The 115,343-nt window shown below is 40.6% G+C and carries 113 protein-coding genes, 13 tRNA genes, 1 other RNA gene and 1 riboswitch (2 of these 128 cut by a window edge); of the genes, 72 read left to right on the top strand and 55 right to left on the bottom strand.

Features of this window, described 5'->3' with window-relative positions; all coding sequences use genetic code 11:
• A protein-coding gene (locus B1201_RS02910) for an Hpt domain-containing protein (RefSeq protein WP_078192255.1) crosses the window boundary here: on the top strand, positions 1–139 show its end. It extends 4,376 nt beyond the left edge of the window; only the last 139 of its 4,515 coding nucleotides appear in the window; its start codon lies off the left edge, out of view; the stop codon is at positions 137–139.
• A 3-nt stretch (positions 140–142) separates the two neighbouring features.
• A complete protein-coding gene (locus B1201_RS02905; RefSeq protein WP_078192254.1) occupies positions 143–610 on the top strand; it encodes a hypothetical protein in 468 nt (155 codons plus the stop codon).
• Between the two features lie 69 nt (positions 611–679).
• On the opposite strand, the gene dapE is transcribed toward B1201_RS02905, so the two are convergent.
• From dapE to B1201_RS02890, 3 genes are all read right to left on the bottom strand, one after another.
• Positions 680–1,813, bottom strand: a complete 1,134-nt coding sequence (gene dapE / locus B1201_RS02900; protein WP_078192253.1) for a succinyl-diaminopimelate desuccinylase — start codon at positions 1,811–1,813, stop codon at positions 680–682.
• A 122-nt stretch (positions 1,814–1,935) separates the two neighbouring features.
• Positions 1,936–2,085, bottom strand: a complete 150-nt coding sequence (locus B1201_RS02895) for an entericidin A/B family lipoprotein (protein WP_078191053.1) — start codon at positions 2,083–2,085, stop codon at positions 1,936–1,938.
• Between the two features lie 164 nt (positions 2,086–2,249).
• Entirely contained in the window at positions 2,250–3,113 is an 864-nt protein-coding gene (locus B1201_RS02890) for a DUF1853 family protein (protein WP_078192252.1), read from the bottom strand.
• Between the two features lie 88 nt (positions 3,114–3,201).
• Here B1201_RS02890 and B1201_RS02885 point away from each other — a divergent pair, with 88 nt between their 5' ends.
• The 11 genes from B1201_RS02885 (at position 3,202) to B1201_RS02835 (ending at position 6,038) form a co-directional block, all read left to right on the top strand.
• The gene (locus B1201_RS02885; RefSeq protein WP_078192251.1) at positions 3,202–3,636 is read left to right on the top strand and encodes a YbaN family protein; all 435 of its coding nucleotides are present in this window, start codon (positions 3,202–3,204) and stop codon (positions 3,634–3,636) included.
• Positions 3,629–4,123, top strand: coding sequence for a cell wall-recycling L,D-carboxypeptidase ElsL (elsL, locus tag B1201_RS02880; protein ID WP_078192250.1), 495 nt, complete (start codon positions 3,629–3,631; stop codon positions 4,121–4,123). Before B1201_RS02885 ends, elsL begins: the two co-directional genes overlap by 8 nt.
• A gap of 461 nt (positions 4,124–4,584) precedes the next feature.
• Positions 4,585–4,660: transfer RNA gene (locus B1201_RS02875), tRNA-Val, on the top strand.
• A 29-nt stretch (positions 4,661–4,689) separates the two neighbouring features.
• Positions 4,690–4,766 (top strand) — tRNA-Asp (locus B1201_RS02870).
• A gap of 47 nt (positions 4,767–4,813) precedes the next feature.
• Positions 4,814–4,890: transfer RNA gene (locus tag B1201_RS02865), tRNA-Asp, on the top strand.
• A 21-nt stretch (positions 4,891–4,911) separates the two neighbouring features.
• Positions 4,912–4,987 (top strand) — tRNA-Val (locus tag B1201_RS02860).
• A gap of 13 nt (positions 4,988–5,000) precedes the next feature.
• Positions 5,001–5,077: transfer RNA gene (locus tag B1201_RS02855), tRNA-Asp, on the top strand.
• Between the two features lie 31 nt (positions 5,078–5,108).
• A tRNA-Val gene (locus tag B1201_RS02850) sits at positions 5,109–5,184 on the top strand.
• A gap of 44 nt (positions 5,185–5,228) precedes the next feature.
• Positions 5,229–5,305, top strand: a tRNA-Asp gene (locus B1201_RS02845).
• Positions 5,306–5,403: 98 nt separating this feature from the next.
• Positions 5,404–5,479 (top strand) — tRNA-Val (locus tag B1201_RS02840).
• A gap of 97 nt (positions 5,480–5,576) precedes the next feature.
• Complete coding sequence (locus B1201_RS02835) at positions 5,577–6,038, top strand: DUF2750 domain-containing protein (protein WP_078191441.1); 462 nt, start codon at positions 5,577–5,579, stop codon at positions 6,036–6,038.
• Positions 6,039–6,094: 56 nt separating this feature from the next.
• On the opposite strand, the gene B1201_RS02830 is transcribed toward B1201_RS02835, so the two are convergent.
• The 4 genes from B1201_RS02830 to yccS form a co-directional block, all read right to left on the bottom strand.
• A complete protein-coding gene (locus tag B1201_RS02830) occupies positions 6,095–6,865 on the bottom strand; it encodes a YdcF family protein (RefSeq protein WP_078192249.1) in 771 nt (256 codons plus the stop codon).
• A gap of 104 nt (positions 6,866–6,969) precedes the next feature.
• Complete coding sequence (locus B1201_RS02825; protein ID WP_078192248.1) at positions 6,970–9,672, bottom strand: PepSY domain-containing protein; 2,703 nt, start codon at positions 9,670–9,672, stop codon at positions 6,970–6,972.
• Between the two features lie 189 nt (positions 9,673–9,861).
• Positions 9,862–10,422 carry a YcxB family protein gene (locus tag B1201_RS02820; protein ID WP_078191438.1) on the bottom strand — a complete coding sequence of 187 codons (561 nt, stop codon included), beginning with the start codon at positions 10,420–10,422 and terminating at the stop codon, positions 9,862–9,864.
• 85 nt (positions 10,423–10,507) lie between these two features.
• Positions 10,508–12,676 (bottom strand): YccS family putative transporter, encoded by a 2,169-nt coding sequence (gene yccS, locus B1201_RS02815; protein WP_078192247.1) that lies wholly within the window; start codon positions 12,674–12,676, stop codon positions 10,508–10,510.
• Positions 12,677–12,811: 135 nt separating this feature from the next.
• Between yccS and B1201_RS02810 the strand changes: the two genes are divergently transcribed.
• The 10 genes from B1201_RS02810 (at position 12,812) to B1201_RS02770 (ending at position 24,827) form a co-directional block, all read left to right on the top strand.
• Positions 12,812–14,014 carry a multidrug effflux MFS transporter gene (locus tag B1201_RS02810; RefSeq protein ID WP_078192246.1) on the top strand — a complete coding sequence of 401 codons (1,203 nt, stop codon included), beginning with the start codon at positions 12,812–12,814 and terminating at the stop codon, positions 14,012–14,014.
• A gap of 641 nt (positions 14,015–14,655) precedes the next feature.
• On the top strand, positions 14,656–15,927 hold the full coding sequence (locus tag B1201_RS02805; protein ID WP_078192245.1) for a DcaP family trimeric outer membrane transporter: 1,272 nt from the start codon (positions 14,656–14,658) through the stop codon (positions 15,925–15,927).
• A 629-nt stretch (positions 15,928–16,556) separates the two neighbouring features.
• Positions 16,557–17,798, top strand: a complete 1,242-nt coding sequence (gene gltS, locus B1201_RS02800) for a sodium/glutamate symporter (protein ID WP_078192244.1) — start codon at positions 16,557–16,559, stop codon at positions 17,796–17,798.
• 63 nt (positions 17,799–17,861) lie between these two features.
• Positions 17,862–19,337, top strand: a complete 1,476-nt coding sequence (locus tag B1201_RS02795; RefSeq protein WP_078192243.1) for an alanine/glycine:cation symporter family protein — start codon at positions 17,862–17,864, stop codon at positions 19,335–19,337.
• A 242-nt stretch (positions 19,338–19,579) separates the two neighbouring features.
• Complete coding sequence (locus B1201_RS02790) at positions 19,580–20,572, top strand: patatin-like phospholipase family protein (RefSeq protein ID WP_078192242.1); 993 nt, start codon at positions 19,580–19,582, stop codon at positions 20,570–20,572.
• 386 nt (positions 20,573–20,958) lie between these two features.
• Complete coding sequence (locus B1201_RS16920) at positions 20,959–21,135, top strand: hypothetical protein (protein WP_171263721.1); 177 nt, start codon at positions 20,959–20,961, stop codon at positions 21,133–21,135.
• A 282-nt stretch (positions 21,136–21,417) separates the two neighbouring features.
• Entirely contained in the window at positions 21,418–21,939 is a 522-nt protein-coding gene (locus B1201_RS02785) for an acyl-CoA thioesterase (protein WP_078192241.1), read from the top strand.
• Positions 21,940–22,135: 196 nt separating this feature from the next.
• Positions 22,136–22,732, top strand: a complete 597-nt coding sequence (locus tag B1201_RS02780) for a TetR/AcrR family transcriptional regulator (RefSeq protein ID WP_078192240.1) — start codon at positions 22,136–22,138, stop codon at positions 22,730–22,732.
• Positions 22,729–23,934 (top strand): MFS transporter, encoded by a 1,206-nt coding sequence (locus B1201_RS02775; protein ID WP_078192239.1) that lies wholly within the window; start codon positions 22,729–22,731, stop codon positions 23,932–23,934. The genes B1201_RS02780 and B1201_RS02775 overlap by 4 nt, the downstream gene beginning before the upstream one ends.
• Positions 23,934–24,827: a LysR substrate-binding domain-containing protein gene (locus B1201_RS02770; RefSeq protein ID WP_078192238.1), complete on the top strand. Its 894-nt coding sequence runs from the start codon at positions 23,934–23,936 to the stop codon at positions 24,825–24,827. The genes B1201_RS02775 and B1201_RS02770 overlap by 1 nt, the downstream gene beginning before the upstream one ends.
• Positions 24,828–24,947: 120 nt before the next feature.
• Here B1201_RS02770 and B1201_RS02765 read toward each other — a convergent pair whose 3' ends face one another.
• Positions 24,948–25,856: a DUF4349 domain-containing protein gene (locus tag B1201_RS02765; protein WP_078192237.1), complete on the bottom strand. Its 909-nt coding sequence runs from the start codon at positions 25,854–25,856 to the stop codon at positions 24,948–24,950.
• 215 nt (positions 25,857–26,071) lie between these two features.
• On the opposite strand from B1201_RS02765, the gene B1201_RS02760 reads away from it, so the two are divergent.
• Positions 26,072–26,680, top strand: a complete 609-nt coding sequence (locus B1201_RS02760) for a glutathione S-transferase family protein (RefSeq protein WP_078192407.1) — start codon at positions 26,072–26,074, stop codon at positions 26,678–26,680.
• Between the two features lie 176 nt (positions 26,681–26,856).
• Here B1201_RS02760 and B1201_RS02755 read toward each other — a convergent pair whose 3' ends face one another.
• The 3 genes from B1201_RS02755 to B1201_RS02745 all read right to left on the bottom strand — a co-directional run bounded on the left by B1201_RS02755 (position 26,857) and on the right by B1201_RS02745 (position 29,829).
• Positions 26,857–27,360, bottom strand: coding sequence for a hypothetical protein (locus B1201_RS02755; RefSeq protein ID WP_143221646.1), 504 nt, complete (start codon positions 27,358–27,360; stop codon positions 26,857–26,859).
• 299 nt (positions 27,361–27,659) lie between these two features.
• On the bottom strand, positions 27,660–29,264 hold the full coding sequence (locus B1201_RS02750; protein WP_078192235.1) for a bifunctional 3-(3-hydroxy-phenyl)propionate/3-hydroxycinnamic acid hydroxylase: 1,605 nt from the start codon (positions 29,262–29,264) through the stop codon (positions 27,660–27,662).
• 343 nt (positions 29,265–29,607) lie between these two features.
• Positions 29,608–29,829 (bottom strand): hypothetical protein, encoded by a 222-nt coding sequence (locus tag B1201_RS02745; RefSeq protein WP_078191424.1) that lies wholly within the window; start codon positions 29,827–29,829, stop codon positions 29,608–29,610.
• Between the two features lie 569 nt (positions 29,830–30,398).
• Between B1201_RS02745 and B1201_RS02740 the strand changes: the two genes are divergently transcribed.
• From B1201_RS02740 to B1201_RS02725, 4 genes are all read left to right on the top strand, one after another.
• Positions 30,399–31,412 (top strand): CobW family GTP-binding protein, encoded by a 1,014-nt coding sequence (locus tag B1201_RS02740; RefSeq protein WP_078192406.1) that lies wholly within the window; start codon positions 30,399–30,401, stop codon positions 31,410–31,412.
• A gap of 65 nt (positions 31,413–31,477) precedes the next feature.
• Positions 31,478–32,008, top strand: coding sequence for a YaeQ family protein (locus B1201_RS02735; protein WP_078192234.1), 531 nt, complete (start codon positions 31,478–31,480; stop codon positions 32,006–32,008).
• A 502-nt stretch (positions 32,009–32,510) separates the two neighbouring features.
• Complete coding sequence (locus tag B1201_RS02730; protein ID WP_078191421.1) at positions 32,511–32,849, top strand: FKBP-type peptidyl-prolyl cis-trans isomerase; 339 nt, start codon at positions 32,511–32,513, stop codon at positions 32,847–32,849.
• Between the two features lie 187 nt (positions 32,850–33,036).
• Entirely contained in the window at positions 33,037–34,833 is a 1,797-nt protein-coding gene (locus B1201_RS02725; protein ID WP_143221654.1) for a diguanylate cyclase domain-containing protein, read from the top strand.
• A gap of 129 nt (positions 34,834–34,962) precedes the next feature.
• Here B1201_RS02725 and B1201_RS02720 read toward each other — a convergent pair whose 3' ends face one another.
• Entirely contained in the window at positions 34,963–35,409 is a 447-nt protein-coding gene (locus B1201_RS02720; RefSeq protein ID WP_078191420.1) for a GNAT family N-acetyltransferase, read from the bottom strand.
• A 435-nt stretch (positions 35,410–35,844) separates the two neighbouring features.
• Here B1201_RS02720 and B1201_RS02715 point away from each other — a divergent pair, with 435 nt between their 5' ends.
• Positions 35,845–36,333 (top strand): hypothetical protein, encoded by a 489-nt coding sequence (locus tag B1201_RS02715; RefSeq protein WP_078192232.1) that lies wholly within the window; start codon positions 35,845–35,847, stop codon positions 36,331–36,333.
• Here B1201_RS02715 and B1201_RS02710 read toward each other — a convergent pair.
• The 3 genes from B1201_RS02710 to B1201_RS02700 are packed head-to-tail and all read right to left on the bottom strand — an operon-like array spanning position 36,315 to position 38,659.
• Positions 36,315–36,878 carry a TetR/AcrR family transcriptional regulator gene (locus B1201_RS02710; RefSeq protein WP_078192231.1) on the bottom strand — a complete coding sequence of 188 codons (564 nt, stop codon included), beginning with the start codon at positions 36,876–36,878 and terminating at the stop codon, positions 36,315–36,317. The genes B1201_RS02715 and B1201_RS02710 overlap by 19 nt on opposite strands.
• 50 nt (positions 36,879–36,928) lie before the next feature.
• Positions 36,929–37,819, bottom strand: a complete 891-nt coding sequence (locus B1201_RS02705; RefSeq protein ID WP_078192230.1) for an alpha/beta fold hydrolase — start codon at positions 37,817–37,819, stop codon at positions 36,929–36,931.
• Between the two features lie 54 nt (positions 37,820–37,873).
• Complete coding sequence (locus B1201_RS02700; RefSeq protein ID WP_078192229.1) at positions 37,874–38,659, bottom strand: crotonase/enoyl-CoA hydratase family protein; 786 nt, start codon at positions 38,657–38,659, stop codon at positions 37,874–37,876.
• 222 nt (positions 38,660–38,881) lie between these two features.
• Between B1201_RS02700 and pnuC the strand changes: the two genes are divergently transcribed.
• From pnuC to B1201_RS02680, 4 genes are all read left to right on the top strand, one after another.
• Positions 38,882–39,472 (top strand): nicotinamide riboside transporter PnuC, encoded by a 591-nt coding sequence (pnuC, locus tag B1201_RS02695; RefSeq protein ID WP_078192228.1) that lies wholly within the window; start codon positions 38,882–38,884, stop codon positions 39,470–39,472.
• Between the two features lie 262 nt (positions 39,473–39,734).
• Positions 39,735–40,034, top strand: coding sequence for a hypothetical protein (locus tag B1201_RS02690; RefSeq protein ID WP_078192227.1), 300 nt, complete (start codon positions 39,735–39,737; stop codon positions 40,032–40,034).
• A 236-nt stretch (positions 40,035–40,270) separates the two neighbouring features.
• Positions 40,271–40,438, top strand: a complete 168-nt coding sequence (locus B1201_RS16915; protein ID WP_171263720.1) for a hypothetical protein — start codon at positions 40,271–40,273, stop codon at positions 40,436–40,438.
• A gap of 166 nt (positions 40,439–40,604) precedes the next feature.
• Positions 40,605–41,102, top strand: coding sequence for a DUF2505 family protein (locus tag B1201_RS02680; protein ID WP_078192225.1), 498 nt, complete (start codon positions 40,605–40,607; stop codon positions 41,100–41,102).
• A gap of 360 nt (positions 41,103–41,462) precedes the next feature.
• Here B1201_RS02680 and B1201_RS02675 read toward each other — a convergent pair whose 3' ends face one another.
• Positions 41,463–42,743, bottom strand: a complete 1,281-nt coding sequence (locus B1201_RS02675; protein ID WP_078192224.1) for an MFS transporter — start codon at positions 42,741–42,743, stop codon at positions 41,463–41,465.
• A gap of 694 nt (positions 42,744–43,437) precedes the next feature.
• Between B1201_RS02675 and def the strand changes: the two genes are divergently transcribed.
• The 8 genes from def (at position 43,438) to B1201_RS16910 (ending at position 49,668) form a co-directional block, all read left to right on the top strand.
• Entirely contained in the window at positions 43,438–43,920 is a 483-nt protein-coding gene (def, locus tag B1201_RS02670) for a peptide deformylase (RefSeq protein WP_078192223.1), read from the top strand.
• Between the two features lie 192 nt (positions 43,921–44,112).
• Complete coding sequence (locus tag B1201_RS02665) at positions 44,113–45,324, top strand: GGDEF domain-containing protein (RefSeq protein WP_078192222.1); 1,212 nt, start codon at positions 44,113–44,115, stop codon at positions 45,322–45,324.
• A gap of 18 nt (positions 45,325–45,342) precedes the next feature.
• Positions 45,343–45,795, top strand: coding sequence for a hypothetical protein (locus B1201_RS02660; protein ID WP_078192221.1), 453 nt, complete (start codon positions 45,343–45,345; stop codon positions 45,793–45,795).
• A 64-nt stretch (positions 45,796–45,859) separates the two neighbouring features.
• Positions 45,860–47,137: a glutaminase gene (locus B1201_RS02655; RefSeq protein ID WP_078192220.1), complete on the top strand. Its 1,278-nt coding sequence runs from the start codon at positions 45,860–45,862 to the stop codon at positions 47,135–47,137.
• Positions 47,138–47,227: 90 nt separating this feature from the next.
• Positions 47,228–48,268 (top strand): molecular chaperone DnaJ, encoded by a 1,041-nt coding sequence (locus B1201_RS02650; protein WP_078192219.1) that lies wholly within the window; start codon positions 47,228–47,230, stop codon positions 48,266–48,268.
• A gap of 170 nt (positions 48,269–48,438) precedes the next feature.
• Complete coding sequence (locus B1201_RS02645) at positions 48,439–48,804, top strand: endonuclease domain-containing protein (RefSeq protein ID WP_078192218.1); 366 nt, start codon at positions 48,439–48,441, stop codon at positions 48,802–48,804.
• 157 nt (positions 48,805–48,961) lie between these two features.
• A complete protein-coding gene (locus B1201_RS02640) occupies positions 48,962–49,399 on the top strand; it encodes a hypothetical protein (RefSeq protein WP_143221645.1) in 438 nt (145 codons plus the stop codon).
• Between the two features lie 104 nt (positions 49,400–49,503).
• Positions 49,504–49,668 carry a hypothetical protein gene (locus B1201_RS16910; RefSeq protein ID WP_171263719.1) on the top strand — a complete coding sequence of 55 codons (165 nt, stop codon included), beginning with the start codon at positions 49,504–49,506 and terminating at the stop codon, positions 49,666–49,668.
• Positions 49,669–49,718: 50 nt separating this feature from the next.
• On the opposite strand, the gene B1201_RS02635 is transcribed toward B1201_RS16910, so the two are convergent.
• Positions 49,719–52,613 (bottom strand): valine--tRNA ligase, encoded by a 2,895-nt coding sequence (locus B1201_RS02635; RefSeq protein ID WP_078192216.1) that lies wholly within the window; start codon positions 52,611–52,613, stop codon positions 49,719–49,721.
• A gap of 184 nt (positions 52,614–52,797) precedes the next feature.
• Between B1201_RS02635 and B1201_RS02630 the strand changes: the two genes are divergently transcribed.
• The 3 genes from B1201_RS02630 (at position 52,798) to B1201_RS02620 (ending at position 55,411) form a co-directional block, all read left to right on the top strand.
• Positions 52,798–53,469 (top strand): hypothetical protein, encoded by a 672-nt coding sequence (locus tag B1201_RS02630; RefSeq protein WP_078192215.1) that lies wholly within the window; start codon positions 52,798–52,800, stop codon positions 53,467–53,469.
• Positions 53,470–53,513: 44 nt separating this feature from the next.
• On the top strand, positions 53,514–54,320 hold the full coding sequence (locus B1201_RS02625) for an SDR family oxidoreductase (RefSeq protein ID WP_078191399.1): 807 nt from the start codon (positions 53,514–53,516) through the stop codon (positions 54,318–54,320).
• A 74-nt stretch (positions 54,321–54,394) separates the two neighbouring features.
• A complete protein-coding gene (locus tag B1201_RS02620) occupies positions 54,395–55,411 on the top strand; it encodes a hypothetical protein (RefSeq protein WP_078192214.1) in 1,017 nt (338 codons plus the stop codon).
• 33 nt (positions 55,412–55,444) lie between these two features.
• On the opposite strand, the gene B1201_RS02615 is transcribed toward B1201_RS02620, so the two are convergent.
• The 8 genes from B1201_RS02615 to sdsA all read right to left on the bottom strand — a co-directional run bounded on the left by B1201_RS02615 (position 55,445) and on the right by sdsA (position 66,162).
• Entirely contained in the window at positions 55,445–55,888 is a 444-nt protein-coding gene (locus B1201_RS02615; protein ID WP_078192213.1) for a YbjQ family protein, read from the bottom strand.
• Positions 55,889–55,891: 3 nt separating this feature from the next.
• A complete protein-coding gene (locus tag B1201_RS02610) occupies positions 55,892–56,248 on the bottom strand; it encodes a YbjQ family protein (RefSeq protein ID WP_078192212.1) in 357 nt (118 codons plus the stop codon).
• Between the two features lie 150 nt (positions 56,249–56,398).
• Positions 56,399–57,853, bottom strand: a complete 1,455-nt coding sequence (gene adeK, locus B1201_RS02605) for a multidrug efflux RND transporter AdeIJK outer membrane channel subunit AdeK (RefSeq protein ID WP_078192211.1) — start codon at positions 57,851–57,853, stop codon at positions 56,399–56,401.
• Positions 57,853–61,032, bottom strand: coding sequence for an efflux RND transporter permease subunit (locus tag B1201_RS02600; RefSeq protein WP_078192210.1), 3,180 nt, complete (start codon positions 61,030–61,032; stop codon positions 57,853–57,855). Before B1201_RS02600 ends, adeK begins: the two co-directional genes overlap by 1 nt.
• Before the next feature lie 12 nt (positions 61,033–61,044).
• Positions 61,045–62,310 carry an efflux RND transporter periplasmic adaptor subunit gene (locus B1201_RS02595; protein WP_078192209.1) on the bottom strand — a complete coding sequence of 422 codons (1,266 nt, stop codon included), beginning with the start codon at positions 62,308–62,310 and terminating at the stop codon, positions 61,045–61,047.
• A 42-nt stretch (positions 62,311–62,352) separates the two neighbouring features.
• The gene (locus B1201_RS02590) at positions 62,353–62,949 is read right to left on the bottom strand and encodes a phosphatase PAP2 family protein (RefSeq protein ID WP_078192208.1); all 597 of its coding nucleotides are present in this window, start codon (positions 62,947–62,949) and stop codon (positions 62,353–62,355) included.
• Positions 62,950–63,101: 152 nt separating this feature from the next.
• Positions 63,102–65,153, bottom strand: a complete 2,052-nt coding sequence (locus B1201_RS02585) for a site-specific recombinase (protein WP_078192207.1) — start codon at positions 65,151–65,153, stop codon at positions 63,102–63,104.
• Positions 65,154–65,184: 31 nt separating this feature from the next.
• Positions 65,185–66,162: an All-trans-nonaprenyl-diphosphate synthase gene (gene sdsA, locus B1201_RS02580; RefSeq protein ID WP_078192206.1), complete on the bottom strand. Its 978-nt coding sequence runs from the start codon at positions 66,160–66,162 to the stop codon at positions 65,185–65,187.
• A gap of 460 nt (positions 66,163–66,622) precedes the next feature.
• On the opposite strand from sdsA, the gene rplU reads away from it, so the two are divergent.
• From rplU to B1201_RS02535, 9 genes are all read left to right on the top strand, one after another.
• On the top strand, positions 66,623–66,934 hold the full coding sequence (gene rplU / locus B1201_RS02575) for a 50S ribosomal protein L21 (protein WP_078191390.1): 312 nt from the start codon (positions 66,623–66,625) through the stop codon (positions 66,932–66,934).
• Between the two features lie 19 nt (positions 66,935–66,953).
• On the top strand, positions 66,954–67,208 hold the full coding sequence (rpmA, locus tag B1201_RS02570) for a 50S ribosomal protein L27 (protein WP_067764378.1): 255 nt from the start codon (positions 66,954–66,956) through the stop codon (positions 67,206–67,208).
• A 180-nt stretch (positions 67,209–67,388) separates the two neighbouring features.
• Positions 67,389–68,726, top strand: a complete 1,338-nt coding sequence (locus B1201_RS17225) for a YadA family autotransporter adhesin (protein ID WP_078192205.1) — start codon at positions 67,389–67,391, stop codon at positions 68,724–68,726.
• Positions 68,727–68,958: 232 nt separating this feature from the next.
• A complete protein-coding gene (gene lolA, locus B1201_RS02560; protein ID WP_078192405.1) occupies positions 68,959–69,654 on the top strand; it encodes an outer membrane lipoprotein chaperone LolA in 696 nt (231 codons plus the stop codon).
• 161 nt (positions 69,655–69,815) lie between these two features.
• Positions 69,816–70,607: an RsiV family protein gene (locus tag B1201_RS02555; RefSeq protein ID WP_143221644.1), complete on the top strand. Its 792-nt coding sequence runs from the start codon at positions 69,816–69,818 to the stop codon at positions 70,605–70,607.
• A 117-nt stretch (positions 70,608–70,724) separates the two neighbouring features.
• Positions 70,725–71,996 carry a serine--tRNA ligase gene (gene serS, locus B1201_RS02550; RefSeq protein WP_078192204.1) on the top strand — a complete coding sequence of 424 codons (1,272 nt, stop codon included), beginning with the start codon at positions 70,725–70,727 and terminating at the stop codon, positions 71,994–71,996.
• Between the two features lie 73 nt (positions 71,997–72,069).
• Complete coding sequence (cysG, locus tag B1201_RS02545) at positions 72,070–73,470, top strand: siroheme synthase CysG (protein ID WP_078192203.1); 1,401 nt, start codon at positions 72,070–72,072, stop codon at positions 73,468–73,470.
• A gap of 315 nt (positions 73,471–73,785) precedes the next feature.
• The gene (locus tag B1201_RS02540; RefSeq protein ID WP_078192202.1) at positions 73,786–74,265 is read left to right on the top strand and encodes a tRNA (cytidine(34)-2'-O)-methyltransferase; all 480 of its coding nucleotides are present in this window, start codon (positions 73,786–73,788) and stop codon (positions 74,263–74,265) included.
• Between the two features lie 168 nt (positions 74,266–74,433).
• Entirely contained in the window at positions 74,434–74,934 is a 501-nt protein-coding gene (locus tag B1201_RS02535) for a hypothetical protein (protein WP_078192201.1), read from the top strand.
• A 93-nt stretch (positions 74,935–75,027) separates the two neighbouring features.
• Here B1201_RS02535 and B1201_RS16905 read toward each other — a convergent pair whose 3' ends face one another.
• Together B1201_RS16905 and B1201_RS02520 are read right to left on the bottom strand one after the other, a co-directional pair.
• Positions 75,028–76,665: a PT dipeptide repeat lipoprotein gene (locus B1201_RS16905; RefSeq protein ID WP_171263708.1), complete on the bottom strand. Its 1,638-nt coding sequence runs from the start codon at positions 76,663–76,665 to the stop codon at positions 75,028–75,030.
• A 70-nt stretch (positions 76,666–76,735) separates the two neighbouring features.
• Positions 76,736–77,131 (bottom strand): hypothetical protein, encoded by a 396-nt coding sequence (locus B1201_RS02520; RefSeq protein ID WP_078192198.1) that lies wholly within the window; start codon positions 77,129–77,131, stop codon positions 76,736–76,738.
• 152 nt (positions 77,132–77,283) lie between these two features.
• On the opposite strand from B1201_RS02520, the gene B1201_RS02515 reads away from it, so the two are divergent.
• The 3 genes from B1201_RS02515 (at position 77,284) to B1201_RS02505 (ending at position 79,975) form a co-directional block, all read left to right on the top strand.
• Entirely contained in the window at positions 77,284–78,480 is a 1,197-nt protein-coding gene (locus B1201_RS02515) for a cupin-like domain-containing protein (RefSeq protein ID WP_171263718.1), read from the top strand.
• 66 nt (positions 78,481–78,546) lie between these two features.
• Positions 78,547–79,359, top strand: a complete 813-nt coding sequence (locus B1201_RS02510) for a DUF6502 family protein (protein WP_078192403.1) — start codon at positions 78,547–78,549, stop codon at positions 79,357–79,359.
• Positions 79,337–79,975, top strand: a complete 639-nt coding sequence (locus B1201_RS02505; protein WP_078192196.1) for a hypothetical protein — start codon at positions 79,337–79,339, stop codon at positions 79,973–79,975. The genes B1201_RS02510 and B1201_RS02505 overlap by 23 nt, the downstream gene beginning before the upstream one ends.
• Before the next feature lie 64 nt (positions 79,976–80,039).
• Here the strand turns inward: B1201_RS02505 and B1201_RS02500 are convergent, their stop codons facing one another.
• From B1201_RS02500 to rpoD, 6 genes are all read right to left on the bottom strand, one after another.
• A complete protein-coding gene (locus B1201_RS02500) occupies positions 80,040–81,437 on the bottom strand; it encodes an APC family permease (RefSeq protein ID WP_078192195.1) in 1,398 nt (465 codons plus the stop codon).
• Between the two features lie 265 nt (positions 81,438–81,702).
• Positions 81,703–82,887 (bottom strand): iron-containing alcohol dehydrogenase, encoded by a 1,185-nt coding sequence (locus tag B1201_RS02490; protein ID WP_078192194.1) that lies wholly within the window; start codon positions 82,885–82,887, stop codon positions 81,703–81,705.
• 3 nt (positions 82,888–82,890) lie between these two features.
• Positions 82,891–83,424: a hypothetical protein gene (locus tag B1201_RS02485; RefSeq protein WP_078192193.1), complete on the bottom strand. Its 534-nt coding sequence runs from the start codon at positions 83,422–83,424 to the stop codon at positions 82,891–82,893.
• A gap of 75 nt (positions 83,425–83,499) precedes the next feature.
• Entirely contained in the window at positions 83,500–84,159 is a 660-nt protein-coding gene (gene lipB / locus B1201_RS02480; RefSeq protein ID WP_078192192.1) for a lipoyl(octanoyl) transferase LipB, read from the bottom strand.
• A 142-nt stretch (positions 84,160–84,301) separates the two neighbouring features.
• Positions 84,302–84,589 (bottom strand): YbeD family protein, encoded by a 288-nt coding sequence (locus tag B1201_RS02475; RefSeq protein WP_078192402.1) that lies wholly within the window; start codon positions 84,587–84,589, stop codon positions 84,302–84,304.
• A gap of 126 nt (positions 84,590–84,715) precedes the next feature.
• On the bottom strand, positions 84,716–86,605 hold the full coding sequence (gene rpoD, locus B1201_RS02470) for an RNA polymerase sigma factor RpoD (protein WP_078192191.1): 1,890 nt from the start codon (positions 86,603–86,605) through the stop codon (positions 84,716–84,718).
• A gap of 399 nt (positions 86,606–87,004) precedes the next feature.
• Here rpoD and B1201_RS02465 point away from each other — a divergent pair, with 399 nt between their 5' ends.
• Both B1201_RS02465 and B1201_RS02460 read left to right on the top strand, forming a co-directional pair.
• Positions 87,005–87,214, top strand: coding sequence for a PA3496 family putative envelope integrity protein (locus B1201_RS02465; protein ID WP_078191373.1), 210 nt, complete (start codon positions 87,005–87,007; stop codon positions 87,212–87,214).
• A gap of 67 nt (positions 87,215–87,281) precedes the next feature.
• The gene (locus tag B1201_RS02460) at positions 87,282–87,806 is read left to right on the top strand and encodes a YecA family protein (RefSeq protein ID WP_078191372.1); all 525 of its coding nucleotides are present in this window, start codon (positions 87,282–87,284) and stop codon (positions 87,804–87,806) included.
• Positions 87,807–87,886: 80 nt separating this feature from the next.
• Here B1201_RS02460 and B1201_RS02455 read toward each other — a convergent pair whose 3' ends face one another.
• From B1201_RS02455 to B1201_RS02430, 5 genes are all read right to left on the bottom strand, one after another.
• The gene (locus B1201_RS02455) at positions 87,887–88,303 is read right to left on the bottom strand and encodes an ABZJ_00895 family protein (RefSeq protein ID WP_078192190.1); all 417 of its coding nucleotides are present in this window, start codon (positions 88,301–88,303) and stop codon (positions 87,887–87,889) included.
• Between the two features lie 123 nt (positions 88,304–88,426).
• Complete coding sequence (locus tag B1201_RS02450; RefSeq protein ID WP_078192189.1) at positions 88,427–88,837, bottom strand: ABZJ_00895 family protein; 411 nt, start codon at positions 88,835–88,837, stop codon at positions 88,427–88,429.
• Between the two features lie 20 nt (positions 88,838–88,857).
• Entirely contained in the window at positions 88,858–89,469 is a 612-nt protein-coding gene (locus B1201_RS02445; protein WP_078192188.1) for a DedA family protein, read from the bottom strand.
• 362 nt (positions 89,470–89,831) lie between these two features.
• Complete coding sequence (locus tag B1201_RS02435; protein ID WP_078192186.1) at positions 89,832–90,128, bottom strand: hypothetical protein; 297 nt, start codon at positions 90,126–90,128, stop codon at positions 89,832–89,834.
• A 194-nt stretch (positions 90,129–90,322) separates the two neighbouring features.
• Positions 90,323–91,255: a rhodanese-related sulfurtransferase gene (locus B1201_RS02430; protein ID WP_078192185.1), complete on the bottom strand. Its 933-nt coding sequence runs from the start codon at positions 91,253–91,255 to the stop codon at positions 90,323–90,325.
• Between the two features lie 188 nt (positions 91,256–91,443).
• Here B1201_RS02430 and B1201_RS02425 point away from each other — a divergent pair, with 188 nt between their 5' ends.
• On the top strand, positions 91,444–91,932 hold the full coding sequence (locus B1201_RS02425) for a DUF1289 domain-containing protein (protein WP_078192401.1): 489 nt from the start codon (positions 91,444–91,446) through the stop codon (positions 91,930–91,932).
• A gap of 62 nt (positions 91,933–91,994) precedes the next feature.
• On the top strand, positions 91,995–92,606 hold the full coding sequence (locus tag B1201_RS02420; RefSeq protein ID WP_078192184.1) for a LysE family translocator: 612 nt from the start codon (positions 91,995–91,997) through the stop codon (positions 92,604–92,606).
• An 87-nt stretch (positions 92,607–92,693) separates the two neighbouring features.
• On the opposite strand, the gene ribB is transcribed toward B1201_RS02420, so the two are convergent.
• Positions 92,694–93,353, bottom strand: coding sequence for a 3,4-dihydroxy-2-butanone-4-phosphate synthase (ribB, locus tag B1201_RS02415; protein WP_078191365.1), 660 nt, complete (start codon positions 93,351–93,353; stop codon positions 92,694–92,696).
• 103 nt (positions 93,354–93,456) lie between these two features.
• A riboswitch (FMN riboswitch) is annotated at positions 93,457–93,610 on the bottom strand.
• Positions 93,611–93,780: 170 nt separating this feature from the next.
• On the opposite strand from ribB, the gene B1201_RS02410 reads away from it, so the two are divergent.
• A complete protein-coding gene (locus B1201_RS02410) occupies positions 93,781–95,607 on the top strand; it encodes a DUF2157 domain-containing protein (protein WP_078192183.1) in 1,827 nt (608 codons plus the stop codon).
• Positions 95,608–95,621: 14 nt separating this feature from the next.
• Positions 95,622–96,242, top strand: a complete 621-nt coding sequence (locus tag B1201_RS02405) for a GDYXXLXY domain-containing protein (RefSeq protein WP_078192182.1) — start codon at positions 95,622–95,624, stop codon at positions 96,240–96,242.
• Positions 96,243–96,364: 122 nt separating this feature from the next.
• On the opposite strand, the gene panD is transcribed toward B1201_RS02405, so the two are convergent.
• From panD to B1201_RS02350, 11 genes are all read right to left on the bottom strand, one after another.
• On the bottom strand, positions 96,365–96,745 hold the full coding sequence (gene panD / locus B1201_RS02400) for an aspartate 1-decarboxylase (protein WP_078192181.1): 381 nt from the start codon (positions 96,743–96,745) through the stop codon (positions 96,365–96,367).
• Positions 96,746–96,895: 150 nt separating this feature from the next.
• Positions 96,896–97,471: an aminoacyl-tRNA hydrolase gene (gene pth, locus B1201_RS02395; RefSeq protein ID WP_078192180.1), complete on the bottom strand. Its 576-nt coding sequence runs from the start codon at positions 97,469–97,471 to the stop codon at positions 96,896–96,898.
• 20 nt (positions 97,472–97,491) lie between these two features.
• On the bottom strand, positions 97,492–97,788 hold the full coding sequence (gene rplY, locus B1201_RS02390; RefSeq protein WP_078192179.1) for a 50S ribosomal protein L25: 297 nt from the start codon (positions 97,786–97,788) through the stop codon (positions 97,492–97,494).
• A gap of 98 nt (positions 97,789–97,886) precedes the next feature.
• Positions 97,887–98,840 (bottom strand): ribose-phosphate pyrophosphokinase, encoded by a 954-nt coding sequence (locus tag B1201_RS02385; RefSeq protein WP_078191360.1) that lies wholly within the window; start codon positions 98,838–98,840, stop codon positions 97,887–97,889.
• A gap of 37 nt (positions 98,841–98,877) precedes the next feature.
• Positions 98,878–98,952: transfer RNA gene (locus B1201_RS02380), tRNA-Gln, on the bottom strand.
• A 91-nt stretch (positions 98,953–99,043) separates the two neighbouring features.
• Positions 99,044–99,118 (bottom strand) — tRNA-Gln (locus B1201_RS02375).
• 28 nt (positions 99,119–99,146) lie between these two features.
• Positions 99,147–99,221 (bottom strand) — tRNA-Gln (locus tag B1201_RS02370).
• 38 nt (positions 99,222–99,259) lie between these two features.
• A tRNA-Gln gene (locus tag B1201_RS02365) sits at positions 99,260–99,334 on the bottom strand.
• Between the two features lie 3 nt (positions 99,335–99,337).
• The gene (ispE, locus tag B1201_RS02360) at positions 99,338–100,177 is read right to left on the bottom strand and encodes a 4-(cytidine 5'-diphospho)-2-C-methyl-D-erythritol kinase (RefSeq protein WP_078192178.1); all 840 of its coding nucleotides are present in this window, start codon (positions 100,175–100,177) and stop codon (positions 99,338–99,340) included.
• A gap of 28 nt (positions 100,178–100,205) precedes the next feature.
• Positions 100,206–100,784, bottom strand: coding sequence for a lipoprotein insertase outer membrane protein LolB (lolB, locus tag B1201_RS02355; protein ID WP_078192177.1), 579 nt, complete (start codon positions 100,782–100,784; stop codon positions 100,206–100,208).
• 9 nt (positions 100,785–100,793) lie between these two features.
• Positions 100,794–102,506: a hypothetical protein gene (locus B1201_RS02350; protein ID WP_078192400.1), complete on the bottom strand. Its 1,713-nt coding sequence runs from the start codon at positions 102,504–102,506 to the stop codon at positions 100,794–100,796.
• A gap of 78 nt (positions 102,507–102,584) precedes the next feature.
• On the opposite strand from B1201_RS02350, the gene hemA reads away from it, so the two are divergent.
• Positions 102,585–103,868 carry a glutamyl-tRNA reductase gene (gene hemA / locus B1201_RS02345; protein WP_078192176.1) on the top strand — a complete coding sequence of 428 codons (1,284 nt, stop codon included), beginning with the start codon at positions 102,585–102,587 and terminating at the stop codon, positions 103,866–103,868.
• Positions 103,869–103,923: 55 nt separating this feature from the next.
• Here the strand turns inward: hemA and B1201_RS02340 are convergent, their stop codons facing one another.
• Together B1201_RS02340 and B1201_RS02335 are read right to left on the bottom strand one after the other, a co-directional pair.
• Entirely contained in the window at positions 103,924–105,852 is a 1,929-nt protein-coding gene (locus B1201_RS02340) for a DNA primase (RefSeq protein WP_078192175.1), read from the bottom strand.
• A 233-nt stretch (positions 105,853–106,085) separates the two neighbouring features.
• Positions 106,086–107,057 (bottom strand): outer membrane protein assembly factor BamD, encoded by a 972-nt coding sequence (locus B1201_RS02335; RefSeq protein WP_078192174.1) that lies wholly within the window; start codon positions 107,055–107,057, stop codon positions 106,086–106,088.
• Between the two features lie 71 nt (positions 107,058–107,128).
• Between B1201_RS02335 and rluD the strand changes: the two genes are divergently transcribed.
• The 4 genes from rluD to B1201_RS02315 all read left to right on the top strand — a co-directional run bounded on the left by rluD (position 107,129) and on the right by B1201_RS02315 (position 111,137).
• Positions 107,129–108,181, top strand: coding sequence for a 23S rRNA pseudouridine(1911/1915/1917) synthase RluD (gene rluD / locus B1201_RS02330; protein WP_078192173.1), 1,053 nt, complete (start codon positions 107,129–107,131; stop codon positions 108,179–108,181).
• Between the two features lie 44 nt (positions 108,182–108,225).
• The gene (gene pgeF / locus B1201_RS02325; protein WP_078192172.1) at positions 108,226–108,966 is read left to right on the top strand and encodes a peptidoglycan editing factor PgeF; all 741 of its coding nucleotides are present in this window, start codon (positions 108,226–108,228) and stop codon (positions 108,964–108,966) included.
• Between the two features lie 40 nt (positions 108,967–109,006).
• Positions 109,007–109,558, top strand: coding sequence for a flavodoxin family protein (locus tag B1201_RS02320; RefSeq protein WP_078192171.1), 552 nt, complete (start codon positions 109,007–109,009; stop codon positions 109,556–109,558).
• A 229-nt stretch (positions 109,559–109,787) separates the two neighbouring features.
• Complete coding sequence (locus tag B1201_RS02315) at positions 109,788–111,137, top strand: hypothetical protein (protein ID WP_078192170.1); 1,350 nt, start codon at positions 109,788–109,790, stop codon at positions 111,135–111,137.
• A 53-nt stretch (positions 111,138–111,190) separates the two neighbouring features.
• Here the strand turns inward: B1201_RS02315 and smpB are convergent, their stop codons facing one another.
• Positions 111,191–111,664 (bottom strand): SsrA-binding protein SmpB, encoded by a 474-nt coding sequence (smpB, locus tag B1201_RS02310; RefSeq protein WP_078191351.1) that lies wholly within the window; start codon positions 111,662–111,664, stop codon positions 111,191–111,193.
• Positions 111,665–111,801: 137 nt separating this feature from the next.
• Here smpB and coaD point away from each other — a divergent pair, with 137 nt between their 5' ends.
• The 4 genes from coaD to B1201_RS02290 all read left to right on the top strand — a co-directional run bounded on the left by coaD (position 111,802) and on the right by B1201_RS02290 (position 113,114).
• A complete protein-coding gene (coaD, locus tag B1201_RS02305; protein WP_078191350.1) occupies positions 111,802–112,293 on the top strand; it encodes a pantetheine-phosphate adenylyltransferase in 492 nt (163 codons plus the stop codon).
• 1 nt (position 112,294) lies between these two features.
• Positions 112,295–112,558 (top strand): YfhL family 4Fe-4S dicluster ferredoxin, encoded by a 264-nt coding sequence (locus B1201_RS02300; protein ID WP_078191349.1) that lies wholly within the window; start codon positions 112,295–112,297, stop codon positions 112,556–112,558.
• A gap of 26 nt (positions 112,559–112,584) precedes the next feature.
• Positions 112,585–112,964: RNase P RNA component class A (gene rnpB / locus B1201_RS02295), an RNA gene on the top strand.
• A gap of 73 nt (positions 112,965–113,037) precedes the next feature.
• A tRNA-Met gene (locus tag B1201_RS02290) sits at positions 113,038–113,114 on the top strand.
• Positions 113,115–113,182: 68 nt separating this feature from the next.
• Here B1201_RS02290 and B1201_RS02285 read toward each other — a convergent pair.
• A complete protein-coding gene (locus tag B1201_RS02285) occupies positions 113,183–113,587 on the bottom strand; it encodes a hypothetical protein (protein WP_228144739.1) in 405 nt (134 codons plus the stop codon).
• A gap of 332 nt (positions 113,588–113,919) precedes the next feature.
• Here B1201_RS02285 and B1201_RS02280 point away from each other — a divergent pair, with 332 nt between their 5' ends.
• A complete protein-coding gene (locus B1201_RS02280) occupies positions 113,920–115,326 on the top strand; it encodes a KAP family P-loop NTPase fold protein (protein WP_078192168.1) in 1,407 nt (468 codons plus the stop codon).
• Here the strand turns inward: B1201_RS02280 and B1201_RS02275 are convergent.
• Positions 115,310–115,343 carry the final stretch of a CatB-related O-acetyltransferase gene (locus tag B1201_RS02275; RefSeq protein ID WP_078192167.1) on the bottom strand. 584 nt of this gene lie beyond the right edge of the window, so the window shows 34 of its 618 coding nt (coding positions 585–618); its start codon lies off the right edge, out of view; it ends in the stop codon at positions 115,310–115,312. The genes B1201_RS02280 and B1201_RS02275 overlap by 17 nt on opposite strands.

The raw sequence follows: 115,343 nt of genomic DNA, 5'->3' as shown, positions 1-115,343 counted from the left end.
TATGATTACATCACGTACAGGTGAAAAACATCGTGAGCGTGCATTTAGCTTAGGTGTGACTCACTATATGGGTAAACCATTCCAAGAAGCTGAATTGCTTGCCAATATTGAAGCTTTAATTGCAGAAAAGCAGGGGTAATCTATGAGCCAAAATACTGTTTCTCAGATTGTCAGCGATAAAATTGATCAACAGGAACTGCAACATCTCATTACGGTATCTACCGGATTTATCGATGCATATATCATTGATTGTCATGGTAAAGAGCCAATGTTGTTGCCACAAAATATTGTGCTATCAGCGCTCGATAGTGCAACCAAGGTTCCTTTTGTTGAATGGCATGAATTGAAATTGCCTGTTTTCTCAGTCAATGATCCTGCCAAAAATCAGGGTGTGGCTTTGGTGATTGAAGGTGATGATGTTGGGCAGCGTTTTGCACTGATGTGTAATGAAATGCCGAAAACCATTCGTCTGCGTATTTCTGAAGTGGTTGATGAAGAAAAAGCTGTGAAAGACGCCAATATTTTCCAATATGTACGCATGGCCGATCAGGTATTTCATATTCCAAATTTAGCTAATATTCAAAACAGTATTGGGCTTCAAGCAGCTTAATATTTGCAAAACGCGATATAAAAAAAGGAACTCAATGGAGTTCCTTTTTTTTGACTATGCAGGGAATACTTAAGCCAACAGGTTTTCTAAAATCTTTTCGTAAATTTCAGAAAGTGGTTCCAATTCTGCCACATTAACGTGTTCATTGATTTGGTGAATCGTGGCATTTAAAACACCCAGTTCAAGCACCTGCGCACCTGTAGGCGCAATGAATCGACCATCAGAAGTACCACCACTGGTCGAAAGTTCAGTTTCAGTCCCAGTAACTTCTCGTATAGCATCACGTGCGGCATTCACTAACTCACCGACTGGGGTTAGGAATGGAAGACCAGATAACGTCCAAGAGATGTCATATTCAACGCCATGACGATCTAAAATTTCCAAAGTACGTGCTTTGAGTTCATCTGCCGTTACTTCAGTTGAATAACGGAAGTTAAACAGTAGGTTCATCGTGCCCGGAACAACGTTGGTTGCACCTGTACCGGCATTAATATTGGAAATTTGGAACGACGTTGCAGGGAAGTATTCGTTACCATTGTCCCACACGGTATCGCAAAGCTCTGCCAGTGCTTTTGAAGCAGTATGGATTGGGTTGATTGCTAGATGTGGGTAAGCAACGTGCCCTTGTTTACCTTTAACCGTTAAATTGGCATTTAGCGAACCACGACGACCATTTTTAACAATATCGCCGAGTGTGTTGGTGCTAGATGGCTCGCCCACCAAACACCACGTCATTTTTTCATTACGCGCTTCTAAAGTTTCAACAACTTTAACTGTCCCGTTGATCGAAGGACCTTCTTCGTCAGAGGTAATGAGAAATGCAATAGAGCCTTTATGATTTGGATGCTTTGCAACGAAACGTTCTGAAGCTACAACCATAGCTGCCAACGCTGTTTTCATATCTGCGCTGCCACGACCATACAGTTTACCGTCGCGAATTTCAGGAATAAATGGGTCAGAACCCCATGCATCCAAGTTACCCGTAGGTACTACATCAGTATGACCTGCAAAGCAAAATACTGGTGCTTCAGTCCCTTTACGTGCCCAAAGATTATCTACATCATCAAAACGCATATTTTCAATGTTAAAGCCAATCTTGGCTAAACGTTCCGCCATAATGTTCTGGCAGGTATGGTCAATCGGTGTTACCGAGGGTTGGCGCAGTAATTCTAGGCTGAGATCAAGAGTTGCTGTTGAGGTCATGCTAAATACAGAAGTCAAAAATGTCGCAATATAATAGGCGAATCGACAAGCGAAGGGAAATTTAGACGTAAAAAAACCCTATTTAAAAAATAGGGCTCTTTTATAAATTCTTGGGAAAGAAATTAATTGCGGCGAATTTCTTCCGAAGTTTTCTCAGCAGTATTGGTTACAGCATCTCCAGCTTTAGATACGTCTTTACCAACACCTTTTACTGTATTACAACCTGTCAGTACAAAAGCAACCATAAGTGATGCAGCTAAAATTTTTTTCATTGAATGTAATCTCCATTATGAAAGAATAATTTTTAGAGGACTAAATTATTCTGTTGTGAGATTTAGATTAAAAAATAGGCTTATTGAACAGTAGGTAGTTTTTATGGTGGTTGAGTAAATAAATGTAATTATCTATCAGGCTTTATATTTAGTATTCCGCCATTTCAAGTGGTTTGAGGCAAAACTAAGCGTGGTAATCTATACATATAATAGCTTTCATCGCTGTCCTTTTTATATAAACCATCTGTCCACCAATGTGCAGTTTTACTTGTGGGTTGCTGCCGTACGCAGATCCATTCATGTCGTTGTAGGCGATAGTAACCTTGACTTATGGACGGAATGACATGTCCCCATTGACCTATTCTGCGCGCAGGATTGACCCAGTTTGGCAATGTGTTGGTACACTGAATAGGTAAATATAATTGACCCTTTAAAACGCAATAGCGTTGTTGAATCTGCTGCTCAAGTGCTTCATCAAATTGGAATTGTTTTTGGGTAAAATGATTAAGCTTTCGAGCCAAAGTATCACTACGATTTAAGCCATGCCAATAGGGTAATTGAAAATCGCGCTCTGCTAGATAGTATTTTAAAGCCACTTCCCAATGTTCAACTTCACCACTTTCAGTATTTTTTAAAACAAAGTCGAGTTCACCTACTGTACGAGGGCCGTCAATTTTTTGAATGCTATGTCCGAGTAACTGGTAGGGATGGTATGGGTGATCGAGAAGCCAAAACCATATAAACATTTCGAAACGTAAACCAAGGCGAGTACTTTTTAATTTTTGTAAAAATTCTACTAATGCACTTGGGTGTTGTTCGAGTTGTTTTAAACGGGGAAGGTAGGCTTCAAAATATTTATGCCAAAGCTCGTTTGGATGAAAATGAAAGGGATAGCGGATTTCGAGTTCATTGGGAATTTGCTGCAGAATATTTGGGCTAGCAATACAGAAAGCCAATTGGCGAACTAAGGGCTGTTTAAATTGCAACCATGGCTCAAAATAAGACGACGTTGTCGGGGCTACAGCCATATTGAAACCTTTTGAATAATGCAGAATAACAACGGATAATTGTTAAAAACATCTTATACTACCTGAATTGAAAGTTCAGGGTAGCGGTATGAAGACGTTGTTTTGGCGAAGCTTAGTGGTTGTCTTTGTCATTTTAGGCTTTATAGGGGCTTTATTGCCGGGAATGCCCACGACAGTCTTCTTAATATTAGCGGCATGGGCGGCTTCAAAAGGTTGGCCTCAAATGGATGCTTGGTTGTTGAATCATCCTAAATATGGGCCAACCTTACGCGCTTGGCGCGAAAATGGCACAGTCCCACGCAAAGCAAAATGGTTTGCATCGATCATGATGTTTGTGAGTGGTATGATTATGCTTTTTACATCAGCACCGATTGCCGTCAAGATTTTCACTGACTTAACCATGTTGATTGTTGGCATTTGGTTATGGACACGACCAGAGCCAAATAAGATTAGGACTATTGAACATTCGCCGCAGACTAAACCACAAGATAAAGATAAGCAGAAAGAGCAAGAGCATGTCTGAATATACCCAAGATCAAGCAGATATCCTGATTAACTTGAAAGATCAAACTTTAACTTTGCCGAAACTGAATAAGTTTTACCTCATTTCATCGGGTAAAAATGGCATTGGTGAGCAGGAAAATAGTGGCAAGACGCCACGAGGCTGGCATCAAGTGGCTGAAAAGTTTGGTGGACAACAACCTCAAAATGCAGTTTTTAAAGCACGTCAGTGGACCGGAGAGGTTTACGACGAGCAACTTGCTGCATCACACCCTGATCGGGATTGGATTTTATCTCGAATATTATGGCTCAGTGGTTTAGAACCCGGCTTTAATGCAGGTGAGGGCTGTGATACTTATCAACGTTATATTTATATCCATGGCACACCAGATCGCGAGCCTATGGGCATACCGATGTCACATGGTTGTATTCGCATGCGAAACAGCGATGTTGTAGAACTTTATCAATTGATTCCATTAAATGCTTTGGTTTACATCACTGAACATTGAACACGTCGTTAAAAGCACAAGCCATGAAAGCCGAAATTCATGACATCAAACCATGGTTTGAAGAATTAAAGTGAGTTTGAAAGGCGTTTTTTTGTCAGGACTTTTGTCAGGACTAATGCTCGTAAACTAACAGAAAATCGTGTTTGAATGTATTTTGTACACTGTGGTGTTTTAGAATGTAGGATGTGTGGTGAATTAATCGTCGGTTCGCTCAATGATTAGTTATGAGTCCACGCGAAAAACTGTTTTTTATGTGAATGATGCAGAATATAAGTCATATTTTTAGTAATAAATTTACAGGTTTATAGCTAAAAAATGTTCAAAAATACTGATTTTTCCGCAATATAACTTATTTTTTAATCACTCAAACAGAAAAAGTGGAAAAGAGTTAGAAAAGCGTTTGACAGACCGTGAGGATTCTCTATAATGCACCTCATCAAACGATGAACATGTTTTGAAAAGGGCGCTTAGCTCAGTTGGTAGAGCGTCTGCCTTACAAGCAGAATGTCGGCGGTTCGATCCCGTCAGCGCCCACCAAACCTTTTCAGTGTTAAGATATTTAGAGTGCAGCGGTAGTTCAGTTGGTTAGAATACCGGCCTGTCACGCCGGGGGTCGCGGGTTCGAGTCCCGTCCGCTGCGCCACTTTAAATCTTAATTCGTTTGAACCACAATAGCGACATTGTGTAAGTGCAGCGGTAGTTCAGTTGGTTAGAATACCGGCCTGTCACGCCGGGGGTCGCGGGTTCGAGTCCCGTCCGCTGCGCCATTTACATGATAGACCTTTTGAGGGCGCTTAGCTCAGTTGGTAGAGCGTCTGCCTTACAAGCAGAATGTCGGCGGTTCGATCCCGTCAGCGCCCACCATATTTTTTGCGATGCAGCGGTAGTTCAGTTGGTTAGAATACCGGCCTGTCACGCCGGGGGTCGCGGGTTCGAGTCCCGTCCGCTGCGCCATTACAAAGAATATAATTGATGTACCCTTTGAGGGCGCTTAGCTCAGTTGGTAGAGCGTCTGCCTTACAAGCAGAATGTCGGCGGTTCGATCCCGTCAGCGCCCACCATATCTTTTAAGATATAGGTTGTGTTTCGAAAGAAACTACGTGATGCAGCGGTAGTTCAGTTGGTTAGAATACCGGCCTGTCACGCCGGGGGTCGCGGGTTCGAGTCCCGTCCGCTGCGCCATTTATCTTAAAAATCTCTGTTCAAGAGAATGCCTTTAGAAAAATCTTTGATTTTTCTCTTGCGCTCAGACAAAGCTTCGCTTTGTTACTCTTCGCTCAGGGCGCTTAGCTCAGTTGGTAGAGCGTCTGCCTTACAAGCAGAATGTCGGCGGTTCGATCCCGTCAGCGCCCACCATATTCTTCTATAGAAACTTCTTTCCCCAAAAGCTTGCCTAAATTTTCTGATTTACATAGAATCCGCTCTATAATAATTTTAATATTGTATGTGATCTATGAGAAATCCATATCAGCGCAAGGCAGCGTCTAAAACTCAAACTACAAATTACAATCCTCAAGAAACCTATAAACAATTTATTGAAAATATGGTCGCTCAAGGTGGCGTGATTGCGTTATATCAAGATGGTTGGGCACTTTGTGCGACACCTACAGGTCAGCGTTCCTTCGCCATTTGGCAAAATCGTGGTTTGGCACGTTTATTAATTAAAGACAATTGGTCCAATTATGAAATTCAGGAAATTTCATTAAAAGACTTTATCGAAAAAGTCATTCCGTTTTTACGCAGCGAGAGCACTACGGTATCTTTAGATTTAACCCCAGAAGGGCAAAATATTTTGGTTGCGCCTGAAAAGATGCTGTTAGATATTAAAAATTATTTATATCAAGTCTATCAACAGCGCCCAGAAATCTTTGAAAACCTTAAAATTCCTTTGCCACGTAGCATTCGTTTAAATTAATTGTTTATTTACAGCATAAAAAAGCCCTTGTTTACTGATCAAACAAGGGCTTTTTTTTAATATTCGTTAAGTACAAAACCGCTCAAAAAAGCAAAATATTCACGTAGCCAAGAGTTGTAGCGGATGTACAGCGGTGTAGGCGCTGCAATGGTATACACCTGTGTATAGCCTAACTTTCGTGCAATTGCTTTTGCACGTGGAAGGTGAAAGTCACTACTGGCAATTGCTATGGGTGTATCAAGCGAAATTTGATGTTGTTTTAAAATCTTTTTACTATTGATCAGGTTGAGTTCTGTACTGGTACTTTTACTTTCTTCATATATGCCTGCCGCTGAAATGTCATAGTGTTGAAGTAAATAGCGCTTCATGACAGAAGATTCGGTCATTTTTTCATTAAAGCCTAAACCACTGGTCATGATCATAATAGTATTGGGTTGTTGCAAGGCATACGGTGCTGCGGCATCGAGACGTGCCTTTAAGGTCGGAGAGGGTTGACCATTTTCAATACCACTACCCAAAACGATGATGGCTTGGACGGAAGTAAATGGCTTGGATTGCTGGCTATTGAAGTGTAAATACGCAAAAAACAGTAAAAGGCTCAATAGCCAAAGCCAAAACAACCACCATGTAGCACGCCAGAGCCTTTTGAGTTTAGGGTATTGATCTAAAATATTGTGGATTTGGGTTGAAAATAGTCCGGATAAAATAAAAATACACCCAATGACTAAGGGTAAAAGGATGCCTACATGAATTTTATCTAATGTAAGTAACCAAATGGCATCTACGCAGAGCAGCAAGCCTACACAAAGCAGTAGTATTCTTTTCATGCAAAAAATTAAAGCAGTATTCGTATTTGGCCTAAGTATAGCGTGAAAAAAACCAGACACGAGGTCTGGTTTTTAGTTGGGACTATTTATGAGTAAACATCTTATTAATAAACATCACGGCGGTAGCGCCCAGCTTGACGCAGTTCAGCAACAACGTCTTCACCTAATATATCAATCAGTGCGTGGTCAACGTCCGTTGCCATACCGTTGATACTACCGCAAACGTAGATCACGGCACCTTGTTCTACCCATGATTTTAATAAGGTCGCATGGTCACGTAGCTCATGATGCACATAGCGTTTCTCCGCTTGATCACGAGAGAAGGTGAGGTCTATGCGTTGAACTAAGCCTGTGTTTTGCCATGCTTTAATGATGTCTTGATAGAAGAAATCATGTGCGCGTTGACGCTCACCAAAAATCAGCCAGTTTTGCGTATAGCCTTGACGAACGCGTGCATGTAAAAGACTGAGTAAACCTGCAATACCTGTACCGTTACCAATACAAATCACAGGACGATTATCTGCAATTAGATGGAATGATTCATTGGTGCGAATACGCAGTTGTAGTGTGCTATTAATCGCTGCATGTTGTGTTAACCACCCTGAGCCTAAGCCAAGTTCACCCTCTGCATTGGATTGCTGACGCACCACTAAGCGTAATACTTGCTGACTTGGAATACTGGCAATGGAGTATTCACGAGTTGGAAGCGGTGGAAGCTGTTCGAGCAAATGATCAAGATTGGCAAAGGGTTCAACATCCGTATTTAGGTTACGATCCCATAATGCATCTTCAATGCGTTGCTGAGTAGAATCAACCACTTGCTGACTTTGAATTTGGTACTTTTGCATGAAGTTTGCAATACGTTCAGCACTATTACCCGGCTGAATCTCTGCAATATCACCCGCTTGCCAGTTGGCTTCATGTTGCGGTTTTAACTCAATATTAAATGCAGGTGCACCTAAACTGTTCGGGTTGAGTAAATCACGTTTGGTCAATGTCCATGCATCAAAAGTTTTTTCAATTTGCATGTGCTGAAGTTCAAGTTTAGTCGCTTTGGCTAAAGCACTATTCCATGCTTGAATGGCTTGGGTGTCGCCATTATTGACTTCAATCGTGTCAAACAGGGGCTTCGCAGCATTACTTTGCATCCAGCGATGAATCGCATGACCAAAGCTACAGAACGTATCCGGATATTCTTCAGAACCTAAAGCTAATACGGCAAACTGAACATGACTCAAATCGAGGCTTTGTGTCATCAGTTTACGTTCAAAGCTTGAAGCAAGGTCAGGTGCTTCCCCAGTGCCATAGGTACTTGCAACAAATAAAACCTGAGCGGCTTGCGTTAAGTCATCTGCTGAAAGTTGCTGAACAGCTTTCACTGTGACAGGCTGACGAGCCTCTTGTAAGCTTGTTGCTGTACGCCATGCCAATTGTTCAGACTGACCTGTTTGTGATGCATAGCAAATTAACCAAGGCTGTGCATTTGGGTCGATGGTAACTGGTGCTAAGCTTTGACGGGCTTGCTGTGTCAGTTTTTTCTGTTTACGACGTTTGAGATAGAGCATCCATCCTGTGACAAAGAACAGCGGCATCATGAGGGATGCAATAACCACAAAGAACTGATAAATCGGTCCGAAGAAACTACCGCGATGTACAGGCAACATGCTGGTCATGATTTTTTCATTTAATTTTTTATCTTCGTATAACTCGATATCGGTAAGAGCATCCTTTTTGTAGTTATAAGTCGCTTTGTTGCGAGCACGCTCATGTTGAGGGACGGCATCCACAAAGTTAATTTCTAATTCACCATTGGCTTTTTTCGGAATATTAAAAGTAACACTTGAGTATTCACGACCAATATTTTGATTAAAGCCATTCCAACTTTGCGTAAGGGCAATATTCACTTGTTCTGGTTTTAGACCACGTTTTTCTCCGCGACCTTCAGCGCCATGTTTATTTTCTTGAGCGCCGTGTTCAGAGGGACCAGAAGTTGCAGGGTTACTTTCAGAACGTGCTCGGTGTTCACCACGAGTTTGTCCTGCTTCAGTGGCTTGTTTTTCACCATCTTGCTTTGCACCCGCCTGTTCAGCAGATTGCCCATTCGGTTTTGGACCTTCTTGTAACTGGGGCTGTGGACGTTCAACGCCCATGACTTTAAACATGCCATTACGCCACCAATCATAAGACCAGTACAAACCTGTACATGCCAAAATGAGATAGAAAATAATCACCCATGTGCCGACGACTGCATGTAGATCCCATAGGAAATTACGACCTTTGAGCTTTGGTTTTACTGCAAGCCATTGTTTTACAGAATGTCTTTTGGGCCAACGCAGATACAAACCACTCAATACGAAATAAATCAGCATCAGTGTACATGCGCCGGTAATTTGTTTACCTACAGGGCCAACAGTTAAATTACGGTGTAGTTGCTGTACAAACTGGAAGAATTTTTGACCTTTGATTTCAGGTAAAACTTCGGCTGTATAGGGGTTAACCATCATGTTATAGCCACGACGAGCACCTTCTTTGACAATATTCACGGTACTTGAGGTGGTAGCATCTGAGGCAATAGAGATGCTGTTAATTTTCATGTCAGGATCAGACTGACTAAAGTGCTGATAAAGCTCAGCAGGGGTTAGTTTAGGCTGCTGTTGAGCCTGAACCACATAACTGTCCTGATTGATTGCTTTAAGTATTTGCTGTTCATAGGAATAAATGGCACCTGTAACCCCCATAAGCGAGAGTATTAAGCCGGCACTAATCCCCAAGAACCAGTGAATCTGGAAAAGGGTTTTCTTAAACATGATGGATTTAATATTGATAAAAGGTTGCTGAATTGCGACGAATTATAAACGATGATGTAGTAGAGAATGTGGAAAAAGTAAGTAATATTCATTCTCATTATTGTAATTATCAATGATCATTCGAAAATTAAACAGATAAAAAAACCTCCAAAAAGTGGAGGTTTTTTTATACATAAATGTCTGTTTGGCTTAAATTGCTTTAGCTGGGCCTACAGTTTCATTTAAGTGTTTACGAATGGTCGAAAATGGAAACTTCTTGCTATCCATACGTTTAGGCAAGATGTATGCGCCGTCTTGACCCTTTACTTTAAAGTTCAAAAGGATGAAGTCTTTGGTGTCATACCATTCATGAATGTCTTTCCAACCGACAGTCATCGTCCCCATGTTTGCGCCCATACGTTGCTGCATAGAGATCCCATGCGGCTGAACACCCATACGGATGCCTTTAATTTCTTGAACAGGGACTTCGTTCAGTTTGCGTTTCGCATACCATTCGATACCGAATTTACGCACAAGGAAGTAAATCACGACACAGACAATAGCTACCCAGCAAAATACTGTTGAATAGTTCTTAATAAAGATGAGGCCCAAGAGTGCCAGTGCCAGAATTGCACCCATAATTAGCCATGCTTTTTTGCCAATTTTGAAGTTACTGCGAGACAGAACAAGTTGAGCATAACGTTGTTCTTCTTCAGAAATTTCATAAGCCACTGGCTCTAGCGTGTAGGCGTATAAATTTTTTGCGGTCATAGTGAAAGTAACAGATTTAAAACTGTAAAAAGTTTAGCATTATTTATACCAATTCAGTGAGTATATTGTTCCAAAATCATCCAAATTATAGCGAAGCCAGTTCAGTCGATGCCTGATCATGCTCATGACTTAGATTTTGTTTCAATTGGCTAAATTGGTTCAACACGTTAAACATCAAAGAAAGCTGTTGTAGCACAATCAAGGATTTTTGATCTTCCTCACTGTTTTGTGACAAACGCTGACGGATTTCTTGCAACATATTTTGCGCCGTTAAGTCCGGCACTTCGTCACGTAGTAATGCACCTTGAATGTCATCCGTGGCTTTATCCAATAAGGTTAAGACCTGTTGATCTTGAATTTTTTCACGATGCGCACCCAAGGCTGCGATATAACTAATAAAGGTATGATTGAGGCACAAAAACTCAAAGGCTAAAGCTTTTTGAGTCGGATCGGTATCGGGTTCGGTAGCTAAGGTGGAAATCAGTGAAGCTACTTCTGCATCGGTATTATGGGCTGCACGACGGACCACACGATAATTCAACCCGTTATTACGACCAGATTTGTATTGTTCAACCACTTCGGCCAAATAATCACACTGCGCTTGAATCGAACGGCTGATGGTTCGAGGCAGGCGACGGAATTTCCAATCTGGGAAAATGAAACTCACACCAAACCATGCCAAGGCACAGCCAATCAGTGTATCAATCATACGCGGCATAGCTGCGGCAAAACCCATGCCATCTAAGTTAAAGTTGATCAGCGCCAAAATGGTAATAAATGCAGTGGCTTGTGCATATTGCTTACTACGTAATTCAAAAAACAACACGCCACTTAAAATGAGCAGTAATAGTTGACCTTCGACAGAAGGGACAAAATATAAAATCGCATAACCTAAAATAATCCCGACCAAGGTGCCAATGATACGTAAATATAGGCGACGTTTGGTGGCGTTAAAGTTCGGCTGGCTGACAAACAGGGCGGTCAATAAAATCCAATAGCCATAACTGATATTGGTCACTTGGACAAAAATATAACCAATAAATAACACGGTCGATAAACGCACAGCATGACGGAACAGCACCGACTCTGGACTCAAATGTTGTTTGAATCGAATGACGATATCGTCCCAACCTTTTAAATCATCATCTTTTAAACGATTTTCAATCAGGGTTTGTCGGTCAATATAACGCTCGGTTTCGACGTTGCGTAATTGCGCATCGATGCCTTTTAGGTTTTGGTATAAAGCAAATAAAGAATTGATCCAAACTTCATCGTATTTTTGCTCTTCACGCAGCTTTTCGAGTGACAATTTAAGATTGTGGAACGCATGTTTAAAACGTTGATTATGATGATAAGGTTTTCGCTGTAAGATGCTGATACTTAAATCTTTACAGGCTTTACCTTGAATCGAAAGCACACGTTGAAAGCGAAATAAAATATCACTATGTTCAAAAATACGGGTCAATTTTTGATAATCAATATGCGCGGAATCGGCACGTTCATGAATGTCTTGCGCGACAAAATAATATTGCAGGCTACGACGCGTATCTTTTTGTCCACGGTCACCTTTTAAACGTGTTAATAAGGCTGTTTTCATATCGTTGAAAATGCCAATTAATTTGCCATTTTCTAGCGATAGCTCAATCAAACTTTGCTGATAACTTTCTGGTGTCATATCGACATCAAACAAGTTAGATTTTGCAAATAAGAAGTCACCTAGAGACGAATAGCTTTGGGCCAATTTGTCCTGAACTTGACGCACAGGAAACAGCAGAAAGCTCAAAGTCGAAAGCAGTCCGTACCACATCGCACCGATGACCAATAAACCTGCTTGTGTATACCAATTTTCAAAAAGTTCAACCCCTAGCATGGAATACACGGAGATCACCAGACAGCCATAAGAAATGGTGGCATAGCGACGACCCAATGAACCCAAAAGAATCCAACCGATACAAGACACAATCAGCCCCAATGCAAATAAGATCGGATGCGGGAACAACAGATAAATGGATACCGCAGTAACAAAGAACCCGATATAGGTATAAATTTGATTGAGCACACGGACTGAAAAGCGGTCATCGATATCACTTAGACCAGCGGCAACCACACCCAAGGTGAGGGGAATGGTCATCAATTGCTGATCTAAAAAATATGGGACAAAGGCTGTTCCTGCGAAGGCAATGACCATGCGCAAGTTATACATAAAGGTCGTGTTATAGGTTGCTTGTTTCAGTCGTGCGAGCCAGGCGTTCAAAATTTTTCCTTTGCTAAAGCGATGGGGCAGTAAGCAATGTGTATCGTGTGAATTTTCACATTGAAGCCAAGAAATAATACTATGTGCAGTGTAAACTTGTCTGCAAAACTTGCTTGCGATAAATGAATTATTCTTATGAAAAGCGTCGAATCACAAAAGGAATTTTCTCAACGCTGGATTGTCTTGTTGGCGTTGCTGACTGCTTTGGGGCCACTTTCAATCGATATGTATTTGCCTGCTTTACCTCAAATGGCTGAAGATTTTGGTGTCACGACACAACAAATGGCCAATAGTCTTCCAGCGTATTTCTTGGGTTTGGCGATTGGGCAGTTAATTTATGGGCCAGTCAGCGACCGTATTGGGCGTAAAACACCGCTATATTTCGGTTTGGTTTTATATATTTGTGCCGGTTTTCTGTGTGTCTTTGCCAATAGTGAATGGAGTTTGATCGCTGCTCGTGTTTTGCAAGCGTTGGGTGGTTGTGTCGGTGTAGTGATTGCCCGTGCTGCAATTCGTGATCGCTTAAGTATGCAAGCTTCTGCTCAAGCCTTTGCCAGCATGATGATCGTGACAACAATTGCACCAATCATTGCACCTACTTTAGGCGCATGGGTTTTGCAGGTGTTTGAATGGCAATACATATTTGCGGTATTGGTACTTGTCGGTATTTTTTGTCTTTTCTGCGTACATTTTTTCTTTCAAGAAACCTTGCCTGTTGAGCGACGCTTAAACTTAAGTTTAAAACAAGTCTTAGGTTTATATGGTGCGATTTTGCAAGACGAAACCTTCCGTAAACCGATGCTCACAGGCTGTTTTTCTGGCGCAATTTTATTTTGTTATATCAGTGGCTCATCTGCCATTTTAATGGATGGTTATGGTCTGAGCCAACAGCAATTTGCTTATGTATTTGGTGCGAATGCTTTAGGGATTATGGTGTTTTCGACCCTCAACAAGAAACTTGCAAATCGACTGGATGTTCGCCATCGATTGCACTTGGGTAATGCACTTCAATTATGTGGTGTGCTGATCTTATTGGTGGCGGGGCTATTTTATCTTTCATCTATCGTTGTTGTAATGTTTGGCATGTTCTTATGTGTTGCTTCAATCGGCTTCACTGGGCCAAATGCCATGGCATTGGCGATGTCTGAACAAGGCTCACGAGCTGGCACAGCCAGTGCAATCATGGGAAGTATGCAATTTGCCTGTGGTCTAATGGCTGGAGTGTTTTTGAACTTTTTAGTATGGTCAGCGCTCATCAATATGGCCGTGATTATGTTGCTGTTTGTGGTTATTGCAATGTTCACCATACGTAGTTTAAAAGCTTCAGCCATGGGTTGAACTGAATGCAGGTGATGACTATAGCTGGTTTGACTTAAACGTCAGTCATCAATGTCCATATATTTTTGATGAAATATGTGTGTCATTCATTATAAATGTTCATCATCATAACGATGAATGATTGTGCTATTTTCCCATTGTGAGGTCAGTTTCTATTTTCTCGAAACTTATATCTAAGAAATCATCCACTTGAAAATAATTAATGAAACTGCGCATCATTGTTGTCTTAATCTAAGGAAATAGAATAATTATTAAATAAGTATTATTCGCATTAAATACATTACGTTATGCTGGATAAATACATTGTGAATGTCTCTATCGGTAATATGTCGGATTTTATCGTTTTTATTGCATACCTACAGGGTATGGGTTTTTACCTTTAAGGTATGAATATTGAGATTTTTTGCCATCTGAATCGGCTAAGTCCGAATTTTAACTAAATATTTCAGTCTAATTTCAGTAATGGATTCAGGTTTCTTGCTTTTTGCTTTCAAGTATTTCGTTATTGGGGGCTACAAGTTAAGGCTTTAATGCGACTAAAGCACGGATATGCAGCTTGAAATTTGTCCGCTCAAATAGCTGAATAACAAAGCACCCGGATTTAGGGTATACAACAATGACAGGACAATAGAGAGCTTAGGATGAAAACTCAAACTGTATTCCACCCAATGAAAACCCTTGTTGTTGCCATGAGTTTGGCAACGGTATCAATGGCTCATGCAGGCAGCAATACTTCTGAAATTGAACAATTACGTGCAGAAGTTGCAGAACTGAAAAGTTTGATTAAAGCGCAGCAGCAAGTTCAACAACAGCAACAAACAGAGATTCAGCAAGTTAAAGCGCGTCCTGTTGCACCACCACCGCAACCAGCTACTCCAGCTGCAAGCTTAAAATCTAAAACAGGTGCAGATGTAAGTCTTTACGGTTTTGTTCGTGGTGATGCGAACTATATTATTGAAGGTGCGGATAACGACTTTAATAACGTACATACGTCTAAAGAAGAAGCACGAGATAAACTTCGCGCAACTGCAAAAACCACACGTTTTGGTTTAGATTTTACAGCACCTGTTGGTGGTGATGATAAAGTGGGCGGTAAAATCGAGGTCGATTTCAATGGAAGTGGCGAAACTATTCGTCTACGTCATGGTTATTTAACCTTTAACAACTGGTTATTTGGTCAAACGACATCTAACTTCTTGTCTAGTCATGCACCAGAAATGATTGATTTCAATACAAACTTGGGTGGTGGTACTACACGTATTCCTCAAGTTCGTTATAACTACAAGTTAGCTCCAGATACTCAATTATTTGTTTCTGCGGAAGAAGGGGATAGTAAAGGGACTGTTGCTGCAGATCCGACGTATCGCCTTCCAAACTTAACTGCCAAAGTGACTCAAGGTTTTGCTGCTGGGAAAGGTACCGCTTCAGCTCGTGCATTGGTTGAAAACTACAAATCTAAAACTGCGGATGATACAGAAACAGCTTGGGGTGTAGCAGCGGGTGCATCTTATGCAGTGACTGATCAATTGAAATTGAATGGTGATGTTTCGTATACAGAAGGCAACAGCAACTATTTATATGGTTCTAACTCGGCTTACTCTGTGGTAGATGGCAACATCGAGCAAAACAAATTCACTGCTGTACAAGTGGGTGCAACTTATAAGTTTAATGAAAAACTACGTTCGACTTTAGCTTACGGCGCGCTATTTGCGGATGATGGCAGCGCGTATGCGAGAGATGCATCTAACTCAAATGCGAATGATGAAGCACAGCAAGCTTGGATTAACTTTATTTACGCACCTGTAAAACCAGTTGAACTTGGCTTAGAATATGTGAACGGTAAACGCAAAAACTTTGCGGGTGAATCTTATAACGATGACCGCGTTGGCTTAATGGCTAAATATAGCTTCTAAGCTCAAATCATCGATCAGAATCGATCAAAAAAGCCTGACTCAGTTCAGGCTTTTTTGTTTAAAAAGGGGATATATCAACGCAAATGAACTCACAGTACTAAGTAGATGGATTCACTAAATCGCCTGAGTCATGATGTTGTACTGGTTAAAGCAGGCGTTGAACCACGTCCTACATGGGCAGCATGTTCAAATCTTTAATATTTTATATAGATAAAAAATGCGAATACATTTTAGTAAAAACAAAGAGATATAACTTTAAATTATAGTAAATAAAACTTTTTGTAATTAAAATTAATGAAATTTCTCTGTTCTCCACGCATAATGTGCGACTTTTCTAATCAGCATTTGATTTTATGTATTTCATCTATGATCTGAATATTGTAGTAAGTGTTGGTTTAGTAAGCATGAACTGCTTTTATGGATTTGTTTTGTCGAATTGAGTTTTCACTTCTTTTAACTCAGGCATACATATTTGAATCAGATGATGAATATTTATGATTGGCAATGAATAGCTGGTAGCCTGATTTATTAGTTAAATTTACAAATTGGAATTGTATTTTAATTAATAAACGCTACTAATTTCTATTAATTGGACTAATAAATATTCTAACCATTTTGGACAAATTATTATGGAATTTAGCTTTAACGCATTTTATACCTTAATTGCGGCGGTGATCGTTCTTTTATTAGGACGTTTTCTGGTAAATAAAATCAGTTTTTTGAGGCGTTACAATATTCCTGAGCCCGTAGCTGGTGGTTTGGTTGCTGCAATAATTTCATTGGTTGTACATAGCATTTGGGGTTATAGCATTACTACGAGTAGTGAATTACAAACCAGTTTTATGCTGATTTTCTTCGCATCCATTGGTTTAAGCGCAAACTTTGCCAAATTGAAAGAAGGAGGAATTGGTCTTGTTATTTTTCTGGTAGCCGTTGCTTCTTTCATTGTTGTGCAGGATGTCGTTGGTATCAGTCTTGCCACTTTATTGGGTATTGATCCACTGATTGGTTTGATTGCAGGTTCAATTACGTTGACAGGTGGTCATGGTACAGCTGGTGCATGGGGTGAAATTCTTGAAGTTGAACACGGTATACAAGGTGCATTAGCTTTAGGTATGGCAAGTGCAACTTTTGGTTTAATCATTGGTGGTATTATTGGTGGACCATTAGCTAAGTTGCTAATTAATCGTTATCACCTAGCAACTCCGCGCACGAATGAGCAAATTGAGCGTAGTGATAACACACCACTAGCTGATATTAATTCAACAGAATATGTACCTTTTGAATATCCACATCGTGTTCGTTTAATTACCGCAGATAATGCAATTACGACTTTGGGCTTATTTGCTGGCTGTTTAGCATTTGCTGATTTTATGACGGCTTTCAGTAAAGGTACGATGTTTGAATTACCGACATTTGTATGGGCTTTAGCTGGTGGTGTCATTTTACGTAATGTATTAGAAGGTATTTTCCGCGTACAAATATTTGATCGTGCAATTGATGTATTTGGTAATGCTTCATTATCACTGTACTTAGCAATGGCACTATTATCGTTAAAACTATGGCAGCTATCAGATCTTGCAGGACCATTAGTTGTGATTTTGGGAGCCCAAACATTAACAATGGCACTATATGCTGCGTTTATCACTTTCCGTGTAATGGGCAAAAATTATGATGCTGCGGTTTTAGCGGCGGGTCATTGTGGTTTTGGTATGGGGGCAACACCTACCGCAGTTGCAAATATGCAAGCCATTACCAATATGTATGGTCCATCTCATAAGGCTTTCCTAATCGTTCCTTTATGTGGCGCATTTTTTGTTGATTTGATTAACGCAACAGTTATTCAATTAATTCTTAAATTCTTTGCTTAATTTAGAAAGGCTCTTCAGAAAAGAGCTTTTCATACTTTTGACCATTTAAAACTAGGGTTGAATATGAATGAACAATTAAATGAAACCCTGTTGGGGTGGATTAAAATTTTTAATGACCCACTTTGGGATTTCCTTGTTGTCTTCTTGGTTGCTGTTGGTATTTTTTATACCTTAATCACTGGTGCAGTTCAGATTCGTCTATTTTTTCATAGTATTAAAGTGATGAAATCTAGCCGTAAAGAAGGCGATGATGATCATGGGATTACACCATTCCAAGCCTTTGTGACTGGACTGGCAAGTCGTGTCGGTGTGGGTAATGTCGCAGGTGTTGCAATTGCGATTGCAATTGGTGGGCCGGGTGCAGTGTTCTGGATGTGGTTTACCGCATTTTTAGGCATGAGTTCTGCATTTGTGGAGTCTTCACTTGCACAGCTCTTTAAAGTGCGTGATACGCAAAATCAGCAATTCCGTGGTGGTCCAGCGTATTACATCACGCAAGGCTTAAAGCAAAAGTGGTTGGGTGTGGTTTTTGCCATTGCCCTGATTTCAACCTATGGCTTTGTGTTTAATGCAGTACAAGCCAATGCCATTACGGGTGCAACTTCACATGCTTGGGGTTGGGATAAAGCCAATCTAGTATTGAGTTTGGGCAGTTTTAGTTTTGAAATTTCATGGGTAGGTTTATTCCTTGTCTTTATAACAGCGCTGATTATTTTTGGTGGTATTAAGCGTATTGCAAAAGTGGCAGAACGTTTTGTTCCATTTATGGCATTACTTTATTTGGCAGTCGCGCTCTATATCGCTTTTGCTAACTTTGCAATCTTGCCTGATATCTTCCAGTTAATATTCAGCAAAGCATTTGAGTTTGATGCTGCGGCTGGTGGTTTCTTCGGTGCTATGGTTTCTATGGCGATGATGCAAGGCATTAAGCGTGGATTATTCTCAAACGAAGCGGGTATGGGTTCTGCTCCGAATGCTGCGGCAGCATCAGATGTTAAACACCCGGTCAATCAAGGCCTAGTTCAGATGCTCGGTGTCTTTGTCGATACATTTGTGGTGTGTACCTGTACGGCGATCATTATTTTGGCATCTGGCTTGTATGAAAATGCAGGCTTTGAGGGTGTTGCTTTGACGCAAATGGCGCTTGAAAGCCAGATTGGCGCATGGGGAGATGACTTCCTTGCCATAATCTTGTTCTTATTCGCTTATTCTTCAGTAATCGGTAACTATGCTTATGCTGAAGGTAATGTGCAGTTTATCAATAACAATCCTAAGGTCATGTTTATATTCCGCGTAGTCGTCCTCATGATGGTGTACTTTGGCTCAATCATGAGTGTGCCACTGATTTGGAACTTAGCGGATCTCTTCATGGGCGTGATGGCGAGTATTAACCTCTTTGCGATTTTATTGCTGACGCCATTCTTATTGATGCTGATGAAAGACTACACCTCACAGTTAAAACGGGGTGTAAAAGAGCCAGTATTTAAAATGGATGAACATCCAAAATATAAGGATCGCGTTAATTCCGATATTTGGTAAAGTCAAAAATTAACTTTAAAAAGCTCCGTTATCGGGGCTTTTTTTGCTAGATAAGGGCTTGAATCCTGATGTGGAAATTCTGCTAGACACTGAAATTTTGACAGCCAATGACTTTCTAGGTTGTATGTCAATATAATGTGCATCGGTCAGAGGCATTAACGAATAATAACAGTGACGTGAATGTGGACTGATTAGACTACTTTTTCTCTTCAAATCTCGAGTTGCATTTGGAATATCTCTCAATGAAAAGCATAACTGTTTTGATGACTGCATTCGCAATCAGCCTTGTAGGTTGTCAAAGTGTGGGCTCAAAAAAGGTCAGCGCTGAAATATCCACACAAATTCGAACTTATACAGCAGCACCTGCTCAAGTGGCGAATAACCGCATTGACTTTAAAAAAGTGAAAAAGCAGGAAAAGCGTCCGATTGTTGCGTTGGTTTTAGGGAGTGGTGGGGCACGTGGTTATGCACACATAGGCGCCATTCAGATACTTGAACAGCAGGGAATACACCCAGATTTTATTGTTGGAACCAGTGCGGGTAGCATTGTGGGTTCAATCTATGCTTCAGGTAAAAGTGCCAATGAGTTAAGAGATATCGCCTTAAATATGAAAGCCAATGATGTTCGAGAAATACGTTTGGACAAAAAAGGGTTTTTTGACGGTAAAAAAGTTGAAGATTATATTAATGAGCAAGTTGATGACGTGCCTTTAGAGTTGCTAAAAACCCCAATGTATGTGGTGGCAACCGAGTTAAAGGATGGCAAAAAAGTCGTGTTCAACTATGGTAATACGGGACAGGCCGTTCGTGCTTCGGTGTCGATTCCGAGCATGTTTATTCCAACGATTATTGAAGACACTGAATATGTCGATGGTGGCTTGGTCAGTCCAGTTCCTGTGGACGTTGCACGCGATTTAGGGGCAGATATTATTATTGCGGTGGATATTTTGGCACGACCAATTCATACCGAAACGTCGAATGTTTGGGGCTTGTTTAACCAAAATATCAATATTATGCAAAATCGTTTAGCTCAAGAAGAGCTCAAGCGAGCAGACATTGTGATTCAACCTGATTTACGTGAAAAAGCACATATATTTGATGTGAAAGGGCGTGAAGCGACGATGCTTGCAGGTGAAGAGGCAACCTTGGAAAAACTTGGAGAGATTTCTCGGGTCTATGCTGAACATCAATATAGCAAGGGACATCATATTCCTTATTTAGCAGCCAAAGACTAGGCTGATACGATTCGCAAATTTAAACGCATCCTGTTCACCTAGCAGGGTGCATTTTTATTTCAGCAAAGCATTTTAATTTTTGCTCTCAGCTTTTCCCATGCTCAATAGTATCCAGTAATCATTAATATATTGGATGTTGATTGGTTTTAGGTCTTAATCACAAGATTTGCCAAATATAAAAATCGTAATGATAAGAAAATATACAGTTAATTATTTGAAATTAATTAATAAAATCATATTAATTGGTTTTACGTAGATTTTAAGAGTATATACCTATATTAGCGTTTTTATTCATGTGCTTACGTTTACCCACACTGTTGAAGTGTTTAGAATATCATCAGGTTATTAATACTTAAAACCAATAAATATTTTAAAGGTGGCTGTAGATGAAAACGCTTGATGTAGGACAAAAAGTAAAGCTTGCGATGATGGAAGATAACGTATTTATTGTCACTCATGTACATGTAGATAATTCTTACACGCTAGAAAGTACCAATGATGGTGGACAAAAAACCAGCTATGACAACGTATCTTTCGAGATGTTAAAAGTCTTAGAAGATTAAGTTTAATGCCGTGCTATGTTGAATCGATGAACAACGCGTTTTAATGAATATGTTTTAAATATAAAACACAGCATAGCTTGGATTAAAAAAAACTGATAGATAGCGCGATAAATACTTGTTTATCGGGTGTATATCGTTATCGATATATATTTTACTGAATGATGGTATGATCACTATAAATAATAATGATGGTTTTTTTGCCGATTTGAACATTTAATTTTGATTAAAATCTATATAATAATCACATTAATCATTGTTATATCACGAGTCTAGAGAAACAAGATGTCCCCATTAGATCAAATTGCGAATGCACTAGACGACCAGTCAGAATTATCGATGTCAGTTTTAATGACTCCTGACATGGCGAATTTTTCGGGTAATGTGCATGGTGGAACGATTCTAAAATTGTTAGACCAAGTCGCGTATGCTTGTGCAAGTCGCTATTCTGGTAGCTACGTGGTGACACTATCAGTCGATAAAGTGAATTTTAAAGAACCAATTCACGTGGGTGAGTTAGTGACTTTCCTTGCAAGTGTGAACCATGTTGGTCGTACTTCAATGGAAATTGGTATACGTGTTGAAGCGCAGAACATTCAAAAACGTACAGTACGTCATACCAATAGTTGCTATTTCACAATGGTCGCCGTTGATGATCAAGGTAAGCCGAAACAAATTCCAGCATTGAATCTAGATAATGACTGGAAACGTTGTCGTTTCGAAGCTGCGGAACAGCGTAAAGTGGCACGTTTACAGGAAAATCATCATCCTTCTTGCAGTATTTATAAAAAGTCGACACAAAGCTAATCACTTTGGTGGCTGAATATTTGAAAAGATCGCTTAGGCGATCTTTTTTGTATTCTGAAATTCGTCTGGAGAGTGCAGTTGGGATTTGAGTTCCGAGTGTGCGACTAAAGTTTATTCTTCGAAGCTCAGTTAAAGATGGTCATTCAGTCCAATACTGTTTAATATAAAACGATACGTAGCGTTTCGTTTTTAAATTATGAGTGAAACTGAAAAAACTTCTCGGCGTAAGCAATGTATCTTACAGGCAGTCACAGATGCTTTAGCGGAAAGTGATTATCGAAGCATGACCATTGAAGATATTGCGGCTCGTGCAGGCGTGGGAAAATCGACGATTTACCGTTGGTGGAAGCATAAGTCCGATCTGGTTTTCGATGCTTTTAAAGCGCACACTGCTTCGGTGTTTGAACTCGATTTATCACAAAGTTTAGAGTTCAATCTAAATCAACAATTGCTCAAACTATCACGGGCTTTAAATCAGCACGTGGGCCGAGCATTGCTCGTGGTTTTGGCGGAGCATCGTGAAGCAGCGGGTGAGTTTTTTAAACAGTATTTGTTACCTCGACGAGAAGCGACACGTGAGCTGATCCAATTGGCCATTCAACGAGACGAAATTCGCGCGGATTATCCTTTCGAACTCATGTTGGACATGTTGTATGGCCCGATTCATTATCAGATCATTTTCTTTAATACCCAGCCAGATGAAGACTATATCAAGCGACTGGTGCAGTTGGCGCTAAACCCGATTTTTACGCAGTCCCAAGCCACGCGTAGCAGCGAGACAATGACCTCATGACTACTCAACATCAGGCATCGCTATGGAACAAGTCTTTCGTTTTTTGTCTGTGTAATAACTTGTTTTTATTTAGCTATTACTTTGCGCTGCTGACCATATTGCCCATTTATATTATGAAAGAATTGGGTGGTTCGATTCAGCAAGCGGGTATGGCTTTAACGCTGTTTTTGGTGTCATCCATTGCGATTCGTCCCTTTTCCGGCATGATCATTGAACGTTTTGGTAAAGCCAATTCTGTACGTATTTCAGGCTTTATCTTTGTCGTTTTTGCGCTGAGTTATTTGTGGATTGACAGCATGTGGTCGTTGTTGGTCATTCGTTTTTTACATGGTTTTTGGTTCAGTATATTAACCACGGTCAATGTTCCCATCGTAAATGATTACATCCCAGATCATCGAAAGGGTGAAGGCATGGGCTACTTTGTCATGTCGACCAACTTAGGCGTGGTGATCGGGCCATTTTTAGCGCTGAGTATGATTCAATTCAGCAGTTTTAGTACCTTATTTGCAGTATTAGCCTTATTGGTTGCAGTGGGCTATATTTTTACGTGGTTAGTTCAAATACAAGAACACGTACAGCATAAGTCAAGTGATCAAGCGAGCCAATCCGCAGCCATCCAATGGCGTGATGTGATAGAAACACGGGTACTTGCCATCAGTTTTGTGGCATTGCTGACCGCATTTGCATATTCGAGTGTGATGAGCTTTATCACCGCTTATGCAGAGTTGAAGCATTTACTCGCTTATACCAGTATCTTTTTTATTGTCTTTGCTGTGTCGATGTTGCTCGTCCGTCCTTGGGTTGGCAAAGTTTATGATCGCAAAGGCCCGAGTGCAGTCATCTATCCATCCTTTATTTGCTTTGCCATTGGTTTGGTGGTTGTGAGTTTTCTCACGAATCAATGGGTGCTTTGGATATCGGCAGTTTTTATGGGCATCGGCTACGGTTCAGTGTTCCCATGCCTGCAAACGGTCGCGATTCAAACGGTAGAAAAAGCCCGAATGGGACATGCAATATCCACCTTTTTTGCCTTGTTTGATATTGGCCTTGCTGTCGGTTCGGTCATTATGGGTGTGCTGATTGCATACTTTGGATTTCAGGCAACCTATTTATTTTGTGCGGTGATGGTACTGTTCACTACGTGGATGTATCGTCTATTCGTGGCAAACCAATTCAAACGCAGTGCTTTAGGAGCTGAATAATGGAATTACGACATCTACGATATTTTGTTGCGGTTGCCGAAGAGCTAAATTTTACCAAGGCTGCGCAGCGAATGTGTACTGTGCAACCTTCTTTAAGTCAGCAAATTAAAGACCTAGAACAGGAAGTTGGGGTGCAATTATTGATGCGAACCAACCGAAAAGTTGAACTGACTGCAGAAGGTCAGGCCTTTTTAAAAGAAGCGCGTTTGAGTTTAGAGCATGCTGAAAAAGCCATGATAGATGCGCGTCAAATTGCGAAGCTCAGTAAAGAACAACTGAATATCGGCTTTGTTCCTGTGGCTGAAATGAAGGTCTTTCCTTATATCATGCCAAATATCCGTGCTCAGTTTCCTGAGTTAAAAATTCATTTTCATAGTTTAATGGATGTCGATCAAATCAGTGCAGTGCGTAAAGGGGAGATTGATATTGCCTTTACCCGTTATGTCGAAGAGAGCCCTGATATAGAATCTGTTCAGATTTTTACTGAGCCTTTGGCGCTGATTGTACCGAAAAATTCGCCTGTTGCAGAACAGCGGCATATCAGCATTAAAAACATGAATAATCAGGATTTTATTATTAGTGATGAACATTCATCACCTGAGCTATACCGAATTATTCAAGATTTCTTTAAGCAAAATAAACTAAATGTGAACTTGGTACAGCACTCGACCAATATTTTATTAAATGTCAATTTGGTCGGTATGGGCGTGGGATGGAGTTTGGTGCCGTCTTATGTCATTCCATTGCTCGGTGATAAAATATTGGTTAAAAGTACAGTTGAACCCTTGCCGACCATTGGTCTGTATGCGAGCTATCGAAAAGATCGTAAAAATGATGCGATCGAGTTGATTTTAAAAGTCTTAAAAGAGCAGTTCTATATGGGCTTTTTCTAAGCCTTTAAATATTGCCCTAAGATTTAAATAAAAAAATCCTGAATTAAGCGCTTCGGGATTTTTTTAGTTATCGTATTTTTAATCATAGATTAAATGAAGAATGGAGCTTGTTCAGCTCATTCATTTAAACCATTTTTGTAAATAGGGTTTCATCACACGGTAGGCAATCAAACCGATAATAATAATCAGATAGAGTGGCCAAATCGTAATGAGAATAACCAGCAGGCTCAACACAAATTGCCAACCTTTTTGAATACCGTACCACGCTCTTTGCCAGAAACTATCGCCATTTAACTGCGCAACAGCATCAAGGTTAATATCGATATGTTCACGGACAGTGGCAGGTTGAGTAAATCCAATCACAATCGTGCTATAGCGGACACGATCTTGAACTTCTAAGCGGGTCAGACGTGAGATTTCATTGATCTGTGCTGCTGCAACATGGTCGGGCACGACCTGTGTTTGCGACATTTTTTCTTCGAGTAATTTTAGCTCATAGCGTTTTGCCGAATATTGCTGACGGTTCAAAAAATGCATTAGTGGCAAAAGTTGATTAACGAAATGTGCAGCTTTTTCACTTGGCACACGAATGATCATTTCCGCTTGCGGATTTACTTTTTCAAAGATTTTAATTTTGCCGTCAGCAATCGGGTAGGATTGACTCTCTTGCACCACAAAGTCGATATTTTTCTGTTCAATAAAGCCGCCTAAACTTAGCGTTAGTTTTTCAATTTCTAAGGCCGTTTTAACCACATCTTTCGACTCAAAACTGACATTGGCTTCTCGTACCATTTTACGTGAGGCTTCAGCTGGGTTGACCTGCTCATTTAAAATAGTTTCAGGTTTTTGTGTTGTTGCAGGCGTGGTAGACGGCTCATTGGAAGTGCTTTCCGCTGCTTGATCTTGCTGTGTACTGACTTGAGCAGGTTGTGCATCTGCGCTGGCTTCAGTTGCCATTTCTTCGGTTTTCTTGGAACAGCCTGAAATTAAAATCACCGTAAACATGGCAATTAAATATTTATTTTTCATCGATGTAGAGCTCAATTGTTTGATTATCAGAAAGTCGGAGTAAATACTTTTTGCTTTAAATATAAATTCAAATTTAGCGTAATTATTAGTCGGGCGTATTGTATCGGAAAGTGTTTAAAGCACGGATGAACGCAACATAATTCTACATAAAGCCGCGTATAGTAATAGACAGAACAACAAGGATGAAAATAAGGATATCTACAATGAACCCAGCAATGAAACTCTACAGCAATCCACGCTCACGCAGTAATACTATTCTGCCTTTATTGAAAGAATTAGACATCGAGTCAGAAGTTGAGATTATTGAAGTGCCATATGAAGAGATGCACCAAGCGGCATATCTCAAGATTAATCCCATGGGCAAAGTTCCCTGCTTGGTCGATGGTATTGCCGTGATTAGTGAGACCGCCGCCATCTTTAGTTATTTAGCTGATACATTCAGTGACAAAGGTTTGGCACCCGCCTTGGATGATCCCAAACGTGGTGAATATTTGAAATGGATGTTTTTCTGTCATGGTCCGCTGACTGAATATATGGATATGAAAAATGTCGGCATTAGCACAGAGTTGATGGATGAGAAACGTGGCAGTTTGAGTTTTGGTAATGAAAAAATACTTTTAGATTTTATTAAAACAGGGCTTGCACAGGCTCAACCATATCTGTTGGGGGATAAAATTAGCGCAGCAGATTTGTATTTAGCTTATTGGATGGTGTATGCAATTTCATTCAAAATATTGCCATATTTGGATGAATTTAAACCTTTTATTCAGCTGATTCAGCAACGTGAATCGGTAAAAGATGTGCATTGGTTTCAGTCGGTTTAACTTGGATGCTTATTTGATTGTTGGCTGAACGTGTTGTTACGATATGTCTAATCATATAGCTCTTTCTTTGAGAACTACAAAGAAAGAGTTTTAAATATCAATCACTAAGATGGTAAAGCGATTTTAATTATTGCCATAAATAATGTATGGCATATATTGCGCTAAATTAAATAGACTCAATCGTTGTTGGTTCTATTTAAAAAATCATGGGCTTCATCATCAGATAGAGGTGGGCCTAAATCTCTTTCAAGTTTGGCATATATTTCGAGTAGTCTTTTTTGTTGTGGATCCATATCTAAGGCACGATGCTGCTGATATGTTAATTGATCATTAATCCAATAATAATGCTGAACCGCAGCCCCTGCGAAACTGGTTTTCAAATGGAGTTTGTAATAACCAGAAAATTTATGTTTCTTGGTATCTAGACAGAGATACGCGAAGGTAGACCAACCACTTTCGGGAAATTTAAGGCGAGCTCGGCAGGGCTTCTTTTCTAGTGTAAATGTGGGTGAATAGACTTGGCCTTTTAGAATGATATTTTTATCTTGACCAAAATATTGAGTTTGTAATGCAAATAAAGCAAGAATCACTGTGGTGAGAAAAAAGCTGGCAATGACTGCATAAAAAAATGAAATGTATAAATGGAAGGACAAAAAATTAGATTCTTCGTTTTTGTTCACATCTTTTTCTAAGCGTAATAAATAGCAATTCAAAGAAATAAGAAAACAGAGGCAAAAAACGAAAATAGGTAACCAACTATTGGCATGAAAATGATGTATCTCTACGAAAATGAGTGAACAGATAAAAATAAAACCTAACAAACTATAAATGAATAATTTCTGAAATCTTTTTTGCATTTTGCGAAGCTTATAATTATGTATTGAACGATTATAGCATCTGATGTTTATAGTGATTATAGAAAAAAATCACCATGCTTTATGCATGGTGATTTTTAATTCTTGCAGATCTATTTCGATTATTAAGCATGCAATTTTGCAAACAATTGTTGGCTCACGCTGTCTAAAGTTTGTGGAATTGCAATCGCTGCAACAAAACGGTCTGGGCGAAGAATCGTAACAGATTCAGTGGTTTTACCAAACCAACCACGAATATCGGTACCAATATCACCAATCGTAATCACATTGTCGTACTTGGTGCGATTTTCATTGCTAAGCTGAACAGCAGGCAATACTTGGATAAATTTAACGCCCAATTTTTGCCATTTTTTCATGGTCGCATCTGACAGACCCCATTTCGGATCAACGCCCCAAGCAATGATTGCAAAGTCGTTACCGATGACTTCATCAAGTAGGACTTTTTCACCAGATTCAAGTTGAACATGTGGTTGAATGAACATTTTACCCACAGGTGAGTCTTTAACGCCGTTATTGATCAACGCACCGTCGTTGTACTTCGGCATCGGCTTGAAGCGCATTTCCAATAGATATTGTTTGATCGGTTTGATGTAATTGAGTGCATAGGCGATACCATCACGCACGAAACCTTGCCATTTTTTTGGTGGCGCAAGGACATGACCCGCCATTACAGAAAGATCAATCATCGCTTTGGCATGATCTTTACGTTCAACTTGGTATGTATCTAAAAGCGCTGGGCCAGCTTTGCCTTGTACAACCATTGCAACTTTCCACGCAAGGTTGAATGCATCACGCATACCACTGTTATACCCTTGACCTTGCCATACTGGCATGATGTGCGCAGCATCACCTGCAAGTAAAATACGGTCTACACGGAATTTATCTGCAATACGGGCATTGTGGGTATAAACGCGCTGACGAATCACTTCAATACCATCGGTCGTTGGAAGTACTTTCGACAATAGTTTGGCAATGTTTTCAGGTTTACTTAATTCTTCTTGAGTTTCACCAGGCATCACCATAAATTCGAAACGACGAATACCGTGTGGAAGAGCAGCAGATACATAAGGACGCACAGGGTCACAGCATAGGTAAATGTGTGGCGTTGCAAGTGGGTCATTATTGATGTCGATCACGATCCATTGGTTCGGTGCAGTTTTACCATCGAAGCCGATGTTGAGTGTACGACGTACCACTGAGTTACCACCATCACAAGCAATCAAATACTGCGCTTGAATTTTTTCAGCTTCACCGTCTTTATTTTGAATATTGAGCGTTACACCATTGGCATCTTGGCTAAAATCAGACAATTGACGAGAGAATAAAACATTTGTGGTTTCGTACTGTTTTAAACCTTGTAGCAGTACATTATCGACTTGCGGTTGAATAAAGGCATTACGACGTGAGAAACCAAATTCACGAGTGAGCGGTTGAATGTCTGCGAAACAACGGCCTTTAGGGGTTAAGAAACGCATCGCGTGGTTCGGTGTCGTATGCGGTAACACTTGATCCACTAAACCTAATGATTGGATGGTACGTAATGATTCATCATCAATACCAATCGCACGTGGGTAGTCAATCAGGCTGTCCAGTTGTTCAATCACAGTGACATTGACGCCTTGCTTACTTAAGTAGTTTGCAATGGTTAAGCCGACAGGACCTGCGCCCAGAATGGCAACTTCCGTTGTGTAATTTGCTTTATTGCTCATGCGTAAACATCCAATCACTTCACATATGCCACTATTAAGTTCTAAACAGAGACTTTCAACAAGCTAGGCATAAGTCGAAACGATGAATCGAATTGTCGTGTTTTTTGCAGGGTTTTATTTTAAGTGAATGATATATATTTATTTATATGAAAATCATCAATCATTTTGAATGATTTATCGATCATTAAAATCTATCAATCAGTGGCTTTGAGCATAAAAAAGCCGAACCATTTTTCAATGATCCGGCGACTTTAATTCATTTAGCACAACATTTTATTAGTGAGGGATAAATGTTGAGCAGCAGACTAAATGAATTTAGCGTGTGGAGTACGCTATCCGTCTATTACTGAGCAGGTTGAGCTGGTGCAGAACCTTCAGCATTTGCTTCTGAAGCAGGTTGAGCGGCAGTACCTTCAGCAGCAGTTGTTTCAGTCGCTGGCTGTTCTTGAGTGCTAACCACTACTTTTTCTTGTTCAGGTGCTTCTTGTTTATCTTTGCTCGCAGCAAAACTTGTTGCAGCTGCAGCAGCTAGAGTAGAAGCAAGTAAAATTTGAGTTAATTTCATTTTGAGCATCCTTATATATTTTAGTAAGTCCTGAAAAGATCATCACGTCCATCAGGAGAGAACTCATGCTAAATCGAGAAAACCGAGTGATCAATGCGAGCAACAAAGTGAAACAGACTGGTTAACTGGATGAATACATAACCGTCCATCCTGTGTTTTAAATGTAAAAAAATATCGGAATCTTCATTTAACTTTGCAAGAAAAAATGACCAAATCGACTTCATGATTCATTCATTGTTTACATGATGATTACATCGATGTCGTAAATAAGCAGAATCCAGAAATTTCGATAAAATCCAAATGTAAGGATTCTTTTCGATATGACCATTTTTTTTAAATATAAGAGTTAACTTTGCCTATAAAGTGTGACCAGATATGTAATGCATTCATGCAAATGGAATAAACAGGCTGTTTAACAGCCAGATCATCATTCAATGCCTCGGATACTAGGCTGATCTATGCTTTAGGAAAATGAAGACAGAGAAATGAAGACTAGGCTTGCAGCATTTTTTTGAAATCATTATGGTAAAGGCCATTAATCATTGGCTATTTATTTGAGTGACTCACTTTTGAAATTAGTTTCTACCCACGGTGCGATTCCTGTTCATATTATTTCTGGCTTTTTAGGTGCGGGTAAAACCACAGTTTTACAGCAGTTATTGAAGCAAAAGCCAGCGGGCGAAACTTGGGCCGTACTGATGAACGAGTTTGGGCAAATCGGGGTCGATCAACAGATGTTGCCGCAAGATCAGGGCTTTGCGGTCAAGGAATTATTGGGTGGATGTCTATGTTGTAGTAGCCAACTGCCGATGCAAATTGCGTTGTCACGATTATTGTCAGAGGTGAAACCCGACCGACTGTTTATTGAGCCGACAGGTTTAGGGCATCCGGGACAACTATTGGAGCAATTGACCGAGCCACATTGGCATCCACATTTAGCCATGCGGGCATTGGTGACCGTGGTTGATGGCTCACGCTTACATGATCAAGAGTGGACTTCGCAAAATCTGTATGCCGATCAACTCAAAGTGGCACAAATCGTGGTGGTGTCTCATGTCGATTGCATGAGTGAGGCCGATCAAGCTGGTTTGGAACGACTCAAACAAGCATATTTACCGTATCAGCAGCAATGGATCAATGTTGTCAAAGGTGATTTAAAACTGACAAATATTGATCTCGCCTATGTGGGAAGTCCGCGTAAAATTCAGCCTTTATTGGCGATACAAAAGCAAACGTTGGTCGATGTACCCACAGAAATTAAACAGTTGCCTTATCATTATGTTGAATCCGCTCAGGGCTATAGTGTCGCAGGTTGGAAACTCCCAAAACGATGGACCTTCGACTTTTTTGAGCTGTTAGATTTACTCTGTGAGCAGCAAGATTGGCTACGGATCAAAGGTATTTTTCAGACAGACCAAGGGTGGAAAACCTTTAACTTTAATCCCGATCAGTTTAATTATCAGTCGAGCGAGGAAAGTATCGATAATCGTGTCGAAATTATTTACCAAACTGAACGTGAATGGCTCGAATTTGAAGATCGCTTAATGCAGTGTCGTATCGATGCCGATAAAGCTGAGAAATAAGTAAATCAGCGCAGCAAAAGCTTGCTAAATCTTATATGCTAGGCGCCAAATTTGAGGACTTTACTATGGCGCTAAAAGCTACAATTTATAAAGCAGATTTGAACATTGCCAATATGGATGTACACCAATATGGTGATTATCAATTGACGATGGCTTTGCATCCTTCTGAAACGATTGAACGTTTGATGGTACGTGTCTTGGCATATGCACGCTATGCAGATGAAGCCTTAGAATTTACCAAAGATCTTTTCGAAACAGACGAACCAGCGCTGTGGGAAAAAGATTTAACAGGTCAATTGGTGAAATGGATTGAAGTCGGTTGCCCTGACGAAGATAAAGTCAAAAAAGCCAGCGCACGTTGCCCACACGTTGCTGTGATTACCTATGGTTCTTCAGTAGACGAATGGTATAAACGCAACAGCAAACTGAAAACCCTGAAGAATGTTGAAATTTGGCAATTATCTGAAGCGAGTACAGTTGCCATTCAAGAGTTATGCGAACGGACCATGTCTTTACAATTAAACGTAATGGACGGCGAATGGACTTTGATAGGTGATAAAGCTCAAGCGGTGATTGAATGGACACAATTGCAATAAGCATTTGATGTGATTTAACTCATCACGATGGATGTGAGTTTAGGCTTGCATCCTTGTTGCTATAACTATTTTTCAGCTAATACAATTCTGTTAATTTAACTGTCGATTTAAAACTCAGTTGACCTAAAACCAAAATAAAAATTTAATTCGGGAAAATTTCTAGCCCCCCATTTATGTAATGCTCATGGATGAATCCTCTTTATTATCTTTGTAAATAGCGTTGTTCTTACGCATAAACTCCTTCATTCAATGAACGTTCAAAGTGTTCAAGCGTTTTGATTTTTTAGTTTCGTTTTGCTCAACACATCTTGGTGATAAAGGAATACTCCTATATTTCACGGCATTTGACCTTTGCCATGTAAATGTTTTTTGCATGCTGATCTAAATATTTGAGTTCTCAACTTTGAGTCGGTCTGTTCTAGCGCATTCAAGGGCATCATGTTCAGACTGATTCTGTTTATAATAGGGCTTTATTTAGATTGCGGCATTTGAGGTTGAGAGCATGAGCACGGAATTAGAAATTATTGACTTAGTGGTAGGCGAAGGTAAAGAAGCGGTTAAAGGCGCTTTGATTACAACGCACTATACAGGTTGGTTAGAAGACGGTACAAAATTTGATTCATCACTGGATCGTGGTAATTATTTTGAAACAGTGATTGGTACAGGCCGTGTAATTAAAGGATGGGATCAGGGCATCATGGGGATGAAAGTCGGTGGTAAACGTAAGTTAATCGTGCCATCACATTTGGCTTATGGTGAACGTAAAATGGGTAATGTAATTCCTGCCAATTCAAATCTTATTTTTGAGATTGAATTGTATGATGTAAAAACTCGCGATTAATACAGCGACTGTTTTAGATCATTGACATGGAAGTTATTGATCAATTTGATAAAATAGTAGTTGTTATTTTTGTCTTTTACCGTAGATTAGAATAATTGCTCGAGTATAAACGCAGGAATCAAAGCCGTTGTCTTTACAGTTGCCTTGCACCAGATTGTTCTGGGTTCTTACCTTTATTATTTTTACATTGGCATTCACTGTATCGACTGCTCAAGCACAGTATGAAACTGCTCCTAAATCATTTTATTTAAAACATCAAAACGAAGTTAACCAAATCTACTTCACGGAAGACACCAGTAGCCTCTTACAAGGCAAATGGTTGTTTTATCCAAATCAATTTTTAACTTCTCCGAGTTCGGTTCTAGTCGGTCAAACGGTCTATCTGCCTGCATCATTTAAAGACATCACAGGGGACAGTAAAGGTTTTGGGACATACACTGGGCATTTCCAAATTCCCAAACAATTTATTGGCCGACGTATCGCGGTATTGATTCCAAATCAGTACGGTGCATATCGGGTATTTTTAAATGGTGATGTGATCGTTCGTTTGGGTGAAGTTGGGCGAACTGAAGCAGAACAAAAAACAGAAAATGCACCACGAATTGCCTATTTTGTGGCACAAGATGAATATTTCACTTTAACCATTCAGGCTTCAAGTTTTAACAGTATGCATGGCGGGTTTGAAAACCCAATGCGTATTGGTATCGCCAAGACAGTAAACCGCCAATTCCAACAACAAATGATGAGTATTGGAATGGTGTCTGGCGCCGTCTTGGGTGTGGGATTATTTACGATCCTATTTTCAGTCTTTCGAGGTTTACGCGGTCGCAATAGCCGAAGTAACTTGGTGTTTGGCTTATTTATTGTTTTTTTAGCACTCCATAATTTATTTTCAGCACCTTATGCCTATACAACTTTTACCGATATTAATTGGTTGTGGGGTACGCGATTAGAATACTTATTTACCTATTTGGCGTCGATTTTCTTTTTAAGTTATATCCACTTGCTCAGTCGTCGCTATTTATTTACCTTAAATTATCAGATCGCGATGTTGCTATTGTCTTTGAATATTTCAGTGACTTTTGTTTCGACGCCTGAAATTTTTCAGCCTTTGGCAACCTACAGCTTTGCCTATGTGATCGTTGTTTTGAGTAATTTTGCGTATGGTTTTTACGTAACACTGAAAAAGAAAGAACCGTATTCAAAATTAAATTTAATCGCGGTTATTTTCCTGTGCATTACTTTTTTAAACGACTTTTTGCTGATGATGAATTTGATTGATTCCGTCAATTTATCGTTCATTTCAACCAGTTTGTATGCCTTGTTGATCATGTTTCAGCAATCGCATCATTATGCACAGCAGTCGATGCATACCGAGCAGTTAAATAATAGTCTGCTTGAGCTAAACAGTTCACTCGATCAGAAAGTTAAAGAACGCACCTTACAGCTCCATGAGCTGAATAAAAAATTAGAGCTACAAATTCGTATTGATGCCTTAACGGGGGCATTCAACCGTCGTGCTTTGAATGCCGAAATTCAACGTTTATATTCAGAAGTCCGTTTTCATAGTCATCGAACATTGGTCTTTGCCATGTTAGATGTCGATTATTTTAAAAATTATAATGACCACTATGGACATCTCAAAGGCGATGAGGTGTTACAGCAGATCGTGAAAACCATGCAAAATACCCTGCCAAGTTCAGCCTATGTGGCTCGCTATGGGGGAGAAGAGTTTGCCATATTGATGCATGATGTTCCGTATGCGATTGCCCAAGAACAATTGCAATTGGTACTCGAAGCCATGCGTAATGAACAACTTGAACATGTTAATCGGGGGGATGACAAAAATTACGTCACACTGAGTTTGGGCATGGCATGGATGGATAAACAGAATGACTTCAACAGTATCGAAGCCTTAATGAAGCATGCAGACCATTATTTATATATGGCTAAACAGGCAGGACGCGATCAACTTAAGCCTTGATACACAGTTGTAAACGGTTAAAACTTTGCGGTGCTATTGTTAGTAACATTACCAATACTCATTTAAATTCATCTCTCAAATTCATGCTGTTTGAAAATCTATCCCTCTATAAACGTTATTATCTCTCTACTAACAGAGCTGTTTAACCAATTTGAGCGGAACATCAGCAGGTTCAAAATCCTGATGTGCGACAAAGCCATATTTTTGGTAAAAGGCGAGTGCTGTATGGGTACTTTCTAGACTGATCTCGGTAATATTCTTTTTCCTGACACAGTGCATCATGTTTAACAATAACGCCTTACCAATGCCTTGGTACTGACGTTCTGGGCAGATATAGTTCAGTAAAATTTGTCCTTGATCACTGACTAAAATAAAGCCGACCACTCGATTGTCACTGACGTAGACCCAACTGTCGTTGTAAAGCATCCACATTAAGATATTTGATTGATTTGCCTCCTCAAGCCAAGTTTGAATCACACTTTCATTACGTTGATGGTCCTGGATACATGAACGAATGCTGTTGTGAATCACGTGAATAATTTCGGGTATATCCTGAATTTGTGCTTCGCGTATCATAATTTTTTCTTTTTATAGAAAACTCCAACAGCCTGTCATTTCAGAAGATATCGCCTTGTGCTTAAAGAGGCTTCTTGTTGCGTTTTATTTTTTTTTGCAGCCATTGCGCCGTTGGGTTGTGTTTTTATTTCAAAATTGTTGCAAAATTTACAAATGTATATTTATAAATTAATCGTTAAATACGGATAAATAACCACATAAATGCATCTAACTATACTGTTTTAAAAGTAATAATAGATTTTTTAGAAATGTATACATACTCAATGATTTCAGCAGGTGTAATAGTTTGAAATAAATTAGCAAAGAAAATAGGCAGGATTTCAGCTTTAAAATAATTTTGTATGAATTTTAAACGTTATTGTGCGTTATATTAGTCCATAAAAATATTCGGTGATTAATGATGTGTATGCGCGTCATCGGCAGTAGGTTGTTATTATGGTTAATTTTCTCATTGTGATGTGTATTCTGATTGCGTTGTCTGCAGCAGGAATCGTGGTCAAAAAAATAATAAAAACAGAAAAATATCGTCAAAAATATACGCGTTACCAAGCACCAAAAAAATCGAAAAGTATCTCTTTAGCATCGAATGATGATGCTATTCGTGACGTCGATCAAGTCATTGAAGTAGATGAATATGAACAGCAACTTTTTGATGATATTGCGGAAATTTTCTTTCAACAACAATACAAATTAGATTCGCTACAGGCAGCCGAACAGTTACAAGAAGTTTTTTTACGTCGCATGCCAGTCAATTGTAAAACTCAAATTCGCCAATTAGATCTGAATGAATGGTCGATTTATTGGAGTTTTTACAATCAATCGCTCGAGTATTATTTAGGCCGATACGGTGAGTTTTATACACATGTCGACCGTTTTGGCGAAGAACATAAAATTGAATATCGCTATCAAGACTCCGCAAGTTGAAGCAAAATGCGATCTTGGACTAAATCGAGATAACTCAAATCATCGGTTATTCGAGCCATTAAAATCGCGCCTTCATAATCCGCCAAGCTGACTTTGGCAAGTTGAGCGGCATGTTCGATGGTCATGCATCGCTGAAAAAACACTTCAAAGGCCAGTTGCCACTCCTGAAAGATGGACTGTAATTTTGCAAAAATCTCGGTAGGCAAATGTTGACGTTCCATACTTAATATCCCGACTAAACAACCTAATCCACCTTGGCTAAAAAACTGGATGGCCAGTTGATGGATGTGCGGGTAAGTCTGTTGAGGTGATGCAGTGGATTGCTGTAATTGCTGAAAAATACTGTGCTTTAACTTCACGTGTGTCAGGTTTAAAATTTCCATCAGCAAAGCGTCTTTATTCGGATAGTCATAATAAAACGCAGCTTTTGAGAGTCCACAGGCTTCAGCCAATTTCCCCATGCTACAGCCCATATAACCATAGCGTTTAAAGGCGTGTGCTGACTGTAGTAATAGATGTTCAGAGGTGTTTTTCCGTGGACGCATGTATCTCTCTATCCGAATAAATCAATGTGCTATGTATGAAGTAAATTGGTCTAGGCGACTAATAGCTCGTTAAACCTTCCAATCACTTCCTGCCATAAGAGTTCAGCACCTTTGCGGAAATATCCCATATGACCAATCTGTTTTAGACCATAATCTTGCGCTTCAATATTGATATAGTGCATTGATGCTTGCGCATAATGCTGCATAAAAGCATGTCGTGAATTGGGTAATGCCCAGTCATCATCGAGCGCAGCGACCGCATAAATCGGCGTTTGAACTGCAGCATATTGTTGAGATAACTCACTCAGCTCAGGGTCGGCAAAGAAATAGGTTGGGTTTTTACACCAACGGCGCCATTGTTTATAGACATCGACAGGAAGGTCAGCGCCCATATTGAGTTTGCTCCAAGGCAAATACCCTTTGATGGCAACCATCGGCGGAAAAACGATATTCCACATTACATGAACCTTCATTTTTTCTTTAAAGGGCATATAGCCATGCCAACCTGCGCCAGTGCCAAAACAATACATGGCACGTATCTGATCGTGATTTGAGGTAAGTCCTAGTGCTTGGCCGCCATAGGAATGTCCCACTAGAAAAGTTTCCTGACTGTGTTGTTGCATATAAGCTATGGCACCAGAAAGGTCATAACGTCCCCAGTCGAGGTAGGACATCTTAAAGCCTTTAAGTTTTGACGGTGCAGAACGTCCTATACCACGATAATCAAAAGTCAGTACTTGATAACCGAGTCCTGCGGCATACTCGGCAAAACGACGGTAAAATTGTTGAGGTACACCTGTCGCACTTGAAATAATAATATTGGCCTTAGCGGCAGTATTAGGCCGATATTCAACGCCAGAAAGCGTATAACCATCGGTTGCAGGGAAACTCACGGGTGTAATATGTATTTCTTGCGCTGCTGGTTCTAAATCCGTTGACATAATTTTTCTCTTGATAGGCAGGACGTAAAGGGTTTACTCAGTTTAAATAAAGGGTTATTTGCCCTGAAAATTGGCTGCGCGACGTTGTAGCATGGCCATCACACCTTCTTGTACATCTTGTGTTTTTAGTAGTGGTTGTAAGTGCTGATCCAATTGAGCAAATGCAGCATCGGCTCCCAAATGCACCCCTTGCTGTGCTGCTGCGAGTGTTGCCTGAACCGCCAGTGGTGCGGCCTGTGCAATTTGTTCTGCAAGTTCTATTGCACGAGATAAGGGCGCTTGGTCGGTGATTTCAGTCACCAAGTTCATGTCATATGCCATTTGTGCATTGAAACGTTCACCCGTGAGTAAATAGCGCATGGCTTTATTCCAACCTGCTGCTTGCACAAAGCGAACTGTTGCACCACCAAAAGGAAGAATGCCACGTTGCACTTCCATTTGAGCGAACTCTGTCTGACGCTGTGCGATCACGACATCGGCATTCAGCATGAGTTCAATACCCGCTGTAAAACAGAACCCTTGTACCGCGACCACAACTGGTTTTTTCCGTTGTCGTGAGTTGGTGCCCCACGGATTAATTTGCTGATCAGGAAAATTAAACAGTCCACTGCCGAGTTTGGGTTGTAGTTCGACCAGATCTAGACCTGCAGTAAAATGATCACCATGAGCAAAAATCACCGCACAACGTAAATTTGGATCATCTTCATATTCAGTGAGCGCCAATGAAAGGTCATGAATTAAATGACTGTCAAACGCATTTCGTTTATCTGCACGGTCCAAACCGATCAAATAAAGATGACCACGGATTTCTCGACTTACACGACCTTGTTGTTCTGACATTTTAATGATTCCTTCTGATTATTCTTTAGGCATAGCTAAGTTTTTAAACGATTGTTAGAAAACTGTCAAAACTGATGCGTTCAAAACATCAAAATCATCGTCTGGTGGATGAGTGGTTTGATTTAAAATTTACAGAGTTGATATGAAATAGTGTGGGATATAGCTTGCCTTTGGGCTGATTTTTTCCATAATAGCTGCAGCTTTTTTAAGGCCCAATCAACCATGTCGAACTTAGAAATATTTGCAGTTATTATTAGTTTAATCGGGGTGAGTTTAACCATTAAGCGAAATATGTGGTGTTGGTGGTTTAACTTTGCAGCTTTTTTGCTGTATGCCTACCTGTTTTATACCTACAAACTTTATGGCGAAACCATTTTGCAGTTTTTCTTTGTAGTGGTGAACTTCTACGGTTTTTATCATTGGTTGAAGGGCAAACAACAAGATCATGACATCCGTATTGAACCGATTGCGACCAAACTCGTGATCTTTCAAATGCTCTTAGCAGCGGTGGGCGGTTTGATTTTTGGTTTAAGTTTGCACTATTTTACCGATGCAGCCGTGCCAATTTTGGATGCACAATTGGCCGCGTTTAGCTTACTCGCAACGTATTGGACCAGCCGGAAACATATTGCTACTTGGGTGCTTTGGGTATTTGTCGATATAATCTATGTGGGTATGTTTATATACAAAGACCTGTATCTCACTGCGGCGTTGTATGCTGGTTTTGTGGGCTTGGCGGCATTTGGTTGGTGGCAATGGACACAAGTCAAAAATAAACAGCAGCAACAGGCGATGAAAGCTTTATCCATTTAGCCCACAGATGTTTTTTTCATTCCCAATTTGACAATTTATAAAAATATATTTACTTTGTAACCATAAAGGGCACTTCTCATCGGGCTTCACCCCGATGAGAAGTGCCTTTTTTATGCCTTAAGAAATGTGGCTGTGTTCATTTGAGTCTAAGACATGTCATAAAATCCTCTGTGAATTTATAAGCAAAATTGGGTGTCTGCGAAGCTTGATTTTAATAGCCGATGATCCGATCCCGATGAATAAGTAAAGAGCGTGCAGAGTCATGATTATCGACTTTCAACTTGAGCAGCAACTGCGTTTTGACCGACAAGCTACGGTTCTACTGCAGCAAAAGGCGAGCTTTTTTCAGTTTGAGCAAATAGCAGATGTGTATAACGCTGAATGGCTCAAGGCATTTCCACAAGGGACGCAATGTAGCATCAGCGGTTTGGATGATGGTGCAGATGAATACGGCATCCAAATCAGTTATAAACACCAAAGCGTCTTGATCGATTATTCACAAGTAATCAAATTGGTACACCGTGATCGGGATGGTGTAGTGCATAGCATGCTGTTAAATTAACAACTTAAATTAAAATGAAATTTTTAAAATCAGCTCTTTAAAGATTCGTTTTAAAAAAGAAAAAAATAAGCGTAAGAAGAAATGAAAAGATATGGAACGTTATTAAAGCAATGATGCAACTTGACCCAAAAGATTCAACATTTAAAATTTTTAATCAGCTATGTTTCAAACTTTTTCATGATTATGGCTCGCACTGCACGTCTTTTGAACCCAGCGCTTTGATACATGCAAAATCAATGCAACAGCTTCCTGAACAAGCCAGCTTTGATATTGTAAGGCTCGACTTCGGTCATTGGCACGCAAAGTTGTCCTATGCAGGGATGTATTTAAAAATCGATGCGGGCTGGGAATTTCAGCTCGAGTTTAAAGATCAGCATGGGCAAATCTTTCAAAAAAGCCTTTAAGTCAAAGCCCGATTGACTTGAAGTATGGCAATTCTGTTTTTCTAGCTTGGTTTCAGGTCAATGACAGCCACAGCGCTTTCCGATTTAATCCAAAGCACAGTTTTAGCAACTGTAGACTGGGCGAAATAAAACAATAAAACCAATATTGACCTGAAGGATTACGAGAATGGCACATCAATTTACCGTCAATGCCACAATTCATGGCGTTTCACTTGAAGATTTTAAACGACTAGCCGCAGATATCAGCTTGCATGAAGCGGTGTGCAAACGCATACCGGGTGAAAATCTAGAAATTTTAGAATCAAAAAAAACAGGTGATATGTATACCTTAAAACGTGCCTATAACTTGGATGTAAATATTCCAGATATTGCCAAGAAGTTTTTAAAAGATGCGTTTCGTCTGAAACGTACGGATATTAGTAATTTGGCGGCATTAACCTCTGACGTCAAACTAGATCCGAACCTACCGCTCGAAGCCAGTTGTAAACGAAGTGTCAGTGGTGATGCAACACAAGTGAGTTTCAATTTGGACTGGACGGTGAAAGTCAAAGTTCCACTGATTGGTGGATTACTTGAAAAACATGCAGAAGGTGAAATTCGTCGTTTTAGTCAGCTTGAGATTGAAATTGTAGAAGATGAATTACGTAAAAATTTAAAAGCCTGAATTGATTTGAAAGTGATTTAAAAAAAGCGGTCATTGACCGCTTTTTTTAGTGACTGATGTTACGCACGTAAAAGTAATTTCACAATTTTTAAATGATATTTAAGTCTATTCGACGGGGTCTTACATCTATGGATTGAATAAAGGGATTAGCCTTCGGCTGGAGGTACTTTTGTTTAGGCAAAAGTACCCAAAACCATTGTCATCCGCAAAACTCGTTCACTAGCGTCAAATTTTTCAAAGTATTGCAAAAACAATTTTGATTAAAAGTAGTCCTGTCTCAAACACTTGCGGATGACCTTAGCGCGTATCGTTCATTTATTTGAATCAAATTGCGCTGCTGATGTTACTTCGTAACATCAGTTAGCGAGATGTTTTTTCAAAACGTTGACGATAGAGCATCGCAGTAAAGAAGGTCACCAAACAGACAGTCCATATATAATACATGGCGCCAATGTTGCTGTATAAACTCAACCATTGAACCAATGGCAAGGTGATACCACCCGCGATGGCATAAGCCAAATTGTATGAAAATGAAATGCCCGAGAAACGAATCTGTGCAGGGAACATTTTCACCATACTATAAGACACCATGCCGACCGTACCTGATGCCAAACCGAGCAGCATATAGAGCGTAAACACGGTCGATGCTGCCACATGGCCCAAGCTGTTATAGAACACGCCCGCGATTATCGCGACAAGGAGGGAACCGAACAGCATCACTTTGCCCGCACCGAAGCGATCTGCCAAAAGACCTGCCAAGATACAACCGACCATTTGCATCACAATAGCGGCACTTTGCATTTTAAAGGCATCTGCACGTTCAAAACCAAAGGTGCTCGTGAGTAGATTTGGCATCGCTAAAATCAATACAACAACGCAGCCAGTTAAGAACCATGTAAACAGCATACCAATCACAACGCCTGTTTTGTGCTGTTGCAGCACTTGTTTCACAGGAAGCTCTTTAGCCAATTGTTTCTTTTCTTGCATGGCTTTAAATACAGGCGTTTCTTTTAAATAACTGCGGAGATAGAGCGCAACAAAACCAAAGATTCCGCCTAGAATGAATGGAATCCGCCATGCCCAGTCATGGATTTCTGACTCTGTAAATTGTAATGAAATAAACAAAGACATCAGTGCGCCCAATAGGATACCTAAAGATAAGCCAGCAGTGAGTAAGCCATTGGCGATCCCAATTTTTTGCTCAGGCACATGCTCTGAAACAAAAGTCCATGCCGCTGGGATTTCACCACCAATCGCGATGCCTTGAATCACACGCATCAGTAGGAGCAAAAGTGGTGCTGCATAGCCAATACTTTCAAAAGTTGGCATTACACCAATCATCAGCGTAGGCAAAGCCATGAGTAAAATAGACAAACTAAATAAACGCTTACGACCAATCAAATCGCCAAAATGCGCCATTACGACACCACCCAATGGGCGGAAAAAATATCCTGCTGCAAAAATACCGTAGGTATTCAACATCGCCCAAAATGGACTGAGGCCAGTGGGGAAAAACAGTTCCGAAATAATTTTGGCGTAAAACACATAAATGACAAAGTCATAAAACTCAAGTGCGCCACCGAGGGATGACAGTCCGAGGGTGCGTTTATCTTGACGAGTCAGGCGTGGCTGAGCTTCCATGCAAATATTTTCCAGCAGCAAATAGCATTTGACGATTTTAGTGATTCAAATTTTTATTGAATAATCAAACTTTGTTGCCTTATTAAAAACTTATAGTTATGAAAATATCATTAATTAAGAATAAAATAATATAGATAAAGTCGCATTAACTAAAAGAATGATTGGTAATAGATAATAGTGTACCTTGATTTATAAATGATAAATATCAATGGTATAGGGTAGTATGATCTACTATTTTACTTTGTGCTCTATATAAACCACAAAAGATTTAAAGCCATAGCACGCTGTTGTTTTATACTCAGAACTGATAATTATACATATCGTGTGGTTGTTTTTTTTAAATAACTGATGTTACGCAGTAACGTCATCCGCAAGTGTTTGAGACAGGACTCCTTCTAATCAAAAATGTTTTTGCGATACTTTGAATAATTTGATACTAGTGAACGAGTTTTGCGGTGAGGAGCATTGCTCCGCAAGATGGTTTCCTTGCGAAGCTTCGCATCTCATTTTGCCTAATGAGAAACATTGTTTCGTAAGAGTACCTCCAGCCGAAGGCTAATCCCTTTATTTAAATCCTAGATGTAAGACTCCGTCGAATAAACTTAAATATCATTTTAAAAATGCGTAATTACTTTTACGTGCGTAACATCAGTTAAATAATTTAAGCTTGCTAGAATTAAAAAAGGATAAAAACATGAGTTATGTTGCTGCTGTTGCACAGCGTGGTGAAGCAATTTTGACGCTCACTGCCGCAGAGGTACAAGCATCTGAAATAGGTTCTGCATGGTTAACTGCACTAAGTGAAACACTGCATGCCACTATGCTTGAGCGTCAAGGCGTAGGCATTGCCGCGCCGCAAATTTATGTTTCAAAGCGGGTGATTATCGTGGCTTCACGTGCAAATTTACGCTATCCCGATGCGCCTGAAATGGAGGCGATCGTGATGGTGAATCCAGTGATTACATCTCGATCTACGACCACGGTTTTGGGTGAAGAAGGCTGCTTAAGTGTGCCGAATGCACGAGGGCAAGTCCCGAGAGCCGAGCAAATTCACGTGCGATATTTGACCCTTCAAGGTGAAGTCAAAGAGAAAACCCTGAATGGCTTTCCTGCACGGATCGTACAACATGAGGTCGATCATCTGAACGGGATCTTATTCACCGAGCGTTTAGAATAATAAACTGTACTATTTCAAAAAGATAAAAGTGACCAATTGAGCTAAAAAAAATAGCGGAAAAGTAATTTGAATAGTGGTGTAAGTGAAGTTTAAAGGCTTCAAAGGTTGCACTTTTAACTGTGAAAATAGGCTTTCTTTTTGAAGTTAAAACCTTGTATAACTAGCGAAATAATAAAATAAAAAAGAAGATTAATGGGGAAAAATTGGGGCAATGCTGTCTGTACGAAATGGGGCGTACAATGGCGTAAATTGAAGCATCTTTTGTTTGAGTCAGACTATCTCATCATCAATTGGTCTGACTACGATAAAGGGCGTTTACTTCTCATCTTTGGCATGCTGAGTCAAGTTAGCGTGTTGAAGTGGTGCATCATGAATTTTTATTATTCGACCAATCGGATTTGGTTTAATCCGAGTGAACTCAAGTTCAGGATCATCGTCGCTTGTATAGTCCTACTCAGTTATGGCGTATTGGCAGTACTCAGTCTTTATTTCAAAAAATATTTAAATTTTAGACTGTTTTTTAGCTATTTTGCGCCCGTCCTATTTGGGATCGGCATGATCTATGGTGGCTATATGATCGGGATCTATAGTCCTGCCACCATGGCGGGGACGGTCAATCTGCTGATGGTCGGTTTGGTTTTTTATCGTCCTGCAATTATGCTCAGTATTACATTTCCGATCACACTGTTTATTGGCTACATTTGCTATCAAACTTCGATTGACCATCTAGAATATGCACCGATTTTCAGCCCAGCTTTAAAACAGAGTGAGTTTTACGACAATGCCTTTTGGCTGATGAGTATGGCGGAGTTGTATTTACCTATATTGATCGTCAGTGCAGTATTTTTTCAGATTTTGCTTTTACAGTGGCGACACCGTGAACAAAAGATGGAAGTCCTCAGCCGTGTCGATGGGCTGACCAATGTGTTTAACCGACGTTATGTTAGTCATGAACTTGATACACTCAGCAAACAGACACGGCCTGAATTTGCAGTGGTTTTACTTGATCTCGACCATTTTAAACTGATCAATGACCAATATGGACATGATGCAGGAGATGCCGTTTTACAACGTGTTGCTCAAATTTTAAATGACAATACTCGTGTACAAGATGTGGTTGGACGTTATGGCGGTGAAGAATTTATTTTAATTTTAAAAAATCAGAGTTTAGAGCAGGCGATAGAGGTCGCTGAACGCTGTCGATTGGCCATTTCTGAAGCTGAAACTATGATAGCCAACCATCAAATGTTGAAGATTAGTGCAAGTTTCGGTGTAGCAACTGCGATTGAGGGGACACCGTCTGCTGTGGTCACGCGTATGGCCGATCAAGCGCTGTATATGGCAAAGCAACAAGGTCGTAACCAAGTGCGTAGCTTTCGTGAGTTAAACTTTGCAGAAGATTAAATAATTTAAACGATAGTTATGCAGCAATTACAATTTCAGCTCGGATTAGCGCAGCTCGACTTTCAGACCGAGCAACAGAATATTCATTTTGATCATGGCTTAGCGGCTTTGGTGCAAAAATGTGTCCGACATCAGCGCTTCGATGCTTTAGCGATTGAATATTTGATCTATGAAATTGAAGAAATTTTAGAACGATTACAGCTTGATTATCAGACGCAGCGCTATGCTCAGTCGAATGACATGATGTTGCATATATTGGCGCAGACCTTTTTTGAACATGCGGCCCACATTGACCGACAAAGCCTAGAACATGGCTTTAATGAAATGATTGAACATACCGAATATTACCAAAATCTATTTGGTGAGCAGGCAATCACTCAACTCAGTTATTTCGTTTTTATTCGAGAAATGATGCACCATTTGAATATACAGCACATACAGGTTTTAGCTCAGAACGCGTCTTCACCATAAGGACTTATACAGATGGAGTTCAATTTGTTATAAATAAAAAAGCGCACAACAAAAAATAACCCTTATGAAAACGCCTGTTCCAGATTATTTACAGCATGTCCTCAATGCCTGCGATGCCAATCAGCACGGAGCTTTGGCAGATTATATTCCTGAGTTAGCTAACGCCAATCCAAATAGACTGGCTTTGGCACTGTCTACCGTAGATGGCACAATTTATTCCACGGGTGATGACGAAGTCGAGTTCACTATACAGTCGATGTCTAAACCTTTTGCTTATGCCTTGGCGATACGTCATCAAAGTTTGGATGTGGTATTAAAAAAAGTCGGGGTTGAACCCTCCGGCGAAGCCTTTAACCAAATTGCCTTAGATAAAAATACCAATCTGCCCAAGAACCCGATGATCAATTCGGGTGCAATCACCACACATTCACTTTTACCGCATGACGAACACAGCACTCGAGCTGAAAAACTCCGTGAATTTTTAAGTGAACTGGCGGGGCGTGAGCTGAGTTTTGATGAAGCGGTTTATAAGTCTGAAGTGAAGACGGCTTTTCGAAATTTGTCGATCGGTTACATGCTGCGCACAGTCGGTGTACTTGAAGAAGACCCTGAAGATGTGGTGAATGGTTACATTCGTCAGTGTGCAATATTAGTGTCGGTTAAAGATTTGGCAAAAATGGCCAGTGTGCTTGCCAATGGTGGTGTGCAAGCAGCCACAGGTAAACGGTTGCTGTCACGTTCGGTGGTGCGCCAAGTGTTGAGTGTGATGATGACTTGCGGCATGTATGATGCTGCGGGTGATTGGCTGACAACGGTTGGTATTCCTGCCAAAAGCGGTGTGACCGGTGGCATCATGGGGGCTTTACCGGGGCAGGTTGGGCTGGCGGTCTTTAGTCCGAAACTGGATACACATGGGAATAGTGTTCGAGGCGTCGAAATATTTGAACGACTGTCTAAGGACATGGGGCTACATGTGATGGAGGGAACACCTTCAGCGCAAACGATCGTCCAGAGTCGCTATACCTGCGGCCTTGATCATTCGGTGGTGGTGTATGAACTGCGCGGCGTATTGCAATTTACTGAGTCGGAAATGTTGCTGCGGATCTTAGAGGATGAACCTGTTGCGAAGAACCATATCGTTTTAGACCTGACCAATATTTCTTTGATACACGATGTTGGTGTTCGAATGCTCTTTGAAGGCGTAGATCGTTTAATTGCAGATGGTCATCGCGTGGCAGTGATCGACTCAGAGCATCTCTTGGAACAAAGTCGAAGTCATGCAGGACATGAGGTGGTTGTTCGAGAAGAGTTGGGTCAATATTTACAACGGTTTGAGCGTTAATGGACCAAAAGCCATTGTTGATTCATATAACTTGCTCATAAGTTTAGTGCTTAGATCGGCTATAATTTTCTTTTTGCGTTAAATTTGCTTATGTCTTTTGAGTTAAAAGTCAGTTTACTCCCGAGTGCTGAAGCTTTATCCCCACAGCATAAAAAGCTGAATAAACTGATTGAGCAAATTGAACAGCAAAAGCTGGATTTAGCGCTTTGGCAAAATGCCAAAAGTGAAATCCAGAGTTATATTCAATTAAAACTTGTACCGATCTATGGTGATTTGCATGCGGTGTACTATCGTCAGCTTGCACAGCTTTGGCACCACATACAGCAAGAAGACTTTGCCAAAGCAGATTTAGCACAGCTGGATGCAAAGCTTGCGAAACTGGCTAAGCAGCTTAAAAAATCCAACTATTTAAATACAGCAGAACTTGAAAAAGTCGCAGAGGTAGATGCCTTTTATCAGCAGCACCATGCACATAACCTAAAGTCAAATAAAAAAGCCAAGTCAGCACAAGCAGAACAGAGCAAAGTAGAAGGTCATGTTGATATAGAACAAGAAACAGAAGAAGAATACGAGTCTTATGAAGAGTGGGACAGCGAACAATATCAACGTGAGAAAGAAGAGCATCAGCGGAAACGCTTAGCGCAAAAGCGTGAACAAGCTGAAAAGTTAGTGAACCAATCACTGAAAACCGTGTATTTAAAAATCACTGCCATGATTCACCCTGACCGTGAACCTGATGAAACTAAAAAAACGGAAAAAACTGAATTGCTGCAAGTGGTGAACCAAGCTCATGAAGCACAGGATTTGTTTTATTTATTAAAGCTGCAATTACAGCTTGAAACCAATAAAGGCAAAAGCCCTAAAGCCTTAACGGATGAACATTTAAAGTTTTATAAAATGGCTTTAGAGGCGCAAAGCCAGCGCCTTGTAAGTCAAATTGATGACATTACAGATAGTTTTCACTGGAGTGAAAAGCCGAAGCCGAAAAATATGCAGGTCAAAGATGTGTATAAGGTGATTGATGGCGATGTCTCAGTGCTGAAAGAACAAGTGAGGTGGGAAAAAGAACGACTGAAATATATGGAAAAGGTGAAAGGGTTGGAAGTGTTGTTGGAGAATGGGGTTTTATAAAAGCACCTCTCCCTAACCCTCTCCTAGGAGGAGAGGGGATTTCCATTATTGATTGAATTTTGGGTAAAATTTAGCTGTTATATTTTTTAAATTTGATAATTTAAATTAAGTGATGTCACAATGTATGTTCCCTCTCCCTATGGGAGAGGGCTAGGGAGAGGGAAATAAAAATTAAAATTGACCCTGCATTATTAGAATTCGCCAAATCTATGCGCCACACCGCCACAGATGCAGAACACCTGATGTGGCAACTTCTCCGCGCTAAGCGTTTTATGAATCTGAAATTCCGTCGTCAGCATGTGATTGAGCCTTATATTGTGGATTTTTACTGCCATGAAATTGGTTTAGTGATTGAGTTGGATGGCAGTCAGCATGGAACGGATGAAGCCATTGAGTATGATGCAGAACGTACCAAGTTTTTAGAGGCTTTAGATTTAACGGTGGTGCGTTATTGGAATCATGATGTGTTGGGGCGGACGGATGTAGTGTTAGAACACCTTTGGCAAATATGTAATGAAATGAAGGTGAATAAATGATGAAAGCTCCTTCTCCCTTTGGGAGAAGGTTGGGATGAGGGGAATACAAAAAATTAGCTTGAATTTACTATATGTTGTGTTTATTATTTAAACTAATAACAATATATGGAGTTTATGTTTAAATTTTTAGTTTTATAAAATTTGGAGAATATTAAATTTGGAAAGAGATATAAGTTTTAAGCAATCTTGGATTTCTTATAGAAGTACTAGGTTGAAAGCGAAAGAGAACCATAACCTTAAAAAGGATCATGAAGGGGGGCAATTTCGTGCTTTAAAACACTATTTAGATGTTTTATCACATGTGTTGGATCAAAGCTTCAGTGCATTTGAAGATAGAGACTATTTAACCAAACGGATTCATTCGAAATATTCTAATCAGTTTGGAATTTTATCCTATCTTGATATTGAGTCAGAAATTAAACAAGACATTACAAAATCATCTTTAACGTTATGTCTTCGAAACTTAGAAAAACGTGTATTAAATACCGAAATATTATCGTTACTCCTGAAATTATTTTTATTAATTGCCTTACCTATTTTATTCATGACAACACGTAACTTTTCAATTCAAAAAAATCTCTCCATTTCTGCTTGAGAAATCAATTATGACCAAACTGTATTTAATTGCACGTTTGGGACATATCATTTAAAAAAACTCAAACGTGTAGTCCAGAATTCTATTTATAAGGTAAAGAATTTATGGCTAGACGTAAAAAGTCAAAAGCTAAAAAGCGAAATATAAGTATTAAGCAACAGCCAATCATTATTATTAATGAAGCTCCAAAAAGTTCACCTTTTTGGACAGTGTTATTAGTTCCCATATTTTCTTGGATAAAAGAAATTATCCAAAAATTTTGGAGCTAAAAAAATCCCCTCACGAAGAGGGGATTTTTTTGAACCAAACTAACAACACATTAAAGCGCTGCAATTTGCTCCATATTCGCTTTAATCTTCGCTAACTGGTCAGCAAACTCAGCAAGTTTCACTTTCTCGCCTTCAACCACAGCAGCAGGTGCTTTCGCCACAAAACCTTCATTACCAAGTTTAGTGGCAATTTGGTCATGCTGTTTTTGAACCTTGTCTAAGTCTTTTTGCAGACGACCCAATTCCGCTTTAGGGTCAATTAAGCCCTTCATTGGAACGAATACAGACACGTGACCAACGACAGATGAAGAAGACAATGGCGGTTGTTCACTGTCAGCAAGGAAAGTAATGCTTTCAACTTTTGCCAATGCTTTAAACAATGGTTCAATACGTGCGATTTGTGCTTTTTCAGCATCCGTTGTATTTTGAAGAAGAACAGGCAACAAACGCGCATTACCTAAGCCCATCTCACCACGGATGTTACGTACCGCACCAATCAAACCTTGCAGCCATTGCATATCTGCTTCAGCTTGTTCGTTGATTTTCGCTTCATCCGCAACAGGGTACTGAGCCAACATGATTGTTTCGCCAGAAATGTTCAGTTTCGGCGCAAGCGTTTGCCAGATTTCTTCTGTTAGGTACGGCATCAACGGATGAGCCAAACGTAAAGATGCTTCCATTACAGCAAGAAGAACACGACGTACTTCAGCTTTACGCTCAACTGATACGTTTTCATCATTTAGAACAGGCTTAGTCAGCTCTACATACCAGTCACAGTATTCATTCCAAATGAACTCGTAAATCGCTTGTGCAGCCAAGTCTAAACGGTAAGTCGCGAATGCTGTTTGCACTGCTTGTTCAGCTTTTTGCAGACGGCTCACGATCCACTGTTCAGGCAATTCCCAAAGGTCTTGACGTACTTCTTGAGCAATCACTTGCTCTTCGCAGTTCATCATCACGAAACGCGTCGCGTTCCAGATTTTGTTGGCAAAGTTACGGTAACCTTCAACACGTTTCATGTCAAACTTGATGTCACGACCTGTGTTTGCAAGCGCACAGAACGTGAAACGAACAGCATCAGTACCGTAAGATTGAATACCTTCAGGGAATTCTTTACGGGTCGATTTTTCAATCTTCGCTGCTTGTTTCGGGTTCATCAAACCAGTCGTACGTTTTTGTACTAAAGTTTCAAGGTCAACACCGTCAATCAAGTCTAATGGGTCAAGTACGTTGCCCTTAGATTTAGACATCTTCTGACCTTCGCCATCACGTACTAAACCGTGTACATACACAGTTTTGAACGGAACTTGCGGTGTGCCGTCTTCATTTTTCATGAAGTGCATGGTCATCATGATCATGCGGGCAACCCAGAAGAAGATGATGTCAAAGCCAGTTACAAGTACATCAGTCGGGTGGAAAGTATTTAAGAAATAGTTTTCTTTATCTTTTGCTTCGTCGCCAGTCCAACCTAAAGTTGAGAATGTCCAAAGACCAGAAGAGAACCATGTATCAAGCACATCTTCGTCTTGTTTTAATTCAACTTCAGGTGCAATGCCGTTTTTCGCACGAACTTCAGCTTCATCACGACCGACAAATACGTTACCTTCAGCATCGTACCAAGCAGGGATACGGTGACCCCACCACAATTGACGCGAAATACACCAATCTTGAATGTTGTTCATCCAAGCCATGTACATGTTGCTGTATTGCTCAGGTACAAATTTGATCTCGCCATCTTTAACCGCTTTAATTGCAGGCTCAGCAAGTGGTGCAATTTTTACGTACCATTGGTCTGTTAGAAGTGGCTCAACGATCACGCCTGAACGGTCACCACGAGGTGGCTTCAAGGTATATGGTTGAATTTGGTCTAACCAGCCTTCAGCTTCCGCTTGAGCAACCAATTTTTTACGTGCTTCAAAACGTTCTAAACCAATGTAGTCCGCAGGTGCAGGAATGGTTTTAGAAATTTGCTCGCCAGCTTTTGCGATGTATTCAAACTCAGCAAGAACTTCAGCATTTTTGTTGAAGATGTTGATGATTGGAAGTTCACAGCGTTTGCCCACTTCATAGTCATTGAAGTCGTGCGCAGGGGTGATTTTCACACAGCCTGTACCAAATTCTTTGTCTACATATTCGTCTTTTACGATAGGAACAGCACGGCCTGTAATAGGTAGGATGATGTTTTTGCCTACAAGCGCTGCATAGCGTTCATCATCAAGCGCAACCGCAACGGCTGTATCGCCAAGCAATGTTTCAGGACGTGTTGTCGCCACAACAATGTGATCTTTGCCGTCATGGGTGCGGATTGATTTGTCTTCAAAGAAATATTTGAAGTGCCAAAGTGAACCTGCTTCTTCTTTATCAGACTCAACTTCTAAGTCAGAAAGGGCAGTTTGTAGTTTAGGGTCCCAGTTGACTAGGCGTTTACCACGGTAAATTAAGCCTTCTTCATGTAGCTTAACAAATACTTCTTTAACAGCGTTAGAAAGTCCTTCGTCCATGGTGAAGCGTTCACGAGACCAATCTACAGATGAGCCTAGACGACGGATTTGACGGGTAATGTTACCGCCAGATTGTTCTTTCCATTCCCATACTTTTTCGATGAACTTTTCACGGCCAAGGTCGTGACGGCTGATGCCTTCTGCGCCCAATTGACGTTCAACAACCATTTGCGTTGCGATACCTGCATGGTCTGTACCCGGCTGCCAAAGGGTATTTTTGCCAGACATGCGGTTATAACGAGTCAACGCATCCATAATGGCATTGTTGAAACCATGACCCATATGCAAGCTACCAGTGACGTTTGGTGGCGGAATCATAATACAGAATGAATCACCTTTTTGAGATGGCTTGAAGTAGCCTCTCTCTTCCCAAGTCTTGTACCATTTTTTTTCGATCTCGGTCGGATCGTAGGTCGTAGCAATATTTTGCGCTGAATCAGTCATAGTCTAAACAGATCAAAAGTGGATAAAAAATTAGATCTATTGTAGCAAAAAAAATGGTGAATTAGGGATGTTGGGCGAATGTTAACTTTTAGGATTTGGCAGTAAATAAAAGAGTCCGTATGATAGGACCTAAGATAAGAAGTATCCATTGATCCCAAAACTAAGATAAAAGGAGCAATATCAAATGACTTATTCTATTTCTTTAAAGATTCAACCTACGACATATCAACGTTTTGAGACGATTCATCAAAAACTCAATGCAGGTGAAACAGAAAGTCAGTCCAAAGCCTTAGGGGATAATTTAGCGGATATTGCATGTGAAATTTTAGATCAAGTTTTTGGCCAAATGGCGCGCATGAATAAGTCTGGAGACAATGAATCCGAAAAAATTATTCAGCAAATACGTGAAACGACCCGTAAATATATGCCGTGGTCGGTATCTTTTTTTGGCAATGACCGCCTTGTACCGATGGTAAATTATTTATATGGACGTTTTTACAGCGAAGATGGTCAGCATTATATGCATTATCCGATCGATGCCTCTTTAGCCACCGACTTGCTTGCCTATGTCAATCAAATGAAAGAAGGGCAGAATCAATATGTGCCGCTCGCGTTGAAAGCATTCACACAAGTGGTCGATGCCGGGGTGACGCATTTGGTGCGAGAACCAAAAAAAATGCTGAAATTTAATATGGTGGTGGATAAAACTTTAACCGGTGTCATCAATCTCACCACGCAACTCGGATATAAACGCTTCGATAAACTTGGCAAAATTTATGATGCACAATCGATGAGTCAGTACTTTGATCATTTTATGGTGTTTTTGAACAATGAGCCTGTACTACGTAAAGCATAAAATACATATAAATGAATAAATTAGTTATTTAAAAGGATGTCAAAATGGCAAAACGTGATGATTTGAACGGAAAAGTGGTATGGATTACTGGGGCATCGTCAGGTTTGGGGGAAGCTTTAGCAAAAGAATGTGCTTTGCAAGGGGCGCAGGTCATTTTGACCGCACGTCGTTTTGAAGAGTTGGAAAAAGTCCGTGTTTCATTATTACATCCAGATCAGCATCTTTCAGTGTGTGCAGATATTACCAATGAAGAACAAGTTCGCCATGCTTATGAACAAGTCCTTGCGCATAAAGGTCGAATTGACTGGCTAATCAATAATGCGGGATTGAGTCAGCGTGCATTGATTACGGATACGACTATGCAAACTGAACGTGCCATCATGGAAGTAGATTATTTTTCGCAAGTCTATTTGACTAAAACCGTTTTACCGACATTTTTAGCGCAAAAGTCAGGTCGAATTGCTTTTGTTTCAAGTGTTGCAGGCTTATTAGGGACACAATACCGCGCGACCTATTCTGCTGCAAAAGCTGCCATTCATATGTGGGCGAACAGTCTACGTGCGGAAGTTGCGGATCAAGGGGTGGGCGTATCGGTGATATTCCCCGGATTTGTCAAAACCAATGTTTCATTTAATGCACTCAATGGTGCAGGCAAGCCACAAGGGCATCAGGATGAAGCCATTGAAAATGGTCTAGAAGCCAATGAGTTTGCCGAAACGGTGGTGCAATCTTTACAACGTGGGGAAGAATACATCGTGGTGGGTGGTTCTAAAGAAAAGCTCGGTGTTTGGGTATCTCGATTATCACCGACAACGTTATATAAAATGATTCGTAAAACCAAAGTGAAGTAAATTTTATCAAGTTTAAATAGTTTAAAAGTCACTCTTAACAGTGACTTTTTTAATGAGTAACGAGATTATAAGAAATGAAAAAGAATAATTTTAACAAATGGGGAATAGCCATCATTTTGTGCGCAATCATTGGTGCAATCGGTACAGTGGCATATTTTTATTTTAAACAGAAAACTCAAAAAATTGAGCAGAAGTCAACGCTCGAAAAGCCTGAAAAAGAAATAGGAACTGTATCAGAACCAGTTATTGAATCTGTTGAGATTGAACCTAAAGTTGAAGCGGCGAGTGCAGAAGTTGTTATGCGAGGACCAAATGAGGGGTGGTTACCGATCGAAGCACTGTTTGATGAAAAAGGATTATTGAAGTCTGAGTATTACAGTCAAAATCCTCAAGATTCAGATGTTGATAAATTACCTTATAGCTCGAATAAAATTGGTGATTTTAAATGGCGAGCTGAATTTCATCCTGTTGATGATTTTAAAGGCGATCAGGCTAGATTCAAAGATCAATGTTTTGGATATTGTGTTTTAGTGAAAGGTAAGTTGCTGACCAGTGTTGAATCGACTGTATTTACGGGAGCATTTATTGCGAAAGATCATTTGATCGAAGTGATTGCACATAAGGGGAGTGGCGCATATATGCCTGTCAACTATAGCTTTATCAAAATCGACAAAGCTGGTAATGCAGAGTTAATCTCAGATGATCATAATTCTTACAAAGATCAATTGGCTCGTATCAATCATTCGGGACTCGAGATTGACTTAAAACCATTTAGAAAACTTCAATATTTTCTTCTAATGAATGAATATGGTTTAAATGTGTCGATGCAAAAACCCAATAAGGTGGATGTCGAACCGACTCAGTGTAAAGAGTATTACGAAGGAACATTAGAGGCATGTCCAACTTTATATGGATGTAAAGCTGACATTGTGGTGCAAGATCTGGCACGTGCTTATGCTGGAGATGTTGCATTTAGTTATCATGATCCAAATATTGATGAAAAGAAATTTAATGAGGTTTGCTTTAAAATTTGTCGCAATGAAAATGTGAGTTATGAAGAGTTTGAAAACACATTGTGTAAAGTAAATTAAATAGTAAAAATGAATTGGGGAGAAGTAGAGAGATCAGATGTCTCTCTTTTGAATTGCTGTTCCATACGCAAAGACTTCGACCATGCCACCTTGCATACCCAACTCAGTGGTGCTTAAACGTAAGCCCATAATTTGGTTTGCGCCCATCTTTTCAGCTTCTTGCTTTAAACGCACCACGGCTTCACGACGTGCCCGATCGACGATGCTTTCATAACTGGTTAAACGTCCGCCAAAGAAGTTCTGAATATTGGCAATCACATATTTAAAATAATCATGTGAAATCACTACATTACTCGAAATAAGTTGTCCGAAATGTTCAGTAGTTTTAAAGCGGTTGTTGTCTATGCGAATATGTGCCAATCGCTTTTCTTGAGCTTCGAGTTCTTTGAGATGTTTTTGTTCGATATGGCGACCGAAGCCCCAACCAATACAAAAGAGCACCACAAAGATCAGGACTTTAAAAATAAAGGCATCCATGACTTAGTCCTGAGTTGGAAATGGGTCTGGTAGTTTTGCTGAGTTGGCTTCTACACGAACTGCCGTGCCATACACAAATAATTCAGAGGCGCCTTGAGCAATATTTGAGGTTGAAAAACGGATACCGACGACCGCATTCGCGCCTAAGGCACGTGCTTTATCAATCATACGGCTCATAGCTTCTTGACGGGATTCTTCGAGTAGTTCTGTATAACCTTTGAGTTCACCACCCACGATATTTTTTAGGCCAGCCATAAAGTCACGACCAACATGTTTACTGCGGACAGTACTGCCATAAACGACATCAAGTTGTTGTGTAATGGTATGACCCGGAACAGATTCAAGATTACTTAAAAGCATTTTTAGTTATCAATATAAAAAGGTGAATTGAAGATAGAAAACTCTTTAGCAAAAAGCAATAAATTCATTTTTATTTTAAAGCTTCGATCTAAAAATGAAAAAGCCCACCGAAGTGAGCTTTTCAAATATTACTGGCTAGGCTAAATCAAATTATTGTTTTGATGCAGCTTTACGCTCAGCAGTAGAAGGTTGGTATTGCACAGCATCAGAAGTGTTGGCTTTGATACCACCACCAAGTGTTTTATACAATTCAACTTGATTGTTGAGATTTGCTTGTTCAAGCAACAACAAACCTTGCTCAGCTGCATAAGATGCACGCTGCGCATCCAGTACAGTTAAGTAGCTATCAATACCAGCACGGAAGCGAGCATTTGATAGTTTGTACGTTGTGTTGGTTGCATCAACTAAACGGCGCTGTGCTGCAATACGGTCACCAATGTTTTGGCGAACTGCAAGCGCATCATTCACTTCACGGAAAGCTGACTGAACTGATTTTTCATAATCAGACAATGCAATTTTCTGGTCAGTTTCAGAAACTTTAATATTTGCCTGACGTGTACCCCAGTCGAAAATTGGAATATCTAGGCTAGGGCCAGCAGACCATACAAAGTTGCCTGATTTAAATAGATCACCTAAGTCCGTTGAAGCATAACCCGCTGAACCTGTCAGACTAATCGTAGGGAACAGACGTGCTTTAGCTGCACCAATGTTCGCACCAGCAGCAGACAGTTTATATTCAGCTGCACGTACATCTGGACGGTTGTTCAACAAGTCACTTGGAATACCTGAACCAATGGTATTGGTCGAAGTAATTCGACTGACACGTTGATTTGGCAGCAAGTTCGCAGGCACTTGTTGACCCACTAATAGGTTCAATAAGTTTTGTGCTTGAGCAATTTGAGTTTTGTAGTTCGCAACATCATTACGTGCAGTTTCTACAGAAATTTGAGCCTGACGAACAGGAACTTCACTGTCAATACCGACATCAAAACGCTTTTTGTTCAGGTTGTAAGATTCAAGCTGAGCCTTTAAGGTTTGATCCGCAAGCTTCAAGTTCGAGTTAGCGTATGCATAGTTTAACCATGCTTGAGCCACTTGACCGATCAACGCAATTTGTGTTGCATCACGGGCACTTGCAGTTGCAAGGTAACTGTCTAAAGCATTGTCTTTTAAGCTACGTACACGACCCCAAAAATCAAGTTCATAGGCAGTGACACCTAAACCGACATTGTAAGAGGTGATAGGCTTTTGCGTATTCAACGTGTCTTGACGAAGTACATTACCACTGGCACCAATGGTTGGTAATTGACCATTGGCAGTGATTTGATACTGTTGCTGTGCACGTTCAATATTTAAAGCTGCGGTACGCAGGTCACGGTTGTTGGCTAAAGCTAAGTCAAGAACTTGTACCAGACGTTGGTCAGCAAAGAAATCTTTATATCCTTGTTCAGCAACAGAAGTACCAGAAGCACTTGCTGTGTAGCTTTCGGGGATATTGGTCTGAACAACCGGCTCTGGACCACGCATGCTTTGGCAGGCAGCCAAAGCAAGCGCAAGTGAAGAAACCGCAATGCTACGACCTGCAATAGACCATACATTTTGCATCACGATAAATGCTCCTGATTATTTTGTTGTTTTGGTTTGTACTTAAAGATACTTCGGATCCATACGTAGAACACAGGAATAAAGAAGATACCAAGTAGGGTAGAACTGATTACGCCACCCAATACACCATAACCTACAGAGTGCTGGCTACCTGCACCTGCACCCGAAGAAAGGGCAAGCGGAAGTACCCCAAAACCAAAGGCTAAAGTGGTCATGATAATTGGACGTAGACGCATTTTAGCGGCATGCAATGTTGCGTCAAACAGATCTTCACCTTTTTCTTGAAGTTCTTTGGCGAATTCTACGATCAAGATCGCATTCTTCGCAGACAAACCAATGACGGCAATAATAGCCACCTGGAAGTAAATGTTATTCGCCAAGTTTGGATTTTTGAAGAACACCATTCCAAGGAAAGTCAGTAATAACGCACCCAATACACCTAATGGTACAACCAGTAATACTGAGAACGGAATAGACCAGCTTTCATACAAGGCAGCAAGACATAGGAAGACGATTAACAATGAAAGTGCGTATAGGAATGGTGCTTGTGCGCCAGACTCACGTTCTTCTAGAGATAAACCAGTCCATTCATAGTCAAAGCCTTGAACGCCCATCGAAGGAAGTTTTTGTACAATTTCTTCCATCGCTTTCATCGCGTCGCCCGAACTTACACCCACACCCGGTGAACCTTGAATGTTCACAGATGCGATACCGTTATAACGTTCAAGACGTGGTGAACCATAAGTCCATTCACCAGTAGCGAAGGTCGAGAATGGAACCATTGTGCCTTGGTTGTTACGGACATACCACTGGCTCAGGTCTTCAGGCATCATACGTGCCGCAGCTTCACCTTGTACATAGACTTTCTTCACACGACCACGGTCAACGAAGTCGTTGATATAAGAACCACCCCATGCCATACCCATTGTGGTGTTAATCTCAGAAATACTCACACCCATTGCACCAGCTTGAGCTTGGTCAATCGTGATTTTGTACTGTGGCGTATCTTCTTGACCGTTAGGACGAACACCCATGAGGCGTTTATCTTGAGCAGCCATACCGAGCACCATATTACGGGCATCGATAAGTTGTTGATGGGTTTGACCTGCAGAAGCTTTTAACTGCAAGTTGAAGCCGGCAGTTACACCCAATTCAGGCATTGCTGGTAATTGGATTGGCATGATGTATGAAGCATCCTTCACGATCATGTTCAATGCCATACCACGTTGAATAATCGCACCCACTTGAGATTCAGGTGATGTACGGTCTTCCCAATCTTTTAACTTGATGAATGCAAGACCTGCGTTTTGACCTACACCTGTGAACGAGAAACCGGCAACACTGAATACAGAATCGACATATTTTTCTTCGTTTTTCAGGAAGTAATCGGTCATTGCAGTGACAGTTTTATCCGTACGCTCAAGTGAGGCATTCGGTGGTAACTGTACCAGTGTCATTACAACACCTTGGTCTTCTTCAGGTAAGAATGATGATGGTAACTTTTGGAATAAAAGCACTAATAAGCCGATTACAACTGCATAAATCACACCAGAGAAAATCTTGTGGTGTGTCATGAAGTTCACGCCGCCTTGGTATTTATGCGCAACTTTATCAAAAGAGCTGTTAAACCAACGGAAGAAACGGGCAAAGATATTGTTGCTTTCTGGTTTGTTTGGATCATGTTGTTTCAACATGGTCGCACATAGGGCAGGGGTAAAGGTCAATGCCACAATCAATGACAGAATCATTGCTGTTACCAGCGTGATTGAGAACTGACGATAAATTACACCTGTCGTACCACCGAAGAATGCCATCGGCACGAATACAGCGGTTAACACAGAGGTAATACCGATTAAGGCACCAGAGATCTGTTTCATTGAGATTTCAGTTGCAGTCACTGGGTCAAGATGATCTTCAACCATGACACGTTCAACGTTCTCTACGACAACAATCGCATCATCCACGAGGAGACCAATCGCCAGTACCATCGCGAACATGGTGAGTGTGTTGATCGAGAAACCAAACATGTTAATGACAGCAAAAGTACCCAATACCACTACAGGTACAGCCAATGTCGGAATAATCGTTGCGCGCCAGTTCTGTAAGAATAAGAACATCACAAAGAATACAAGAATCACGGCTTCTACAAGGGTATGTACAACACTTTCAATCGATAACTTAATGAATGGAGTCGTATCAAATGCAAGCGTGTCTTTTAAACCTTCAGGGTAGTTTGGACGTAGTTCTTTTAAACGTGCTTCAACAGCTTCGGCTGTATCTAATGCGTTTGCACCAGTTGCTAGTTTGATCGCTACACCACCAGCAGGTTTGTTGTTGAACTTAGAGTCGAACTGATAGTTGTCAGCACCTAATTCAACACGTGCAACATCACCTAAACGTACTTGAGCACCATCACTACTGTTACGCAGGAAAATGTTTTTAAACTGCTCTGGTGTTTGCAACAAACTTTGTGCTGTAACTGTCGCGTTCAGTACTTGACCTTCAGTTGCAGGCGCACCACCTAACTGACCAACAGCAACCTGAGCATTCTGTGTACGGATAGCCGCAGCCACATCACTCGGTGTAACTTTCAGGTTTGCCATTTTGGCTGGATCTAGCCAAATACGCATCGCATAAGAACCACCAAATACTTGGACTTCACCTACACCTGCCACACGGCTGAGAGGTTCAGAAATATTCGAGTTTACATAGTCCTTAATGTCGTCCGCAGTCAACTTGCCCGACGGTGAGTGGAATGCTACAACTTGTAGGAAGCTTGCGCCAGATTTGGTGACTTTTACACCTTGACGTTGTACGTCTTCAGGTAATAGCGCTGTCGCAGACTGGAGTTTGTTTTGGACTTGAACTTGGGCGATATCTGGATCGATCCCTTGTTCAAAGTTCAATGTAATAGATGCCTGACCGTTACCCGCACTGTTTGACGAAATATAACGTAAGCCATCCAAACCATTCATTTGTTGTTCAATGATTTGGGTTACGGTGTTTTCAACTGTTTCTGCAGACGCACCAGGGTAAGTCGCAGAGATTGAAACCGTTGGCGGCGCAATGGTCGGATACTGTGCAATTGGCATATTAGATAGCGTGAGTACACCCGCCAACATAATCACCAATGCAATCACCCACGCAAAAATGGGGCGATGAATAAAGAATTGAGCCATTCAGTCTACTCCCTATGCGTTTGAAGTAGCTTTTTGTTCAGATTTAGGTGCTGCTTGTTCTGCAACTTTAGCATCTGGCTTTGCTGCAGCAGGTTGTTGCGCACCTTGAGGTGCAGCAGCCTGAGGTTGATACGGTTTGGCTACAACTTGTTGTTCTGGCTTAACTTTCGCAATACCGTCAACAATCACTTTATCGCCAGTATTCAAGCCTTGAGTCACGATCCAATTCGAACCTTGTGTACCAACAGTGGTTACAGGACGAGATTCAACAGCACCTTTTGCATTCACAATCATTGCAATCGCTTGACCTGTAGGGGTACGTGTAATAGCAGCTTGTGGAATCAGGTAAGCATTTGGAATCACACCTTGAACGATGCGAGCATTGGCAAACATACCCGGAAGTAATAAATGATTCGGGTTAGAAAAAACAGCACGAAGTGTAACCGTACCTGTATCGGGGTTCACACTTGCATCAGAAAATGCAAGACGACCTTCAATTGGGTATTCGCTACCATCTTCAAGACGTAATTTCACTTTGGTGTTATTACTGCTGTCTAAGTTGCCTTGGCTTAATTGTTGACGTAAGCGAAGAAGTTCAGCACTTGATTGGTTAATGTCAACGTACATTGGATCAAGACGTTGAATTGTGACTAATGGATCAGCCTGAGATGCAGTAACTAATGCACCCGCTGTGACTGTAGAACGGTTGGTTTGACCTGAAATTGGCGCACGTACAGTTGAGTAACCTAAGTTAATTTCTGCATTTTTAAGTTCTGCCTGAGATGCAGCAACGTCTGCTTCAGCCAGTTTTACTTGCGCAACAATATCGTCATATTCTTGTTTAGAAATCGCATTTGATCCCACAAGCTGACGGTAGCGACCTTCTTTAACACGTAACACGCCTAAATTTGCTTGTTGACGTCTTAAAGCAGCACGAGCACTGTCAGCTGAAGCACGGTTTGTACGCGAGTCTATCTCGTACAAGGCTTGTCCTTCGCGAACATAACTGCCTTCTGCAAATAGACGTTTCAGTACTACACCACTGGTTTGTGGACGTACTTCTGAAATTTCATAGGCAGATGTACGTCCTGAAAGTTCAACAGATTGTTCAACGCTTTGCGGTTGGGCAACAATGACACCGACTTCAGTTGGTGGCATTTGCTGTGCAGCAGCAGCTTGCTGTGCATCTTTAGGATCTTTGCTACAACCAACAAGTGCAATACTTGTTACCAATGCGCAAGCAGTCAGGGCAGGAGCCCAAAGCTTTGCAGACATCATTGTTCCACCTCAATTAGATATTTATCTAAATTATTCATTTGTTTACGCTTTACTGATTTTGATGTAACTCAAATAAAGTAGCGCGATCCAAATAAAACTTATGCTCCAACCGGATAAGACATCTGTCGGAAAATGAACCCCAACATATACTCGCGAAACACCCATACACAGCATCCATAACAATGCCAAAATGGTGATCAAGCGATGTTGAGCATGTTGTCGGCAAATTAAGATCATCAGACACGCAAGCGATGCAGCATAACAACTATGCGCGCTTGGAAATGAACTCCCGTAAGATGCTACAAGATGGTACATTTCTGGGGGGCGTGGTCTGGTAAACGTAAATTTAAGCAACCATGCAAGGCCGATACTTCCAAAGATCCCTATACTGATAAAAACAATCTCTGTGTATTTTTTATACCACGCAAAGTGTAAACACCATAGCGTGGTGAAAAATAATACAAAAGGCATGCCGCCTAGCGCCGAAAGTCCGATGGCAATTTGATTAAAAACAGCAATACGGTGCTGACTCATCCATTCCACGATATTTAAATCTAATAGATTTAAATAGCTAGAATAAAGCGACAACACACTGATAATTAATGCAAAAAAACCAACAAACAGTAGCGTTCGTGGCATATTTTATTCCTTGTCATTTTAACCGGTTTGAGCTCGGTTAATTAATGGACTAAAGTGTACTCATCAGTACACTTTATTTCAAGTCTGTGTAAATCATACTGATTTTATTTTTTGTGTTCATTTACATCTTACTAAAATAAAACACAAATCTGCTAATGATTGTTCTTGCTGGCTTGTGTGCCATCTTCAACTTCAAGTGGGGTTTTCGGTGGCCAGAAAAAGTCACTTGGTCGCGTTAGAAAATGAGTCATCACCAGTTTAGCCAGTGGTTTCCATTGTTCAAATCTTACGCGACGTGCCCGTAGTGCCACAATAATGGTTAACGTGAAACTGACGAATAAGTTAGTCAGACCGATCAGAATAACCCCTAAGAATGACACAATGATTAAGCCAATGTCTGGTGAACCATTAATATTGATGAGGCCTTGAATGAAGTTGGCCGAGGCGAAGGCGATATGGCGAATATCTAAAGGTAAACCAAAAATAAATCCAATTGTTCCCATACTGCCCAGCATGATCCCGAATAAGAAGTTACCTGCTAAAGCACCTAAGTTTCGCTCAATGTAAGCGGCAAGCTTATCCAGTCTCTCTTGACCCATGATGCGTTTTAACTTTGGATGTGCTTGAATCCGTGGTCCAACTTTGCGATAGATCGCCATGTTGTCAAAGTATCCAGCAAGCAAACCTGATAAAAACAAACATACCCCAGCAATCGCAGCATGTGGCACAGCCAATGAGGTAAATGGATTGAGGTCGTGTAAGGTTTTAGCTGCTTTTGCATGATTCATTAATGGCTCATGTAAAGCCATGTCCCAACTTAATGCGATCAATGCTGCAACAGGAATCGCAATACTGATGTTGCCTAAGATTGCAATAAACTGGGTTCGAATGATGTTAATAATTAGCGCGGCAAGTTCGGCAATCTGCGCCATTTTCGAGCCTTTACGATGCTGAACCGTCGAGGCAAGGGCGGCAGCTGTCATCGCAGGCTGTTTAGTGGCAACAGTAAAATGTAAGACATGAATCAGCATAAAGCCGAAAGAGTAGTTCAGACTATATGAAATGGCTTGCATGAGCGGTGCCATGCTGACACGGGCCATCAGCACTTTTAAAGTTGCCATACATGCAATGATCACACCGGCACCTGCCGCAGATCGGTACATGCTCATAAAGCCTTGTTTGTCCGTACTTACATAGTGTTCGCCAGTTTTACTTGCGTTTTCGGTGACTTGTAGGGCAACCAATTCACTATTGGTGGCGAGCAAATCGCGCACACTGCGTTCGCTATAAATCGCTGACGTCACATCACTGAGTAAACTACCCATAGACACATAGCGGACATCATCTTCTTCAACAATCAGGTTGAGTAAGATTTCTAAGCGATCTAAACACTGTTCTAAAAGCGACAATAAGTAAGTCAGGCTGACACTTACACCAATTCGTTTGGTCGCACGCCGAATCTTCAGCACCACATCACGACATTGTTCCAGCATTACCAACGCTTGAGAAGCATCTGGCGGTAGCACAGCACTCATTTCTTCAGCACTTTGATGGAGCTTTTTATACTGCTGAATAAAATCATTTATTTCACGGTTTTGCACCAAAAAAGGTGATTCATATTCGGTCAGTTCAGGCTGTGCATTAATAAATTCAGGATATAAGCCAATACCACTTACCCGATAGGACAAAACGGTAATGGCTTTAATTAACTCACGGCGAATTTTCTTTTTTTCTTCCTGATTGCTATGACCTTGGTTAAACAATCGAAAGAGCTGCATCCATTGCTGATCATCAATACTGTCCAGCCAATATTTGTCGCTATGACGATAAAAAACTCGACGGACTAAATCTTGTAATTGAGTTTCGTCATTAATCAGGGGAAGAAAATGTGCGCCAAGACGTTGGAACAGTTGTCCCCAAAAACCATCGAGAGACAAAATACCCGTGTCCGCATATAAACTGGTTTGTTTATATCGGCTAATGAGTTTTAGGACAAAGCTTTGCAAGGTAGAGGCTGCATCTGGCGTGATGAGTAAAGCTTGGATGAAAGCCTGAAATTTTTTCTTAATTTCGTCGGTATTTTTTGTATCTTCTGGTCGAATTCGGTTGACCAATTCGATCAGCAAGTTTTCATCCAGCACAGCCCGAGGGGTATCGAGCTGTTGCTGCATGGTCAAAAAGATATCATTCAGTTTTATATGCATAGGCAAGGGGAATTACGATGAATATTGTTAATTATTGAATTCGGTGTAATGCCAAGTTTGCGAGGTTGATTAAAGCTTGACGATATTCAGTAACTGGTAGTGCTGCTAAAGCGGCAAGTGCTGCCTCAGTTTCTTCAGTCGCTCGTTGGCTACAATAATCAAGTGCCCCAGAGCTTTGTACAATCTGAATAACACGCTCTAAATCTGCCGTACCACCTGTGGCAATACTGCGGCGAATAATGTCATGTTCTTCGCCAGTGGTATTCTTTAAGGCAGAGATTAAAGGTAAAGTTGGTTTACCTTCCATCAAATCATCACCAATATTTTTACCTAATGTTTCAGCATCTGAGGTGTAATCTAAAATATCGTCAATAATTTGAAAGGCATTTCCAAAGTGTCCGGCAAATTTTCTAAGCGGTTCACGGTACTCTGGTGTACCTGTCAAAATCGCTGCACCTTCGGTAGCGAGCTCAAATAAACGTGATGTTTTGCCGTGAATAATATCTAAGTAGGTCTGTTCCGTGGTTTCTGGTTGATGCTGTGATTGAAGTTGTAAAACTTCACCTTCAGCAATTTCACAGGTACCCGTTGAAAAGTCTTTGAGTAATACTTTGCTGTCTAGATCCACCAATAAATCAAAAGCGCGAGAAATCAAAAAATCACCCACAAGTACGGCAGTTTGATTATTCCATGTCGCATTTGCTGTTGGGCGGCCACGGCGTAAACCCGATTCATCGACTACGTCGTCATGTACCAAGGTCGCGGTATGCAGCATTTCAATAATTGCTGCAAGTTTACGGTGTTTTTCTAAATCTTCTGCGCCACAAGCCTTTGCTGCAAGTAAGCACATAATGGGACGCATGCGTTTACCGCCTGCTTCAACCACATGTTTACTGACTGCCATGACCAAGGCAACTTTAGACGTGATCCCTTCATTAATAAATTTGTCCATCGCAGCAAAGTCAGTAGCAACAGGCGCGAGAATATCTTGCTTAAAGTCGATGGTCATATGAAGAGAAACCTCAATAATTTTTGAATTACAGACGTAGTGTAGCAATTTGTTATATGAATAACAGATAAGAACTTACTCAATTGACTTAATCTTAAGTGATTTTTTTCATCAAGCGGAAGTATTGTACTTATTTTTTAACAGACTTTTATCTTTAGCATGTTGTTTGAACAGCATGTTGTTGATGTCAGTCCAGTGTATATTAGCGAATTGTTGCTAAAAATCTATGTCAAACCTTGCCAAAAAACATGGTAAGTGAAATAGATCACTCATTTTAATACTTTTAATGACACTGTTTATATAATAAACGCATACTCATCTAATATTTTACGGAAATGACTTGTTGTTTTTCGGGTTATCCCTTAAAATCTTTGCCTTTGCGAAACCCCAGTGACGATCGTTTTAAGATCGGTATATCCCTTTACCGGCACGACAACACGGGCATGTTTGGAGTACTTAAATGTACGCAGTAATCCAAAGCGGTGGTAAACAACACCGTGTAGTTGAGGGTGAAACCCTTAAAGTAGAATTATTGAAAGCTGAAACTGGCTCAACTGTTACTTTTGATGACGTGTTGATGCTTGTTAACGGTGACAGCATTCAAATTGGTGCACCAGTAGTAGCTGGCGCTAAAGTAACTGCTGAAGTAGTTAGCCATGGTCGTCACGACAAAATCCGCATCATCAAAATGCGTCGTCGTAAACACTATCGTAAACAACAAGGTCACCGTCAATGGTTCACTGAGTTGAAAATTACAGCTATTTCAGGCTAATTACGAGGAGTAAGTAGACATGGCAACTAAAAAAGCCGGTGGTTCGACTAAAAACGGTCGTGACTCGAACCCAAAAATGTTGGGTGTTAAAATCTACGGCGGTCAATCTGTGACTGCTGGTAACATCATCGTTCGTCAACGTGGTACTGAATTCCACGCTGGTGTAAATGTAGGTATGGGCCGTGACCATACTTTATTTGCAACTGCTGACGGCGTTGTGAAATTCGAAGTGAAAGGCCAATTCGGTCGTCGCTACGTATCTGTTGAAGCGTAAGCTTTAATAGAAAAAAGACCCGCATTTTTGCGGGCTTTTTTTCGTCTGAAGAAAATGTGATGTATTTTTTAGATTGTTACAAATGATTTACAAATCAATAAATTCACCATAAATAGTGATTTAAATCACAAAAATAAAGAGCGTAATAGAGGAGTACAAATACAAAAAAAGGATAAGGACATGAATAAAATATTGAATACAGTTTTTATCGGTGCTGACTATCAGAAAAGGAATTGTCCTGATAAAAGCCAACAAATTGCATTTGAAAAGACACTAGGACTTGGTGAAATAACTTCAATCGCTATTAAAGCTGTACCAAAATTACTTGCTGTGAGTATTTTACTTTCTCTAGGTTCAATTGTATGGACTGGTGGGAGTGGTTCATCACATCATGGGCATACTTGTAATCGTTGCAATAGTGGTATTCCTGGTCCAGCAGGGCCAATGGGTCCTAAAGGTCCTGCTGGTGAAAAAGGTGATACTGGAGCAACAGGTGCTACTGGTAAAGATGGACTCAATGGCCGAGACGGCATCGATGGTAAGGATGGGTTGAACGGTCTGAATGGCAGTAATGGTCTAGATGGTGCAAGTGCTTATCAAGTTGCGGTGAACAATGGTTATGAAGGTAATGAAGACCAATGGCTAGAAAGTCTACGTGGTGCAGTTGGCGCACAAGGGCTAACAGGTGAAAATGGTTTCAGTGCGTATGAACTTGCGATAAAAAATGGATTTGTCGGTACTGAAGTTGAATGGTTGTTGAGCTTAAAAGGAACAGATCCGTACATTAAAATTCAATCAAACGTTGCCAATACAGCACCTAAACCAACTGCGAATGGACAAGATGCGATTGCAGTTGGTGCAGGTAATAAAGCTGATGGTAATCAGTCTATTGCCCTCGGTGTAAACAATACAGTCAGTGGTGATGGATCTGGTGCATTAGGTACCAATAATACAGTTACTGGTAATAATACCTATGTGGTTGGTAACAATATCAACACCTCTGCAAATAATGCTGTTGTACTTGGCAATGGTTCAAGCTCTGACCGCAATAATACGGTTTCCGTTGGCTCGGCTGGTGCAGAGCGGCAAATTATCCATGTGGCAGCTGGTACGGCAGACACCGATGCGGTAAACGTGAAACAAATGCGTCAAGCAGATCTAGAAGTGTTAAATAGTTCAAAAGCATATACAGATCAGCATGGGGCAAATGTACTCAACCAAGCCAATAGTTATACCAATCAACGTGTGAATAAATTGAACCATAATTTCAATAAATTTAAAGATAATGTTTACGGTGCTGTTGCTTCAAGTATTGCAATCGCCTCCTTACCTCAACCCACAGATGCTGGATATAACATGTTCAGTGTAGGTATGGGGACTTGGGAAGGTTCACAAGGCTATGCAGTTGGTTTCAGTGGAGTGACTGAAAGCAATAAATATGTGTATAAATTGGCTGCAAAAGGGAACTCTGAAGGTGACTTTGGCGCTGGTGCATCGATCGGTTGGCAATGGAAATAACTCAATATTGGATTATTAAAATTGCTAAATCATGGTTTAATTATTTGAAAGGCATTTGAGTCAAATTAAGTGCCTTTTTATTTTATATTTCTCCATCATGATGAATAAAAAACAGCAATTTGCATTAATAACCATACAAAACTTCTTATTTTCTCTAAATTTAGTCAATGAAAGTGGTTTAAGATGGAGCCATCTAACAAATTGCGTTGATGCAAATATAAAAGGTGAATCTATGATAATGCTTCGTAAAACCATCTGTACTATGGCATTAGGTGCAGCGACACTGGCACCGGTTATGAGTACGACAGTATTCGCGGCACCAGTTGCAGCGTCGGAGCAGCAGGCAACTGCCAATTTGGTGAAACAATTATCGGGTATTAAAAGTTTTACTGCTAACTTTCAGCAAACTACAAAAGTGACCAACCCGAAAGCTACTCAAAAGAAAGGTTTAAGTGCGCAGCATATGAACCAAACTTTTACTGGGGTCATGAAAGTTCAGCGTCCGGGTAAATTCTATTGGGAAACAACCAGCCCATCTAAGCAAACCATTGCGACTACAGGTAAAACAGTTTGGATTTATGACCCAGACCTACAACAAGCGGTACGCCAAAGCTTAGATGACCAAGTTGCGAATACACCTGCATTATTATTGTCAGGTAATACGGCTCAAATCATGAAGTCTTATCGTATTACACAGCCGAATAAGACCAAAACTTACTACACTTTATATCCAAAAAGTGATGATGGTGTGTTTCAAAGCTTAACTATTAGTTTTGGTGCGAAAAATGCGCCGACTTTAATGATTCTCCAAGACTCATTAGGTCAAACAACGCATGTACGTTTCAATAATGTGAAGGTGAATGCGTCTATTCCAGCATCAACCTTTAATTTTGTACCTCCAAAAGGTACGGACATTATTGATCAATAATTGTCATGAACGAAAAAAAGCAGACATCCGTCTGCTTTTTTTATGGAGAAATGTAAAGCAAGCAAGCTGAATATAAGAGAAATTTAGTAGTATGCTGATATTCACAGTTTGCTTAAATGAAGTGACTTGTGGTTTTGATTGTTGCTATAGGGAATTTTGGGATGAAAAAAAATCATATGAATAATATAGCTTGGGCTGTTTCAGCTGTGGTTTTAGTCGGGTCATTAACGGCCTGTCATCCTCGAAATGAACCTGTTGAAGGTGAAACGACGGAACAGAAGCTAGCGGTCGTCGCTGATGCGATTCCACTTATTCAATCTAAATCTGTCGAGATGCAATTACCAAAAGCACAGGCTTGCGATGCGGAAGGCTGTACCCAATATAGGATTCAAACAGTTGAAACCAATGTTGATTGGATTAATCAATATTTTACTGATCGGATTAAAAAAGCAGACCCGATTGCATTTTCAACTGAGCCGAATCAAAAAATCGATTTATCAGACAAGACGGATGCAGGCCTAAGTCAAAGTACCACTTCTGTTCGATATATTAGTCAGTGGGGACATATCGCAACTTTTGCAATCGAAAGCTATACCTACGCAGCGCATGCGGCTCATGGTATGTCCCATGTTGAATATGTCAATTTTGATTTAAAAGCCAAAAAACGTTTGGCTTTACAAGATGTCTTGGTCAAAGGTGCAGATGCGAAAGTGATTAGCGCACTTTTTGATGCCAACTATATGTGGTTAGATAGTCATGATATTGAACGTTCAAAACTTCAGTTAAGCGATAATTTTTATTATGGTGCGAACGGGATTGTATTTGCTTATCCACTGTATGAATTGGCGAGTTATGCGGAGGGCATGCCTGAGCTAAAACTTCCATATTTTACGGCTAAAGGACTATTTAAACCTGAATATTTACCAAGTTTGCCAAATTACGACACCAAATAAGACAATTTGAAGCAAGATTATTGGTCTAATAAGGGGCAGCTGTAAGCTCGGTCACTGTATTTTTGAGTGTTAAGAGCTTACACTATAGCCAGTTTTTTTCTTTATTTAAGATTGGCTATGATCGACCCGAAATTACTCAGAAATAATATTGAGGCTGTAAACTTAGCCTTAGCAAAACGTGGTGTTCAACTTAACGTAGCAGAGTGGGCAGACCTTGAAGCTCGCCGTAAGGAAATTCAGTCTAAAACTGAGTCGTTACAAGCTGAACGTAATGCTGGTGCAAAACAAGTTGGTCAAATTAAAAAAGCTGGCGGTGATGCATCTGAAATCATGGCACGTATGTCTGCTATTGGTGATGAAATTAAAGCCGCAGAAGTTGCACTTTCTGAGCTTCAGGCTGAACTTGAAGCCAAATCTTTATCGATTCCGAATTTACCTCATGAGTCTGTGCCAGAAGGTAAAGACGAAAACGACAATGTTGAAGTTTTAAAATGGGGTACACCACGTCAGTTTGATTTTGAGATCAAAGACCATACTGACTTGGGTGAAATGATGGGCGGTTTAGAATTTGAAACCGCAACCAAATTGACAGGTACTCGTTTTAGCGTACTCAAAGGCCCATTGGCGCGTTTACAGCGTGCAATTACCCAATTTATGTTAAATACGCATACCTTGGAAAATGGCTATACAGAAGCGTATGTACCTTATTTAGTTAATGCAGATTCTTTACGTGGTACAGGCCAATTGCCTAAATTTGAAGAGGATTTATTCAAACTTCAAGGCGAAAAAGAATACTACCTGATCCCGACTGCAGAAGTTCCTGTAACTAACTTCGTGCGTGATGAAATCATTGACCCAGAACGTTTGCCATTAAAATATGCAGCGCATACGCCATGTTTCCGTAGTGAAGCGGGTTCGTATGGCCGTGATACACGTGGTTTGATCCGTCAACACCAATTTGACAAAGTAGAAATGGTTCAGATTGTAAAACCTGAAACTTCGATGGATGCGTTGGAAGAATTAACGGGTCATGCCGAAGGTATTCTTCAAGCATTAGGCTTACCATACCGTAAAGTCGTTCTGTGTGGCGGAGACATGGGCTTTGGTGCAATCAAAACTTATGATTTAGAAGTTTGGGTGCCAAGTCAAAATACCTACCGTGAAATTTCATCTTGCTCATGCATGGGTGACTTCCAAGCACGTCGCATGAAAGCACGTTACCGTACTGACCAAAAGAAAACTGAGTTTGTACACACGCTAAATGGTTCAGGTTTGGCAGTTGGTCGTACTTTACTTGCCGTGATGGAAAACTATCAACGTGCAGACGGTTCAATTGAAATTCCAGCAGTACTTCGTCCATATATGGGCGGTGCTGAATTTATCGATTAATAGTCGATAAAGTGCATACATTTGTGCACAAAAATTGCTTAAGACAATCAGATTTAAACTATTGAGGTCGTGTGTGGATATCTTTCCAATCTCTTTGAAGTTGCAGCAGCAACCTTGTCTGATTGTTGGTGGTGGTCGAATTGCATATAGAAAGGCTGTGCTGCTTGCAAAAGCGGGCGCTCAGCTGACAGTTTGCTCACCCGAAATTGAAGATGATTTATTGACCTTGGTTAATAAAACCCAAGGTCAATATCTCAACTCGATTTATCACGAATCGGTTTATCGAGAAAATGCCATTGCGCTGCGTCAGTTTCGTTTAGTGATTGCAGCAACCAATGACAAAGCGGTCAATCAGGCGGTTTTTGAAGCCTGCGAAGCTGAAAATGTCTTGGTTAATAGTGTCGATGATCCGCCGCATTGCCGTTTTATGGTTCCTGCGATCATTGACCGTTCTCCACTAGTCATCTCCGTTGCATCCAATGGCACATCGCCAGTGCTTTCACGCCAAATCCGCACCCAGTTAGAAAGTTCAATTCCGCATGGCATGGGCAAACTGGCTGAGTTCTCAGGCCAATGGCGCGCAGCCGTTAAAGCCAAAATCGTCAATCCAGATGAACGCCGTATTTTTTGGGAAGACTTGTATGCAAGTCCACTGAAAGAACAGGTGTTTAACGACAATTTAGCTGAAGCTAATTGTTTGATTGAACAGGCATTATTGGAATGGAAACAGCCGAAAGGTGAGGTGTATTTGGTTGGGGCGGGGCCGGGTGATCCTGAACTGCTGACCTTAAAAGCACTGCGTTTAATGCAGCAAGCAGATGTGGTGATTTACGATCGTTTGGTTTCACAGCCAATTATGGACCTCTGCCGTCGTGATGCCGAAAAAATCTACGTAGGTAAAGCACGATCCAATCATGCTGTTCCGCAAGAAGGCATTAATGCCTTACTGGTAAAATACGCAAGTGAAGGCAAACGCGTCTGTCGCTTAAAAGGTGGAGATCCGTTCATCTTTGGCCGCGGCGGTGAAGAAATTCAGGAACTCTTTGCGGCAGGCGTTGCCTTCCAAGTCGTTCCGGGAATTACTGCTGCCTCTGGATGTTCGGCTTATGCAGGGATTCCTTTAACGCATCGAGATTATGCGCAAAGTGTACGCTTCTTGACAGGGCATCTCAAAGAAGGTTCACCTGAGCTACCTTGGAATGAGTTGGTTTATCAAAATCAAACGCTCGTGCTGTATATGGGCTTGGTCGGTCTAGAAAAAATTTGTGAGAAACTCATCGCGCACGGGCAGCGTCCAGACATGCCTGTCGCATTGGTTTCTAAAGGGACGACACCTGAACAAAAAGTCGTGGTCGGTACATTGGCAGATATTGCATCTAAAGTCAGTGAATACCAAATTCAGGCGCCTACATTGACCATTATTGGTGATGTGGTGAGTCTGCGTGAACAACTTCAATGGCATGAGCGAGGGTAAGCAACGCAACGCGTTGCCCGAGCGCAAGGCGAAGCCTATGCCTGAGCAAAGAGGATAAGCAGGCTGCTGAATTGTCCACGTGCAAGGTGAAGGCTATGCCAGAGCAAAGAGGATAAGCAAGTTATTGTATTGTCCAATTGCAAGGCGAAAGCTAAGTACAAAGGATATGAGTAAGTGGATTGTCCTCGTGTAAAGCGAAAGCTAAGCAACGTAGATAAGCAAGCGCTTGTAGTACCATCTAAACTTATGCTACAGCTATAGAAACTATAGCCTGAGCTTTAGCCATTATTTAACTAAAGAGTAGAGAAAAAAACTGTGATCCATGTTGTTTTATACGAGCCAGAAATTCCTGCAAATACAGGGAATATCATTCGTTTATGTGCCAATACTGGAGCGCAGTTGCATTTGGTCAAGCCATTAGGTTTTGAGCTGGATGATAAAAAACTTCGCCGCGCCGGTTTGGATTATCATGAATGGGCACACATGAAAGTGTGGGAAAACTTTGAAGAATGCCTTGCGGGCTTAAAAGCGCAAGGTATTGAGATGGATGCCATTTATCCATTAACCACCAAAGGTTTTGAAACACCGCATACCTCTGATTTAAACCGTCCTGTGGCGCTGTTGATGGGGCCAGAAACACGTGGTTTGCCGGAAGATGTCCGTATGATGTTCCCGAAAGAACATTGGATTCGCCTGCCGATGGCACCTAATTCACGCAGTTTAAACTTGTCCAATGCTACTGCTGTGATTTTATATGAAGCTTGGCGTCAGCAAGACTTTAAAGAATTGGTCTAAGTGTGATCTGTTCAAAAAGCCGCTCTATCGAGCGGTTTTTTATTAGGAGTGAACACAGTGAACCATTTACAGCAATGAAGTTTTGTAAAATAAGGGCTTAAAAACTTTAGCATCAATATAAAAATGTGTATAAGAACACTGTGAAGAAATAAAACGGGTACTTAAAACTTGAAATCTATAAATTTAAAAGCTTTTGGTGTCGTGATTGCGACCGGATTCATTTCATCAATGAGTTGGGCTAATCCAACCGTATCGAACACAACAGAACAGACACCAGTGACCGTCACTGCAACTACAGAAAATGTTCCAGTTGTACCGAAGGTTGAGGTGATCAAGCCTTTTACTAAGGCTGAAATCCAGCAGGGCATGCTGGAAATGCAGCAAAGACAAAATCAGCGTATTGAGGAATGGGGAAAAACACTAAAAGCCGACGATTTTGAACGTTCATGGTATGGTGGTCGTCAATTGAAAAAGTCCAAGCGTCAGGAAGTTTGCGGGATCTATCAGGGTTTAGTGAATGAAACCTATGCGTTAGCACAAAAAAATAAAGCAAGATTGAGTCAAGCGGATCAAAAACAAATATCAGACCGCAATCAATTTATTCAAAGCTTAGGTTATGAAAATAATATCGTTGATACCAAGATGGGTTTTAATTGCCGCTTAAAATAAGTGATTTTTATCACTGCTTTGATTTATGTGAATGATCCATGTCCTTGATGTCGAAACAACAAGGACATGGAAAAGCTCGAGATACCTCGTGAATTAATCAATTAAATTAAAGTCACTCAGTTCTGTTTGTAGATGTTTTGGATTATTTGCAAATAGAAGTTGACCACTGGTGTATAACCAACCCAATTGACCTTGCTGCTGAAGACGTTTCAGTAAGACGTCGTTAAATGTCGACGTTGCAAAGACAGTTTCACTAAAGACTTTAAACTCACCGACATTAGTGTTTTCACTGTCTTTCATAAACAGCATGCCGTTTTTGGTGGTTGAACTCATATCTAAAGCACGGCTGACTAAGCGGTAACCGTCTTTAGCTTGCTCATCGATCATCTCCTGTAATTTTATGCTGCGCTCTACACTATTGCTGCCGGTTGGGTAAGTTTTATAGCGATAGCTGTAAGTGCCATGGTGTGCGCTGCTATTTATACAGGTTGCAACTTTAGGACTATTTTGTTTGCCGTTCAGAATTTCAGGACGAAAACCTGTGTAATAGCTTTTGAATTGAATAATACGGCAGCCTTGGGCACCCAGTGTATTGAGCATAGTTTCCAGTTGCACTGGGTCTACGAGCGGGGAAACATAGCCGCTGTCGTAAGTATATGTCGCGGTATCATTTTCCTTCTTAATAAAATAATCTTTGAAATTCAGGGCATTGGTTGGTCTGACGCTATGCAGGTATTGATAGCCTGATTTACCTTTTTCATTTAACTGATTACGCCATGTAAAATATATGTCAGCGATAGAGGGTGCTGTACGGTCTGCCACAATATGATTGAAACGCGTATTTTCATTGGCAAGTTTCATGTAGCTATTAACATTACCATTGTCCAGGGTTTTAGTATCATAGCCAATTAACTTATAACCGCTTTGTCCCATTGTATTGAGCTGAGTTAAGAAGTTTACTGTGTCGGTGGTATTAATAAAATTCTCAGACTTAAAGTCCGCAGCTGTGATTTTGGTTTTCGGTTTTAAATTGGTGAAGAATTCATTGGAATTTTTTGTATAGCAGCGGCTGTCCTTGAGTGGGTCAGTAATTAGTCCGCGTTGCATGATGATATAGCTTGGATTTGAAATCGTCGCGTTAATCACGCAGAAAGAATGATTATTTAAAAAAGTTAAGACACGGTTGCTCGTCGCGCCACCTCTGACTGGTTGAAACTTAATGGCATGATATTCAAAGTTATTTAGTGTTGCAGCCGGCTGTATTTCACTTATAACCATGTCATGAAGTAATTGATAGCGTTTGGAAACAAATTCACCGCTGCAGGTTTTGCTTGAACTATTGTGTACCGCATATTTTAGTTCTTCGTTCACTGCACTGACTGAGTTTTCACTGGTTTTATGAATTGAAATTTGTGGTAAATCGCAATTATTGTTACCGAGGGCAGAATTCCCTTGAATCCATTCTCCTGTGAATTTATCCGCTACAGTTGTTGGTGTTGGTGTTGGTGTTGGTGTTGGTGTTGGTGTTGGTGTTGGTGTTGGTGTTGGTGTTGGTGTTGGTGTTGGTGTTGGTGTTGGTGTTGGCGTTGGCGTTGGTGTAGGTGTAGGTGTAGGTGTAGGTGTAGGTGTAGGTGTAGGTGTCGCGCCATCATCATTGGAGCTTGATCCACCACAGCCCACCAATGTCGTAAATACAGCAGCGATAATGCTGATTTTGTGATTATTATTCATGACTAGTGCTCAATAGAGTGAAGTTGTTATGTACGGCTGATGCAGTTGTATAAACTTTTAAAATCTAGATTTATTGCACAAGGTGTGACTCAATCCAGCCATTGCCATGTTCTGTAGTGACTTCGATCAAACCTGTTTTAGTCATGTTTCCCGCAAAAATAATGTCTGCATTTTTTGACAGTTTATTAATGACTTGGCTCGATTTATCGGCAGTTTGATAAAGCGGTAGATTATTAATTTTAGGTCTGAGTTGCTGTCCCATGCTGAAACCATTTGCAGCATAATTTGAGTTAGTCGTGGCCCGACTACCTGTCCATTCTTTTGCGGTATTCGATACTTCTTTAGATGTTTCATTAAATTGATTCAGCGTATTTCTTAAATCACGCATGGTATCGGCAAAACCTGCATATACCGGTATTGAAGCTAAAGACAGACTGCTAACAATGACTAAATGACGAATTTTCATGAACTTTCTCCTTTACTTTGTTATGTCATTCCGCGTGATATCTGACGGATTCATAACATTCGCGGTGTTTAAATAATTATAAAATGCGAAAATTTAGCATTTTTAAAATAGATCATTTATACTTCACTTGTAAAGAGGGTGGAGTGGTGAAAATGAATGTAGAAAGCCAGAGTGAACATCTAAAGCAAAGTAAAAATTGGTATCAGTCCTTACCGACGGAATGGCAAAATTGGTTGAATGAAAATATTGAAAATGGTTGCGATGTACAGAAAATAAGTCTAATTTTACAATCACATGGATTAAGCCCAAGGGAGGATCAATACTTATTTTCTGATGCAGACCAACTTTCAGAACAGCTGCAAAATGAACTTTTGGACTACAGTCTTGAGGGCTTAGAGACAGATGAAATTTTAGAAAAAATTAAGCAAAAAAATATTTCAAATCATTTGATCATTCAGTTTTTAAAGCGTGTAAACAATAACGTAATTTTTAAAAAACTGAAGCAAGTACAGCAACAGCAGAATAAACAGCGTTGGCTATTACAGGTGATGGGTCAATTGAATCAATTGAACGACCATATTCCATCCACAATCGATTGCATAGAAACACCTGATTTTGAAACATTTATAGAGCGGTATTATAGCCAGATGCGACCGGTCATTTTAAAAGGTGGGATACAACATTGGCCTGCACTGCATAAATGGAGTCCTGATTATTTTGCAGAGCATTTTGAAAATGAGTTGGTTGAAGTCCAGATGCATCGTGAGCAGCATCAAGATTTTGAAAAAAAATCGGTACAATTGAAACGTATTATTTTGATGCAAGATTTTGTCGCACAAATTAAAGCCACTAAGCACAGCAATGACATTTATTTAACTGCGAATAACGCCGCTCAAAATAAGCAGTTCATGCAAAAGATAAGTGAAGATCTAGGTGACTTCGCCAATGGTTATTGTCAAAAAGAGATCAAAGATCGACATTTTTTATGGTTTGGTCCTGCAGGCACATTTACGCCACTGCATTATGACTTGACCAATAACATGTTGGCACAAATCTATGGACGTAAGAAAGTGACTTTGATTCCTGCATGGCAAATGCCGTATATGTATAACGATCAGTGGGTATTTAGTGAAGTTACAGATTTAAAAAAGGCTAATTTTTCTCAATATCCATCGTTGAAAAAGGTCAGACCTATTGAGTGTACATTGAATCCGGGAGAAACATTATTTATACCGATTGGGTGGTGGCATAGCGTTGAAAGTTTGGATATATCGATCAGCGTGTCGTTTACGCACTTTAATGTAAAGAATGATTTTTTTACTGAATACCCTCAAGATCTCATCAGATAAAAATTGTGTAGTAGAAAGAATAATGCGAAAATTTCACTTATGCAGTCTAATTTTCATGGCAATTTAATGAGCAAACTTCTCACCAATGAGGCAGATCAAAATTTACAGCAAGTATTGGTGCTGATGAATGAGTTGAGCCAATGGTTGATACGATCAGGTGTTGGATATACTGAGTTTACTGCTGCATTGAAGCCTATATTTTTTCAACAAGCTTTACGTGAGTTAGAGCGTATCGATCAAAAACCCACGATTTCTGCGATCAGTTTACTTTCAGGCCTACACCGTAAAGACGTGACAGCTTATAAAGAAGTGATTTCTGAAGGTAAGGATTTGACCGAAGCGACTGTTTCAGAGCCGATTAGTGTGCCATCACGTGTGATTGGTTTATGGTTAGCAGAAGGTTGGGGGGATTCTTTACCATTTAGCAGTGAGTCAGAAAATAGCTTTGAAATGCTGGTGAAAAGAATTTCAACAGAACGTCATCCGCGTTCGGTACTCAATGAACTTGTTCGTTTGGAAATTGCCACTGAAAAAGATGGGCAGGTGTATTTACAACAGCGTCGTTTTATTCCAGATCCTTCACAATTAGAAGCACGCAAAATTTTAACGCGAAACGTTCAAGCGCATTTAGAAGCAGGTTTGCATAATTTATTGAATCCTGATGAAATGCCATACTTAGAACAAGCCATTTGTGCTGACGAATTAACAGAAGAATCGATTAATAAATTACATGAAATGAGCTTAGAGCTTTGGCAGAAATACTCACTACAACTTTTAAAACTTGCCGCGGAGCGTTGCGCAATGGATGACGGGAATCCTGAAGCAAATCGTGTATTTCGCTTTGGAGTTTATCAACATGATACGAAAATTAAACTTTAAGACTTTAACCCTTTGTGGCTTGATCAGCGTTTTAGCGGGTTGTGACATAGAGTTTTTTCGAAGTGGTGGGGTTACAATTGAAGGTACAGGTGATCCAATCATTGATATCGGTCATGCAGGGGATGGCCGCGGAACAATTATCTTGGGGACACGATATTTAGAGTTTTCAGCTTCCGTGCAGGATTCTTGTTATGGCGTGGAACGTAAATTAGCCTTCCTCAATCCATTTGATCGTCAGTCGATTGACACAAAAACGTATGTAGAAATACCTGCTGCCCAAGCGGATCTTAATTCGCAAAATGTTCAATTGATCTTAAAAAATACCAATAGCGTACCAGTCACCATTCATTTGCAATGTGATATGCCATTAACCATGCAATTATTCGAGCAGGTTAGACCATATTTTCCAAAACAAGTATGTGATACACCTATAGATATCAAACTCTATCCACAACAACAGCATATATTTGAAGCAGCTGTAAATTTAGAGACTGTTGAAGATGGTATATGGTCACACGGTGATGGAGCATCGGTTGAATTAAAAGGCAATACACCAGACAAGTGTGAAGAAATTTCAATTCAATTTCAGCAATCTAGAAAAGCCATACAACCTTAATTGGTATATTTAGAATAACAAAAAAGGCGCTTTAAGCGCCTTTTTTGTTTAGAGATAAACTTGATTAGAATTTATCATCAAATTCGTTATGTTGCGGTGCAGGGTGTTTAAAACCTTTAGTTTTATAACCAAGGTATAAAATACCGAACATTGCCCACCACAAACCATATTTCAATGCAGTTTCTTCAATTTCTAACCACATCGCAAAGATACTGATAAAGCCAAGCATTGGAATAACGACAAAGCTAAAAATATCTTTGGCTGTTTTTGTGCGGCCATCACGAAGTGCATAACGTGAAATCACAGATAAGTTCACGAAAGTAAAGGCTGTCAATGCACCAAAACTAATCATCGAAATGACAATATCAAGATTCATAAAGCCCGCAGTTAATGCAACCGCACCTACGATCATGATGTTGTACGATGGTGTGAAGTTTTTCGGACTAATATGACCAAAGATCTTCTTGTTAATTACGCCATCACGACCCATTACGTACATCAGACGTGATACACCGGCATGTGCAGAAATACCTGATGCCATTACTGTCACAATCGCAAAAGTTAAAACATAGGATTGGAACAGTGAGCCGCCGACGAGCATGAGTATCTCTGGCTGCGTTTCAGCAATATTCTTGAAATAGTTACCTGGCTCAGCAGGGAAGAACAGCTGCATGAAGTAGGTACTAATAATGAAGATAATCCCTGCGATTAAAGCAGTTAAGAAAATCGCTTTCGGCAGTGTTTTCTCAGTATCTTTGGTTTCTTCTGCCAATGAACTTAATGAGTCAAAACCAGTGAACGAGAAGCACAGTAATGTTGCACCTGTAATCAGCGCACCCACAGACGTCAGCTCATTCCAGAATGGCTCAAGGCTCCATAATTGATAGCGTTCTGCAGCAGAAATAGGGCCATCAGCATTGAAGCCCATTTGAAGCTTGCTGTAGACCATCCACGTGAAAATACCAATTACTAATAACTGCACAAGTACAATCAAGCTGTTAAAGTTAGCAACAAAACGCGCACCGCGTAAGTTAATTCCAGTCATGAATGCCGTTAGCACAATGACCCATACCCAGTGGTTTACTGTTGGAAATAGTGCTTCAAGGTAAATTACTGCAAGAATAATATTCACCATTGGAGATAATAGGTAGTCTAACCAAGAAGACCAACCCACCATGAAACCAACGTTCGGGTGAATAGATTTTTGGGCATAGGTATACGCAGAACCCGAAGAAGGGTAGCGACGGATCATATGACCATAACTAATCGAGGTAAACAGAATTGCAATAAGGGCAATAATGTAAGAAGTCGGCACGTGTCTATGACTTTCTTCAGATACTAAACCAAAAGTATCAAATAGAGTCATTGGTTGGATGTAAGCCAAACCAATAATAATAATGTGCCAGAGTCCAAGCGTTTTTTGCAGTTTAGCTGCCGATTGAGTCCCAGAGATATTTGTCAACGGCGTTATCCTCTTATCGTTGATCAAGGATCAGTCATGTTCTAAGGATCGTTTGAGACGAACGATCCCCCCTACGTTTTAAAACAAAAGTGCGCCAATCTACTCCAAATTGGTACATTTTGTCAGTAACTTTGAAATTATTTTTAGCAGAAATTATGCCAGTTTGATTAAAAAATAACTGATATTGCGTTCTGCAAGTGAAAAGCCCGATGTTTAAAAAAACATCAGGCTTAATTTTTCGCTATATTCGCTTATTTTTCAGCAATTACCAAGCTTTTTTTAGAATAGTTTTGAGGTCTTCTAAGCTGGCTTCTTTAGGATTATAAATAATAGATCCATCATTCAGTGCTTTCTCTGCCACTTCATCTAATTGAGCTTCAGTCACTTTACCTGTTTCACTCAAAGTACGTGGTAATTTGGTCAAACTAAACAAGCGGTCACGCATGGTTAAAAGCGTTGAAATGGCTTTTTCAGCGCGGAGGTTGGCCGGTGTTTGTGCATAAATATCAGGACCAGCCAGTGGTAATAGCAATTCAGCAATCTTATCGCCATTCACTTCTTTGTTGTATTCCAACACATACGGCAAGAATAAATTCATGCATAATCCATGGGGCAGGTGAGCAACAGCACCTAAAGCATGACCCAATGAGTGGACTAATCCAACCATCGAATTCGAAAATGCAATTCCTGCCATTGTAGAAGCTTGTGCAAGTTCTAAGCGCCCATGTGCATCGCTGGTATTATCTAATACACCAAATAAGCTATTGCTAATTTTCTTGATTGCGGCAGTTGCATAGGCATCTGAAATCGGGTTCGCCGCCATGCACGTATAGGCTTCAATGGCATGCGTCATCGCATCCATCGCTGTCATAGCCGTAAGATGAGGTGGCAAAGTTTGCGTCATACGTGGGTCAAGAATTGCTGCATGTGGCATCAAATAATTCGATGCAAAGGCCATTTTGACATTCTTTTCAGGGTCAGAAACTACAGCGACCATAGTCACTTCTGAACCTGTTCCCGAGGTTGTTGGAATCACAAAAAATGGTTTTAACGGTTTTGGTAAGTTGTGCGCACCTGAGTATTTCAGTAAGTCATCACCACCTTCAGATACCAAGATGTTGGTTGCTTTAGAGGTATCAATCACTGAACCGCCACCGACGGCAATAATGGCATCACATTGGTTGTCGCGGTAAAGTTGAGCCGCTTTACGTACGGTTTCTAGACTTGAGTCTGGCGGAACATCATCAAAAATATAGCCAATCACCGTCTCAGTACTTTCAAATGCCGCTTCAATCGGTGCAAGTAATTGATTACTGCGAACGCCTTTGTCAGTAATGATCATGGGGCGTTTAGCACCCAAAGTAGACAGTTCGAATGGAATGTGTTCTAAAGCAGCATGGCCAGCAATCACTTTTACAGGACAGAAAAATTCGTAATATGGTTTAGCCATGTGTTATGCGCTCCGTTTTAAATAAGACTGGGCTACTTTTAAATAAATATTTGCAGCACCGCTCAGTTTTTCTTTTAGGCTTAAATGTGTTGGATATTCTTTGACAGCCAATTCAGCCACCAATTTAGGTAAAATTAACGCTTCCATTTTGTTGAGACAACGCACCAGTCGGATGGCATAAGACAAATCACCATCGGCGATCATGCGGTCATTGGCAAAGGCTTGTGCGGTACTTTCTTGAAATGAGAAGACCAAAAAGGCATGATTCAAATGCTTAAACGTAATGGTTAAGTCAGGCTTTTGAGTGCCGGGTGTGAGGAGTTTGAGTTGATGGTCTTCCGTGACTTGCGCGACAAATGCAGCACTATTAAGAAAAACATTCATAGATAAAATAAAATTAACTGGAAATTTAGCAACTTCTTGTTTAATTTCTTCATCGACCTGGCTCGCCATGACCAGACCTCTGCCAATCACATCCATCATGAGTTTGACATAGGCCTGCTGGAGCGCGGGTTTAACGGATTTAGTTGCAATCACGTGTACATCCCTTATCTATAATTATTAATTTAGAGCTTTTACTCTAAATTATTTTATTTGAGAAAGCAAAGTCTTTTATAGTTGTTTGATTGTTACGTCTTTAAAGTAACCACTGTTTTTCAAAGTATCAATGATATCGACGCATAAGTTTTCAAATTTAGGGTAATCCTGTACTAAATCTTGTATACGAACCATTTCTAATCCAGCATAGCCACATGGATTAATGGTATGAAAACCAAATAGATCACAATCGATATTCAGTGCCAAACCGTGATAACTGCGGCCTTTACGAATTTTAAAACCGAGAGAACCAATTTTGCGTTCTGCAACATAAACACCCGGTGCATCAGGCTTGGCATAAGCGTCGATGCCGTACTTTTTCAGCAGTTCGATCATCAAGTTTTCTGCATAGGAAACCAGCGTACGCACGTTCCAACCTAAGCGATTTAAGTCAAACATGAAATAAGCGACCAACTGACCCGGTCCATGCCAAGTGACTTGTCCACCACGGTCTGTTTGTACCACAGGGATGTTACTTTGCACCAAAATATGTTCAGGTTTGCCAGCTTGCCCCTGAGTTAATACATCGGGATGTTGTAATATCCACAGCTCATCGGGTGAGTATTCATCTCGCTGTTCAGTGAGAGTTTTCATCTCTAAAAAGCGGTCTGCATAAGGGGTAAGGTGGTTATATTGACGAATGATTAATTCGGGTTTTTGAACAGTTTCAGTCACGCGTGTTGCGTCCTTTATGGTCAAACATAGAGTTTTATTATAATGAATTGGCAGAATAATGGGGGCGTTGAACGGTTTAAGTTATAATTTAATGCTCTATTTTCACATAAAAAAACACGCTCGAAAGCGTGTTTTTCAGTACTTACAGTGCTGTCTTAATTAATGGACAAGCTGCAAGGTCTGCATAAACTGCGTGAACTTGTTCAAGTTCTTCAAAACGAAGATTTGCTGTTACTGAATGGTATTTACCTGTACGTGAAGGCGTTACAGTCATTTCACTGCCGTCAAATTCAGGAAAATGTTTAACGAAAATATCATTTACTGCCTGACGGAGTTCCGCGCCTGCAAGACCAATCAGTTTAATTGGATAATCCATCGGGAACACCCAAAGATGCTCTTGCAATTCACGTGAAGGAGCGCGATTAGTCATATCAGTCATGGGACACCTCATTAGAAAAAATACCTGCAATGAGCAGGTATTTGGAATCATTTGCTACATGCTCATATTATGGGGGAGAACCCCCCATATTCAAGCCTGCATTATCCTATAGATAGATTAGTCATTCTCAAGGAAAGAACGTAAGTGTTCAGAACGAGAAGGATGACGTAATTTACGTAAAGCTTTCGCTTCAATCTGACGAATACGTTCACGTGTTACGTCAAACTGTTTACCAACTTCTTCTAAAGTGTGGTCCGTTGGCATGTCGATACCGAAACGCATTTTCAAGACTTTCGCTTCACGTTCAGTCAAGTTTTCAAGAACTTCACGTGTTGCTTCTTTTAAGCCTTCTGACGTTGCAGCGTCAATAGGAGAGGTGATATTACCGTCTTCAATGAAGTCACCAAGATGCGAATCTTCATCATCACCAATTGGTGTTTCCATTGAAATTGGTTCTTTCGCGATTTTAAGCACTTTACGAACTTTCACTTCGTCCATTTCTAGACGTTCACCTAATTCTTCTGGTGTAGGTTCACGACCCATTTCTTGAAGAAGTTGGCGAGATACACGGTTGATCTTGTTAATGGTTTCGATCATGTGTACTGGAATACGAATGGTACGTGCTTGGTCGGCAATCGAACGCGTAATCGCCTGACGAATCCACCATGTTGCATAAGTCGAGAACTTATAACCACGACGATATTCGAATTTATCCACCGCTTTCATCAAGCCAATGTTACCTTCTTGGATCAAGTCGAGGAATTGCAAACCACGGTTGGTGTATTTTTTCGCAATCGAAATTACCAAACGTAAGTTCGCTTCAACCATTTCCTTTTTCGCACGGCGAGCTTTCGCTTCACCAATCGACATACGTTTAGAAATGTCTTTGATGCCTTTAACATCTAAACCAAGTTCTTTCTCGATGTCAGCGATTTTTTGTTGGAATGCCAGAACGTCAGGGCGGACTTTTTCAAGATAGCCTTTCATTTCTGCAGGTGCTTTAGCAATTTGTTCATCTAACCAAGCAAAGTTAGATTCTTGGCCTGGGAATGACGTACGGAATTGAGTACGGTCCATACGACCACGACGTACTGCATAGCGCATAACTTCACGTTCAGAAGTACGGATTTGGTCATGGGTATTACGAATCAAATCAGAGATGATGTCGAATAAACGTGGTGTGAATTTGAACATCATGAACACAGTTGCAAGTGCTTCAAGTGCAGCAGCAGCTTCTTTACTGTTACGACCATGTTTTTCAATTGCGGCTTTAGTGACTAACCATGCTTGTTCAAGCTCGGTGAAACGTGCTTTAGCAATTTCAGGATCTGGACCAGATTCGCCTTCAGAATCATCATCACCTTCAGACTCTTCTTCTTCATCGTCATCATCAAGTTTGACATCTTTAGTTGGCTTGTTGGTTGACGCTTCATCTTCATCGATCTCAGAATCATCTTCATCGATCACTTCTGGGATGGCTTCGTCAGATTCTGGATCTAAATAACCAGAAAGAATATCCGCTAGACGGCGTTCACCCGCTTCATAATCTTTGTATTCTTGCAGTACAACTTCGACTGCATTTGGCCAATAAGCAATAGAATGTAAAACGTCACGAATACCTTCTTCGATGCGTTTTGCAATGCTAATTTCGCCTTCACGTGTCAAAAGCTCAACTGTACCCATTTCGCGCATATACATACGCACAGGGTCAGTGGTACGACCGGGTTCATTTTCAACAGATGCAAGTACAGCAGCGGCTTCTTCTTCAGCAACTTCGTCAGTCGCTTCGCTGCCACCTTCAAACATTGTATCGTCAGTTTCTGGTGCACGATCATGTACCGGAATACCCACGTCATTCAACATCTGAATGATGTCTTCAATCTGTTCACTTTCAGTGATTGAGTCCGGGAGATGATCGTTAACCTCGGCGAAAGTTAGGTAACCTTGCTCTTTGCCTCGGCTAATCAGAGCCGCTACTTGAGAAGTAGGGGAAGTCATATCGCTCATCTTTGCTTACTCTTCGTTGAATCTGTGGCAGTAAAAAACCGTGCATTTTAGCACGATCGTCTCATTAAATCTTGTTAATAGCTGGCTTATCCCATTAGGACGGTACAGCATCAAGCTGTCCAATGAGATATTAAAAATTTAAATTCAGTAATTTAGGTGGGGCTGAAATTGTTGTTTTCAAGTTCATCCCATGCATCGATTATTTTACGAGTCATCTTTGACTGTCATAAAAATGAAGGACGCAGGGTGGATTATATCATGCCACAGGTTTTGGTAAGAAAAAAAGACCTATTTTTAAAGTTTAGTTGTTAAAAAAACAAATAAAACTTGACAATATTTTATATCCCATATAAATAGCGGCTAGACCCCTTCAATTTTTTTCATTATGAGGTAGTTTTGGTGTCTTCTACAGATTTTGAACTAGATGATAACTACGGTGATGATGATGTGAATTTCGATGAGGCCAGTGCAAAAACTAGCGCGAAAGAATCGTTAGAAAAGCGCCGACTTATTGATGACCTTCTGGCTCAGCGCCGTCTTGAACGTGAGCTTAAAGATTTTGATTACGACATCGACGATGACGATGATTTTGATGACGAAGAAGACTAAATAGCGATTTAGCATAGCGCTTGAAAATGCTATGCTTACGCATTAAGTTTCTAACTCTGGATTTGAAATGAGTGCTTTAGATTTAGACCTTTTGAGTGACTATTTAGACGGCGATGACAACGAGCATGGTCTAGATTTTGCAGCGACTCATGGTTTTTTATGTGCAATTGCAGTAGGCCCAGCTTTTGATAAATGGCTAGACGAACTTTTTGATAACAATCAGAAAAAAGTACCTGCTGAAATTATTGCACAAGTAAAAGCATGGCTCGAATCGATTCGTCAGAATCTTGCCAATGAAGATGGTATTGAATTTCCATTTGAAATTGAAGAAGCCGATGTTGAATCAAGTCTTGGTGACTGGAGTGTTGGCTTCGTTGATGCCATGTTCCTAAACGAAGATGCATGGTTCACCGACGAGTTTGAAGAACAATTGGTAGATTTAACTTTGCCAATCATGGTGTTCAGCGGCATTGATGAAGAAGATCCACAAATGGAATCTTTCCGTCGTAATGGTCAGTTGATGGATGAACTTGCAGAAGAAATCCCAACCAATTTGAACGAATTATATTTGATGTATCACACACCAAATTAATTTCGACGAAATTTAAAAAAAGCACCTTGGGGTGCTTTTTTTAGCGCTATACGTTTTCAATTCAAAGTTAGTCTAAGGGCTTAACTACGTTTGGCTTTTAAGAAGCTCTTTGCCATCCATCCAAAAGATAAAGCCAACATGAGATAATGGATGAATAAAGTAAAGCTGATAGCAAGCAGCCAGACCCAAGCGGGTAATTGCGTTAGCGCCATTTGAATAAAGGCTTGGGTTTCAGGGAAGATCAAGAGACAAATGACTGTAGCAACGACACTGATGAGAACCGACGCTAAAATACAGCTCCAAATCAAAGTTCGCTTTTCTAACTTATTTGGCACTCGCTGATGGTCTTTAACAAAGCTGGATGCCGCAGCGAAACCGCCCACGATGAGACAGGTAATGGATGAACCACCGGGTAAATCAAAGAAAGACTCTATGGCTGCGACAGCGACCATGGCGAGGGCATAAGCAATGCTAAATGTGATGATGTATTTTTTCATTATTTAATGTTCATGTTTTCGTTTTATAAAGAGCGAGTATAGCTTGCCCGAAGTTTCTTCACTGAATTTTAAGTTTCAGTGAAGGGTATTGATTCAAATTCTAACGGAATAAGTTAAAAAAATTTATAATTTTTTAGCGCAGTAGTCTGCATACCAACCGTAGGCAATATGAAATATCGTGCCATGAATGGCGACCATGCAGAGCATAACTACAGCAGTTAGCCCAATGCCTGCATTATCCACAGACTTCATAATGCTTTCGGCATTGGGATTCATCAGCACCAAGAACAGCACAAAAAAGCTACCAATGATGATTGCAACGGCACTGGAGCCCCAAACCAGTTGGATCTTTTCATGGTTGCTAGGCACACGTTGTTCTTTCTTTACAAAATGCCCAACGCTGATTAATGCACATGCCACCAATGTAGGAATTAATGTAATACCACCAAGATTTAATCCAAAAATTAATACGGTAATCAAAAGCACCAAGGCGATGCTATAAACAGCAGCAAAGTGTAGGAGATAGTGTTTCATTTAAGCCCCAAAACAAAAAATTAACGAGGTCGACGTTGATGTCGACGGTACAAAATCCAACTAATAATGATGACTGTGATCAGAATAATCACATGGCCAACTTTACTAAATATTTGCTGCATTAACTGCTGATTTTCACCTAAATAAAAACCCATACAAGCTAAAAAAGTGGTCCAAATAATCGTACCTAAACCACTATAAAACATAAACTTCCAAAACGGCATGCGGCTCATTCCAGCAGGAATACTAATGAGAGAACGCACAGCTGGAATCATTCGTCCGAAAAATACAATGCGGTGACCGTATTGCTCAAACCATGCTAGAGATTTTTTTACATCTGCCGATTTGATAAATAAATACTTTCCATAGCGATCGACGAAGTGAAAGATGGATTCATGCTTAAATTTATAACCAATCCAATATAGCAATGCAGCCGCCAGTAAAGAACCGACACAACCTGAAATAATGACACCAATGAGGAGTAGTTGACCTTGGGAGGCAGAATAGCCAGCCGAGGGCATGATGATTTCTGAGGGGATTGGGGGGAAGACATTGTCAAGGAACATGAGTAGGGCAATACCGAGATAACCCAATTGTTCCATGATTGAAATGATCCATTCAGTTAAAGTCATGGTAGCTAAGGCAGAGAAAAGGTGTATTTATCCTATGTTGAAAAGCGCAGTGGGTAAAGTTCCGTTTTAAATATTCCTGAAACCACCTAAGTAAAACAACAAATATTGAGTTCATCTTGTCTTAAGTAGCACGTAGGCTCAATGAGAAGGAAAAGTATGAATACGTGATGGCATTAAGCAATGCTGAATGATATAAGGTTGAATAATTGAAAGGCTTGGATCATAGTTTTTATAGTATTGAGTGTACGCTGTTCAGTTTGGATTTTATTTAGATTTCGGAGCTTTAGCAGCTTTAAAAATCGTTTTATGTACTGAACAGCGTAGGACAAAGTTGCAATAAGTAGCGTTGCAAGGTGCATAAATTAATCATCATGTTCCATATTTAATAGTGTGTGAATATAGACTTGGCGTAAGCTCAGAGATAAAGCAAATGGAATCACACAAAGTCCAAGAATGTTGAGCATAGTGGGTTGTAAGTGCAATGTATAAGCAATAAATAAGGCAAAAATTGCACCAATGCATGTAGCAATACTGACTATCAAAATATGCGACTGTTGGTTAAGGAGGTGTTTTAATTCTCCTACACTTTCTTTTACACGGGGAGCGGGTAAAGCAAGGCGCCTTGAGGTTGCAATTGGAGAGTTGATTAATTTTGGCATAATGCTTTCCTTTTCAATTATCTATAATGATTTTCTCGGATCAATTGATCAGAATAAGCATAAATGCGCGAACTGATTCTCGTAAATAACCAGATATAGTTATTTTGTCAAAAAAATTAAGTCACTGTTGAGAATGCGTAAAAAAAGCCCTAAAAATAGGGCTTTTATTTATATATCGTTACAACAAATTTTCCTTAGAGACGCTTACGTTTTGCTGCCACAATTTGTGATTGACGCATACGGAAGCCTGCTTTTTGCTGTTCAGTAGTTTTGTCGATACAGTATTTGCATGATACGCCGTGTTCGTAGCTCGGAAGTTCAACTTCAGCAGGAGCCAGTGGCCAACCGCATGCGTGACATTTGATATTTTCGCCTTCTTCCATACCGTGAGTGACAGCAGTACGACCGTCAAATACGAAACATTCACCTTCCCACATGCTTTCTTCAATAGGGGTTTCTTCTAAATATTTTAAGATACCGCCTTTAAGGTGATAAACCTCATTAAAGCCTTCTTGAAGTAAAAGTGAGGTTGATTTTTCACAGCGAATACCGCCTGTACAGAACATGGCAATTTTCTTATCTTTATGCTGCTCAAGCTCTTTTTTCACGTATTCAGGGAATTCACGGAAAGTCTCAGTTTTCGGGTCAATCGCACCCTTAAATGTACCTGCTTTGTACTCATAGTCGTTACGTGTATCAATTAGGATTACGTCATCACGTGTAATTAGTTCATTCCATTCTTTAGGATCAAGATAGTGACCGACTAAATCACGTGGTTTCACTTCCACACCTAAAGTCACGATTTCTTTTTTCAGTTTGATCTTCATTTTACGGAATGGTTTATCCGTACTATGCGATTCTTTGTATTCCATCGCATTAAAGCCTTCATTGAGAAGGAATTGATGGATGATATCTACAGATTTACGGTCACCGGCAACAGTACCGTTAATACCTTCACCTGCCACAATTAGAGTACCGCAAAGGTTGATGGTTTTTACCAAGTCTAAAAGACGTTGTTGAAGATCGGCAGGATCTTGAACTTCTTTGAATTGATAAAGTGCGGCAACAACCCAACCAGAGGTCGCTTGCTGTTCTACAGGTGCAAGCTGTTCTACAGTAGCGTTCATGGAGTACTCCAAATGAATAAACAGGATAAAAATTAAGGCGCACATTCTACCGTGATTTGGATGAATAAGCGAGTAAAGCGATGGCTTTTAACCACACATTTGATCATAGCTTCATTTCAGTAGTTTTAGCGTGTATAGTCATGCCGAGTTGTTTTTATCCCATAAATATTGATTGAATGGAGCCGGTTTTGAGTACTGATCGTCGAATTGCCTCGTTAACCCCATGTGCAGGGCGTTGTTCTACGGTATTTGGTGATTCAGTCTGTCGTGGTTGCCGCCGCTTTAACCATGAAGTCATAAAATGGAATACCTATACAGCAGAGCAACACACGGCCATTTGGTGTCGTTTAGATGCGCAGTTAGATCAAATTTTAATACCGATGTTGCCGCAAGCAGATATCATCCATGTCGAAGCCTTTGTCTTGTCTAAGCGAGTTCGCTTACGTCCAGATGCAAGCAAAGGCCGTAAACTGTATCACGCACTCAAGCTCTGCGAAAAAAACCGTCATTTCACAGATGAAAGTGGACTCGGGATACATTACAAACAGGTGCGACCGTTGTGGGATGAATTTGAGCGTCGAGTTTTAGCACTCGCCACAGCCAGCTATGATTTGGCATTTTTAAGAGCAGATGCCATTCGCTTGCATTTATTGCAAAACATGGATGAAGAGGACTAAGTCCTCTTTTTTTATTTATGAAATTTATCGTGATGTAAAAAAATAAGTGAAGGAATCTCAGCGTGAATTATTCGGAGTACTTTTTATATTGTGTGGCAGTCATCGTGATGATTGCAACACCTGGACCTGTGATGCTGTTGGTCGCGAGTGCAGGTTTACAAGGCGGATATAAAAAGGCATTTCAAACCATTGTGGGGACGAATTTTGCGTCATTGATTTTGATCGTACTGTCTGTGTGTATTTTAAAAGGCATTTTAAATGTGAATGCGCATTGGCTCGATGGCATCAAAATACTGGGTTGTTTATATATTGCTTATATTGGATTTGATATTTTAAAAGAAGTAACTATACAGCCCACTGCACAATCTCTGCAGTTAAAAGCAGCACAAGGGGGCTTTAAGAAAGGATTGATCGTGGGAATTTCAAATCCTAAGGATATTATTTTTTTCGCATCATTTTTCCCGCAGTTTGTAGGAATTACTCCTCATCTTAATCTGAGTTTAATTGTGTTGACCCTGAGTTGGATCGTTTTAGATTTCGCAACTTTGTCTTTGGTGTATTTGTCTTTTCATCGATTGTCGAAATCACGCTGGTATAAAAAATTGTTGGCACTGTGTGGGCTGATTTTAGTGGTAGTTGCCATCTACGGGATCTATAGCATATTCACGGTTTAATTCTTAACTTGAAATGTACAGTAAAAAATAAAAAAGGCTGATTCAATCAGCCTTTTTATGAATGTGTAGAGTTTTAATTAATTCGCACTAGAGATTGTGCTGTAAACGATATTGCACAATTTCTTCAATGGTGAGTACAGTCAAATGATGGGTTTGTGCATACGCTAAAACTTGTACGCCATTGGCCATTGTGCCGTCTGGGTTGGTTAATTCACACAAAACACCTGCAGGTTTTAAACCGGCCAGACGTGCCAAATCAATAGTCCCTTCAGTATGTCCACGACGGGTCAATACGCCGCCTTCACGCGCACGTAAAGGAAAAACATGACCCGGACGGTTTAAGTCACTAGCAACAGCACCATCTTTAATTGCGGCTTTGACTGTAGTTGTTCGGTCTTTTGCTGAAACGCCAGTAGTAACACCTTCCGCAGCTTCAATGGTTACGGTAAAGGCAGTTTTAAAATGGCTAGAGTTATCAGACACCATGGGTGGAAGTTCTAAATGATTAGCCTGAGCATCGGTTAAACACAGGCAGACAATCCCTGAACCGTCACGAATCATGCGTGCCATGGTTTCTACAGTCAGTGTTTCTGCAGCAACAATCAGGTCGGCTTCATTTTCACGGTCAAAATCGTCCATGACTAAAACAGGCTTGCCTTGACGAATGTCTTCTAAGGCTTGCAGCATTCGCTGTTCTGCAGGTGGAAGGGCAGAAAAGAAAATTTCGGGTTGAATTAAACTAGACATTGAAACGCTCGCGTAAATTTTAGATACGGTTGAACATTTCAGGACATGTGAAATAGTGGCGTTACGATATATATTGAAAATGATCAATGATATAGAGATGTGACGTCGTCTTCTTTCATCCGGACTATACCGTCGGCTCAGGTATTGCACCTGATCTGCGAATCGCGTTTAAACGATTGGCTCGTGGGCTTTTTGTAGGGCTTTCAACCCAGCAAATTTACCACCGGTGGGGAATTTCACCCCGCCCTGAAGCGATGTGTCTTGAGTATAGACCTGTTTGAGTGATGATGGGGGATTATTGCTTAGAATCATTTGCAAAATTTTAGATAAGTAAATTTATAAGATTGGATTTGTAAGCATTTATATAAAGTGTGTCAAAGCATGCTATCGTGCCGATAAATCAACCATGATTGCATAATGATAAAAAATGACCGCTCCTCAGCATTCTCAGCAGCAGAATATAAAGCTGCATCATTCACAGTTAGATCAAGAGTTTTCAACAGATCTGTTCCAAGATGTACAGGTTATTCGGTATCTGCAAGTGATTGGTGTTGCACTGATAGCAGCCAGTTTCGTGTATTTGATCGCGGCAAACTGGTTGATGTTGCCAAAATTCATTCAATTGGCAATTCCAATGTTGCTGTTAGTACTTAGTGCTGTGACGAGTGTATATTTTGCAAGTCGTGTTTGGATTCAGCAAAGTTTAGATACTTTAAGCGGTTTGTTGCTTGGATTGTGTTTGGCTGTGATTGGGCAGGTCTATCAAACAGGTGCAGACAGTTATCTGTTGTTTTTGGTGTGGGCTTTGCTGCTTTTACCTTGGTTATATCGACCGAATATCGGAGTCTTTACGCTACTGTGTTTGATCAGTCAATTGGCATTATTTTTATATTTTAAACAAAGCTATTTAATCGTTGATCATTCATGGTGGTATTTACTTTGTATGAATATATTGACGGCAATATGTGTGACCTTGTGTTTGAAATATTATGCTGCACTGCGCTTTGTATTTATTGCATTCATTACACTAATGTCGATGTATTGCATGTTTTTATACTGTGGAAATGGGGTAGATCAGTATCAATGGCAATATTTAATTTTTGCATTGTTGCTTCCAATTTATCTGATTATCTATTTTTATCGACAACATCGTGCATTAGAAACCAGTTTACAAGCTGCAGGTCTCGCCGCGAGTTTCAGTATTTTGATTTTCCAATGGGCAGAACATATTTTATCTGACTCGAGTGCAGGATTGTTGGTTTTTGCCTTGCTGATATTTGCTTGGTTTGCGGTGATCAGTTGGGCACTGATGAAATTTTTGCCACAGACTAAATTTGTGGTTATTCCTTTAGCGATTGGGGCATGGTTGGCAGGCATTATTTTATCGAGTTTATTGCTGACCTATTGGAAGGCATTTTCGATCGTCATGGGCTTAGTTTTTGTGGCTGTGGCTTGGTGGTTGATTCGACGAGCTAAAAGTATCTTTAGTCGCCAATTTGCTTACTGCTTATGGGTATGTGGCCAATCTGCGGTCTTCATTCATACAGAGAGCTTAACCAATAGCATTTCGTTTATTTTAGTGTTGCAAATTGGCGTTATCTTGCTCTGTTTGTTTAGTCGAATGCATTGGTTTATTGTTTTTATTCAACTCATTGCAGGATACGGCTTTGCAGTGGCCACACTATTTGATGCCAATCTTTTTATGAGCGATGAACATATCATCTTAGCTGTGACTGGATTGAATTATATTCTACTGATTTTCTTGCTCGGGAGTGCAACAGCGTGGTTGCACACGATGTATCGAAAAAGTGTTGTGTTATGGATGTTATGCATCGCATTGGCGGATGTAGTGTTGCAGACGTTGTCAAATAACATTCTACAGTTTGAACAGACCCAACATGGTGTTCTTGACCTGTTTATCGTTTATCTACTGCCTGTGGTTTGGCTTGGCCTTTACATCGCAAATCAGAAAAAACAGGCGGGGAGCGAAAAATGGCCGTTACTGCTATTGGGCCTTGTGCTGATTGCGATGGGTTATTTTGAAATTTTCTTATTATTGGTTTTATTGGCATGGGCGCAGGTCTATCAGCAATCTTTGGTTAAAGCCCTGAGCATCGTGTTGATCATTTTTAGCTTATGGATGCTGTACTACAATTTGGGTCTGAGTTTTTTATTGAAAAGTTTAACGATTTTGATCTCTGGCCTTTTGCTGCTTGGCATTACCAAGATGTTATCTGCGATACAGCTTAAATAAGGGGGAGATGTGTGATGACCATACTTAATAAAAAAATACTTCCTGTTGGTTTGGCTGTACTCAGTATTCTTTTATTTGTGCTGATGATTGCACGTCATGAATGGCATCTGGCAAACAGTCATAGTATTTATGTAAAGCTGCAGCCTGTCGATCCACGCTCTTTGATTCAAGGTGATTATATGGCCTTGAATTATCAGCTCTATTTTGGTGGTCAGCCATCAAAAGAGCAATCTGCCAATGGGCAGGCTGCCAAAGCGAACACAGAAGAAAATGTACACCGTGACTATTTTGTCGATCAAAAAAGTATTGTGAGTTATGTGCAGCTTGATGCACAGCGTAGAGTGATTCGAACCAGTTTCAACCCAGAGTTGTTAGCGCAGTATCCAAGCTCATCCACAAAACTGGTGCTCAAAAATCCTGACAATAGATTTGAGGGTTTATATCCCGCTGCGAGCAGCTTTTTATTTGCTGAAGGCTTGGAGTCGTGCTATCGCGATGCGCAATATGCAGAGCTAAAGGTACAAGAAAATGGTCAGCCTTTGTTGGTGGGTTTGGTCGGAGAGCATTTACAGCCCTTTGATTGTAAACAAAACCAAGCATGGTGGAAGGGCCCGAGAGCAGGGAAGATAAGTTGAGCTGTTGAGTTGTATGTAGTGATATGCGTCTAATACTGAATTTTTGCAGTCAATAATGCATAGTTCAGCCATAAAAAAGCCCGCAAATTTTGCGGGCTTTTTAGAATCTTTAAATGCTTGAATTAAGCAACTTGAACTGGAATACAGTTCGCTGTGTGGTTCACAGTGTTGTTTGGGTTCGCATAGACTAAACGTGGCTTATGTGCATTTGCTTCAGCTTCTGTGAAATCGCCAAAAGTTGCGATAATCATCAAGTCGCCAATATCTGCTTGGTGAGCAGCACCGCCATTTACAGAGATAATGCCAGAACCTTCTTCACCACGAATGGCATAAGTGGTAAAACGCTTACCATTAGTCACGTTCCACATATGAATTTCTTCATATTCACGGATACCGGCTAAATCTAGAAGAATACCGTCAATTGCACAAGAACCTTCATAATGTAATTCTGCTTGTGTAACGACGCAACGGTGGATTTTAGCTTTTAATAAACGAGATAGCATGGCTAGCGTCTCCTTGGTAGACCTAAGATCGTATCTTATGGTGGAACAATCTCTTGAATGCTGGGTGAGCAGTCAAATGCAAGCGCATTTTGCTCTGAAATCATTCAGATGGCAATAAGTATTGTTCAACAATTTGTGGAATTGTCAGTTCTATTTGTAAGCGTTGATCTGGTTCATAGCTTGCTGAATCTCACCACTTACCAACAATTTAGTACGTGATAAGGCATGTGCAATAGCATCATCCATTAAGCCTTGTTCACTACTTGGTGCTTTACCTAAGACATGGCCTGAGACACGTTCTTTAGAACCAGGATGACCAATACCAATACGTAAACGATGGAAATTTGGACCAATATGCGGGACGATATCGCGCAAACCATTATGACCACCATGACCACCGCCAGTTTTCAGGCGAATGACACCAGGGTTCATATCAAGTTCATCGTGTGCGATAAGTATTGCTTCAGGAGCAATTTGATAGAATTTGGCGAAGGGAACAACACTTTGACCAGAGAGGTTCATAAAGGTTGTGGGTAACAGCAGACGAACGTCTTGACCTTCGATATTACCACGACCACTGATGCCTTTATATTTAGGATCAGCTTTGAGTTGGATGCCATATTGTTCTGCAAGGCGTTCTACGAACCAGAAGCCTGCATTATGGCGGGTTTGGGCATACTCAGAACCTGGGTTACCCAAACCAACAATCAGTGAAAGTTTACTCACTCATTTACACCATTTAACACTTATGCGCGTTTGAAGTCAGCGTGCATAGGAGTGTTTTTAGCTGGGTGACGTTGTAAAGCTTGGATTTTAACGCTTTCAGCTTTACCGTCGATGTTGATTTCAACAACTTCTTCAAAGAATGCGTTGTTTTCTAAAGCTTTAACAAGTTCGCGAAGTTCCAAAGTAACTGCTACAGGTTCAGCTGCACCACCGTAGATGATTGCTGGTACTTTATTTTGAAGACGAAGGCGGCGGCTCGAACCTTTCCCTTGTACTGCTTCTTCACGTGCTACTGCATTTAATACGAAGTTTGCCATGATAGACATTCCTATTTAAGTTTAATTGACTAGACCTTCGACCAGTCTAGTGATAGAAAGCCCCACCAAAAGGCAGGGCTTTTAAATTTAGCGCTATATTATAGATAAGAATCGAACATTGCGCTAATAGATTCTTCGTTGTTAATACGACGAATTGTTTCAGCAACCATACTTGCAACTGAAACTTGGCGAATCTTACCAAGAGCTTGAGCTTCTTCTGAAAGCGGAATAGTGTCTGTTACAACCAATTCGTCAATCACAGAGTTTTTCAAGTTTTCTAAAGCTTTACCAGAAAGTACAGGGTGAGTTGCGTAAGCAACAACTTTGCGAGCACCAAAAGTTTTTAGTGCGTCAGCAGCTTTACACAATGTACCTGCTGTATCCACCATATCATCAACGATGACACAGTCACGGCCTTTAACGTCACCGATCAAGTGCATTACTTGAGATTCATTCGCTTTTTGACGGCGTTTGTCGATGATCGCAAGATCGATATCACCCATTTGCTTAGCTACAGCACGCGCACGTACTACACCACCAACGTCAGGAGAAACAACCATTAAGTTGTCGTGTGACTGTTGACGAAGATCTGCTAAAAGTGCAGGAGTACCGTAGATGTTGTCTACAGGAATATCGAAGAAACCTTGGATTTGGTCAGCATGAAGGTCGATCATGACAACGCGGTCAATACCAACAGTTGTGAGCATATCTGCAACAACTTTTGCTGTAATTGGCACGCGGCTTGAACGTGGACGACGGTCTTGACGAGCATAACCAAAATAAGGAATGACAGCAGTGATACGACCAGCACTTGCTCGACGCAAAGCATCAGCCATAACTAAGATTTCCATAAGGTTATCGTTAGTTGGAGCACAAGTTGGTTGTACGATGAATACGTCTTTACCACGAACATTTTCAGTAATTTCGACAGCGATTTCACCGTCAGAAAATTGACCTACAGATGCAGCACCTAGAGGGATATGAAGGTGGCTAACGACTTTTTGGGCGAATTGTGGATGTGCAGATCCACTAAAAACGACAAGATTGGGCATGAAGCACCCTTGGCGGTTGGCAAATTGGAGAATTAGATGGCAGGGGCGGCTGGATTCGAACCAACGGATGCCGAGATCAAAACCCGGTGCCTTACCACTTGGCGACGCCCCTAATGCGGCAGAACTTTAATATTTTTACGGTATTTTGTCAAGTTGAAACAACAAAGATACTGCAAATTATGCTCTGTCTTTTTTGAAGTAAATGGCAGGGGCGGCTGGATTCGAACCAACGGATGCCGAGATCAAAACCCGGTGCCTTACCACTTGGCGACGCCCCTAAATTGATGAAATAGCGAATAAAGTAAATGGCAGGGGCGGCTGGATTCGAACCAACGGATGCCGAGATCAAAACCCGGTGCCTTACCACTTGGCGACGCCCCTAATACTTTACAGCAATTACATCTACAGGTGAAAAAAGATGGCAGGGGCGGCTGGATTCGAACCAACGGATGCCGAGATCAAAACCCGGTGCCTTACCACTTGGCGACGCCCCTATATCAAACTTCAAAATGACGTAATGGTGATTCTTGTAAACTGCGAACCAAGTAAGATTTACATGGTGCATTTTTCAATATGTCATCAATATTCATATTTTCAGTCACTTCAGTAAATACACAAGCACCTGTACCTGTAAGCTTTGCTGTACCGAACTGATCTAAGTACCGCATTGCTTCATCGACTTCGGGATATAAGCTTCGTGCCACAGGCTCAAAGTTATTTCCAAAATCAGATGGCGTTTCCTGATAGCCGCAAAATTTAGTGGGCTTTGAGTCTCTTGTCAACGTTTTTTGTGAAAAAAGCAGTTGAGTGCTGATAAAACAGTCAGGTTTTAACACAATGTACTGTTTTTGAGCTAAATCTATGAATGTTAAGTGTTCACCGATGCCTTCTGCCCATGCATTTAGACCATGTACAAACACGGGAACATCTGCCCCAAGTTGTAAGCCGAGTTCTACAAGTTGTTCGGTATTTAGACCACATTTCCATAGTTGATTGAGCACGATTAGGGTGGTGGCTGCATTGGATGAACCACCACCGAGCCCTGCACCCATCGGAATATTTTTTTCAATGTGGATTTTTTGTGCAGTCAGTGCTTTAGCAAACGGTTTGAGTATTTGAGCAGCACGATAAATTAAATTTTGCTCTAGATTGACGCTGTTTAAGCCCTCAATTTGAATAAAATCTTCATCAGCTGAATTTGCGCGTGGATGAAATTCCACCCAATCAGATAAATCGATGAGCTGAAAAATCGTTTGTAATTCGTGATATCCATTCGGACGTCGGCCAGTAATGTGCAAAAACAAATTGAGTTTTGCAGGAGAAGGTACACGAATCATGGAAGTCATAGCTCAGCTTTTAGGCAAATTAACGATTTTGAATCACCATTGTAATACGGTTTTCCTGACCGGATTCAAGTGCTTGTTTTAAAATTAACTTGTTCGGTACCGTCGCAGTCTCGTTATAACTGAGGTCAACGGTCCAACCATCTTCAATAATCTGTTGTGGGCGCTGCGCAGTATCGCGTTGAATTTTTGCTTGTGTGGTTGCAGGGCGCGCCTGTACCCAGTCGATGAGGTGGGTAATGGGAGCTTGCCAACCCGTAGCACGTTCGAGTAATTCTTCTGGTGTTGCTGCTTCAATCAAACCGGTTTTTGCACTATTGAGTTGAACTTGACCGGGTTTACCGCTGATTTGAGTTTTTCCAACACCTAATATGCCACTCAGTTCGATATCATATTCATTGCGGTCTTGAACCCAAGTAAAAAAAGCACTTCCTGACTGTTGTGGCGTGCGCACACCAATCTTACCTTGTAAGTTGAATTGATTTGCAGCGACTTCTTCAGGGCTGGGTTGATTGGGTGTTTTAACATATTGCTGACAACCGGTAAAAAATAAAGCGCAGCAGGTCAGGGCAGATACCCCAAATTTTGAAGATACTTGCATAAAGTCTTTCTAACTCTTTTTCATGGGTTGGGGTAACAATAACGAATGTAGTTGCTCTAATTGCGGATCATTCGGATGTTTTTGTTGGAGTTGTTGTAACAACGCGTCAAATTTATTCATATCACCTTGCATGAAGACTGATCGTGCATAGCGAATGCCAATTTTTAAACTATTACTCAGTTCATACGCTTTGGCCAAAACAGATGCAGATGTACTAAAATCATTTTGCAAATAACAAATATAACCGAACGTATCTAAAATTGAGGCCTGCTCAGGAGCATATTCTAAGGCATGTTCGACGTATTTTCGGGCTTCATCTAAGCGTCTATTTTGTACCGCCAAGGTATAGGCATATGCATTTAAATAGGTCGGGCTATTGGGTTCAATTTCAAGTAATTGTTTTAGTAATTGGTCGAGTCTATCTTTATCTTGATGGGCGTCGAGCAGTAGAACTTCGGCATAAATGAGCTCAGGATCTTCGGGCAAGTTTCTTACCGCTTCATCAAGCAAACGGACTGCTGCTTTTTTATTGTTCATGCGTTTTAAAATATCCGCCTGAGCAAGATATAAGAAACTGGCATGTTGAGGATAATTAACCCGCTCTTGGGTTAAAAAGCGCAGTGCATCATGCAGCTTATTTTGCTGGCTAAAAATGCTGATCATATTGCGCCGTGAAACTGTATAAAGACTGCCATCAACAAGGCGATAATAGGCTTTTGCCGTTTCATAATGCTGTTTGCGTTCAGCATTTACTGCGAGATAGTAATACGCTTCATTTTGGTATTTGCTCGAATAACGTAACTCCACCAAATACTTTTCGGCTTTTTCATAAAGCTCTAAGTCAATACTGGTCAAACCTGCCATAAATAGCGGTTCTTCAGCAGATGGCCATTTCTTTAGTATATCTTCGAGTTTTTCTAGACCTAATTCTGACTGATTGATTTTAATTAAATATTTTGCTTCTGCTAAGCGAACTTCCATATTGTTGCGGTGTTTACGGCTGGATTTTTCGAACCATTTTAAGGTTTCTTCTTCATCACCTAACGACATAAGTAAATTGGCTTTCATTAAGATATAACCAGTCACTTTCGGGCGTTTTTTCAGTGCTAAATTAATGGTGTCTAAGGCATCAGCAAAGGCACCATTTTGAGCTTGTAAACCTGCGACTAAGACCAAAATAGAAGGGTTGGTTTTCTCCTTGCTAGCGGTCAGTGCTTGAATCAGATAAGCGCGATCTTCCTCTGATTCAGGGGAAATACCCGCCAAAATTTGTTCTAAATCTGCATTTGGGTCAATGGTTAAAATTTTATCAAGTGTTTCGGCGGCAAGCTCATATTCATGGGCTTTCAAAGCAATATGTGATAAATAAAATAATGCTGGTACATCTTCAGGTTCTTGCACAACCCAATGTGTAGCAATATCTAAGGCTGCTTGTAAATCATTTTGCTCAATAGCAACGTTTAAAGCACGCTGTTTGACCATGGTGGATTTACTTTTGATTGCAAGCACGGTGTAATTATGAAGCGCGGTTGGGATGTCGCTATAAGCTAAGGCAAATTCTGCAATCATACTTTGTTTAATTGCATCATATCCTGAATTTGCATGGTAAACTTCTCCCACGGCCCGAATTGGGGCAGTAGAAGCCATGCTACCAACAAGTAAGAATGTGGTAGAATACTGCTTTATTGTCTGGCCGTTCAGTCGGCTATTTGTTAGACGCAATTTTTCTTGATCCAAGTAATGCTTTTTATGACGCCGATAATGCACAATAGCATAAATTTAGCGAAATGATGATCTGATATGTCTTTCTTTGCATTGGGTGTCAACCATCAAACCGCCTCTGTAGAACTGCGCGAACAGATTGCATTTAACCCTGAAAAGTTAACAGCGCTGCTTGAACAGCAAAGCCATGCACCTGAACTCAATGACATGGTGGTGGTATCTACATGTAATCGTACTGAAGTCTATGCGATGTCTGAAAATGCAGACATGGTATTGAATTGGCTTGCCCAATCAAATGGTATTGATGTAAAGCAATTGTCAAATCATGTGTATCGTTATGAAAATGCACAGGCGGTGACACACCTTATGCGTGTGGCTAGCGGCTTGGATTCGCTCATGCTTGGTGAGCCTCAAATCTTAGGTCAAGTTAAAACGGCTTTGTCCTTAGCCAAAGATGCCGAAACTGTCTCCCCAAATTTAAACCGTATTTTTGAATATGCCTTTTATGCGGCAAAACGAGTGCGTACTGAAACAGCGGTAGGAAGTCATGCGGTGTCGATGGGCTATGCCGTTGCTCAGCTAGCTTTACAGGTTTTTAGTCAGCCTGAAAAATTGACGGTCATGATTGTTGCTGCTGGTGAAATGAATAGCTTGGTTGCGAAGCATTTAGCCGAAATGGGTGTGGGTAGAATTATTATCTGTAACCGTACACGTGCCCGTGCTGAAGCTTTATCCCAAGAGATTGCTCATCGTGTAGAAGTTGAAATAATTGATTTTGCAGATTTGGCAGACAATTTACATCGCGCAGATGTAATTTCAAGTTGTACCGGAAGCTTACATCAAGTGATTTATTTTGCAGATGTCAAAGCAGCACTGAAAAAACGTCGTTATAAACAAATGCTGTTGGTTGATTTGGCTGTACCACGAGATATTGAAGCCAAAGTCGAAAGTTTAGATGGCGTTTATTTATATGGTGTCGATGACCTGCAAACTGTCATTGAAGAAAACTTGGCACAGCGTCGTCAGGCGGCAGTTGAAGCCGAAGTCATGGTCAATCAGCTTGCGACAGATTTAATCACACAGCAAAAAGTGAATTTGGCTGGCTCGACGATTCATGCATACCGTGAACAAGGTGAGTCATTGCGTCAAGAAGAACTGGCTTTAGCCCTGAATCGTCTACAAAAGGGCGAAGATGCTGCGACGATTATGCAAGAAATGTCGCATCGTTTAACCCAAAAACTATTGCATCCGACCTCTATCGTGCTGCGCAATGCAGCGATGGCGGAAGACCCTGCTTATTTTGAAATGTTAGAACAAGATTTAGTTAATGTGGCTGAAAATCGCCGTAAACCAAAGAAATAAATAAGCTGATTCATTGAATAGTATATTGTTCACAGCTTGAACTTGAAGTTAAAACTTAATCTTCAAGGAGTGTGAGCGATCTTTTTTTATCAATATCATAAATACGTTGTTTTAAATTACGCATTTCAGCAAGGCTAGAAAACTTATTCGACTTGATCTTGAGTTGTAAGAATTGATATTGCAATTTTGTCGATAAATCTGCTGCAAGTTTATCTGCCTGTTCAGGTGATGACGTATAGTCACTGATATTGGCATGCTCTAAAATATGTTGTAATTCATGATGATGAGCTGCACATGCACCGAGTACATAATAGGTCGATAACTCTGGATCATCAGGCAATTCATCAAAAATCACATTGAAAATATTTAAAACATGATAAAGCAATAAATCTTGTGAAACTAAAGCGCGTAAAGGCTCAAAATGAATGTAAAGATAAGGATGATTGATCAAAATCGCAATCACATATTCTTCAGCATCAATTTTTGTACTAAAGCTCAGAGACGCATCATTATTGACTTGAGGCTGCCACTTTCGGCTGAACCCTAATTTTTCACGGAAATATTGTTGTAGCAAATAACGATATGAACCACCTTTCGGCAACAGTTCAGTGAGCTGTCTGAGTTCACCCATCACCTGACTTTTACCCTCAGGTGAACTGACATTATGATTTTGCGTTAAATGTGCAAAAACAAATTCAGAAAGAAGCGGTGAGGTGTGCAGTAACCGTCGAAAATTTTCAATACCTTCACGACGGATCAATGAATCTGGGTCATGGTCATTCGGCAATACAAAGAATTTAAGTTCACGTCCATCATTCAGTAATGGAAGGGCAATTTCGAGCGTACGACGAGCTGCTTTTTGACCTGCGGCATCACCATCAAATGCAATGGTAATGCGGCTATTTTGCTTAAATAAAATGTTTAAATGTTCAGTATTACTGGCAGTCCCTAAAGTCGCTACAGCGCCATGAATGCCATATTGCTGTAGGGCAATAACATCCATATAACCTTCGACCATTAACCAATCTTGGGCTTTTTGTTTACGGCCTTCATATAAACCATAAAGTAACTGGTTTTTATGGAAAACTTCAGAGTCTGGGGAGTTGATGTACTTCGGTTTGATTTCATCATTTAGGGCACGACCACCAAAACCGACCACACGACCTTTCGCATCTCGAATCGGGAAAATCACCCGCTCACGCAGTAAGTCAAAGTCACGACCACTATCACTGGTGCGAATCAAACCGAGGAGTTTGAGTCCTTCGATATCTTGTGGAAAGGCTTTTTCCAGATGTTGCCAATCTTCGGGGGCATAGCCTAAACGCCAATAGGCAATGGTGTCTGCACTGAGACCCCGTTGTTTAAAATAAGCTTGCCCGATTGGACTGAGTGGTAGTTGTTGCTCATAAAACTGTGCGACATTTTCCAGCAAGTCATATAAGTTTCCGTCTTGCGGCACATCTTCAAAACCATTGGTAACTTGGTCAAAGTGAGCAAAGGGATCGTTCCCATAAAACGCATCTTCGTTATTTTGAAACTCAGCAAATGGGTCGTGTTCGAAATTTACTGCAGCAGGATTTGTGTCGGTTTCGCCTGTTTTGGGCGGCAGAGCTTTTGCTTCGATTGGAGGTTTTTGTACAGGTTTGGGTTTAGATTCGCGTTTATATTTGAGTTTATTGGAATCGTTATTGTCTTTCGGTAGTTCAATACCCGTTTGGCTAGATAAATCCTTCATTACTTCGATGAAGTTACGGCTACCAATATCCATTAAAAAACGGATGGCATTACCATTGGCCTGACAACCAAAGCAGTGAAAATATTGTTTATCACGATAGACATGGAAAGATGGCGATTTTTCCTGATGGAATGGGCAGCATCCTGAGTAGGTGCGCCCAGTCTTTTTCAATTTCACAAATTGACCAATCACATCGACAATATCGGTGCGATCTAAAATTTGATCAATTGTATGTTGAGGAATGGCCATGCTGTTTTATCTGTCTATCTATTGAATTTGGGCAGTTCGTGAAATATGTTGAAATCAGCAATGCTGTAAGTTCAGTGGGGATGCAGTACAGCATCGTCCATCGAACTATTGTATACCTTTTAATCTAACCGAATCTGTAGATCCTGAAAAGATAAAAGGGCAAGTATTCTAACTTGCCCTTTGTGAAAAATCGACCTTCGTTGCGACTATATTATTCAGCTGATTCTGACGACTCAGTTTTTTTCGCTATGAGGACGATCCAATAAGCCAAAGCTTAAACGATTAGTTAAACTACGTTTTTCTTCATCAGTTTCAACCGCGTCTGTAGAGGTTTGCTCAGACATCGTCTGTGCTTCTTTACCGAAAATACCCAAAGTTGCACGGTTAAGGAAGCTGCCTTCACTACGTGCAGCACGCATATTGACTGTACCGTCTGACTTCACAAGTTTTGGATAGTTTAGCTTAAGCACTTCGATGTATTGCTGAGACGTGGTTTTATCACCAAGTTTGTCGTAACCATAGGCTACAGTCGCTAGAGCTTCTGGAACTTGCGGTGCTTGCGGATAATGTTCGATCACCCAAAGTGAACGTTCAACAGCAGCTAACCATGCTTTACGCTTCACATTAAAACGTGCCGCATTCATTTCGCTTTCAGCCAATTCTTGACTGATGAACTTCATACGTTGTGCGGCATCGACTGCATATTCGCTCGATGGGTAGCGACGGATAAAGTCGACAAAGTTTTGATAAGCCACTTTGAGATAGCTCACATCACGATGCGATTGCTTTAAAGAAGTATAGCGAAGCAAACCATTGTAGTTTTGCTCCATGTTTGAAACACCACGCACGTAGTACGCATAATCAACTTGCGGATGTTGTGGGTTCATACGAATAAAACGGTCTGCAAGTGCAATCGCACCTTCATAGTCTTTTTGCTGAAACTTTACATACAATAGTTCAAGTTGTGCTTGCTGCGCATAGTTACCTGTAGGGTAATAGGTCTCTAGAGCTTCAAGGTGTTTTGCTGCATCTGTATATTGGTTACGTTCAAGCGCTTTTTGTGCTTTTTCGATATAAATCTGTTCGCTTGATTGTGGACCTGTGTCGACCACTTCTTTCTTTGGATTACTGCTACAGCCTACCATTGCCGATGCAATGCCTATTGTTAGAGCAAGCATTGTCATTTTATATTTTGGTAGCGACATAAAAATTCCTCTGTTAATACGGGCAATGAGCTACAATTGAACTATTAAACCACTTTTGTCTGAATGAGCAAATGAGTCAAGCACAATCTTCCAATTCTAATTTCCCTGAAACTGATTTCAATTTACTTGAAGATTCTGAGGATGCAGATAACCATACTTCAGACTCAACTGCAACACGTTTATCGTTGCAATTTCAATTGGATGAAAGCTATTTAGGACAACGTATTGATCAGGTTTCAGCACTGGTTTGGACTGATTTTTCTCGTGAAAAGCTAAAACAGTGGCTCAAAGAGGGCCATTTGTTGGTCAATGGTAACACTGTGAAACCAAAGTACAAATGCGAAGGCACAGAGTTACTGACTTTAGACGTCGAGTTAGAAGCACAAACCCGTAGCTTACCCGAAGATATTCCACTTAATATTGTCTATGAAGATGACGATATTATGGTGATTAATAAACCTGTCGGTATGGTTGTTCATCCGGGCGCTGGAAACAGTACAGGCACATTGGTGAATGCAATTTTGCACCATTACCCAAAATCTTCAGAGTTGACCCGTGCAGGTTTGGTGCATCGTATTGATAAAGACACCTCAGGTCTGTTGGTTGTTGCGAAAAACCTCGAATCCCAATTTTCTTTAAGTAAGCAATTGGCGAAGAAATCGGTTTACCGTATTTACGATTTGATCGTATATGGCAACATTATTGCTGGCGGTACAGTCGATGAACCAATTAAACGTCATCCTGTTGATCGCATTAAAATGGCAGTCTTGCCGGGCGGTAAAGATGCGGTGACTCACTATAATGTGAAAGAACGTTTCCAAAACTTTACCCGCGTTCAAGCACGTTTAGAAACGGGTCGTACCCATCAAATTCGTGTGCATTTTACTTATATCGGTCATGGTCTTGTGGGCGATCAAGTGTATGTACCACGTGTACGTATGCCTGCAGGCGCGTCGGTGTTATTAGATGACACTTTACGTGGCTTTAAACGTCAGGCTTTACATGCGGTTAAATTGGGTCTCGTTCATCCACGTACAGGTGAAGACATGATGTTTGAAGCACCATGGCCTGAAGACTTTAATCAATTGGTTGAAGTATTACGTAGCGAAAACAAAGCTTATTAAGTTTTAAACTGATTTACACGCCATAGATAGAAAAGGACGGCAACATGCAATTTGTTCAGGGACTTCCACAGGGTGTTTTTGTGGGACAAACTCGAGTTCATCATGATCAGACGCAACCCGCTGAACAACCTGAATTGGCAGGATTTAATCTGGCATTGCATGTGGGAGATGATGCAGCGCGTGTGCAAAAGCACCGGATGCAATTGCTCAAAGACTTTGCTAAATATGGCGTGAATAAAATCACCTGGATGAACCAAACGCACAGTACGCTATGCCATCGCATTGATGAACAGATCAACTTTGTTGCACCCGAAGGCGATGGTATGGTCACGCAGTCAAAACACCATGCCCTGATGATGATGACCGCAGACTGCTTACCCGTGGTTTTGGGTAATGCTGACGGGACAGAAGTTGCCAATCTGCATGCAGGTTGGAAGGGCTTGGCTAATGGTATTGTGGAAAACACCATTGCAGCCATGCACACTCAGCCAACATGGGCTTGGTTGGGGGCAGCCATTTGCCAAGAGAGTTTTGAAATTGGCGCAGAAGTCAAAGCTGCCTTTTGTTCCAAATATCCAGAACTTGAAAGTGCATTTAAAGCTGGTGTAAAGGAAGGCAAATATTATGCTGATCTTTATGCGATAGCGCGTTATATTCTTGCATTACATAGGGTTAAAGCTGTAACCGGTGGCGACCAATGTACCTTTTTACAAGCTGATGAATATTTTTCTTATCGCCGAGAAGCGAAAACAGGACGTATGGCAACATTCGTCTTTATGCTTTGAAAATGCTAAACTTGACTGAATCTATCGACTTTTAAATGTTATGTCTTTGACTGCTAAATCTCTTGCTGTTGTTTACCACAGCCCCTATGGGCACACTGCCAAAGTGGCGAATTTCATTGTACAAGGTGCAGAAAAAGCCGGTGTAAAAGTCCATCTCATGAATGTAGAGCATGTGGATTGGGATGAATTGGACAGTGCAGATGCCATCGTTTTTGGATGCCCAACCTATATGGGCAGTATGAGTGCGGCAATGAAATTATTCATGGAGCAATCATCTAAACGCTGGTTAGCACGGACATGGCAAGGCAAGTTAGCCGCTGGTTTTACCAATGGTGGCGGCTTAAGTGGAGATAAATTAGCAGTATTGCAGCAAATCAATTTATTCGCCATGCAGCACGGCATGCTGTGGAGCGGTCTTCCATTGATGCCAACTGGACGAAGCACAACAGATTTAAATCGGATGTCGAGCTTTTTAGGTTTAATGACACAATCGGATAATGCGCCTGTTGAAGTCACGCCACCTGCGGGTGATTTAGAAACTGCTATTTGGTTTGGTGAATATCTGGGACTGTTGTTAAATAAAGTTAATTAATTTGTAAATAAATCGTTTGAACTATCATTTATAAATCTTTGAAAACCCTAGTGATGGAAATGTTACTGGGGTTTTTATTGGCCTAAAATTCGTGAAAATTGGCATTTTGTATAATTGAGTTGTGATGCGTGTCACAAATTGCCATTCATTTACGCCAACGCTATTGACTTAATCTTCTCATAAATTTCACTCGGGATGAGTGACGAATATTAAAAAGGATTAAATAATCGTGAAAAAAACAATAGTCGCAATGGCATTGACCTTATGTGTTTCTGACGTTGTTTTTGCAGCAGAAGGATTGGTGGGATTAGCAGATGAAGAATTGTCTGCCATCAATGGTGCTGCATTGATGAATATGTCCTATACCGATCCTATTTTGGTCAACCAACAAATGGTCGATGAAAATATTGGTTTCTACAAACTCAGTTTAGATGCCGTGATGGATCTGAACGTCAATGTCAAAAGTTTGCAACTCGGCTGTGGTGGGGTAAATGGGTCAAATGGCTGTGATATTGATATTCGTCATCTGGCGTTGAGTGGTAATGCTACTTCAACTGATGCCAACGGTAATCCCGTCTTTAATGGTGATCGAGCGTCAACAAGTGCCGAACTGAAAAATCCGTTTATTGAATTTGCAATTAAAAACCCAAAACAAGCCGCTTTACGCGAAGTTAAAGGCTTCCGTGTCAGTGCTGAATCAATTACAGGTTTATTGACCACTGGTATTCAAAACACGGGTGCGCCGACAGATGGGATTAAGTCACTGAGCGGTTATATGAAAATTGCACCGACTACAGGGACAGCAAAGACCCAAGCCGCGATCTTTGGGGATAGCAGCAGTGAGACTTTATCGGGGAACTTGGTGATTAATACGATTTGGAACAATGATCGTAGCTTTGTAAGTCAACCTGAAAATAGTAAGGGTTTAAAAATTCCTTCAATGAATGTGCCATTTACCGTCCCTGAAATTACCATCAACGGAAAACGACAAACTCAAGCCGTTGCCAAAAATATCAGTGCGACAGTGCCATCGATTCAACTCAACCGTGATAGTGGTAGTTTACAGGTCAAACTTGACCGTAATTTGTTATGGGTAGAAGGGGCGCAGTTCTTTATGGATTCTGGCTCATCAATTGATGGTTTGAAAATGAACATTACCTTTGAGCAAGCCTTAAATATGATTCATAACATTCCATTAAATGGCACAGCCGGTTATTTATCGCTTCAATCTCAAGATATTAGTTGGCCAGATGCCAATGCAGATGATATTGCACGTACAGGTTGGTGGATGTCATTTAAAGACCCGATCAATATTGGCAAATTAAATCCAACATCTGAAGTGGATATTTCAGGCGTCTTGCCTCAAGTTGCACAAAAAGTATCGCAAATTTTAACCAATGAACCGATTTATATTCCCTTAGGTTCTGCTGTCGGTGCAGCATTTGGTTTACCGATTTATAAAAATGTCGGTTCAATTAACCTCAGTAATGCAGGTGCGGCCAATTTAACTTTAAAAAATCAGGTCTTGGGAAATCAGGAAGTTCGGACCAACTGTTTTGGTGGGTTGAAATTCTGCTAAATCTGCAATTTAAAAATAAAAAAACCTCCATTTTGGAGGTTTTTTTATTGACCTTATTTATGAAAAATACGGGCTTTATCGCGCTGCCAATCACGGTCTTTTTCCGTTGCACGCTTGTCGTGAAGCTGTTTACCTTTTACTAGGGCAATTTCAAGTTTGGCATGAGGACCTTTCCAGTAACATGCCAAAGGCACACATGAATAACCTTTTTGGTTAATTGCACCTTGTAGTTTTTCAATTTCACGGCGGTTCAGCAATAATTTACGAGTACGTGTTGCTTCAGGCACCACATGTGTCGAAGCACTCAGTAAAGGTTGCACTTGAGCGCCGAATAAAAATGCTTCACCATTTTTAAACGTAATATAGCTCTCTACGATAGTCATTCGACCCGCACGCATTGATTTGACTTCCCAGCCTTGTAATGAAAGGCCCGCTTCAAATTTTTCTTCAATGAAATAATCGTGACGCGCACGCTTATTTAGGGCAATCGTACTGCTACTATTTTTTTTAACTACTGCTTTCGTCATAATCAAAAACTTCCAAACTTAGCACTATTGTACCCGAACTTTGAATAAGATGAAGTTTTTAAATTTACAAGCTGACTTCACCTATAAATCAAGATTTTGTTAAAATACCCATCTACAAAATAACAGAGTACAACTGGATGTCTAAAACTCGTGTAATTTATCCGGGCACATTCGATCCAATTACTAATGGTCATATCGACTTAGTGACACGTGCATCACGCATGTTTGACGAAGTTGTCGTGGCAATTGCAATTGGACATCACAAAAACCCTGTGTTTAGTCTGGAAGAACGTGTTGCACTAGCGCAAGAGTCTTTAAGTCATTTGTCAAATGTTGAGTTTGTAGGTTTTGATGGGCTGTTGGTCAACTTCTTTAACGAGCAAAAAGCAACAGCCGTGTTACGTGGTTTACGTGCAGTTTCAGATTTTGAATATGAATTTCAATTGGCAAATATGAATCGCCGTTTGGACAGTAAATTTGAAGCCGTGTTCTTAACCCCATCAGAGCAATATTCGTTTATTTCATCTACGCTCGTGCGTGAAATTGCACGTTTAAATGGTGATGTCACTCAGTTTGTACCACAAGCTGTTGTGGAAGCCTTTAAGCGTAAACAACAGCAAGGTTGGTAGAGTGTCTTTATATATCACTGATGAATGCATCAACTGCGATGTCTGTGAACCTGTATGCCCCAATGAGGCGATTTTCATGGGGGAACTCATTTATGAGATTAACCCTGATTTGTGTACGGAATGCGTTGGGCATCACGATAAACCGCAGTGTCAGTTGTTCTGTCCGGTAGATTGTATTCCATTGGATCCAGCTCATCCTGAAACTCAGGAACAGCTTCAACAAAAGTACGAAAAACTAACTGCTCAAAAAACATCAAGCAATTAGTTGTCAGATTTGTTAGAATGCGCCCCGAAGTGAACCAGACGATCGCTGCTGTGTATAGGTCTCCGTGACTAAAGCAGGGGAGGAAAGTCCGGGCTTCATAGGGCAAGGTGCCAGGTAACGCCTGGGCGGTGTGAGCCGACGGAAAGTGCAGCAGAGAGTAGACCGCCTTCACTATGGTTTTGAGCAATCAAAATCGGAGGTAAGGGTGAAAGGGTGCGGTAAGAGCGCACCGCATGACTGGTAACAGTTCATGGCATGGTAAACCCCACCGGAAGCAAGACCAAATAGGGATCCTTTAGGCATGGCCCATGCTGGATCCGGGTAGGTCGCTTGAGCGTATGAGTGATTGTACGCCTAGAGGAATGATCGTCCTCGACAGAACCCGGCTTATCGGTTCACTTCAACAAATTTTGATCAAATACGCGCATTATGGGCTTGACGATATTTAAATATCCCTCCATAATGCGCGCACAGTTTAAGGCTATGTAGCTCAGTTGGTTAGAGCACCGCACTCATAATGCGGGGGTCACAAGTTCAAGTCTCGTCATAGCCACCATATTCAAAAAAAAGACCACTCCGATTGAGTGGTCTTTTTTTATTTCTAAATCTTCCAAATTTAAAAAATTAACGGTAAACAAAACGACGCATGCCTGCACGTAAGGCAAATGCGCCATGCATATATACGCCACCTAGCCAATACGGCACATTATAAATATCTTCATGGCGATATTTGACTAATGCAAACTCTGCCAATAGTCCTTCAAAGAACATGCCACCAATGGCAAGCATGATGGCCAATATCAGTAGCCATGTACGCTCATAGCTAAATAGCCAGCGAATAAAAAAGCTAATGTAAAAAATCCAACAAAGTGCTTCTGGATGAAAATTGCCAAATCCGCTGAGTATATAGACTATGGCAAATAGTATTAGGCTTTCGACGAGGGGCGCAGTGCCGTCATGATGGCAACTGAGCTGAGTCATCACATAGTGTTTAAGTCGTTGTGTAAGTTGAATATAGCTAAATGCCATGAAAGCAAAGGCAATAAAAAAGCCTGGGAATACCCACCAAGCTTGATGGAAAAATAATGGGTTGGGATAACTAAGTGTCTGGGTATAGACATGAATCGCATCGCAAAAAGTTGCGACGACTGCTGCCAGCAGGGCAAGTATAAATATGCCTGAATTGAGTGGTTCTCGTCATCATTCATCCTGAAAAGTGGTTTTTTTTATTTTGTGAGTTCTTTATAGAATGAATTTGGAGAAAAGGCTATGACAAGTTACGAGATGCTCATGTGTAAATGTTAATTTATAGCGCTACTGCTATACTCAATACATAGTTAACTTAATGAATATAAATAGAAATGATAGATAACCAATTAAACTGGCCTAAAGATAATTTTGAGAATATTGAAACTGCATGGGAAGGTGATCTTTGGGATCGCCGTCGTTTAGGAGAGCAGCTTACAAGTTATGTTGATCGCTTAAACTGCGGTGCTGTTCTTGCTTTGGATGCACGATGGGGTGAGGGTAAAACGTGGTTTGTCCGTCATTGGGCGAAGCATTTAGATGATACTCAGCATAACGTGATCTATTTGGATGCATTTGCTAATGATTATTTGGAAGATCCATTTTTAACGATTGCAGCTGAAATAAGTCAAACTTTTAAAGAGTCAGAAGAAATTGATGATGATGAAATTAAAGATTTTAATGCTAAGACTGCTTCAGTATTAATATCGTTGGCGGCTGTCATACCAATGATTGCGGCTAAAGCGGGCATGCATTGGATTGGCTTGGGTGGAGCTGGAGAAGCATTTAAAGAGGTATATGAAGAAGGAAAAGCGTTGTATGACACAGCAAGTGAGGAAATAGCTGCAAAAGTTAAGGAGAAAATCGAAAAGAAAATTGAGAATCATCAGGTTGAGAAACAAACAATTCATGACTTTAAGAAAGAACTTGCTGTATTAGCTGGAAAATTAGATAAACCTTTAGTTTTTATTATTGATGAATTGGATCGTTGTCGTCCTGATTTTGCGATACGATTAATTGAAAGGGTTAAACATTTCTTTGATATTCCTAAAATTGTTTTTGTTTTGGTGATGAATAAGCCACAATTATCACAGTCAGTTCAGAATTTTTATGGTTATGAAGCAGAGATAACAGCTGATTATTTTGAAAAATTTATAGATTTAACAATTAAATTTCCAAATTTGGAACCTTATATTAACTATGAAAATGTATTGAAGGAAGAACTTTATAGAATTGGTGAGATGGAGCATAAAGAAGCTTTAAATGAATTCTTTTTTTGGGTATTAGCATTACAAAATTATAAAAACTTCAACTCACGTGAATTAAAAAGAAAAATTAATCAATATGCTATTTTGAAAACTAATGATTTTAGAAAAAACCTAATATTAATTGCGTTTGTATTTGGTGTGGAATTTTCAAAAGATTTGAAAATATTTCGTTTAGTTTTAAGTAAGTTAGTTGAAAAATTTAATTTGTCTTTTAGTGACAGTAAATTTCTTGGAAATATTATTATCAGTAAACTACGAACTGAATATTTCATTGATGAATTTCATATAGGAAATTTATATAATAAACAAGTAACATTGAATGAAAAATATGTATCAGTGGGACAACAAGATGCCAAAGAATTGTATATGCTGGAAACTTATACTCCCTTTGCTATCCAGAAATTAAAACACTCCGATGATTTTATAATTGATTGGAAAAACTATGTTGAATCGGGATTTAATCTAGATATTTGATTAATGTATCAACATCA

The organism is Acinetobacter sp. ANC 5600 (genome assembly GCF_002018395.1).
Classification (GTDB): Bacteria; Pseudomonadota; Gammaproteobacteria; order Pseudomonadales; family Moraxellaceae; genus Acinetobacter; species Acinetobacter amyesii.
This window is presented reverse-complemented; position numbering and strand designations above follow the sequence as displayed.

Excerpts from the sequence above, each read along its gene's own strand:
- B1201_RS02435 (WP_078192186.1), bottom strand. The coding sequence starts at position 90,128 with ATGCCAAAATTAATCAACTCTCCAATTGCAACCTCAAGGCGCCTTGCT.
- B1201_RS02490 (WP_078192194.1), bottom strand. The coding sequence starts at position 82,887 with ATGGCTAAACCATATTACGAATTTTTCTGTCCTGTAAAAGTGATTGCT.
- B1201_RS02510 (WP_078192403.1), top strand. The coding sequence starts at position 78,547 with ATGAGCAAACTTCTCACCAATGAGGCAGATCAAAATTTACAGCAAGTA.
- B1201_RS02385 (WP_078191360.1), bottom strand. The coding sequence starts at position 98,840 with ATGCCCAATCTTGTCGTTTTTAGTGGATCTGCACATCCACAATTCGCC.
- B1201_RS02810 (WP_078192246.1), top strand. The coding sequence starts at position 12,812 with ATGAAAAGCGTCGAATCACAAAAGGAATTTTCTCAACGCTGGATTGTC.
- B1201_RS02775 (WP_078192239.1), top strand. The coding sequence starts at position 22,729 with ATGACTACTCAACATCAGGCATCGCTATGGAACAAGTCTTTCGTTTTT.
- B1201_RS02410 (WP_078192183.1), top strand. The coding sequence starts at position 93,781 with ATGACCGCTCCTCAGCATTCTCAGCAGCAGAATATAAAGCTGCATCAT.
- rplY (WP_078192179.1), bottom strand. The coding sequence starts at position 97,788 with ATGGCAAACTTCGTATTAAATGCAGTAGCACGTGAAGAAGCAGTACAA.
- B1201_RS02905 (WP_078192254.1), top strand. The coding sequence starts at position 143 with ATGAGCCAAAATACTGTTTCTCAGATTGTCAGCGATAAAATTGATCAA.
- B1201_RS02445 (WP_078192188.1), bottom strand. The coding sequence starts at position 89,469 with ATGACTTTAACTGAATGGATCATTTCAATCATGGAACAATTGGGTTAT.
- B1201_RS02430 (WP_078192185.1), bottom strand. The coding sequence starts at position 91,255 with ATGAACGCTACTGTAGAACAGCTTGCACCTGTAGAACAGCAAGCGACC.
- B1201_RS02610 (WP_078192212.1), bottom strand. The coding sequence starts at position 56,248 with ATGCTTTTAAGTAATCTTGAATCTGTTCCGGGTCATACCATTACACAA.
- rpmA (WP_067764378.1), top strand. The coding sequence starts at position 66,954 with ATGGCAACTAAAAAAGCCGGTGGTTCGACTAAAAACGGTCGTGACTCG.
- panD (WP_078192181.1), bottom strand. The coding sequence starts at position 96,745 with ATGCTATCTCGTTTATTAAAAGCTAAAATCCACCGTTGCGTCGTTACA.
- elsL (WP_078192250.1), top strand. The coding sequence starts at position 3,629 with ATGTCTGAATATACCCAAGATCAAGCAGATATCCTGATTAACTTGAAA.
- B1201_RS02520 (WP_078192198.1), bottom strand. The coding sequence starts at position 77,131 with ATGAAAATTCGTCATTTAGTCATTGTTAGCAGTCTGTCTTTAGCTTCA.
- ribB (WP_078191365.1), bottom strand. The coding sequence starts at position 93,353 with ATGTCTAGTTTAATTCAACCCGAAATTTTCTTTTCTGCCCTTCCACCT.
- B1201_RS02770 (WP_078192238.1), top strand. The coding sequence starts at position 23,934 with ATGGAATTACGACATCTACGATATTTTGTTGCGGTTGCCGAAGAGCTA.
- rplU (WP_078191390.1), top strand. The coding sequence starts at position 66,623 with ATGTACGCAGTAATCCAAAGCGGTGGTAAACAACACCGTGTAGTTGAG.
- B1201_RS02585 (WP_078192207.1), bottom strand. The coding sequence starts at position 65,153 with ATGCATATAAAACTGAATGATATCTTTTTGACCATGCAGCAACAGCTC.
- B1201_RS02505 (WP_078192196.1), top strand. The coding sequence starts at position 79,337 with ATGATACGAAAATTAAACTTTAAGACTTTAACCCTTTGTGGCTTGATC.
- B1201_RS02660 (WP_078192221.1), top strand. The coding sequence starts at position 45,343 with ATGCAGCAATTACAATTTCAGCTCGGATTAGCGCAGCTCGACTTTCAG.
- B1201_RS02680 (WP_078192225.1), top strand. The coding sequence starts at position 40,605 with ATGGCACATCAATTTACCGTCAATGCCACAATTCATGGCGTTTCACTT.
- B1201_RS02825 (WP_078192248.1), bottom strand. The coding sequence starts at position 9,672 with ATGTTTAAGAAAACCCTTTTCCAGATTCACTGGTTCTTGGGGATTAGT.
- B1201_RS02590 (WP_078192208.1), bottom strand. The coding sequence starts at position 62,949 with ATGCCACGAACGCTACTGTTTGTTGGTTTTTTTGCATTAATTATCAGT.
- pnuC (WP_078192228.1), top strand. The coding sequence starts at position 38,882 with ATGTCGAACTTAGAAATATTTGCAGTTATTATTAGTTTAATCGGGGTG.
- adeK (WP_078192211.1), bottom strand. The coding sequence starts at position 57,853 with ATGCAAAATGTATGGTCTATTGCAGGTCGTAGCATTGCGGTTTCTTCA.
- B1201_RS02515 (WP_171263718.1), top strand. The coding sequence starts at position 77,284 with ATGAATGTAGAAAGCCAGAGTGAACATCTAAAGCAAAGTAAAAATTGG.
- gltS (WP_078192244.1), top strand. The coding sequence starts at position 16,557 with ATGGAATTTAGCTTTAACGCATTTTATACCTTAATTGCGGCGGTGATC.
- B1201_RS02635 (WP_078192216.1), bottom strand. The coding sequence starts at position 52,613 with ATGACTGATTCAGCGCAAAATATTGCTACGACCTACGATCCGACCGAG.
- B1201_RS02620 (WP_078192214.1), top strand. The coding sequence starts at position 54,395 with ATGAAAAAGAATAATTTTAACAAATGGGGAATAGCCATCATTTTGTGC.
- B1201_RS02790 (WP_078192242.1), top strand. The coding sequence starts at position 19,580 with ATGAAAAGCATAACTGTTTTGATGACTGCATTCGCAATCAGCCTTGTA.
- pgeF (WP_078192172.1), top strand. The coding sequence starts at position 108,226 with ATGCAATTTGTTCAGGGACTTCCACAGGGTGTTTTTGTGGGACAAACT.
- B1201_RS02650 (WP_078192219.1), top strand. The coding sequence starts at position 47,228 with ATGTCTTTTGAGTTAAAAGTCAGTTTACTCCCGAGTGCTGAAGCTTTA.
- B1201_RS02835 (WP_078191441.1), top strand. The coding sequence starts at position 5,577 with ATGAGAAATCCATATCAGCGCAAGGCAGCGTCTAAAACTCAAACTACA.
- B1201_RS02475 (WP_078192402.1), bottom strand. The coding sequence starts at position 84,589 with ATGACTAATCGCGCTCCTTCACGTGAATTGCAAGAGCATCTTTGGGTG.
- B1201_RS02615 (WP_078192213.1), bottom strand. The coding sequence starts at position 55,888 with ATGGATGCCTTTATTTTTAAAGTCCTGATCTTTGTGGTGCTCTTTTGT.
- B1201_RS02335 (WP_078192174.1), bottom strand. The coding sequence starts at position 107,057 with ATGTCGCTACCAAAATATAAAATGACAATGCTTGCTCTAACAATAGGC.
- B1201_RS02655 (WP_078192220.1), top strand. The coding sequence starts at position 45,860 with ATGAAAACGCCTGTTCCAGATTATTTACAGCATGTCCTCAATGCCTGC.
- sdsA (WP_078192206.1), bottom strand. The coding sequence starts at position 66,162 with ATGACCATCGACTTTAAGCAAGATATTCTCGCGCCTGTTGCTACTGAC.
- B1201_RS02750 (WP_078192235.1), bottom strand. The coding sequence starts at position 29,264 with ATGAGCAATAAAGCAAATTACACAACGGAAGTTGCCATTCTGGGCGCA.
- B1201_RS02885 (WP_078192251.1), top strand. The coding sequence starts at position 3,202 with ATGAAGACGTTGTTTTGGCGAAGCTTAGTGGTTGTCTTTGTCATTTTA.
- rpoD (WP_078192191.1), bottom strand. The coding sequence starts at position 86,605 with ATGAGCGATATGACTTCCCCTACTTCTCAAGTAGCGGCTCTGATTAGC.
- B1201_RS02765 (WP_078192237.1), bottom strand. The coding sequence starts at position 25,856 with ATGAAAAATAAATATTTAATTGCCATGTTTACGGTGATTTTAATTTCA.
- B1201_RS02715 (WP_078192232.1), top strand. The coding sequence starts at position 35,845 with ATGGTTAATTTTCTCATTGTGATGTGTATTCTGATTGCGTTGTCTGCA.
- B1201_RS02805 (WP_078192245.1), top strand. The coding sequence starts at position 14,656 with ATGAAAACTCAAACTGTATTCCACCCAATGAAAACCCTTGTTGTTGCC.
- B1201_RS02555 (WP_143221644.1), top strand. The coding sequence starts at position 69,816 with ATGAAAAAAAATCATATGAATAATATAGCTTGGGCTGTTTCAGCTGTG.
- B1201_RS02780 (WP_078192240.1), top strand. The coding sequence starts at position 22,136 with ATGAGTGAAACTGAAAAAACTTCTCGGCGTAAGCAATGTATCTTACAG.
- B1201_RS02320 (WP_078192171.1), top strand. The coding sequence starts at position 109,007 with ATGTCTTTGACTGCTAAATCTCTTGCTGTTGTTTACCACAGCCCCTAT.
- lolA (WP_078192405.1), top strand. The coding sequence starts at position 68,959 with ATGATAATGCTTCGTAAAACCATCTGTACTATGGCATTAGGTGCAGCG.
- B1201_RS02405 (WP_078192182.1), top strand. The coding sequence starts at position 95,622 with ATGACCATACTTAATAAAAAAATACTTCCTGTTGGTTTGGCTGTACTC.
- B1201_RS02340 (WP_078192175.1), bottom strand. The coding sequence starts at position 105,852 with ATGGCCATTCCTCAACATACAATTGATCAAATTTTAGATCGCACCGAT.
- B1201_RS02820 (WP_078191438.1), bottom strand. The coding sequence starts at position 10,422 with ATGACCGCAAAAAATTTATACGCCTACACGCTAGAGCCAGTGGCTTAT.
- B1201_RS02735 (WP_078192234.1), top strand. The coding sequence starts at position 31,478 with ATGGCGCTAAAAGCTACAATTTATAAAGCAGATTTGAACATTGCCAAT.
- ispE (WP_078192178.1), bottom strand. The coding sequence starts at position 100,177 with ATGATTCGTGTACCTTCTCCTGCAAAACTCAATTTGTTTTTGCACATT.
- B1201_RS02665 (WP_078192222.1), top strand. The coding sequence starts at position 44,113 with ATGGGGAAAAATTGGGGCAATGCTGTCTGTACGAAATGGGGCGTACAA.
- hemA (WP_078192176.1), top strand. The coding sequence starts at position 102,585 with ATGTCTTTCTTTGCATTGGGTGTCAACCATCAAACCGCCTCTGTAGAA.
- B1201_RS16910 (WP_171263719.1), top strand. The coding sequence starts at position 49,504 with ATGGCTAGACGTAAAAAGTCAAAAGCTAAAAAGCGAAATATAAGTATT.
- B1201_RS16920 (WP_171263721.1), top strand. The coding sequence starts at position 20,959 with ATGAAAACGCTTGATGTAGGACAAAAAGTAAAGCTTGCGATGATGGAA.
- smpB (WP_078191351.1), bottom strand. The coding sequence starts at position 111,664 with ATGACGAAAGCAGTAGTTAAAAAAAATAGTAGCAGTACGATTGCCCTA.
- B1201_RS02730 (WP_078191421.1), top strand. The coding sequence starts at position 32,511 with ATGAGCACGGAATTAGAAATTATTGACTTAGTGGTAGGCGAAGGTAAA.
- def (WP_078192223.1), top strand. The coding sequence starts at position 43,438 with ATGAGTTATGTTGCTGCTGTTGCACAGCGTGGTGAAGCAATTTTGACG.
- B1201_RS02285 (WP_228144739.1), bottom strand. The coding sequence starts at position 113,587 with ATGGCATTTAGCTATATTCAACTTACACAACGACTTAAACACTATGTG.
- B1201_RS17225 (WP_078192205.1), top strand. The coding sequence starts at position 67,389 with ATGAATAAAATATTGAATACAGTTTTTATCGGTGCTGACTATCAGAAA.
- B1201_RS02455 (WP_078192190.1), bottom strand. The coding sequence starts at position 88,303 with ATGAAAAAATACATCATCACATTTAGCATTGCTTATGCCCTCGCCATG.
- B1201_RS02280 (WP_078192168.1), top strand. The coding sequence starts at position 113,920 with ATGATAGATAACCAATTAAACTGGCCTAAAGATAATTTTGAGAATATT.
- rluD (WP_078192173.1), top strand. The coding sequence starts at position 107,129 with ATGAGTCAAGCACAATCTTCCAATTCTAATTTCCCTGAAACTGATTTC.
- B1201_RS02895 (WP_078191053.1), bottom strand. The coding sequence starts at position 2,085 with ATGAAAAAAATTTTAGCTGCATCACTTATGGTTGCTTTTGTACTGACA.
- dapE (WP_078192253.1), bottom strand. The coding sequence starts at position 1,813 with ATGACCTCAACAGCAACTCTTGATCTCAGCCTAGAATTACTGCGCCAA.
- B1201_RS02595 (WP_078192209.1), bottom strand. The coding sequence starts at position 62,310 with ATGATGTCTGCAAAGCTTTGGGCTCCTGCCCTGACTGCTTGCGCATTG.
- B1201_RS02795 (WP_078192243.1), top strand. The coding sequence starts at position 17,862 with ATGAATGAACAATTAAATGAAACCCTGTTGGGGTGGATTAAAATTTTT.
- B1201_RS02460 (WP_078191372.1), top strand. The coding sequence starts at position 87,282 with ATGAGTGCTTTAGATTTAGACCTTTTGAGTGACTATTTAGACGGCGAT.
- B1201_RS02720 (WP_078191420.1), bottom strand. The coding sequence starts at position 35,409 with ATGATACGCGAAGCACAAATTCAGGATATACCCGAAATTATTCACGTG.
- B1201_RS02830 (WP_078192249.1), bottom strand. The coding sequence starts at position 6,865 with ATGAAAAGAATACTACTGCTTTGTGTAGGCTTGCTGCTCTGCGTAGAT.
- B1201_RS02705 (WP_078192230.1), bottom strand. The coding sequence starts at position 37,819 with ATGTCAACGGATTTAGAACCAGCAGCGCAAGAAATACATATTACACCC.
- B1201_RS02785 (WP_078192241.1), top strand. The coding sequence starts at position 21,418 with ATGTCCCCATTAGATCAAATTGCGAATGCACTAGACGACCAGTCAGAA.
- B1201_RS02450 (WP_078192189.1), bottom strand. The coding sequence starts at position 88,837 with ATGAAACACTATCTCCTACACTTTGCTGCTGTTTATAGCATCGCCTTG.
- B1201_RS02690 (WP_078192227.1), top strand. The coding sequence starts at position 39,735 with ATGATTATCGACTTTCAACTTGAGCAGCAACTGCGTTTTGACCGACAA.
- serS (WP_078192204.1), top strand. The coding sequence starts at position 70,725 with ATGATCGACCCGAAATTACTCAGAAATAATATTGAGGCTGTAAACTTA.
- B1201_RS02760 (WP_078192407.1), top strand. The coding sequence starts at position 26,072 with ATGAAACTCTACAGCAATCCACGCTCACGCAGTAATACTATTCTGCCT.
- B1201_RS02710 (WP_078192231.1), bottom strand. The coding sequence starts at position 36,878 with ATGCGTCCACGGAAAAACACCTCTGAACATCTATTACTACAGTCAGCA.
- B1201_RS02630 (WP_078192215.1), top strand. The coding sequence starts at position 52,798 with ATGACTTATTCTATTTCTTTAAAGATTCAACCTACGACATATCAACGT.
- coaD (WP_078191350.1), top strand. The coding sequence starts at position 111,802 with ATGTCTAAAACTCGTGTAATTTATCCGGGCACATTCGATCCAATTACT.
- lolB (WP_078192177.1), bottom strand. The coding sequence starts at position 100,784 with ATGCAAGTATCTTCAAAATTTGGGGTATCTGCCCTGACCTGCTGCGCT.
- B1201_RS02700 (WP_078192229.1), bottom strand. The coding sequence starts at position 38,659 with ATGTCAGAACAACAAGGTCGTGTAAGTCGAGAAATCCGTGGTCATCTT.
- B1201_RS16905 (WP_171263708.1), bottom strand. The coding sequence starts at position 76,665 with ATGAATAATAATCACAAAATCAGCATTATCGCTGCTGTATTTACGACA.
- B1201_RS02890 (WP_078192252.1), bottom strand. The coding sequence starts at position 3,113 with ATGGCTGTAGCCCCGACAACGTCGTCTTATTTTGAGCCATGGTTGCAA.
- B1201_RS02625 (WP_078191399.1), top strand. The coding sequence starts at position 53,514 with ATGGCAAAACGTGATGATTTGAACGGAAAAGTGGTATGGATTACTGGG.
- B1201_RS02675 (WP_078192224.1), bottom strand. The coding sequence starts at position 42,743 with ATGGAAGCTCAGCCACGCCTGACTCGTCAAGATAAACGCACCCTCGGA.
- B1201_RS02745 (WP_078191424.1), bottom strand. The coding sequence starts at position 29,829 with ATGAAATTAACTCAAATTTTACTTGCTTCTACTCTAGCTGCTGCAGCT.
- B1201_RS02600 (WP_078192210.1), bottom strand. The coding sequence starts at position 61,032 with ATGGCTCAATTCTTTATTCATCGCCCCATTTTTGCGTGGGTGATTGCA.
- B1201_RS16915 (WP_171263720.1), top strand. The coding sequence starts at position 40,271 with ATGCAACAGCTTCCTGAACAAGCCAGCTTTGATATTGTAAGGCTCGAC.